Genomic DNA, 113,798 nt, shown 5'->3' on the forward strand with positions numbered 1-113,798 from the left:
GGCGATCGGCACCAGCGTCGCCAACGCGACGGCGGCGACGATGCCGATCGGCAGATCGCGCTCGGCGACCGCCAGCACCGCGCCGTCGCGCTTGGCCGAGGCGGCGGCGAGCGAGGAGCGGATGCCGCCGATGACCGGCCCGATGATCTTGATGAGCGTCCAGATTGCCGCCACCCCGATCACGCCCGCCCCCAGGAAGCGCACGTCGCGGCTGAAGATGCCGCCCGCCCATTCGGCGACGGGCCCGGCCGATGGGGCCATGGCGGTCAGGATCGGCAAGGCGATCCACCATCCGACGGCGATGCCGGCCAGCATCGCCATGCCGACCGACAGCCCGACCAGATGCCCGACCCCGATCAGCGCGAAGGACAGCCCGCCGGCGATCCCCGTCGCGCCCGCGCCGGTGCGGAACCAGACCGCCGCCTCGGCCACCGCCAGCTTGGTCTGCGTCAGGATCGCGAACCCGGCCGAGGCGATGGCGTTGACGACGATCAGCCGCAGCCCGACCGCGCTCTCCGCCTCGCCCTCGCGGCTGCCTGCGCCGACCTTCAACACCTCGGCGGCGGCGCGGCCTTCGGGGTAGGGCAGGTCGGTGTCGACGACGAGCGCGCGGCGCAGCGGCACCGAGAACATGACGCCCAATATACCCCCCGTCGCGGTGATCCCAGCGGTCAGGAGGTAAGGAAAGCCCTGCCACCAGCCGATCATGACCAGGCCCGGCAGCACGAAGATGATCGCCGCCAGTGTCCCGGCCGCCGAGGCGACGGTTTGGACGATGTTGTTCTCCAGCACCGAGCTGTTCGGCAGATAGCGCAGGATCGCCATCGATATGACCGCTGCCGGGATCGAGGTGGCGAAGGTCAATCCGACCTTCAGCCCGAGATAGACATTGGCGGCGGTGAACAAGAGGGTGATCAACCCGCCCAGCGCGATGCCGCGAAGGGTCAGCTCGGCGATGGGGGCGGTCGCGGTCGGGGTACGGCTCATGCGCGCAGATGTGGCAGAGTGCGGGGCGCTCGCCTAGCGTTTCGTGGGGGCGCTGCGACCTCGCTGATCGGGAGAGGGGGCTCCTCCCAACCTCCGTTCAGCCTGAGCGAAGTCGAAGGCCAAGGGATTCCATCACCACCGACCCTCACCCGTCCGGCGCCAAGGCGCCTCCCTCCCTCTCCCACCGGGAGAGGGAAGGGGCCCGCCCGCGTAGCGGGTGGGAAGGGTGAGGGCGGTGCCTTCGGCGTCGCGCGATTCTTGCGGCAACAGAGGTCAACCCGTGGCCTTCGACTTTGCTCAGGCTGAACGAGGGGTAGGGGCGGGCTACCCCCGGAACAGATTTCCCAGCACGCCGCGCACCACCGCGCCGACGATGCCTCCGCCCGTACTGCTCGACCGCCGCCGCGATCCGCCGCCGAAGACCTGCTTGCCGATCTCGTTGGCGACCTGTCGCCCGATCGAGGAACTGGCCGAGCGGGCCGCGCTGCTCGCCATCTTGGCCCAGGGGGAGTTCGCCGCCTCGCGCTGCTCGGCGATGCGGGCGCGTTCGGCCTCTTTGGCCGCTTTCGCATCCGCCTTCGCCTGTTGCGCCGCCTGTTTGTCCGCTTCGGTCTGCGCTTTGGCTTCGGCCGCCGCAGCGGCGGCTTCCTGCGTCTTGGCGGCGAGCAGTTCCTCGGCCGATTCGCGATCGATCGCCTGATCGTATTTCGTGCCGATCGCATCGGTCTCGATCAGGACCTTGCGCTCCTCGGGCGTGGCCGGCCCGACCCGGCTGCGCGGCGGCGCGATCATCGTGCGCTCGACCGGCGAGGGGGAGCCGTCGGGCTGGAGCAGCGACACCAGCGCCTCGCCGACCTTCAACTCGGTGATCGCACTCGCGACGTCGACACCGGGATTGGCGCGGAACGTCTCGGCCGCCGAACGTACCGCGGCCTGGTCGCGCGGGGTGAAGGCGCGAAGGGCATGCTGCACCCGGTTGCCCAGCTGGCCCGCGATCTTGTCGGGCACGTCGATCGGGTTCTGGGTGATGAAATAGACGCCGACGCCCTTCGACCGGATCAGCCGGACGACCCGCTCGATCGTGTCGACCAAGGCCGGCGCGGCATCGTCGAACAGCAGATGCGCCTCGTCGAAGAAGAAGACGAGCTTGGGCTTGTCGGGATCGCCGATCTCGGGAAGTTGCTCGAACAGCTCGGAGAGCAGCCAGAGGAGGAAGGTGGCGTAGAGCTTGGGGCTCGCCATCAGCTGGTCGGCTGCCAGGATGTTGACCACCCCGCGTCCTGCATCGTCGGTGGCGATCAGGTCGGTCAGCTCCAGCGCCGGCTCGCCGAAGAAATGCTCGGCGCCTTGCGTGCGCAACTGGAGCAGCGCGCGCTGGATCGCGCCGATCGACTGTTTGGAGACATTGCCATAGGTCGTGGTCAGCTCGTTCGCCCGCGCGGCGCATTCGGTCAGCATCGCCTGGAGATCGTCCAGGTCGAGGAGCAGCAGCCCTTCCTTGTCCGCGACATGGAAGGCGATGGTCAGTACGCCCTCCTGGGTCTCGTTCAGGCCCATCATGCGGGCGAGGAGCAGTGGCCCCATCTCCGACACGGTGGCACGCACGGGATGGCCCTGCTGGCCGAACAGGTCCCAGAATTGCACCGGCGTGGCGTCGTAGGACCAGTCGGTCATGCCCAGCTCGGCGGCGCGGGCGGCGAAGGCGGCGTGGGTCTTGGCCAGCGCCGATCCGGCGAGGCCCAGACCCGACAGATCGCCCTTCACGTCCGCGACGAAGCTGGGCACGCCGGCGCGTGAGAATCCCTCGACCATGGTCTGGAGCGTCACCGTCTTGCCGGTGCCGGTCGCGCCCGCGATCAGGCCGTGCCGGTTCGCGCGCTTGAGGTCGATCGCCTGTGGCTTGCCGCCACCCATGCCGATGAAGATGCCGTCCATGGCGCGTATCTTATCGCGGTGGCTGGCGACGGGAATAGCAAAAGGGCCGCCATATCCCATCGGATATGACGACCCTGCCGATACCCTCACCCTTCCGGCGCTTCGCGCCTCCCTCCCTCTCCCGGTGGGAGAGGGAAATGGGCGGTCTTACTTGATGCGCAGCGGCATCAGGCGATCGGCGATGCGACCACGGGTGATCTGCGCCAGTACCTGCGGACGGCCGGCGGCCTTGGCGGCGGCGACGATCTGCTGGACGTCGGCGGCGCTGCGCACCGGGGTGCCGTTGATCGCCGAGATGACGTCGCCGCGCTTCAGCTTGGAGGCGGCATCGCTCGACGGGTCGACCGCCGCGATCACCACGCCCTGCGTCGAGGGGTCGACATTGATCGCCCGCGCGATCGCCGGGGTCAGTGCCTGGACGGTCAGGCCCAGCCCGCCACCGGCAGTCGGCGTGGCCTGCGCATCATCGTCATTGTCCGGGAAGGCGTCCGAACCGTCGCCCATCGACGCGGCGAGCTGCTCGTTCGACGGACGCGTGGCGGCGGTCGCGGTCAGCGACAGCGGCTTGCCGTTGCGCAGCACCTCGAGCTGGACGCGCGCGTTCGGCTGAACATTCGCGACCAGATAGGACAGGGTCTGCTCGGGCGTCACCGCCTGGCCATTGACCTTGGTCACCACGTCGAAGGCGCGCAGGCCGGCCTTGGCGGCGGGGCCGTTCGGCTCGACCTTGGCGATGATCTCGCCCTGGCCCTTGGGGATGCCCAGCGAGGCCGCGACGTCGTCGGTCACCGGGCCGCCGATCTGTACGCCCAGATAGCCGCGCTCGATCTTCTGGCCCTTCATCAGCCGGTCGATGATCGGCTTGGCGTCTTCCGCCGGAATGGCGAAGCCAATGCCGATATTGCCGCCCGACTGCGAATAGATCTGGCTGTTGATGCCGATGACGTTGCCGTTCATGTCGAACATCGGGCCACCCGAATTGCCCTGGTTGATCGCGGCGTCGGTCTGGATGAAGCGGTCGTTCGCACCGCCCTGACCGGTCACGCGGTGCACGGCCGAGACGATGCCGGCGGTCACCGTGCTCGACAGGCCGAAGGGCTGGCCGATCGCCAGCACCCAGTCGCCCGGACGTGCGCGCGACGAATCGCCGAAGCGGACGAAGGGCAGATTCGCACCCTCGATCTTGAGGACTGCAAGATCCGAGGTCTCGTCACGGCCGACGACCTTGGCCGTATATTCCTTGCGATCGTTCAGCGTCACGGTGATCGAGTCGACCGAGGCGCCGGCGGCGCCCGGCGCAATCACATGGTTGTTGGTGACGATATAGCCGTCGGGCGAGATCAGGAAGCCCGAGCCCAGCGATGCGCCTTCGCGCTTCTGCGGCTGCGGTCCGGCCTGGCCGCCGAACTGGCCGAAAAAGCCCTCGAACGGCGTACCGGCGAACGGGTTCGCCTGCTGCTTCACGGTGATCGACTGCTTGGTCGAGATGTTGACGACCGCCGGCTGGAGCTTGGCGACCATGTCGGCGAAGCTCATCGGCGCGCCGGCGCGCGGGGCGACCGCCTGGATCGCGCCCGGCTCGTTCTGCGCGACCTGCGCCGTGCCGGGTTGCAGGGCCAGGGTGGCGGTCGCGCCGCCGAGGAGGAGCGCACTGGTAATGGCGTAGGCGTAACGCACTGGGCTGAGGTCCTCTCAATGAAAATTCAGTTTGACCGTGTCTTATTTGCCACGGTCTGGCTGAACGACGCTTGAATATGAACGAGCAGAAAGGTGGAAAATCCTCCTATCGGCCCGGCGCGGTGAATTCCTTCAGATAGCTGTTGTTCGGCGACAGAATGATCTGGGTGCTGCCATGTTCCTGCGTGCTGCCGTCCGCGCCGAAGGTGTGGCGATAGGACTGCATGGCGCGGTAGAAATCATAGAAACCCGCATCCTTGCCGAACGCCTGGGCATAGATTTGCGCGGCCTGCGCATCGGCATCGGCGCGGACGATCTGCGCCTGCTTCTGCCCCTGCGCGGCGATGGTGATCGCCTCCTGCTGGCGCGCGGTCTGCATCCGGCGCAGCGCGCTTTCCAGCGGCGTGCCCTGGGGCAGCTCGGCCTCCTTGATGCGCACGTCGACGATCTGCACGCCGTACTGGCGCGCGATCCGGTCGAGCCGGACCTGGATCGCGTCCATCACCTCGCCGCGCTCGGGGCTGAGCAGCTCGGAGAAGCGACGCTTGCCCAGTTCGTTGCGCAGCGCCGAGCCGAAGATCGGGCGCAGCTGGTTGGCGACGCCCTCTTCGCTGCCGGCGGTGGCCAGCATGCGGCGCGGGTCGACGACGCGGAAGCGGGCAAAGGCATCGACATTCATGCGAAGCTGGTCGGTCGACAGCACCTGGGTATTCTCCAGGTCGAGGTCGAGCACCCGCTTGTCGACCCAGACGATGCGGTCGATGAACGGGATGCGCGCGATCAGGCCCGCGCCGCTTTCGCCCAGCGGCTCGTTGGGGCGATAGCCGTTGACGATGCGGCGGGGCTGCTCGAAGCGATAGACCACCGCCTGCTTCGTCTCGGGCACGATCGCGAAGGTCGCGGCGGCGACGATCACGGCGAGCAGCAATGCGACGCCCAGCACGATCGGGTTGCGAAGGGTCAGGCCGTTCACTGGCCACCTCCCTGCTGCGCGGGCGCGGGCGTGGGAGCGGCGACCTCCGGCGGCGGCGGGGCGTTACGTCCGCCCTTGGCCAGCGGCAGATAGGGCACCACGCCCGGCGTCTCCACGATGGTCTTGTCCGACTTGGCCAGCACGGCCTCCATGGTCTCGTAATACATGCGTCGGCGCGTCACTTCCGGGGCCAGGCGGTACTGTTCGTACACCTTGTCGAACTGCGCGGCTTCGCCCTGCGCCCGCGCGATCACCTGCTGGGCATAGGAGCGCGCCTGATTGACGTTGGCGACGGCCTCCTGCTGCGCGGCGGTCACCTTGTTGAAGTCGTCGACGATCTGCGCGGGCGCGGCCGCCTGCTTGACCGCGACGCCCTGGATGCGGACGCCCGACTGATATTCGTTCAGGATCGACTGGGTCAGCTCCTGCACGCGCTGCTCGATGCCGGTACGCCCAGAACCCAGCGCCTGGTCCAGCGTGGTGTCGGCGATGACCGCGCGCATCGCGCTTTCGGCGGCGGCGCGCACGGTTTCCTGCGGCTGCGCCAAACGGAAGGCGAAGTCGCGCGGGTTCGCGATGTCCCAGCGGACCGAATAGGTCAGGTCGATGATGTTCTGGTCGCCGGTCAGCACCAGATTCTCGCCCGAGCCCTCGGGGAAATTCTCGGTGCGGATCTTCTGCACGTCCAGCACGCGGACGCTGGCGATCGGCGCGGGCGCGGTCAGCTGGATGCCCGGCTCCAGGATGCCGGTATAGCGCCCGAAATAGGTGACGACGCCGCGCTGCTGCGGGCCGATGGGGTGGATCGAGGTGTAGAGCACCCAGATGCCGACCAGGATGGCAGCGCCGATCGCCCAGAGCGTCCGGCCGCCCGGCGCGCCGGGCAGACCGCCGAAGCCGCCGCCCGAGCCGCCGGGTCCTTCGCCCGGACCACCGCCGCCCGATCCGCGCGCCTTGCGGATGAATTCATCCAGCGCGGTGGGCTTGCCCGGCGCCTTGCGACCACCCGGCGGCATCGCCCAGGGGTTGCGGGGACCTCCCTCAGAGTCTTCGCCGGACCCTCCCCAGGGGCCCTTTGGCGATTCGGCGGCAAGAATGGGGGGGCGTCGGAAGCGACCCGTCAGCTTTCTCATATCCATCGTTATAGGAACGGTTCAGCGACAAAAACAGTGCCAAGCCGTCGATGGCGTCCTATCTGCCGCGTCATGAGCATGATCGATACGGTGAAGGCGGCGGTGGCCGCCGTGGCGGGCAAGCGCGCGAACGTTCGGATGGAGGGCGCCAAGGCGGGCGTGGTCCTCGACGCGACCGGGCTGGACGGCGCGGATCGCCACGCGCTGGAGGAACAGGTCAAGGCCGCCGCGATGCAGCCCGGGGTGGAGGATGTCCGCATCGTCCTGACCGCCGAGAAGCTGGAGCGGCGGATCATCGCGGTCGCCAGCGGCAAGGGCGGCGTCGGCAAATCGACCCTGTCGGCCAATCTCGCCATCGCGCTGGCGCGGATGGGGCGCAAGACCGGGCTGGTCGATGCCGACATCTATGGCCCGTCGCAGCCCCGGCTGATGGCGGCCGAGGGGGTGAAGCCGGTCGCGCAGGACGGCAAGCTGCAACCCGTGGCCACCCCTTACGGCGTCTCGCTGCTGTCGATGGGCCAGCTGGTCGAGCCGGACAAGGCGATCGCCTGGCGCGGGCCGATGGCGGCGGGCGCGCTCAGCCAGCTGGTCGATGGCGACTGGGGCGCGACCGACACGCTGATCCTCGACCTGCCGCCGGGCACCGGCGACGTGCAGCTGACCATGGTGCAGAAGCATCGCCCGGCCGGCGCGGTGATCGTCTCGACGCCGCAGGACCTGGCGCTGATCGATGCGCGGCGCGCGATCGACCTGTTCGCCAAGGCGGGCGTGCCGATCATCGGTCTGGTCGAGAATATGGCCGGCTATTGCTGTCCGCATTGCGGTGGCCTCTCGGACCCGTTCGGTTCGGGCGGCGCGGAAGCGGCGGCGGCCGAGCTGGGCATTCCGTTCCTGGGCCGCGTGCCGCTGACCATCGCGATCCGCACCGCCTCCGACGCCGGCCGCCCGCCGGCCGCCGGCGAGGACGATGCGGTGTTCGCGCCGATTGCCGCGCAGGTGGCGAACTGGCTGGCGCAGGCGCCGCGCGGCGGATGAAACCAGCGGGGCGGCGGGGCGTTTGACGACGACGTGCCCGCCGCACCTGCGATGACGACCGGATCGGCGGCGAGGCGAAGGGGAAAGCCGATGCCGTTGACCACCGACGAAGACATTCGCGCGCTGCTGACCGAGGCGCGCACCATCGCGCTGGTCGGCGCGTCCGATCGCCCCGACCGCCCGTCCTATGGCGTCATGAAGCGGCTGCAGGATCACGGCTATCGCGTGATCCCGGTCAATCCCCAAATCACCGGCGAGCATGTGCACGGCGAGTTCGTCTTCCGCGAACTGGGCCAGCTGGGCGATTCGATCGACATCGTCGACATCTTCCGCCGATCGGACGCGGTCGAGCCGATCGTCGAAGAGGCGATTCAAATCGGCGCCAAGGCCATCTGGATGCAGCTCGGCATAGTCAACGAGGCAGCCGCCGCGCGCGCGGAAGCGGCGGGGTTGAAGGTCGTCATGGACCGCTGTCCCGCCATCGAGATTCCCCGGCTTGGCATCGCGCCCGTCGAAGGCGCATGATCGCCCGATAATATCGGCGAAGAGGGGAGAATGGGGATGGTTCCGTTTTTGCTGCTGCTGGCGGGTTCGCCCTCGGGCCAGTCGGTGACGCTGCCGCGCCTGACGCCGGCCTGCACGGTCACGACGTGCCCGCCGGTGCACAAGCGCTCGCCCTATCGGCTAGCGCAGGACAATCCGATGCCGATCGACTCCAAGACGCGCGCCTTCGCCAATGACGGCACCTATTGCGCGGTGGTCGGCGACAAATATTGCCGCAGCAAGCCCCGCACATTGCTCCGCGAGTCGATCGACCGCTGAAACGGTTCCAATCCCGCTGGCGTCGGTCCGTCGAAAGGGGCATCCTCCCGCCGTTATGACCTGATGTCGGGAGGGCTGCCATGACCGGGATGATGTCGACCCTGTTGCTGACGATGGCGGTGCAGTCGCCCGCGGCCGAAATGCCATCGGTCGATACGATCGTCGCGAACACCCGCCGGCTGACCAGCGTCGAGCGGCCCTGCGTCTACGACCGCAACAGTACCGACATCACCGTCTGTGGCCGACGAAATGCGGACCGGTTCCGCGTGCCGTTCGTCCCGCAGCCCGAACCCGGCGATCCGAAGCACGAGGCGGTGATGGCAGAGCGCACCCGGCTGCTCGCGCGCACGACGCCGATCGACGAGATGTCGCCCTTCCTGGTGAATGGCGGCTTCGCCGGCGTAACGATGGACACCAACCCCCGCGACCACGGCGCGACGCTGCGCAAGCCCGCCCCGTGAGACGAAGGAGCACCCGATGCTGTCCCTGTTGCTGATCGCCCTTCAGGCCGCGCCGGCCACGCCGCCGGCAACCGGAACGGAGCGTTTCTCGATCCTGTTGCAGGACCCCTGTCCGCCATCGGCCGGCGGCGAGGCAGAGGTGATCGTCTGCGGCCGGCGGCAGGCGAACGATCGTTTGCCGCTGAAGGATGACCTGCCGCCGAGTGGGCCTGTGCCATCGAACCCCAACCTGACCGGGATCGGCGCCTTGCGGGCGGAAGGCACGCCCTGCGCGGCGAGCCAATGGGGCTGCCAGACCGGCTTCAACTTGCTCGCCCCGGCGATGATGCTGGCCAATGAGGCGCGGATCGGGATCAGCAAGCTGGTCGACAAGTCGCGCGACAAGAGCAAGCGCATACCCATCGCACTCGACGGCCCGGCCCCGGCCGGACATCTCGAACCCTGATCCTCCCCGGCACGGGGAGGGGGACCATGCGAAGCATGGTGGAGGGGGGATGGCCGCAAAGGATGTCGCGGGCGGAAAACCCCCTCCGTCAGGGCTACGCCCTGCCAACTCCCCGTGCCGGGGAGGATCGGTTACGCCTGATCCGCCCGCATCACCTTGCGCCGTGCACGCGCGGACAGCGGCGGGGTGAACCAGTCGGTCAGCGACAGACCCGTCTGCGCCATCGCGCGCAACACCACCTGCCCGGCGGCGCGCGCATCGCTCAGCGCGTCGTGATGGCGGTGCTCTAGCTCCAGAAACGTCGCCAGTGTGTTGAGCTTGTGATTGGGCAACTCGGGCCAGGCACGCCGGGCTATCGTCACGCTGTCCAGCCAGCGCGCCGCGATCGGGGGCAGGGCGTCGCGCTCGCACGCGCGGCCCAACGCGCCCTTGTCGAACCCGGAATGCGCCACCGTCACCCGCCCGCCCAGATGCGCGGCCAGTTCGGGGTGCAGCGCGGCGAAGGTCGGTTTGCCCAGCACATGGTCGGCGGTGATGCCGTGGATGGCGATGTTGAAGCTGCTGAAATCGTCGCAAGGGTCGACCAGCGTTTCATAGGCGAGCACCTCGACGCCGGCGGCATAGCCGACGATGCCGATCTGACAGATGCTGCTGGTACGCGAACAGGCGGTTTCGACGTCGATGACCACGAAATCAGGGGGAGTCATGCGGGGCGTCATAGGGACTTATCGGCGTTTGAGCAATAAAAGGTCCTGACGCGGCTCGACAGCGACCGTTTCTATCCGCTACCGCCCCGGGTCTTACGAACGCTCAAGGATATGGGAAACGAAGATGGGCGACGCATTGCGGGTGGCTTTGGCGGGACTGGGCACGGTGGGGGGCGGCGTCATTCGCCTGCTCGATGCGAACCGTGACCTGATTACCCGGCGCGCCGGCCGGCCGATCGAGATCGTCGCCGTCTCCGCCCGCGACCGGAGCAAGGATCGGGGCGTCGACCTGTCGCGCTTCGAATGGGTGGACGATACCGCCGCGCTCGCCTCGCATCCGAACGCCGATGTCGTGGTCGAGCTGATCGGTGGATCGGACGGCCCGGCCCTTACCCTGGCGCGCACCGCGCTGGGGGCGGGGCGCGGCTTCGTGACGGCCAACAAGGCGATGCTGGCGCATCACGGGCTGGAACTGGCGCAGAAGGCGGAGGAGTCGAACGCCGCGCTGAAGTTCGAGGCGGCGGTCGCGGGCGGCATCCCGGTCATCAAGGGCTTGCGCGAAGGCGCGGCGGCCAATGCCATCGCGCGCGTCTATGGCATCCTCAACGGCACCTGCAATTTCATCCTGTCCAAGATGGAAGCCGAAGGCCGCGACTTCGCCGAGGTTCTCGCCGAAGCGCAGGCGCTGGGTTATGCCGAGGCGGACCCCAGTTTCGACATCGACGGCGTCGACGCGGCGCACAAGCTGTCGATCCTGGCCGCCATCGCCTTCGGTACGCAGCCCGCGTTCGACGATGTCGCGATCGGCGGCGTGCGCCATGTGCTGGCCGCCGACATCGCCCAGGCGGCGTCGCTCGGCTACCGTGTCCGCCTCGTCGGCGTGGCGGAGGAGGGAGCGAACGGCCTGTTCCAGCGGGTGCATCCGCATCTCGTCCCGCTCGACCATCCGCTGGCGCATGTCACCGGCTCGACCAACGCGGTCGTGGCGGAAGGCAATTTCGTCGGCCGGCTGCTGTTCCAGGGCGCCGGCGCGGGCGATGGCCCGACCGCCAGCGCGGTGGTCGCCGACCTGATCGACATCGCGCGCGGCGAATATGGCGCCTCCTTTGCCATGCCCGCGCATGAGCTGACGGCGGCGGTGAAGGCGGATAGCGGCGAGCGGCGGGGTCGCGCTTATTTGCGCTTCACCGTGCAGGACAAGGTCGGCGTATTGGCCGAGATCGCCGCCGCGATGCGCGATGCGGGGGTTTCGATCGAGAGCCTGATCCAGCGCGGCGAAGCGGCCGATGGCGGGGTCATGATCGCGATCGTGACGCATGAGGGGCCGGAGCGCGCGGTGGCGCAGGCGCTGGAGCGGCTGCGGGGGAGCCAGAGCTTGGTCGGGCAGCCGCTGCTGATGCATATTCTGGGGTGATTTGTTGGGGGCTTCGGTCTCGGTGAGACACCTTGCCCTCCCCCAGCCCCTCCCGCTTGCGGGAGGGGAGCGGCAAGAACGAACGTCTGAATTTCTGAAACTCCCCTCCCGCAGGCGGGAGGGGCTGGGGGAGGGAAGGCCGCAGGCGACGTCGCCCATGGCTCCCCCCACTCCCTCACTTCTTGATCAACCCGATCTCCACCAACCGCTCATACAGATAGTCATGCGCCGTAATCGGCGTCGGATAGCGGTTCGGATTCTCCGCGCTCACCGTCCCCGGCAGCGTCTCGATCAGGAAATCGGGCGCCGGGTGCAGGAAGAACGGCATTGAGTAGCGCGAAAAGCCGCGCCGTTCGACCGGCGGGTTGACCACCCGGTGCGTGGTCGAGGGCAGGACGTGGTTGGTCAGCCGCTGGAGCATGTCGCCGACATTGACGACCATCGCACCCTCGGGCGGACGGATCGCCAGCCACTCGCCCGAATCGCGATCGAGCAGTTCGAGGCCCGCTTCCTCCGCACCCAGCAGCAGGGTGATCAGGTTGATGTCCTCATGCGCGCCCGCTCGCACGCCTTCGGCATCGGCCGGGATCGGCGGATAGTGGAGCAGGCGCAGCACCGAATTGCCGTCCTTCACCGCCGGGTCGAACCAGTGCGGATCGAGCTTCAGATGCCGTGCGATCGCCGAAAGCAGCCGGTCGCCCGCCCGGTCGAAGGCGGCGAAGAGTTCGAGGAAATCGTCGCGGAACCCTTCCGGCCGCTCGGGCCAGATATTGGCGGGCATCCGGTCGGCATAGGCGTGCCCCTCGGGCAGTTCGCGGCCGACATGCCAGAATTCCTTCAGGTCGACGACCTTGGCATCCTTGGCAATCTCGGTCTTGAACGGGGTATAGCCACGCGCGCCGCCGCCGCCGGGGACGTGATAGCCGCGCTTTTCCTCCTCGGGCAGGTCGAACAGCGCCTTGGTCTGCGCCCAGGCGCGGTCGATCAGCTCGCCCGGCACGCCGTGATCGGCGACGATCGCAAAGCCGAACCGCTCGAACGATCCGCCCAGTGCGGTGGCGAAGGCGTGCGGATCGCGGTCCTGATCGGCGAGGCTGAGCGTCGGAACCTCGGCGGAGCGGGTGTCGGTCATGGCATATGTCCAAAAAAGCGAATAGACCCGGGGCTATACCGCGTCGTCGCGCCATGGAACAGGCCGGCTTATCCGCCCAGCGTGATCGTCCCCGTCGATCGGTCGCCGCCCTCTGGGCGCAGTTCCAGGCGGAACGGCTTTTCTTCCGCCGTCTTGCCGACCAGCGCCGCGCCCTGATCGGTCAGGGTGAAGTCGGCCTCGCCCATCTTGTCGCGGAACCAGCTGCGCACCGTGGCGGGATCGGCCGGGCTGTCGAAGGTCATGGTGAGCGCCTTGTCGCGACCATTGCCGACATCGACGTTGCGGATGGTCGAGCCGGGATAGAGATGCACCCCGTTCAGCTCGAAATTGTCCGCCTCCAGCGACATTTTGGGCAGCTTGAACGCCCCGGAAAAGCCGGGCAGCGCCAGCTTCACCTCCCCCGACTTGCCATCGACCGCCGCCAGCGTCTGCCCGTCCGCGCTGTTGATCGAAATCGACGTCCCTTCCGTCGGCCGATCGCAGGCGGACAAAGTGAGCGCGGCGAGGAGGGGGAGGGCAAGGGGTGTGCGGGACAGGATGGACATGGTGGTAAACTCCCTCAAGCGTCCTGTGGACCGATATGGCCGGGTTGGGATTGTCCGCCCGGCAAGATTTAGCGACGCTGAATGTCGGTTTGAACGCAGGACGGGCATCCCCGGACCCGCGTGCACCGAGATCCTGGGCCGTGGGTTGAAGGAACGCATGACAGGACGACCGATCCATCCGCAGGCTGGGAAGCCGTTGCCGAGACGTTCGTGGCGATCCGCTCGGACATTGGCGTGGGACTGGTTCGATGGTGGGCCGCAAATGCCTTTCCGCCATCGACGGCGATCCTCGACCTGGGCTGCGGCTCCGGTGTGCCGATCGCACAGGCGTTGGCCGGTGACGGGTTTGCGGTGTGGGGGATCGACGCGTCCCCGTCACTGCTGTCCGCCTATCGCGCCAACCTTCCGAACATGCCCGCCCGTTGCGAGCCGGTGCAGCACAGCGACCTTTTCGCACGCCGCTTTGACGGCGTCGTCGCAATCGGCCTTATCTTCCTGTTGTCGGAGGCTGAACAGGACACGCTGTTGGCAAAGGTGGCGCACGCGTTGAAGCCTGATGGCCGTTTCCTGTTCAGCGCCCCGCGCCAGCGATGCGAATGGCACGATACCCTGACCGGGCGCGAGTCCCGTTCGTTGGGGGCGGAGGCCTATGCCGCACGAATGGCCGAGCATGGCCTCGTTCTGGTCGGTGGCCTGACCGATGAAGGGCAGAATTACTATTACGACGCGCGCAAATCCGCCTGATCCCCAGGGAAGGGCTGGCGGCGATGGCGGGATGGAAACCACATCCCGTCATCCGGGTTTTCCCGGTTCCCCTGCCTGCCGATCATCCCTATGTGGCAGTCATCATGTCCGAATCCCGTTCCGCTGATCCGGTGACCCCCGTCGCCGTCGAACCCCCCGGCGCGCCGATCGGGTTTGTCGAGTTCGTCCTTCTGATCGCGGCGCTGATGGCGTTGACCGCGCTGGGGATCGACTCGATGCTGCCCGCGCTTCCCGCGATCGGGGAGGCGTTGAACGCCTCGCCCGCCGCGCGGCCGTTCGTCGTCACCGCCTTTCTGATCGGGTTCGGTGTCGCGCAGCTGGTGCATGGCCCGCTGGCGGATCGCTATGGACGGCGGCGGGTGCTGGTGGTGGCGCTGGTCATCTATATCATTGCCAATGCCGCATCGGCGGTGGCGGGCAGCTTCCTGCTGCTGATGGTCGCACGCGTCTGTGCGGGCGCGGCGATCGCGGCGACGCGGGTGGCGACGGTCGCGCTGGTCCGCGACTGTTATCATGGCCGTGCGATGGCGCAGGTCATGTCGATCGCCTTCATGGTCTTCATGGTCGTGCCGATCCTGGCGCCGGCCTTTGGCGAGCTGGTCCTGCTGTTCGGCAACTGGCGGCTGATCTTCTGGACGATCGCGGGGCTGTCGACGCTGGTGCTGATCTGGTTCGCGGTCCGCATGCCCGAGACGCTGGCGCCCGAGGCGCAGCTGCCCATCTCGCCCAGCCGTATCTGGAGCGGGTGGCGCGAGACGGCGACCGACCGGCTGTCGCTGGGCTATACGCTGGCCGCGACCGCGCTGATGGCGGCACTCTATGGCTATCTCAACTCGATCCAGCCGATCATGGCGGTGACCTTCGGCCGTGAGAAGCTGCTGGCGCTGATCTTCGCCACCACCTCGGTCACGATGGCGGCGGCCAATCTGCTCAATTCGCGGATCGTGATGCGGCTCGGCACCCGGTTAATCAGCCATAGTGCGGTGTCGATCCTGATCGCGGTTTCCGCGCTGCACTTTGCCCTCATCGCGCTGGGGATAGAGTCGCTGGTGACGTTCGCGGTGTTGCAAGCGATCACCATGGCCTGTTTCGGCCTTGCCACCTCCAATTTCTCGGCGATGGCGATGGAGCGGATGGGCGGCATCGCCGGCACCGCGTCGAGCGTACAGGGCTTTACCAGCGTCACCATCGGCTCGATCATCGGCGCCGGCATCGGCCAGGCCTTTGACGGGACGGCGGGGCCGCTGGTGCTGGGCTTCCTGACGGCGGGGATCGCGGCCTTCGGCGTCGTCTTCGTCACCGAGCGCGGTCGGATGTTCCGGCCGCTCTGATCCTGGCCATTCCGGGAACCGCCCCGACGTCAGCGCCGTTCCACCTCCGTAATCGAGGACAGGAGGCAAGCATGGGCGGACATCAGGTTCCCAGCCAGGGATCGGGCGACGATGGTTTCGACGAGGAAGGCTATGACGAGAGCCAGCGCGCCGAGATCCTGGAGGTCACACGCGACGGCCCCAGCGACGGCGTCCTGCTGACCGATATCGAACCCGATCTGGGCGACGACAGCGTCGAGGACGAGCCGATCGACGAACTCGACATGGACTCCGAAGAGGTCGGTGAGACCGACGCTTCGGTCGATATGGCCGAAGAGGATCTCGACGAGGACGATCTTCAGGAGGATTTCGAGCAGGACCGCGTGGCCGATGGTGACATCGACGACGCCGACGATACGGCCCTGCGGCCATGAACGGTCTGCCCGTCGCCCTGGCGGCGGGCGCGATCGTGCTGGTCGGTTGTTCGACCATGCCCGATCCGCGCGCCGGCCTGCCACCGATGATGTCCAGCAGCTTTCGCTGCGACAATGGCAGCCAGTTCTGGGTCCGTTTCGACAATCGCGACGACAGTGCGCTGATGCGGATCGACGACCTGGAATTGCGGATGGAAGGGCAACAGGTCGCCTCCGGCATCCATTATTCCGGGGTCGGTCACGACCTGCGCGGCAAGGGCGATATGGTGGTTCTCACTCGGCCCACCGGCGAATCGCTTCGTTGTACCGCAATTTGATAAGCAAAGACGCATTTCGCGGCCAAAAAGCGGCACAAATTGACCGTTGCCGCATTCTGCCCGCAATTGGTTCATCTCGGTGACAGGAACTGTGTCTCTTGGGCAACAGGTTCCGATAACGCGACCGAAAATACCACTTCTGTGCAACCGCGAACGTTTTTGCCGGTTAAGCGAGCCTGGGCTGAGCGGTTCATGCCGCCGCCCCACATAGAATAAGAGAAGGGTATCTCACATGCGTAAGCTTTCCCTCGTCGCCGCTGCTGCGGCCGCGTTCGTCGCCGTGCCCGCCATGGCCCAGGACATGAACACCACCGACACGACGGCGCCTGCCGCCGACACCGCGACCGCTCCCGATGGCACCCGCGCCTTCGGTATCGAGCCGTACGTTGCGGTCATGGGTGGTTGGGAGCAGTTCGATCGCCAGTCGGTCGCCGGCATCCCCGCGCAGCCCAAGGGCTATAACCTGGACGGCGCGCTGATCGAGGGCATCGTCGGCTTTAACGTGCCGTTGGGCCCCGTGTTCGTCGGCGCCGAGGGCGCGGTCGCCAAGGGCGTGTCGGGTGACATCGACTGGCAGTATGGCGCCTATGGCCGCGCGGGCTTCCGCGCCGGTGAAAGCGGCCTGTTCTACGGCAAGGTCGGCTATCGCTGGAACAACTTCCACAACTTCGCTCCGGGCGTCCAGGGCGACCTGAAGCGCGACTATCACGGCACCGTGTACGGCGTCGGCGCCGAAGTTGGCCCGAAGGACATCGGTCTGGGCGGCCTGACCGGCAACTCGGGTCTGCGTCTGCGTCTGGAAGTCTCGACCTTCGACGACGCCCACTCGTTCCGTCCGATGGCGGGTGTGGTCGCACACTTCTGATCCTTCACGGGTCCAGTTGGCTTAAGGTGGCGGGGTTCGGCAGCGATGCCGGACCCCGTTTTCCTTTGGGGGCACGCTTCCCATATCGCCGGCCATGGTCGGACGGGTAAAGCGCAAGGCGGGTTTGGCCGCAGCGGCGGAGCGGGCGGCGGCGGCGCCACCGTTGAGTTGTGCGCTATGCGAGCGACCGCTGGGGGTGAAGGTCGAATGGCACCATCCCGTGCCCAAGAGCGAGGGCGGGCGCGAGACGGCGCCGGTCCACCCGATCTGTCACCGCACGATCCATGCGACGCTGACCAATGCGGAACTGGCAAGGGACTATTCGGATTTCGCGGTGCTGCGGGCGCATCCCGACGTCGCGCGGTTTCTGAGATGGATCGCGGGGAAGCCGGCGGATTTCCATGCGCCGACTAGGGTGGGGCGGTAGGTTTTCTTGTTCACGCGAAGCCGCGATGGCGCTAAGGGTTTCGGTTCTCGCTGGGCCGTAGGAGCGGAAGTTGTTGGTTCGCGCAGAGGCGCGGAGGACGCAGAGAGAAGTTTTGGAGGAGCGACCCGCTTTCTCCACCCTCCGTTCAGCCTGAGCGAAGTCGAAGGCCAAGGGCAAACCTTCCCTCATAAGCCCTTCGGCCGCAGGCCAAGTCTGATCGCGTAAATGGGGCAAGCGTTGCCCCGTGGCCTTCGACTTCGCTCAGGCTGAACGGAGGGAAGGGATTTTGCGGGCCTTCCAGTCTTCTTCCTTTTCTTCTTCTCTGCGCCCTCCGCGCCTCCGCGCGAACCAACCGTCTTCGCGCCATCGCGGCTTCGCGTGAACGAAAAAGGGCGGACCGAAGCCCGCCCTGAAAAATATGCTCTTTAGATCAGCTCGTGTGGCAGCTGGAAGAGCACGTCGCACAACCATTGGATTGTCTATACGTCTTCTTCGCTTCCGTTACCGCCGGCGCGCAGGAGCCATACTCGCCAAGATATTTCTTGTCCGACGGCATGTACCGGCAACCAGAGACATGGACTTCATGGTCCCCATTCGGCTGCGCATTGTTGTTGACGTAGTAGCTCGCCATTATCCCCTCCTCTTGGATCGCCTATGGTCGGTCGGCGCCATAAAGAAGGGAAGGGAGGAGATGCTTCCTCCCTATCGCATCACTCCGCCGCGACACCCGCCGCCGAGAACATGTCGCCGGTCTCGCTCGGCTCTTCGTTCGCCGCCTTGGCGGTCTTGGCCTTTTGCCGGGTGTCGAATGCGTCCCAGACGTCGTTCCACTGGCCGCGCGTCGCCGCCTTGGAATATTCGGTCGCGCGCGTCTCGAAGAAGTTGGCATGCTCGACGCCGTTCAGCAGCGGGGTCAGCCAGGGCAGGGGATGCTCGTCGATCATGTAGATCGGCTTCAGGCCCAGCTGGCCGAGGCGCCAATCGGCGATGTAGCGGATATACTTCTTGATCTCCTTGGGCTTCATCCCCTCGACCGGGCCCATTTCAAAGGCGAGGTCGATGAAATTGTCCTCCAGGCGGATCGTCGTCTGGCAGACATCGGCGATGTCGTCCTTGACCGCCTTGGTCAGGCACTGGCGCTCCTGGCAGAAGGCGTGGAACATGCGGATGATGCCCTCGCAGTGCAGGCTCTCGTCGCGCACCGACCAGCTGACGATCTGGCCCATGCCCTTCATCTTGTTGAAGCGCGGGAAGTTCATCAGCATCGCGAAGGACGCGAACAGCTGAACACCCTCGGTGAAGCCGCCGAACATGGCGAGCGTGCGGGCGATGTCCTCGTCGCTGTCGACGCCGAAATTCTGCATGTAGTCATGCTTGTCCTTCATCTCGGCATATTCGAGGAAGGCACCGTACTCGCTCTCGGGCATGCCGATCGTATCGAGCAGATGGCTGTACGCGGCGATATGCACCGTCTCCATGTTGGAGAAGGCGGTCAGCATCATCTTGATCTCGGTCGGCTTGAACACCCGGCCGTACTTCTCGTGATAGCAGTCCTGCACCTCGACGTCCGCCTGGGTGAAGAAGCGGAAGATCTGGGTCAGCAGGTTGCGCTCATGATCGGTCAGCTTCTGCGCCCAGTCGCGGCAATCCTCGCCCAGCGGCACCTCTTCGGGCAGCCAGTGGAGCTGTTGCTGGCGCTTCCAGAACTCGAACGCCCAGGGGTATTCGAAGGGCTTATACTGCTTGGAGGCTTGGAGGAGAGGCATCGGGGTTACTCCGGACGAATGATGTTAAGGGAGGCACGGCGCAGGTAGCGCCGAGCGGAAAGGGCGAAGGCTGCGATCGTCACGGGGAACGACCAGAGCCAGACGAAGGCGAACCAGTCACGCGGACGGCCAGCCAGCAAATAGGGGCTGCATAGATAAGAGCGGATGAAGCGTCCCCGACGGCCATGGGCTTCAAGGAAACACTGGCCGAGATCGGCATCGCCATAAGCCCGAAAGCCCAGAACGATGAAGCCGACTACCGCCAGCGCTGCGATCAGCATGAGGAGTCGTTCGACCATATTCATGCCCCTATGCTCCATTGCCGCAGGGCGCTGGCGAAACCGGCGAGAATGATCCCGCCCATGGCGAACATGGTGCCCGCGATCAGCCGGGCGTAGCGGCCCTGGTCCGATCGGGGGTAACGGAGTTGCAGTAGCAGGACCGCGCCTATCCCGCCGAGCACCGCGGCGACCGCGTACATGATGAACGCCGATGTCATGCGACCAATTCCGGCGTGGCGCGTTCCCAGACCGACCCCAACACAGGAGACGAACGATGGTCGATGTCAGCCAGATCAAGGAACATGCGGAAGTCATCGGTGCGGACGGCGTCCATGTCGGCACCGTCGACCACGTCCAGGGCGACCGCATCAAGCTGACCAAGAACGATAGCCCGCAGACCCAGGACGGGCAGGGCGCCAAGCATCATTACCTGCCGATCGGCCTCGTCGCCGAGGTCGAGGGCGATCAGGTCCGCCTGTCGGCCACCGCGCAGAACGCCGTCGACCAGTTCGAAGAGGCGGAGTGAGCCACACTCTCCCTCTCCCATCGGGAGAGGGAGGGAGCGCCCGTCAGGGCGCGGAAGGGTGAGGGCGGCGTCGTTCATGCGACGTCGCCCTTTTTCTTTGAGGAACTGCCCTCATCCTTCCCACGCGGCTGCACCGCGCGGGCCCCTTCCTTCTCCCGGAGGGAGAAGGAGATTTGGGTGAGGACGCCTTCAAGGTTCTGCATCACCTCCGCATTTGTGACGCGGATCGTCCGATATCCCTCTCGCGCTATGAAATCTTCGCGAGACGCGTCATAATCTTCTTCGACGGCGTGCGTGTCGCCGTCGACCTCTATGACCAGCTTTTCGGAAAAGCACAGCATGTCGGCGAAGAATGGTCCCAGCGGCGTCTGGTGACGCCATTTCAAATGCGGATAGGTTTCACGCAGCGCACGAAGCAGGCGGCGTTCGGGTTCGGACGCGTCGCGGCGGAGTTGGCGGGCGCGAGGAACCGTGCCGATCGGCTGCTTCTCGTAAAGGCGCATCTGCCCTCACCCTTCCGCCGCTATGCGGCTCCCCCCCCCCCCCCGAGGGGAGAGGGATTAGACTGTCTCACCCCTCTCCCCTCGGGAGAGGGAGGGGCCCGCCCGGCATAAGCCGGGTGGGAGGGTGAGGGCAGCCTATGCTCTCAAAGCCCGATCACTGGCACGCCAGGCATTCGTCATAATCGGTCGTTTCCCCGATCTCGAACTTCGGCGCGCTGATCGTGTTGTCGGCTTCCACACCGCCCGAACCGGCGAACCCGGCGCGCTGCACCGACTTCGACCGCAGATAATAGAGCGACTTGATGCCCAGCTCCCACGCGCGGAAGTGGAGCATCAGCAGGTCCCACTTTTCTACATCGGCCGGAATGAACAGGTTCAGCGACTGCGCCTGGTCGATATAGGGCGTCCGGTCGCCCGCCAGTTCGAGCAGCCAGCGCTGGTCGATCTCGAACGAGGTCTTGAACGTGTCCTTCTCTTCCGCCGACAGGAAGTCGAGATGCTGGACCGAGCCGCCATGCTCCAGGATCGAGTTCCACACCGCGTCAGAGTTCTTCGACTTGGCGATCAGGATCTTTTCCAGATAGGCGTTCTTGACCGAGAATGACCCCGACAGCGTCTTGTGGGTATAGATGTTCGCCGGGATCGGTTCGATGCAGGCGCTGGTGCCGCCGCAGATGATCGAGATCGACGCGGTCGGCGCGATCGCCATCTTGCAGCTGAAGCGCTCCATCACGCCGACATCGGCCGCGTCGGGGCAGGGGCCACGCTCGACCGCCAGCGTCATCGACGCCTGGTTCACCTGCGCGTTGATGTGCTTGAACATCCGCAGGTTCCACGACTTGGCCATCGCGCCCTCGAAGGGGATACCGCGCGCCTGCAGAAAGCTGTGGAAGCCCATCACGCCCAGACCCACCGAACGCTCGCGACCCGCCGAATAGGCGGCGCGCTCCATGCCCGGCTCGTGACGGTCGATATAGTCCTGCAGCACGTTGTCGAGGAAGCGCATCACGTCCTCGATGAACTGCTTGTCGTCCTTCCACTGGTCCCAGGTTTCGAGGTTCAGCGACGACAGACAGCAGACGGCGGTGCGATCCTTGCCCTTGTGATCGATGCCGGTCGGCAGGGTGATTTCCGAACACAGGTTCGAGGTCGACACCTTCAGCCCCAGCTCGCGGTGATGCTTGGGCATGTTCTTGTTCACATGGTCGGCGAACACGATGTACGGCTCGCCGGTCGCCAGACGGGTTTCGACCAGCTTCTGGAACAGCGCGCGCGCGTCGACCGTGGCGCGGACCTCGCCGGTCTTGGGGCTCTTGAGATGCCATTCCGCGCCGTCGCGCACCGCCTCCATGAAAGCGTCGGGGATCAGCACGCCGTGGTGCAGGTTCAGCGCCTTGCGGTTGAAGTCGCCCGAGGGTTTCCGGATTTCCAGGAACTCCTCGATCTCGGGGTGCGAGATGTCGAGATAGCAGGCGGCCGAGCCACGGCGCAGCGAGCCCTGGCTGATCGCCAGCGTCAGCGAGTCCATCACGCGGACGAAGGGGATGATGCCGCTGGTCTTGCCGTTCAGGCCGACCGGCTCGCCGATGCCGCGCACCTGGCCCCAATAGGTGCCGATGCCGCCGCCGCGCGAGGCGAGCCACACATTCTCGTTCCAGGTGGTGACGATGCCGTCCAGGCTGTCGGGCACCGAGTTGAGGTAGCAGCTGATCGGCAGACCGCGACCCGTGCCGCCGTTCGACAGCACCGGCGTCGCGGGCATGAACCACAGCTTCGATATATAGTCGTACAGCCGTTGGGCATGCTCGGCATTGTCGGCATAGGCCGACGCCACGCGCACGAACAGGTCCTGATAGCTTTCGCCGGGCAGGAGATAGCGGTCGTTCAGCGTTTCCTTGCCGAAATCGGTCAGCAGCGCATCGCGCGCATGGTCGACTTCGACCGGATAGGGTTGCGGGCGCACCGACTTGGTGTCGGCGGGCGTCGGGGCCGGGGCGGCAGTGTCCGCCGCCATCTTCTCAAGCATGTCAGTCGTCATGTCGCTATCCGGGTCATCCCTGAAATCCATCATTGATGCCGCTCCTTTGTTCCTGATCCGTTCGAGCCGGCGTCCCGCCCCTTGCACCTGCGCGCCGCGAACGTCGCGATGGCAAGGATGGGGAACCGGCGCCCGGTGATTCCGGGTGTTCGTCCGATCCCGATGATGCCGGGTGGCATATCATCATCCTACCAGTACTTGGGGCCGCCCCCGGCCTCTTCCACTATATAGTGTAAAATCCCGGCGGTTACCGCAAGAGGGGTAAAGCCTGGGGAGGAGGTTGGTTGCGACGAATGGCGGCGGCGTGCAAGCGCCCTGAACCCGCGACGCGTGGATGTCTGCGGGGTTCATGAAGCGCAAGCCTTAAAAAAACTTTTTTAGCGGTCGGGATCGGCTGTGGGTCAGTTCAGGGACAGCAAAAACAATGCCAGCAGGCCGATCAACGCGACCCCCATTTGTGGGGGCCGCAACCGCGCGAAATGACGCGGCGCCCCGCCCCAGCGCGCCAGCCAGGGGTCGGTGAGCGCGATCGAGGCATAGCCGACCAGCAACAGCGCCAGCCCCACCGGCGGCGAGGCGATCAGCGCCAGCAGACCCAGCGAGAAGCGCAGGATCATGGTCAGCATCTGTGACACATGCGGCCCGCCGGGGGTGAAGAAGCTCAACCCGCGCGCGACCCCGGCCAGGAAGACGAGGATGGCTCCGCCCCACATCTGCCCGATGACCAGCGCCAGCGGAAAGCCCATCCACGCGCCGATAGCGGCGATCGGCAGGACCAGCACGGGGCCATAGCCGAAGATCAGGCTGAGCCAGGGCGCGTTTGGAGCATTACCCTCGGGCGTGGGGGCGGGATGGGGCGTGGTGTCGGTCATCGGGCGCGAACGTGTGGCCCGGCTTTCCTATCCGCCCAAGCCGTTGCGTCGGCGGTCGCCGCACATTCCCATTCCTCCCTGCGAGGGGAGAGGGACCGCGTGGACCATGGTGGAGGGGTGTCGCCCGTCGTGGTTCAGCCCGACCCCTCCAACCGGGACACCCCCGTCAGGCCTGCCACCTCCCCTTGCAGGGCGTCGTTGCGGAATTGGCGTTTCCCCGCTCTTCATGCACCACCCCGGCGCAAGCCGGGGTGGTGTAAAGCGTTTTCGCAACGATCCCCTCTTTCAGGAGAGGAAAGAGGGTCAGGCCGATTGGCGTCGGGATCCGTCCTCGCTGATCGCCATGTCGAGCCAGGGGTGATCCTCGGGCAGGGGCGTGGCGAAGGCGATGCCGACCCGTCCATCGCGCTCCCAGCGGATATAGCTGCGCAGCGGCTTGTCGGTGCCGACGCGCAACCCGATCGCGGCGCCGCACACGATATAGGCGGGGGGCAGCCCCTCGATCATCATGCCCGATGGCGACAGGTCGCGGATGCGCACGTCGAGGACGGCGCTGCCCGAGATGATCTGGGCGGAGCGCAGCATTTTAACCCGCGTGCGCCGCATCGATTTCAGGCCGACCGGCTCGGCATGGGCATCGCCGTCGTCCAGCATGCGATGCACCTCGGCGACGGGCACCGGCCGGCCATAGACGAAGCCCTGGATATGGCTGCACCCCAGTTCGCGGATCAGTTCGATCTCGTCCTGAAGCTCGACTCCCTCGGCGGTGGTTTCCATGCCCAGCGTATCGGCCAGCGTCACGATCGCGCGGATGATGGCGGCGTTGCGATTGCCCGATCCGACCGCACCGCGCACGAAGGACTGGTCGATCTTGATCTTGTCGAACGGCGCATGACGCAGATAGCCGAGCGAGGAATAGCCGGTGCCGAAATCGTCGAGCGCGAGGCGGACGCCCAGCGCCTTCAGCGCGGCGAACTGGCGTTCCGATTCCTGATCGTCGCGCAGAAACACGCTTTCGGTGATCTCCAGTTCCAGCCGCGATGGCGCCAGGCCGGACTGCGCCAGCGCCTGCGCGACCAGCGCCGACAGATTGGGCTTGGCGAACTGCACCGACGAGACATTAACCGCGACGCGCGCGGGCAGCGGCCAGCTGGCGGCCTCCATGCAGGCGGTGCGCATCACCCATTCGCCGATCTGCTCGATCAGCCCGCATTCCTCTGCCACCGGCACGAACTGGCCTGGGGGAATGTCGCCCTGGGTCGGGTGGGTCCAGCGCAGCAGCGCCTCATAGCCGACGATGCGTGCGTCATGCGTCGAGACGACGGGTTGATAGGCGAGGTGGAATTGCCCTTGCGCGATGGCGATGCGCAAATCCTCCTCCATCCGCTTGCGGCTGCGCGCGCCCTCCAGCATCGTCTCGGCATAGAAACGGTGCACGCCGCGCCCATCGCCCTTGGCGGCATAAAGGCCCAGATCGGCGTTGCGGATCAGCGCCTGCGAATCGTCCCCGTCATGCGGCGCGATGGCGATGCCGATCGAACAGCCGATCGTCACCTCGACCCCCTGGATGTCATAGGGGCGCGACAGGGTGGCGATGATGTCGGTCGCCAGCGAGGATAGCCGCTCGCGCTGGTCGATGCCGGGCAGGACGATCTGGAACTCGTCGCCGCCCAGCCGACCGACCAGCCCGACATCGCCGACCGTCTGTTCCAGCCGCCGCGCGACCTGTTGCAGCAACAGGTCGCCGGCCTGATGGCCCAGCGTGTCGTTGACCGCCTTGAACCGGTCGAGGTCCATCAGGAACAGCGCAGTCGGGCGGTAGGGATTGATCGACTGTTTCAGCGTCTTGTCGAGCGACAGCTTCATGCGTTGGCGATTGGCCAGGCCGGTCAGCCCGTCGAACAGCGCCAGCCGGGTGATCTCCGCCTCCGACCGGCGCTTTTCGGTCAGGTCCGAGCCCGAGCCGATGAAGCCGCGAAACCGGCCGATGCCGTCGATGATCGGACGGCCCGAAATCGACCACCAGCGGTCCTGCGCGCGCGGATCGCCCGACACCGCGCAGATAGTGTAATCGGAAAAGCTGGTGCGCGACGCCATGTGGAAGGACAGGGTCCGCTCGGTGCCGGGTTCCGACGAGTCCATCTGGAACAGCTCGGTCAGCAGCCGACCGGTGGGATCGACGCCGATCGCACGGAGGTCCTGCGCCACCTTGTCGGACAGATAGGTCAGCCGGCCATGGCGATCGGTTTCCCAGAACCAGCCGGTGCCGTGCTCCTCGAACTCGGCGATCATCTTGACCGCCTGCTGCCCTTGGCCAAAGGCGCGGGCGCGGGCATCGGCGACATTATAATCCATCTGCCCGCTGCATCGCGCGTTCATCACTAGGAAGAGCAGCGGCGGCACGACGGCGGCCAGCGTCAGCGGCAACGATGCGCCCCAGGCCATGGCGGCGATCGGCGCCAGAAAGGCGAAGCCGAACGAATAACCGATCAGCGCGCATCGGACCGGATGCAGCACCGTCGCGGTCGCCCACATCGCGCAGAACAGCGTCAGCGCCGATGCCCATCCCGTGACGCCGTCATGTGACTGCGCGGTCAGCAGCAGCAGGGGGCCGGACGCGACCGCGATCGCGAAGCCCATCACGATCAGCCACTGCTTCAACCGGTAGAAGGGCCATTGCCATGTGTTGCCGCGCCACAGCACCACCCCGAAGGCCGCCGTGGCGAGCAACAACGCCGCGCCGCCGGTCGCCTTTTCGATGAACAATGCAGAGGGGTCATAGCGCAGGCTGATGCCTAAAATGATCGCCACCGCGACCAGATTCTGAAGAATCGACAGCGGCCAGGTCCGGCACAAGATGCGGACGCGCGTCAGATGCAGATCGACCAGCAGTTCGTCATTGTCCTCGACGATCCCCATCAGGGCGAGAAAGGATATGCGGTCGGAGGCGGATGACATGCGCGGTTTTGGGTCCCAGGGCGGCTCGGGGCGACCCTGCGCCCGCCGGAGTTAAGATTGATTGAAGTGAATCCCCCCGAGGGAATCGTCATCGTCATCGCACATGGCGTTGCACCGCGCGCGCCGCTGTCGCAAAAGGCGACCCCATGACGACCCTGATCCGCGACACCGACCTGATCGAGAGCGTGGCCGACGCGCTCCAGTTCATCAGCTACTATCACCCGATGGATTATATCCGCGCCTTGGGTAAGGCCTATGAGGCCGAAAAAAGCCCGGCGGCCAAGGATGCCATCGCCCAGATCCTGACCAACAGCCGGATGTGCGCGGAGGGGCATCGCCCGATCTGCCAGGACACCGGCATTGTCACGGTCTTCGTGAAATGGGGCCAGGACTGCCGCCTGTCCGGCGACCGGTCGCTGCAGGAGGTCGTCGATGAGGGCGTGCGCCGCGCCTATCTCCACCCCGAGAACAAGCTGCGCGCCTCGATCCTCGCCGACCCCGCCTTCACCCGCCGCAACACCAAGGACAACACGCCCTCGGTCCTCCATGTCGAGATGGTGCCGGGGAACACGGTGACGGTCGACGTCGCGGCCAAGGGCGGCGGGTCGGAAAACAAGTCCAAGTTCAAGATGATGAACCCGTCCGACTCGATCGTCGACTGGGTGCTGGAGATGATCCCGCAGATGGGCGCGGGCTGGTGCCCGCCGGGCATGCTCGGCATCGGCATCGGCGGCACGGCGGAAAAGGCGGTGCTGCTCGCCAAGGAATCGCTGATGGGCGCGATCGACATGGGGCAGCTGAAAGAGCGCGGCCCGCGTAACGATATCGAGGCGCTGCGGATCGAGCTGTTCGACAAGGTCAACGCGCTGGGCATCGGCGCGCAGGGGCTGGGCGGCCTGTCCACCATCCTCGACGTCAAGATCCTCGACTGGCCGACGCACGCCGCGTCCAAGCCGGTGGCGATGATCCCGAATTGCGCCGCGACCCGCCATGCGCACTTCACGCTCGACGGCTCGGGCCCGGTCTATCTCGAAGCGCCCAAGCTGGAAGAATGGCCCAAGGTCGACTGGAAGCCCGACCTGCAAACGGCCAAGCGCGTCGATCTCGACACGCTGACGCCGGAAGAGGTGAAGAGCTGGAAGCATGGCGACCGGTTGCTCCTCAACGGCAAGATGCTGACCGGCCGCGACGCCGCGCACAAGCGGATCAAGGACATGCTCGACCGCGGCGAGGAACTGCCCGTCGAATTCAAGGGTCGGGTGATCTATTATGTCGGCCCGGTCGATCCGGTCGGCGAGGAAGTGGTCGGTCCGGCGGGCCCTACGACCGCGACCCGCATGGACAAGTTCACCCGCATGATGCTCGATCAGGGCCTGCTGGCGATGGTCGGCAAGGCCGAGCGTGGTCCGGCCGCCACCGATGCGATCCGCGAATATCAGTCCGCCTATCTGATGGCGGTCGGTGGTGCGGCCTATCTGGTCGCGCGCGCGATCAAGGGATCGAAGGTCGTCGGCTTCGAGGATCTGGGCATGGAGGCGATCTACGAGTTCGACGTGGAGAATTTCCCCGTCACCGTCGCGGTCGATTCCGAAGGCCAGAACGTCCACACGCTGGCGCCGCTGGTGTGGAAGGACAAGATCGCCAAGGAAGGCCTGCTGACCCCGGCGTGATCCGGTTCACCCTCCCTATCCGCGATGGGGAGGGCGGGCGGCTGGCAGAAAGCTCCCCTTTCCTGACCTCCGTTCAGCCTGAGCGTAGTCGAAGGCCACGGGACAACATCGCCAGCTGACAAAGTCTGGTGCCTCTGTCATCTCTTGGCCTTCGACTGCGCTCAGGCTGAACGGAGCGTGTGCTTTAACCGCGCCCCGTCACATCGTGTGGATTGTTCCTCCCCTCGCCAAGGGGGAGCCTGCACTCTCAATTCCTGTAGAGCGCGTCCAGGCGCTCGCCATACACATCGCGCAACACATGCCGGCGGATCTTCAGCGACGGCGTCAGCTGCTGGTTCTCGATCGAGAACGGCTCGTGGGCGATCACGAAGCGGCGGATGCGCTCGGTCACCGACAGATCGCGATTGACCCGGTCGACCGCCGCCGAGATCGCCGCGCGGAAGTCCAGATCGTCGTCGAGCGCCACGCGGTTGCAGCCCGTGCCCGACTTCGCGCACCACTCGGCGGTCCATTCGGAATCGGGCACGATCAGCGCCACCATATAGGGCCGCCGGTCGCCCGCGATCATCGCCTGCGCGATTTCGGGCTGGAGGGTCAGCATCCCCTCGACCTTCTGGGGGGCGACATTCTCGCCCTTGTCGTTGATGATCAGGTCCTTCTTGCGATCGGTGATGCGCAGGCGCCCCGCCCCATCGAACTCGCCGATGTCGCCGGTGTGCAGCCAGCCGTCCTTCAGCACCCGTTCGGTCTCGGTCGGGTTGCGCCAATATCCGTGCATGACCAGCTCGCCGCGCACCAGGATCTCGCCGTCCTCGGCGATCCGCACCTCGGTATCGACGAGCGGCGGGCCGACCGTCTCCATCCGCACGCCCGCCTTTGGCCGGTTGCAGGCGATGACCGGCGCGGCCTCGGTCTGGCCATAGCCTTGCAGCAGGGTGAGGCCGATCGAGTGGAAGAACAGCCCGATCTCAGGGTTGAGCGGCGCGCCGCCCGACACCATCGCCTTCAACCGGCCACCGAACTTCCTGGCGATCTTGGGTTTGAATAGCGTGGCGACCGCGAGCTGCGCGGGTCGGTCGACCAGCCGCAGCTTGCCGTTATAGCTGCGTGCACCCAAAGCCAGCGCCTGATCGAGCAGCCTTGCGCCGAGGCCACCCTTTTTCTCGATCGCCTTGGCGATGCGGGTGTGCAGTACCTCGAACAGGCGGGGCACGACGAACATGATCGTCGGGCGGACCTCTTCGATATTGGCGGCCAGCTTGTCTAGGCCCTCGGCGTAGTAGATCTGCCCGCCCAGTGAGATGGGGAAATGCTGCCCGCCGGTATGCTCATAGGCGTGGGAGAGGGGGAGGAAGGACAGGAACACCTCGTCCTCCCAGCCGAAATCCTCGGCGATCACCACGCTGCACCCGGCGCAATTGTGCAGGATCGCGCCGTGATGCTGCATCACCCCGCGCGGCGCGCCGCCGGTGCCCGAGGTGTAGATGATGCAGGCCAGGTCGCCCCGGCTGAAATCGGCCTCCGCCGCGACGGTGGCGGCCTGGGTCGGATGCGCGGCGATCAGCGCATCATATTGCCGGCAGTCGATCTGGCTCGGCCCCAGCTTCAGCGGCTCGATCCCGATCACCGTCTGGACATGGTTGGAGCGCAGCGCGGCGGGCATCAGCGTCGCGGCCAGCTTCTGGGTCGAGACGATGATCGCGCGCGCGCCCGAATTCTCGATGATATGCGCGTGATCGCGCTCGGTATTGGTTGTGTAGGTCGGCACGGTGACGCAGCCCGCCGCCATGATGGCGAGATCGGCGATGCACCATTCGGGCCGGTTCTCCGCGACCAGCATCACCCGGTCGCCGCGCTGCAGCCCCGTGGAGCGCAGCCCGCGCGACAGGCTGGCGACCTGCCGTGCCGCCTCGGCCCAGCTGATCGCGTGCCAGGCCCCGTCCTGCTTGCGCCACAGGAAGGGCGCGTCGCCCTTTTCGGCGGCGCGGGTGAAGAACATGGTGACGAGATTGGGAAAATATTCGAGCGTACGCATGGTCGTGCCTCTCCCACCGGCCCGTATCGCGCGCGTCAACGCGCGACCGGGCTCTTTGGTTGTCTTATTCCGCCGGGCGTCCCGGTTTGTCGCCGACCCGCTGGATCACGGTCATCCGCCCGGCCACGTCGATCGCCACGCCCTCGCTGCGCGGATCGGCGGCACCGACCCAGCGGCCGCCGACGCGCTCGATGGCATTGGCCTTCAGCCCCATCGGCGCGACCGTCACGGCCTCGCCCAGCGCCTGAAGGCCGGGGACCAGCGCCTCCAGCGTGGTGCCCTGTTCGATCGTGGCGACCTTGCCCGGGGCGAAGACCAGGCCGGTCGCGATCGCGTCCTGCGCGCTCAGCTTCCAGTCGATGACGCCGATGATCGCCTTGGCGACCTGCGCGATGATGGTCGCGCCGCCCGCCGCGCCGACCGCCAGGCGCACCTTGCCGTCCGGGCCATAGACGATGGTCGGCGACATCGAGCTGCGCGGCCGCTTGCCACCCTCGACCCGGTTGGCGACCAGATCACCGTCCTTGACCGGCACGATGTCGAAATCGGTCAGCTCGTTGTTCAGCATCGTGCCGTCGATCGACAGGCCCGAGCCGAACGAGCCCTCGACGGTGGTCGTCACCTCGGCGACATTGCCGCCCGCGTCGACCGCGACGAGATCGGTGGTGCCCGCGACCTCGCTGACCGGTGCGCGGACCCGCGCCGGCGCGCCGGGCGGCGTGCCGGGCGAGACCGATGCCATGGTGCGATCGGGTGAGATCAGTGCGGAGCGGCTGGCGATATATCGGGGGTCGAACAACCCCTTCAGCGGCACGCGGACATAATCGGGATCGCCCAGATACATGTCGCGGTCCGCATAGGCGAGGCGGGAGGCCTCGGCGAACAGATGCCAGGCCTGCGGCGAGTCCTTGCCCAGCGATCCCATGTCGAAGCGTTCGAGCAGTTTCAGAATCGACAATACCGTCGACCCGCCGCCCGAGGAGGGGGCCATGCTGCAAATCCGGTATCCGCGATAGGTGTCGCACAGCGGCGGACGCGGCTTGGCGGCATAGGAGGCGAGGTCGCCGGTCGTCATCTTCGACGGGTTGCGTGGCGCGGTGTTGACCGTCGTGACCAGCTTCTGCGCCTGTGGCCCGACATAGAAATAGTCGGGGCCGAGTTTGGCGAGGCGTTCGAACAAGGCGGCCTGTTCGGGATTGCGGATGGTGCTGCCCAGCGGCAGGACCTGTCCGTCGGGACCGGTCAGCCGGGCGCGGGTGGGGGCGTCGACATGTGCGCCGTACCGAGTCAGCGCGGTCTGGAGACGCGGGGTCAGCTGGAACCCGTCGCGCGCCAGCCGGATCGCGGGCTGGAACAGCCGCGCCCAGGGCAGCTTGCCGCCCTTGGCATGGGCCAGCGCCATGCCGCGCAGCGCGCCGGGCACGCCGACGCTGCGCCCGCCGGGCACCGCCTCGGCATGGGTCAGCGGGCGGCCGTCCGGGCCATAGAACCAGTTCGGGGTGGCGGCCATCGGCGCGGTTTCGCGCGCGTCGATGCTGTCGGTGCCGCGCGGCCCGTGGCGGACCCAATAGCTGCCGCCGCCGATGCCGGAGCTTTGCGGTTCGACCACGTTCAGCGCCAGCATGGTGGCGATCGCGGCGTCGGTCGCGCTGCCGCCGGCGCGCAGGATCTCGACCCCGGCGGCGGCGGCGCGCGGGTCAGCGGCGCTGACCATACCCTCGGCGGGGGGCTTTGGGGCGGGCTGGGGGGCGGGCTGGCGCGCCTCGGCGGGCGCGGCGAGAGGCAGCGCGAGCGCCGCCACGGACAGGAGCCAGTGCTTCATCCGCCCGACCCTAGCGGCAAGGCGCGCCCTGCGCCAAGCCGTAACGTCAGGCGCCGATCGCCTGCGCGATATTCTCGAATCCGTCGCGGGCGAGCAGCGCGTCGAGATCGCGCAGGATGCGCGCGGCCAGCCCCGGCCCCTCATAGACCAGCGCGGAGTAAAGCTGGACCAGGCTCGCCCCCGCCCGGATGCGGGCATAGGCCTCCGCCCCGCTATCGATCCCGCCGGCGGCGATCAGGGGCAGCGCCGCCCCGGTGGCTTTCCGGAAATCGGCCAGCCGCGCGCGGGCAAGCGGGGCGAGCGGACGGCCCGACAGGCCGCCGGTCTCGGCCGCGTTGGCGCTGGTGACATGGGGCCGGGTGACGGTGGTGTTGCCGATGATGATCGCGTCCAACCGGTTGTCGATCGCGGCGCGCACGATCTCGTCGATCTGCGCGGGCTCGAGATCGGGGGCGACTTTAAGGAACAGCGGCACTGTGCCTGCCGCCTCGCGCGAGGTGGCCAGCAACTCGGCCAGCGCCGCGCCGTGCTGCAGGTCGCGCAAGCCAGGCGTGTTGGGGCTGGAGATGTTGATCGTCACGTAATCGGCGATCGGTGCCGCCTGGGTCACCCCGTGGCGATAATCGGCGATACGGTCGGCGGCGTCCTTGTTCGCGCCGACATTGATGCCCAGCACGCCCTTGCGCTTCGCCGCCTTCGCGCGCGCCAGCCCGGCGTCCAACCCGCCATTGTTGAAGCCGTAGCGATTGACCACCCCCTTATCCTCGACCAGCCGGAACAGGCGGGGTTTGGGGTTGCCGGGCTGGGGCTTGGGGGTCAGTGTGCCGATCTCGACCATGTCGAAGCCCAGGCCGAAAAAGCCGTCGATCGCCTCGCCATTCTTGTCGACGCCCGCCGCCAGCCCCAGCGGGTTGGCGAAGTCGATGCCTGCGATGCGCGTGGCGAGCCGGGGATAACGCGCCGAATCCACCCCCATCGGTGCGCCCAGCGAACCCCAGCGCGACAGCATCGCCACCGTCAGACCGTGGGCGCGTTCGGCATCGAGCGCGAAGAGGAGCGGGTGATAAAAGGCCATGCCGGCCCGGTTAGCGGATTGCGGGGGGAGGGGGAAGCGGGGTGGGGGCGCCTTCTACTTCTTTCTCCCCTCCCGCCTTCATTGCTCCCCCTCCCGCAGGCGGGAGGGGCGTGCCAAGACCGGAGGGCCGGTGTAATCAAAACGGAACGCTATTACCCAACATCGGTTGGTGGGGACCCACAGGGAGAGCCCCGATGAAGATCCCCGTCGCATTCACCCCCCAGGTCGAAGACGTAAAGCCCGAAGAGGGCGACACCGTCGACCAGATGAAACAGTCATTCGAGCATATCCTCGACACCACATCGAAGGACTATGGCCACGGCGTCCGCGCGGTCCATGCCAAGGCGCACGGCATCATCCGGGGCAGGCTGAAGGTTCATGACGCGCTTCCCGCCGAGCTGGCGCAGGGCCTGTTCGCCAAGCCGGGCGAATATGACGCGGTGGCGCGCATCTCCACCAACCCGGGCGATATACTTGATGACGCCATCGCCCTGCCGCGCGGCCTCGCGCTGAAGGTCATTGGGGTCGAGGGCGAGCGGCTGCCAGGGTCCGAAGGCGATGCGACGCAGGACTTCGTCATGGCCAATGCGCCGGTCTTCACCGCGCCGACGGCGGATGCCTTCGCCAAGAACTTAAAGATGCTCGCCTCGACGACCGACAAGTTCGAGGGCGGCAAGAAGCTGCTCTCGGGCATATTGCGCGGGATCGAGGCGACGCTGGAGACGGTCGGGGTCGAGAGCGCGACGCTCAAGACGCTGGGCGGATCGAAGCAGGTACACCCGCTGGGCGAGACCTATTACAGCCAGACGCCGTTCCGCTACGGCGACCATATCGCCAAGTTCGCCCTGTTTCCGGTCAGCCCGGCGCTGACCCAGCTGACCGGCGATACGGTCGACACGCATGACCGCCCCGACGCGCTGCGCGAAGTGGTGCGCGAGGTGATGATCGAGCAGGGCGGCCAGTGGGAGCTGCGTGTCCAGCTCAACCGCGACCTCGATGCCATGCCGATCGAGGACGCCACCGCCGAATGGAGCGAGGCGGACAGTCCGTACATCACCGTCGCGACCTTCACCGCCGAACCGCAGATCAGCTGGCAGGACGGCCAGACCAACGCGATCGACGATGCGCTGTCCTACAGCATCTGGCACGGCCTGGCCGCGCACCGGCCGCTGGGCAATGTCAACCGCGCACGGAAAGACACCTATCGCTTCTCGGCCGAATATCGCGGGCGGGTGAACGGCTGCCCGATGCACGAGCCGCGCGAAATGGCCGAGTTGCCGTGAGCGGCCCGCAGCCGCTAGGACAGGCGGCATGATCCGCCTGTTTCATGTCAGCGACGTGCATTTCGGTGCCGAGGACCCCGCCGCGCTCGCCTGGTTCGCCGAGCGGGTGGCGGCGGAAAAGCCCGACGCCGTCATCATGACCGGCGACCTGACCATGCGCGCGACCAAGCGCGAATTTCAGGCGGGCGGCGAATGGCTGCAATCGCTGGGCGTTCCGGTGACGGTCGAGGTCGGCAACCACGACATCCCCTATTATTGGGACCCGTTCCGCCGGTTCTTCGCGCCCTATCAGCGCTATGCGGCGGTCGAACGGATGATCGAGAAGCCGCTTGACCTGCCCGGCGTAACGGTCGTGCCGCTCAAGACCACCGCACGCGCCCAGTGGCGGTGGAACTGGTCGAAGGGGCGGGTCAGTTCCGGCTCGCTCCGCCGTGCGCTGGCGCTGATCGAACAGGCGCCCAAGGATCACCTGATCCTGGTCGCCGCGCACCATCCGCTGATCGAAGGGCCGACCAAGGGCACCGCCAAGACCCGCAATGGCGACGAGGCGTTGACCCAGCTGGCGGCGGCGGGCGCGCATGCGGTGCTGTCGGGCCATGTCCACGACCCGTTCGACGTGCCGATCGACCGCGATGGCTGGATCATCCGCATGATCGGCGCTGGCACCCTGTCCAAGCGCACCCGCAAGACCCCGCCCGCCTTCAACGAACTCCGCGTGGAGGGCAAGGGCTTCGAAACGCTGGTCCGCAGCTTCGGCGAAACCGCGCCGCATGTGATTACCGAGGATATGCGGGCGGGATGATGCCTTACTCGAAAGGCGGCGTGCGATAATCCTCGGCCAGCTTGCGGTAATAGGCGGCCGAACCGGCATTCCCTTGTGACGCGAAGCGCCGCGCTGCCGCGCTGGCGCCTGCCGATCCCGTCCTGAACACCTGGGTCAATTGTTCTGGGCGGTCGGCCTCGGGAACGACGCCGCGCCATTCCGGATCGAAGCGATAGGCGGGGATCAGTTGTGATCCGTTGACCTTCAACACGCCCTGTACGGGGCGGCCGCTGGCCATCCTGCCCAGGAAGAACTGATAGGGTTCGGCCTTGCCGAGGCGTAACACGCCCAACCCCTCGGCCCTGCTCTTGATGCAATCGCCCAGCCAGCGTGCAGGCCGTTGAATCAGATCGGCCGGGATGATCACGCGGCAATCGGCGGCCGACGGCGCTGCCGCACCGCCCCCGGCCGAACAGGCGGCGGCACCGCCGATGGCCAGCGTGATACCGATCGCGACGATCGCATGTGGTGGACGGATCATCCCGATCCTCTCCTTCAAAGCCCGAAACTGTCGAGCAGCGACGTGCTGCATTCGAAATGCATCGCATCATCCGTGGGAAAGGTCGCCCCCCAATACCAACCCGCGCGATTGAAGAACGGTGCCAGAGCATCCAGGCCGCGATTGGAACGATGCGATCCGCGCTGGGTCAAATAGCGGTCGATATAGAAGTCGATCGCGGTCCCGAACGCGTGATTGGACAATTTCGTACTCGATCCGCGCTGGAGCCGGTTGACCAGCATCCCCGCATTGCCGAGCAACGGGTAGAGTTCGGGAAGCTCACGGCGCACCGCGCTCAATACGCCCCGCAGGCTGGCGACGGCGGGGCGGATGCCGGTGGCGCGGAAGGGGCCGACATCTTCGATGACGATCAGCGCTCGCAGCTTGGGGTTGGTGACCGGGCCGCCGTTTCGATAGGCGATCTCGCTGGGGCGGCCGCCGAAGCGCCGGATCTGGCTTTCCGGTCCCGGCGATGAAAGCCCATGGTTGACCGATCCGCGCGCCGGCAGCGCGGTTTCGGTTTTCCAGAAGGCGCGTCTATCGCCGGATGGCGTGGCAGGCGTCGCTGCGGGGGCGGCCTTACGTGGCAGCGTCGTGGGGACGGTGGGTGCGGTCGTGATCCGATCCCGCGTAGCCGGCGCCGGGGTAACGGAGGACGTCGTGGTCAGGCGTCGCCACGTCGGACCATGGACGTCCACCCGACCATCGGGGCGGCGGGGGACCCGGCGTTGAAACCGCTCGATCGCGGAAATGGTCAGGCGACCGCATCGCCGATCAATGGGGCCGGGATGTTCGCCTGCATCGGTCAGCAATTGCTGGATGATGCCGACATCGGCGGGGCGATTATGGCCGCCCAATCCTACGGACGCTTGAATCTGGCGCATGGCGGAATCGACTCCCGATCATGTGACGGACTTGGTCTGCGACTGGTTTCGTTGCGCTTCGATCTGGAATATAAGGGAAATTCTTCGCGGCGTCATGCCCCGGTTGCGGCCGAATGATCCGCGTCGGACGAAAGGAGAAGTCGAAGCTCGCGCCCCGACCTCGCCCGGCCTGATCACCCCCGCATGACGTGCGGCCGTGCGGCGACCTGGTCGTACATCCGCCCCGGCTGGTCGAGCCAGATCGGCGAGAGCTTGGACGAGTCGGTGCGCTCCAGCCCGACCGCATAGGCGCAGCGGGCGACGCCCCAGTCGGTGTGTGCGGCGGCGGCCAGGATCGGCACGAACATCGGCCGGCCGGCGGCGTCGATGACGTGGATCGCCTCGCGCGGCAGCGCGCTGACGCCGCGCACGGTGCGGCTCTCGCCGGGTGCCAGTGCGAAGGGCGGGACGATCGGGCGGCCCTGCGGCTGGCGTGCGAGCTCGATCAACTGGCCGTCCAGTTCGCTATGCGCGCTGAGCAGGCGCAGGTCGACGGCGACACGCCCGATCGGGGTGGCGCCGGTGTTGCGCACGGTGATCTCCGCCTCGATCGTCGCGGACAGCATGTTCAGCCCGACGCGCAGCGGTCGCGCCTCGACCTGCAGGAAGCTGGGTTCGGGCGGCAGCGCCGGCGGTGGCGGGGCGGCGGGCTGGGGTGCGGCGGCGGGCGTCGCCGACGGGCGGGGCGTGGGCACGGCGGCGAAGTCCGGGGCCGGCTCGGCCGGGCGGGGTGCCGGGGCGGGCAGCGCGCGCGTACGACCGGCGCTGCGACGGCCCAGCCAGATACCGATGATCAGCGCACCGATGCCGGTGCCCGCGAGCAGCGGCCAGAAGGGCAGGCCGCCGCGATCCGTCTCGCCCTGTTCGGGCGCGGCGGTGTCCGGTGCGACAATGGCGGGCGTCGCGCCCTGGCCATTGGAAATATTCAAGCCGTCCATCGCCGTATCGGGGCGGTTGACGGGGCTGGATTCGGGGTCGGGCAGCCGCGTCGCGGGCGGCTCGGGCGTGGGGCTCGGTTCGGGCAGCGGCGCGGCCGCCGGAGTCGGGCTGGGCGCGGGCGTCGGGGTGGCGCGCGGCGTCGGACGCGGGGTGGGCGTCGCACGGGGCGTGGGGGCCGGGGTCGGCTCGGGCGTGGCCTGGCCCGGCAGGACCAGGCGCGGGGCCGGCGGCGTCGGCACCGGGGTCGCCGATTGCTGCGGCGTGGTGGCGCGCGGGGTCAGGCTGAATCCGTCCAGCCCCGAGGTGGAGGGGCGGCTGCTGGCATCACTGTCCTGCGGGGCGGCCTTGGCGAGGACGGGACTGGCCAGCGTCGGTGCGAGTGCCGGGGCCAGCGTCAGGACAAGAAGGCGCGCGGCGATGCGCGGCCCGGACGATGTCATGAAATGCAATCCTCGTGGTAACAACAGTCTTCATCGGCCGTTCGGGTCACCGACCCGACCGCCTAGCCGTGCCCGCTCGAACCGGCGGATGCAACCCCCCTCGGCCATATGATGGGTCCGGCCCGGCGCGTGTTTGACAGCGGGGGGTGTAAAGCCTATATCGCGGTCCTTCACCACAATCTTCGGGAAATGACGCGTCGTCGCGCAGCGTGTCGGTCGAATGGGAGATTGCTGGTTCATCGGACGCCGGATGCCGCCGCAAGCGATTGCGAGCGGCCTTTCGGCGTCTTTGCGTCGCGTCCCGTCCGGAGGTTTCCGGGCAGCGATTATACGGCTGACGAGGCAGACAGATCCATGGCAACCAAGGCGATCGACAGCGGCTCCGCCCCGCGCAAGGGCGATGGCAGCACCGCCAAGCGGCGCATCCGCAAGGTGTTCGGCGACATCCACGAAGTGGTGCAGATGCCGAACCTGATCGAGGTTCAGCGCGAAAGCTACGAGCAGTTCCTGCGTTCGGACAAGTCGCGGGGCCATGTGTCCGGCCTCGAAAAGACGCTGCGCAGCGTCTTCCCGATCCAGGATTTCGCCGGCACCGCCTATCTCGACTTCGATGACTATGTCCTCGAGGACCCGAAGTTCGACGTGGAAGAGTGCCGCCAGCGGGGCATCACCTATGCCGCGCCGATGCGCGTCACGCTGCGCCTGACCGCGTTCGAGGTCGATCCCGACACCGAAGCCAAGTCGGTCATCGATATCAAGGAGCAGGACGTCTACATGGGCGACATGCCCCTGATGACGGAGAACGGCACCTTCTTCATCAATGGCACCGAGCGCGTCATCGTCAGCCAGATGCACCGTTCTCCGGGCGTGCTGTTCGACCATGACCGTGGCAAGACCCACGCCTCGGGCAAGTATCTGTTCGCCGCGCGCGTGATCCCGTATCGCGGCTCGTGGCTGGACTTCGAGTTCGACGCCAAGGACATCGTCAACGTCCGTATCGACCGCAAGCGCAAGCTGCCGGTGACGGCGCTACTCTATGCGCTGGGCATGAACTCGGAAGAGATCCTCAACTATTTCTACAACCGCCTGACCTTCGTTCGCGGCGACGGCGGCTGGAAGATCCCGTTCCAGGCCGAGAACTGGCGCGGCGCCAAGCCGATGTTCGACATCGTCGACGCCAATTCGGGCGAGGTCGTGTTCCCGGCCGGCCAGAAGATTTCCCCGCGCGCTGCCAACAAGGCGGCCAAGGACGGCCTGTCGCAGCTGCTGATCCCGACCGAGGAAATCTTCGGTCGCTACTCGGCCTATGACCTGATCAACGAGCAGACCGGCGAAATCTACGTCGAAGCCGGTGATGAGATCAGCGCCGAGAATCTCGAAGCGCTGGACAAGGCGGGCGTCGACACGATCGAGCTGCTCGACATCGACCATGTCGCCACGGGTCCGTGGATTCGCAACACGCTGAAGGCCGATAAGGCCGAAGAGCGCGAGCAGGCGCTGTCGGACATCTACCGCGTGATGCGCCCCGGCGAGCCGCCGACGCTCGAGACGGCCGAAGCGCTGTTCGCCGGCCTGTTCTTCGATCCCGATCGCTACGACCTGTCGGCCGTGGGTCGCGTCAAGCTGAACATGCGTCTCGACCTCGACTGCCCGGACACGGTGACGACGCTGCGCACCGAGGACATCCTGGCGGTCGTCAAGACGCTGGTCGACCTGAAGGACGGCAAGGGCGAAATCGACGACATCGACAATCTCGGCAACCGCCGCGTGCGTTCGGTGGGCGAGCTGCTGGAGAACCAGTATCGCGTCGGCCTGCTGCGCATGGAGCGTGCGGTCAAGGAGCGCATGTCGTCGGTCGACGTGTCGACCGTCATGCCGAACGACCTGATCAACGCCAAGCCTGCGGTCGCTGCGGTGCGCGAGTTCTTCGGTTCGTCGCAGCTGTCGCAGTTCATGGACCAGACCAATCCGCTCTCCGAAGTGACGCACAAGCGTCGCGTCTCGGCGCTCGGGCCGGGCGGTCTGACGCGTGAGCGCGCGGGCTTCGAAGTCCGCGACGTTCACCCGACGCATTATGGCCGCATCTGCCCGATCGAAACGCCGGAAGGCCCGAACATCGGTCTGATCAACTCGCTGTCGACCTTCGCGCGCGTCAACAAGTACGGCTTCATCGAGACGCCGTACCGCAAGGTGATCGACGGCCGCGTTACCGACGAGGTCGTGTACCTGTCGGCGATGGAGGAGCAGAAGCACACCGTCGCCCAGGCTTCGGCCGCGACGGATGCGGACAACCGCTTCACCGAGGATCTGGTCTCGGCACGTCAGGCGGGCGAATTCCTGATGGCGCTGCCCGATCAGATCACCCTGATGGACGTGTCGCCGAAGCAGCTCGTCTCGGTCGCCGCCTCGCTCATTCCGTTCCTGGAAAACGACGACGCCAACCGCGCGCTCATGGGCTCGAACATGCAGCGCCAGGCCGTGCCGCTGGTGAAGGCGGAAGCGCCCTTCGTCGGCACCGGCATGGAAGAGACCGTGGCCCGCGACTCGGGCGCGGCGATAGCGGCGAAGCGTGCCGGTATCGTCGACCAGGTCGACGCGGCCCGCATCGTGGTTCGCGCCACGGGTGAGGTCGATGCCGGCAAGTCGGGCGTCGACATCTACACGCTGATGAAGTTCCAGCGTTCGAACCAGTCGACCTGCATCAACCAGCGTCCGCTGGTGAAGGTGGGCGACGTCGTGAAGGCGGGCGACGTGATCGCCGACGGCCCCTCGACCGAGTTCGGCGAGCTGGCGCTGGGCCGCAATGCGCTCGTCGCGTTCATGCCCTGGAACGGCTACAACTATGAGGACTCGATCCTCATCTCCGAGCGGATCGTGAAGGACGACGTGTTCACGTCGATCCATATCGACGAGTTCGAAGTCATGGCGCGCGACACCAAGCTCGGGCCGGAAGACATCACCCGCGACATTCCGAACGTGGGTGAAGAGGCGCTGCGCAACCTCGACGAGGCGGGCATCGTCTATGTCGGGGCCGAGGTGGAGCCGGGCGACATCCTGGTCGGCAAGATCACGCCGAAGGGCGAATCGCCGATGACGCCGGAAGAGAAGCTCCTCCGCGCGATCTTCGGTGAAAAGGCCAGCGACGTGCGCGACACCTCGCTCCGCCTGCCGCCGGGCGTGGCTGGGACCATCGTCGACGTGCGCGTCTTCAATCGTCACGGCATCGACAAGGACGAGCGCGCGATGGCGATCGAGCGCGAGGAGATCGAGCGTCTGAAGAAGGACGCCGACGACGAGCGCACGATCCTCAACCGGGCGACCTGGAGCCGCCTGCGCGAGATGCTGCTCGACCAGACCGCCACCGCCGCGCCCAAGGGCGTGAAGAAGGGCATCGTCATCGATGCCGAGGTGCTGGAATCGGTCGATCGTCACGAATGGTGGAAGTTCGCCGTCGCCGACGACGCGCGCCAGAGCGATCTGGAAGCGGTCAAGGCGCAGTATGACGAAGCCGCCAAGCGGATCACGGACAAGTTCCATGACCGCCGCGACAAGCTGGAGCGTGGTGACGAGCTGCCGCCGGGCGTGCTGAAGATGGTCAAGGTCTTCGTCGCGGTGAAGCGCAAGCTGCAGCCGGGCGACAAGATGGCCGGCCGTCACGGCAACAAGGGCGTCATCAGCCGCATCCTGCCGCAGGAGGACATGCCCTTCCTCGCGGACGGGACGCCGGTCGATCTCGTGCTGAACCCGCTGGGCGTGCCGTCGCGCATGAACGTCGGTCAGATCTTCGAGACGCACCTGGGCTGGGCGGCGCGCAACCTGGGTATGCAGGTCGCGGCGCAGCTCGAGGATTGGCGTGAAGCCAACCCCGACGCCAAGCCGGGCGCGGTGCCGGAAGCGGTCAAGTCGCGGCTCGTGGAGATCTACGGCGATCATTATGCCGACGACATCCAGGCGCGTGACGACGAGGAAGTGGCCGAGCTGGTCCAGAACATCCGCACCGGCGTGCCGATGGGGACCCCGGTGTTCGACGGCGCGCGCGAGAGCGACGTGTCGGAGATGCTGGAGCTGGCGGGTCTGCACACCTCGGGCCAGTCGGACCTGTTCGACGGGCGCACTGGCGATCAGTTCGACCGCAAGGTGACCGTGGGCATCATCTACATGCTGAAGCTGCACCACCTGGTCGACGACAAGATCCACGCGCGTTCGATCGGGCCGTACAGCCTCGTCACCCAGCAGCCGCTGGGCGGTAAGGCGCAGTTCGGTGGCCAGCGCTTCGGTGAGATGGAAGTGTGGGCGCTGCAGGCTTACGGCGCGGCGTACACGCTCCAGGAAATGCTGACGGTGAAGTCGGACGACGTGGTCGGCCGCACCAAGGTCTACGAAGCGATCGTCAAGGGCGACGACACCTTCGAGGCGGGCATCCCGGAGAGCTTCAACGTGCTGGTCAAGGAAATGCGCTCGCTGGGTCTCAACGTCGACCTCAAGTCGATGGAAGACGCCCAGGACGACGGTCTGGCCGAGGCGGCGGAGTAAGACAGGTGACGCCGGTGGGGCACATGCTCCACCGGCGCCTTGCCTACCTCGCCCGATGAATTTTCCCTCCCTGTGAGGAAAGCGAAATGAACGAACTGACCAACTTCGCCAATCCGGTGGCCAAGCCGGAAACCTTCGACCAGATTCAGATCGGCATCGCGTCGCCCGACAAGATCCGTTCCTGGTCGTTCGGCGAGATCAAGAAGCCCGAGACGATCAACTACCGTACGTTCAAGCCGGAACGTGACGGCCTGTTCTGCGCGCGCATCTTCGGTCCGATCAAGGATTACGAATGCTTGTGCGGCAAGTACAAGCGCATGAAGTACAAGGGCATCGTCTGCGAAAAGTGCGGTGTCGAAGTCACGGTGTCGAAGGTCCGCCGCGAGCGGATGGGCCATATCGAGCTGGCGGCGCCGGTCGCGCACATCTGGTTCCTGAAGTCGCTGCCGTCGCGCATCGGCCTGCTGCTCGACATGCAGCTCAAGCAGCTCGAGCGCGTGCTGTATTTCGAAGCCTATATCGTCATCGAGCCGGGCCTGACCCCGCTGGAGAAGTATCAGCTTCTCACCGAGGACGAGCTGCTCGACGCGCAGGATGAATATGGCGAGGACGCGTTCTCGGCCGGCATCGGCGCGGAAGCGGTCCGCATCATGCTCGAGAGCCTCGACCTCGAGGGCGAGCGCGTGCAGTTGCTCGAAGAGCTGGCGACGACCAAGTCGGAGCTGAAGCCCAAGAAGATCATCAAGCGCCTGAAGGTCGTCGAGAGCTTCATCGAATCGGGCAACCGCCCCGAATGGATGATCCTGGAAGTGATCCCGGTCATCCCGCCCGAGCTGCGCCCGCTGGTGCCGCTGGACGGTGGTCGTTTCGCGACCTCGGACCTGAACGACCTGTATCGCCGCGTCATCAACCGCAACAACCGCCTGAAGCGCCTGATGGAGCTGCGTGCGCCGGACATCATCGTCCGCAACGAAAAGCGCATGTTGCAGGAAGCGGTCGACGCGCTGTTCGACAACGGCCGCCGTGGCCGCACGATCACGGGTGCCAACAAGCGTCCGCTGAAGTCGCTGTCCGACATGCTGAAGGGCAAGCAGGGCCGCTTCCGTCAGAACCTTCTGGGTAAGCGCGTCGACTATTCGGGCCGTTCGGTCATCGTGACCGGTCCGGAACTCAAGCTGCACCAGTGCGGCCTGCCCAAGAAGATGGCGCTCGAGCTGTTCAAGCCGTTCATCTACGCGCGCCTCGACGCCAAGGGTCTTTCGATGACCCTGAAGCAGGCCAAGAAGTGGGTCGAGAAGGAGCGCAAGGAAGTCTGGGACATCCTGGACGAGGTGATCCGCGAGCACCCGGTCATGCTGAACCGCGCGCCGACGCTCCACCGTCTGGGCATCCAGGCGTTCGAGCCGGTGCTGATCGAGGGCAAGGCGATCCAGCTTCACCCGCTGGTCTGCTCGGCGTTCAACGCCGACTTCGACGGCGACCAGATGGCCGTGCACGTCCCGCTGTCGCTCGAAGCGCAGCTGGAAGCGCGCGTCCTGATGATGTCGACCAACAACATCCTGTCGCCCGCGAACGGCAAGCCGATCATCGTGCCGTCGCAGGACATGGTGCTGGGCCTCTATTACCTCTCGCTCGAAAAGCAGAAGGAACCGGGCGAGGGCATGATGCTGGCGGACATGGAGGAGGTCCATCAGGCCCTCTTCGCCGGTGCCGTCACGCTGCACACCAAGATCGTCAGCCGCGTCCCGCAGACCGACGAGCAGGGCAACCAATACCTCAAGCGCTTCGAGACGACCCCGGGCCGCATGCTGCTGGGCGAGACGCTGCCGAAGAGCCACAAGGTGCCCTTCGACATCGTCAACCGCGTCCTGACCAAGAAGGACGTCGGCGAGGTGATCGACGAGGTGTATCGTCACACCGGCCAGAAGGAGACCGTGCTGTTCGCCGACGCGATCATGGCGCTGGGCTTCCGTCACGCGTTCCGCGCCGGCATTTCGTTCGGCAAGGACGACATGATCATCGCACCGGACAAGGATCGTCTGGTCGACGAGACGCGGGAGCAGGTGAAGGACTTCGAGCAGCAGTATCAGGACGGCCTGATCACGCAGCAGGAGAAGTATAACAAGGTGATCGACGCCTGGAGCCGTTGCGGCGACCAGGTCGCGAACTCGATGATGAACGAGATCAAGGCGGTCCGTCATTACGAGGACGGCCCGATGGAAGGCCGTGAGAAGCCGATCAACTCGATCTACATGATGGCCCACTCGGGCGCCCGTGGTAGCCCCGCCCAGATCAAGCAGTTGGCGGGTATGCGCGGCCTGATGGCCAAGCCGTCGGGCGAGATCATCGAGACGCCGATCATCTCGAACTTCAAGGAAGGTCTGACCGTCCTTGAATATTTCAACTCGACCCACGGCGCGCGTAAGGGCCTGGCCGACACGGCATTGAAGACGGCGAACTCGGGTTACCTGACCCGCCGTCTGGTGGACGTCAGCCAGGACTGCGTCATCATCGAAGAGGATTGCGGCACGACCCGCGCCCTCGAGATGAAGGCGATCGTGCAGGGCGGTTCGACCATCGCCTCGCTCGGCGAGCGTATCCTGGGCCGCACCACGGCCGAGGACATCGTCAACGCCAAGACCGGCGAAGTCATTATCCCGTCGGGCGTCCTGCTCGACGAGCCGATGGTGGCGAAGATCGAGGCCGCGAACACCCAGTCGGTCAAGATCCGCAGCCCGCTGGTCTGCGAATCGAAGGTCGGTGTCTGCGGCAAGTGCTATGGCCGTGACCTCGCCCGCGGTACGCCGGTGAACATCGGCGAAGCAGTCGGCGTCATCGCGGCGCAGTCTATCGGTGAGCCGGGTACGCAGCTGACCATGCGTACCTTCCACATCGGTGGCGCGGCGCAGCTGAACGAGCAGTCGAACCTGGAAGCGGCCGTGGACGGCACCGTCCAGTTCCGCGACCTGCGCCTGATCGTCGACCAGCGTGGTCGCCGCGTGGTGCTGAGCCGTTCGGGTGAGATCGCGATCGTCGACATGGACGGCCGCGAGCTCTCGGTGGATCGTATCCCTTATGGTGCGTACGTGCTGTTCGACGATGGCCACATCGTGTCGAAGGGCGACCGCATGGCCGAATGGGACCCGTTCACCATGCCGGTGATCACGGAAAACCCCGGTACGGTGAAGTTCCAGGACCTCATCGAGGGCAAGACCCTGACCGAGCAGGTCGACGAAGCCACGGGTATCGCCCAGCGCGTCGTCACCGAGTACCGCGCCTCGACCAAGTCGAAGGAGGATCTGCGTCCGCGCATGACCCTGCTCGACGACAATTCGGGCGAGGCCGGTCGCTACATGCTGGCGCCGGGTGCGACGCTCTCGGTCGAGGACGGGGCGCAGGTGCAGGGCGGTGACGTTCTGGCCCGTGTCGCTCGCGAGTCGGCCAAGACCCGCGACATCACCGGCGGTCTGCCGCGCGTCGCCGAGCTGTTCGAGGCGCGTGTTCCCAAGGACTCGGCGATCATCGCCAAGGTCTCGGGCCGTGTCGTGTTCGGCAAGGACTACAAGGCGAAGCGCAAGATCGGCATCCAGCCTGAGGATGGCGGCGAGGTCGTCGAGTATCTGGTGCCGAAGTCGAAGGTGATCGACGTTCAGGAAGGCGACTACGTCAAGCGTGGCGACAATCTGATCGGCGGCTCGCCCGATCCGCACGACATTCTGGAAACGATGGGCGTGGAGCCGCTGGCCGAATATCTGGTCAGCGAAATCCAGGAAGTTTACCGTCTCCAGGGCGTGAAGATCAACGACAAGCACATCGAGACGATCGTTCGTCAGATGCTGCAGAAGGTCGAGATCACCGATGGCGGCGACACCACGCTGCTGAAGGGCGAGCAGGTCGATCGCGAGGAAATGGACGCGATCAACGACAAGCTCGACGCGAACCAGGTCCGTGCACAGGGCAAGCCCGTCCTGCTCGGCATCACCAAGGCGTCGCTGCAGACCCGCAGCTTCATCTCGGCGGCGTCGTTCCAGGAGACCACCCGCGTCCTCACCGAGGCGGCGGTCCAGGGCAAGCAGGACACGCTGATGGGCCTGAAGGAGAATGTCATCGTCGGCCGCCTGATCCCGGCGGGTACCGGTGCTGGCATGAACCGTCTGCGCGTGGCGGCCTCCAGCCGCGATGCGGCGCTCCGCGCCCAGCAGCGCAAGCTGGCCGAGGCGATCGTCGCGCCGGTCAGTGCGGCCGAGCAGCGGGCGGCGGAAAACGCCCGTTCGCCGCGTGATGATGCGGGCACGGGCAGCGATCCGCTGGCCGAGGTCGTGCCGTCGGGCGAAGGCACCGACGCGGATGCCGGTGAGTATCTGAACGACTGATCCGGCTAACGGATTGGAATTAAAGGGCCGCCGTCCGGGCAACCGGGCGGCGGCTTTTTTGCAACCAGACCGGTACATTTTGTCGTTGACGCGCGCGCAGGACTGGCGGAGAGGCCGGCGCGACGAAAACCCCCGATTTGCGCCGAATGGAGGGTGCGCAAGACTTTGTAACGGGAACCGAAACCCCCTCCCAACCATATACAAATATTGGAGAAGATCCCCGAACCGCGCGGGTTATTGGCACGGCGCGGGGACCCTGGAGACCTGAGATGACGTCGCCTGAGATTGACGAAGATTATTTCTACCAACGTGCTGAAACGGAACTGGAACTGGCGCAGAAGGCGACCCACCCCGCAGCGGTTCGAGCGCACTATATCATCGCCAACCACTATCTCGATCGCGTGTACAGCCAGCCCGCCGAGGGCGCGGTGATCGAGGCGGCGGAGTAAGACGCGGGGCGGGACGAGCCGCTTTCCGACCATCAGTCGACAGGCGCCTGCGGGCGCCTGTTTCATATCTGGGTGCCGTCGGTTCCCTGGATCGGGCGAAGGTGGGGTGACCGCGTGGATATGGCGGGCGGTCCAGACATGCTGGCCGTCATCATCACCGGGCATCCCTGCTTGGATGCTGCTTTGAAGTCCGATGCTCACCCTGGCCTGACGGGCCAAGGGGCGGTTTATGGGGACTGCACCGGTCCCGTACGAGCCCCACCTTCAACAGGCTTAGAGCCGATCGACATTCCTCCCCTGGAAGGGGAGGTGGCAGGCCGTAAGGCCTGACGGAGGGGTGTCCCCGTTGGCGAGATCGGTCTTGTCTTACGACCGGGGGCACCCTTCCACCATAGTCCGCATGTGTGCGAGTAACACGGTGCCCCGGGCAGCCGTTTGGCATACCGGGGGTATGCCAATGCTTGCACACCTTACGCTTAAGGGCGGAATGAAAGGGGTGTGGCCTGAATGTTGATCGGGCCCAAGGCCGGATCAATACTCAAATATGCCCTTCCTTTCCCTCGCCCCTCTCAGAGGGGAGAGGGTTGCGCAGACTTGGTCTTTGCCAAGCAAAGGCCTAATCGGAGCTGGGTGAGTGGTGGGCGCTCGCAAGGGCGAGCACGCGAGCCGTCAGGCTCGCTCAACCCCTCACCCAAGCTGCGCTAGCCAGCACGCTGGCAAGCTCCGCTAACCCTCTCCCCTATCCAGGGGAGAGGGGAGCGTGAATGTCGATTGACCCTTGGCGGCCGCTTCGCTCAGCGGGCCGGCGATCCGCTTGCCATCGCCCGTCAAGCATAAGCCCTTGAGCAGGGTGACAGGAGATGGACCCACCCTTCGTTACAGGGGACCGTTGCGAAATTCGCGTTTTCTCGCTCTTTACGCACCACCCCGGCGAAGGCCGGGGTCCAGATGTTGAAGGCTTTCCATCGCTGATCGGCGCTTACCCGACTGGGCGCCGGCGTGCGCCGGGGTCGTGTAAAGCGTTTTGCAACGATACCCTTCAGGAGAGGGGGCGGGGGTAGGGTGTATCCGTAAGCGTGGCATTCGTGGACAGGCCCCACCCCAACCCCTCCCCTGAAGGGGAGGGGCCTGCATCGATCCAGGGTATCATCTCCGTCTTGTCCGACAGGAGCGGGAAAGGCGGGGCGAGGCCATCGCTCATTCGGTCACTGGGCTTTGGCAGGCGGTATCGGCGTGTATTGCGTGGACACCAGCCGCCAGTCGCCCTGGGCCTTGCGGGCGACATAGCGCACGCGCACCGAGCGGGTCGTGCCGTTGGGCAGGCTGATCGTGCGTCGTGCGGTTACGATTCCCACCGGCCCGTGGGCGTGGACGAAGATGTCGGTGCTGACCATCGGCGGGGCGGGGTGCCTGGCCTCCGGGGCGTAATAGCCCAGCACCTTGTCGCGCATATCCACGTCGCCGATAGGCGAAATCTCTTCATAATCGGGCGCCAGCGTCCGATCGAGCGCGGCCGGATCGAATCCGGTCCGCGCTGCTTCGAAGCGCTCGACCAGCGCGCGCAGGGGGGCGTCCTGTGTGGCGGTCATGGGGGCGGTTGCCGCGCCGACCAATACCAGTCCTGCCATCAGAAAATTCATCGCCATGCTCCCCCTATGCGTCTCGCCCCGCATTCCACGCGAGATCGTGCGCCGGCGCAAGCGGGTTTGCCGCAAGGATCAGGGGACCGTAGGGGGCCGACGCAAAAGAAAAGGGCGACCCCCGCAAAGGGGCCGCCCTTTCTGTAGCTCGCCAAGCGAACGGGTGCGGAAGGTTGCCCTGCCGCAGTCCGATTACTTGAGCTCGACGGTCGCGCCGGCTTCTTCGAGCTGCTTCTTGATCTTCTCGGCCTCGTCCTTGGCAATGCCTTCCTTGACGGGCTTCGGAGCGCCTTCGACCAGCGCCTTGGCTTCGGTCAGGCCCAGGCCGGTGATCGCGCGGACTTCCTTGATGACGTTGATCTTCTTGCCACCGTCGCCGGTGAGGATCACGTCGAATTCGGTCTTCTCTTCAGCGGCCGGAGCAGCAGCGCCGCCAGCAGCAGGAGCCGCGGCAACAGCAGCGGCGGCCGAGACGCCCCACTTCTCTTCGAGCATCTTCGAGAGCTCAGCGGCCTCGAGGACGGTCAGCTCGCTCAGCTGGTCAACCAGCGCGTTCAGGTCTGCCATGTTCTTATCTCCAATACGGGCCGGGTAAATTGGCCCGAGTGTGTCAGTTCAATCGTGTACGCCCGAAGATCAGGCGGCTTCCTTGTCCTTGTCGGCATACGCCGCGAGGACGCGGGCGATCTGCGCCGCGGGAGCCTGGGTGATGGTGGCCAGCTTCGTGGCAGGCGCCACGATGAGACCGACCAGCTTCGCCCGGAGCTCGTCCAGCGAGGGCAGAGTCGCCAGCGCCTGCACGCCTGCGACATCAAGGACGTTCGCACCCATCGATCCGCCGACGATCTCGAACTTGTCGGTCGTCTTGGCGAATTCCACGGCCACCTTGGCGGCGGCCACGGGATCGATCGAGCTGGCGATGCCGACGGGACCCGTCAGCATGTCAGCGACACCGGCATAGTCGGTGCCCTGGGCTGCGATCTTGGCAAGCCGGTTCTTCGAGACCTTGTAGGTCGCGCCGGCTTCCCGCATCTTCGTGCGCAGGGCCGTCGACTGGGCGACGGTCATGCCGTGGTTGCGGGTGATGACCACCACGCCAACCTCGTTGAAGTTGCTGTTCAGCTCGGCGACGGCCTGGGTCTTTTGATCGCGATCCATGCCATTCTCCATGGTTGGAACGACCGCGAACGGTCATCCCGGTTGCTTGACCGGGGGGTGTGACCACCCCTCGGGGTGTCCAGCGATGGGGAATGGGCAACCGACGCGTGAGAAACGCGGGGCAGACCGGGCGGGACCAGCGAGGGGCACGACCGGCAAAATCCTTTTCCCCGTCTCGGCAGGCAATTAAGCCAGGGCATATTCCCCGGCACCTGCTGTCTTGGACGGAATCCGATGGGGCGAACCCAACGGATGCGGGCGGGCCATTGCCATGATCGTGGACACGAGTCAAGCGGATGCACGGCATGACGATGCTGTCATAACAAAGTCATTTCTACGTCATGGGCGTGACGCGGAAATGAAGCCGATATGACTTGGTTGCACGGCAAACGGTCGCCCGAGACCGCACCCGTGTCCGGGGCGGTGCCGGGGGATTTTCCATGTCGGATATCAATAACCTGGTCGCCTATGACGATGGCGACATCGATACCAATCGCTCCGCCAACACGCATATGAGCGATCTGATCGCCACCCGCCTGTCGCGCCGCCAGACGCTGCGCCACGGCGTGTCGGCGATGACCACCGCGCTGTTCGGCGGCGCGCTGCTGGCGGGTTGCGACGACGAGACGCCTGAGACCGTCACCGCCAGCGCCTCGGGCAGCACCGCCAGCGTCGCCGCCGGCCGCCCCGTCACGCTGACCGGCACGGTTTCCGCCGGGCAGGTCGCCAACACCAACTGGAGCCAGACGGCAGGTCCGTCGGTCACGCTGACCAACGCCAACAGCCTGGTCGCCTCGTTCCGCGCACCCGCCGTGGCGTCCGCGACGCAACTGGCCTTCAATCTGGAGATCACCAGCCGCGACGGCGCGGTCACCAACAACATGGTGACGGTCACCGTCACGCCGATCGCGCTCGACTTCACCGCCGTGCCGCACAGCTTGGCCGACGTGGTGACGGTGCCGGCGGGCTATAGCGTCAGCGTGCTCTATCGCCTGGGCGATCCGATCGCCTCGGGCGTCGCGGCCTATGCGAACAACGGCACCGACACCAATTTCGCGCAGCGCGCGGGCGACCATCATGACGGCATGAGCTATTTCGGCCTGGCGGCGTCGGGCAGCAATCCCGATCCGAACAACAGCACGCGCGGCCTGCTGGTTCTCAACCATGAGAATATCAGCGAGCAGTATCTCCACGTCAACGGCCAGACGCCCGCCCCGCGCCCCGAGAGCGAGGCGATCAAGGAGATCGAGTGCCACGGCGTCTCGGTGATCGAGGTAACGCGGAGCAACGGCGCATGGCGCTATGTCCAGGCATCGGCGCTGAACCGTCGCATCACGCCGAACACGCCGATGGCGTTCAGCGGCCCGGTCAAGAACGCGGCGTGGCTGAAGACCGCCTATTCGACCGATGGCAGCATGGGTCGCGGTACGATCAACAACTGCGCCAACGGCACCATGGCGTGGAACACGTACCTGACCAACGAAGAGAATTGGGCGGGCTATTTCCGCCGCAGCAGCGGTGACGCGGCGGTGCGCACCGCGACGACGCCCAAGCAGAATGTGTCGCTCGCCCGCTATGGTATCGGCGAAGGGCGGGGCGGCAATTACAACTGGGCCACCGTCACGCCCTCGGACGCGTCGAGCACCATCTATCGCCGCTGGAACGCGACCGCCACCACCGCGCTGGCCGCCGATGGCACGGCGGATTTCCGCAACGAGCCGTTCCAGTTCGGCTGGGTGGTCGAGATCGATCCGTTCAACCCGGCATCGACCCCGCGCAAGCGTACCGCACTGGGCCGTATGAACCATGAAGGCTGCCAGAGCGGCCGGATGATCGCGGGTGTCCGCCCCGCTTTCTACATGGGCGACGACGCGCAGAACGAATATATCTACAAGTTCGTGTCGGCGACGCCGTGGAACGCCTCGGACGCCAGCGCCACCGACCGTCTGGCGGTGGGCGATAAATATCTCGACAACGGCACGCTCTATGTCGCCAAGTTCAATGCGGACGGCACCGGCCAGTGGCTGCCGCTGGTGTTCGGCCAGAACGGGCTGAACGCGTCGAACAGCATCTATCCCTTCGCCGACCAGGCCGATGTCCTGATCAACACGCGTCTGGCGGGCGATGCGCTGGGCGCGACCAAGATGGACCGGCCCGAATGGACCGCGGTCAATCCGGCGACCGGCGAGATGTATTGCACGCTGACCAACAATGCCTCACGCAAGCCGGTCGCGTCGGGCAGCAACACCGCCGTCGATGCCGCCAACCCGCGCGCCTATGTCGATCCGCCCTCGACCTCGGTCGGCAACCGCAACGGCCATATCGTCCGCATCCGCGAGACGAACGACACGACCGAGGCGACCAGCTTCACCTGGGACGTGTACGTCTTCGGGGCGGGCGCGGACCTCGATCCGACCAACATCAACCTGTCGGGTCTGGACGCGACCAACGACTTCTCCTCGCCCGACGGCCTGTGGTTCAGCCTGCCGAGCAATGTCGCGGGGCAGGCAACGCCGGTGATGTGGATTCAGACCGATGACGGCGCGTTCACCGACGTCACCAACTGCATGATGCTGGCCGCGATCCCCGGCCGGGTCGGCGATGGCGGCACGCGCTCGGTGACGAGCAGCGCGGGCGGGGCCTCTGCCACCGTCACCACCCGTATCGGCAAGGCGCCCGGCGTCACGCTGAAGCGCTTCCTGGTGGGGCCGAAACAGTGCGAGATCACCGGCATCCACTCGACGCCGGACGGCACCTCGGTGTTCGTCAACATCCAGCATCCGGGCGAAGGCGCGACCAACCCGTCGGCGCCGACCAGCAACTGGCCCGACAGCCAGTCGGGCAGCGCGGCCGCGACCGTGCGTCCGCGCTCGGCCACCATCGTCATCACCAAGAATGACGGCGGCGTGGTCGCGATCTGATCGACTGACCGCATCGTCGACGCTGGGGGCCAGGAAGGTGATTGCCTTCCCGGCCCCTTTGTCGTTGAAAGGCCGTGACGAAAGGGGACGACATGGCGACGACACGGCGCGAGGTGATGGCGGGTGCGGCGGTGCTCGGGCTGGGAACGGCGGTCGGGCCCGCGCTGGCACGCGCGCCGGGCGCGAACCGGCTGATCGCCGGCACCTATGCCAATGAGGGCGGCAAGGGGCTGTATCCCATCGTCGACGGGCGGGTCGGCGCGCCGGTGACGGGCATCGTCAATGCCTCTTACGGTGTCGGCAACGGGCCGGGCGGTGCCTTCTATTTCCTGCGCGAACAGGCGGACGGGCATGTCACCGCTTATGGTCCGGGCTGGCGCGTGCGCGGCGACGCGTCGACCGGCGGCAAGGACCCGTGTCATGTCGCGCTCGACCGATCCTCGGCCTGTCTGGCGGTCGCCAATTATTCCAGCGGCTCGGTCGCCTTCTACCAGCTCGACCGGCGGACCGGTGCGCCGGGCGAACCGCGTCTGTTCCAGCATCGGGGGAGCGGCCCCAACGCCGAGCGTCAGGCGGGACCGCATGCGCATTGGGTCGGGTTCAGCCCCGACCGCCGCTGGCTGCACGCGGTCGATCTGGGGGCGGATGCGATCTTCGCCTATCGCTTCGATCCGGTCGCGCGCACGCTGGCCGAGCCGGTGATCGCGTGGCACGCCCCCGCCGGGGTTGGGCCGCGCCATATGATCCGCCACCCGACGCTGGCGCGCGCCTATGTCGCGTGCGAACTCGAGCCGCGCCTGTTCGTGCTCGATGCGCTGCCCGATGGCCGTTTCCGTGACGCGGGCGAGCGGCCACTGCTGCCCGAGGGGGCGACGGGGCCGTCCTATGCCGCGCATATCGCGATCGATCGGGCGGGGCGGACGCTTTATGTCTCCAATCGCGGCGCCAACAGCATCACCGTCTTCGCACTGGATGCGAAGGGACAGCCCAAGGCGGTGCAGCATGTGTCCACCGGCGGCGACTGGCCACGCTTCTTCCTGCTGCGCGAGGGGCGGGCCGAGCTGCTGGTCGCCAACGAGCGGTCGGGCACGGTCAACACCTTCCGCATCGGCAAGGACGGGCGTCTGACCGCGACGGGGCAGAGCGTCGCCATTCCGGGCGTGGTGTTCCTGGCGGAGGTCTGATCGCCCATCCGTCATTGCGAGCGAAGCGAAGCAATCCAGTGTCTTGGCAAGACGCCCTGGATTGCTTCGCTTCGCTCGCAATGACGGATGTTAAGCACAGGTTATGAGGTGCCGAGGCTTTGCTGGTGGCGGGCTTGGGCCGGATCGGGTTAGACGGGCTCTACTCCTTTCCCTGGGCTGAATATCCATGCGCTTCTTCCAACCCCTGCTCGCCGGCGCGACGCTGTCGGGCCGCCTGATCGCCTGTATCGGCGCGGTGATCGGCATCGCCCTGACCATCATCGTCTGTGGCGGATTGCCGCCGCTCGGCCCCGACCTGCCGATCATCGTCGCGCCGCTGGGCGCCTCGGCGGTGCTGGTCTTCGCGGTGCCCGCCAGTCCGCTCGCCCAGCCCTGGTCGGTGGTCGGCGGCAATGTCCTCTCGACCCTGGTCGGGGTGGCGATGTTTCAGGCGATCCCGTCATTGCCGCTGGCGGCGGGCTGCGCGGTCGGGGGCGCGATCCTGGTCATGTCGCTATGCCGCTGCCTGCATCCGCCGGGCGGGGCGGCGGCGCTGACCGCGGTGATCGGCAGCCAGGGCATCCATGCGGCGGGTTTTGCCTTCGCCTTCGCGCCGGTGGCGATCAACTCGATCGCGTTGGTGGCGCTGGGCATGTTCTTCCACCGCGCGACGGGGCGAAGCTATCCGCACGAGCCGGCCGTCGCGCCGCCGGGCACCGACACTTCGCGCATCCGCCCGGAGGACGTCGATGCGGCGCTGGCGGACATGCACGAGAGCTTCGACATCGCGCGCGAGGACCTGGACACGCTGCTCGCCCATGCCGAGCGCCATGCGCGGGCGCGGGCTGCACCGGTGGCGTCCGGGCGATTGCGGATCTTGCGGCGAAGGTAGGGGCGTGGCCTTCGACTTCGCTCAGGCTGAACGGGGTGGGGGGGTGGGCAATGGATCAACCGCCGTTCACGCTGAGCGAAGTCGAAGCGCACGCCTCGACCGGGCGGCTTGGCGGATGTTCGCGCGTGACCTTCGACTGCGCTAAGGCTGAACGGGGCGGGGGGTGTGGGCGACGGCCCAACCGCCGTTCACGTTGAGCGAATTCGAAGCGCATGCCCTGACTGGGCGGCTTGGCGGGGGTAGGGGCGTGGCCTTCGACTGCGCTCAGGCTGAAAGGGGCGGGGGGTATGGGCAACGCCCCAACCGCCGTTCACGCTGAGCGAAGTCGAAGCGCACGCCTCGATCCGGCGGCTTGGGGGATGTTTGCCCTTGGCCTTCGACTACGCTCAGGCTGAACGGGGCGGGGCGTTTGCCGTCCAACAAAAGGCCCGCCCCTCGAGGTGAGGGACGGGCCTTCTCCGATCAACCGGTCACACCGATCAGCGATACTTGCCGCTGAACGATATGCCGATGATGCGCGGTTCGTTGAACACGGCCGCCATATAGTTTTCGATCACGCCCTTCAGGTTCTTCTCGTTCGTGATGTTGCGGGCGAAGACCGACAGGCTCCAGTCGTCATGCGGCGCGGTGTAGCCGATGCTCAGGCCGCCCTCGAAATTGCCGTTCGAGGTGAACTCCTTGGTCCGGTAGAGGACGAAGTTCGTATAGCCCTGCAGGTTCCAGTCGGTGCTGATGAACGCCTTGCCGCCATTGGCCAGCGGCATGTCGTACTTGGCCGCCAGGTTCAGGTTGTACTCGGGCGCGTTGGGTAGCGGGTTGCCGTTGATCTGCGCGAAATAGGCGTTCGCGCCGAACACGCGGCGGGTGACGAACGGGTCGAGCACGGTGCACACCTGCACCCCGTTCAGGCCGCAGGTCTGGGCGAAGACGCGCTTGTCGCGAATCTCCGAGTGCAGCAGGCTGAGGCCCGCCGACAGCGCCAGGTTGCGCACCGGCAGCCACTGCGCATCGGCTTCCATGCCATAGGCGACCGCCTTGTCCGCGTTGAACAGCACGCCATTGCCATCCGAATCGTTGCCGTTCAGCTGGATGCCCTTCACGCGGTACGCGAAGGCGGCGGCGTTCAGGCGCAGCGTGTTGTCGAACAGCTTCGACTTGAAGCCGGTCTCGAACGACAGGTTGGTTTCCGAACCGGCGGTGGTGAAGTCGGAGTTGAACACCGCCGAGCGGCCCTGGATCGTCGGGCCACGGAAGCCTTCGGCTGCGCGGACATAGACGTTCAGTTCGGGGGTGACTTCATACAGCGCCGACAGGTCCCAGCTGGGCTTGGTGTCGGACAGGCGCACGTCGCGGCGACCGCGATAGGTCGACACGCCGGCGGCGCTGTCGGCGGTGCGCAGCAGCTGGGTACGCTTGGTATCCTCGCTGACGCGGCCACCGGCGGTCAGCAGCAGGCGATCGGTCGCCTGATAGCTGACTTGACCGAACAGGCCCCAGGACGTGTTGACGTTGTGCAGGCGGACCCAGTTGTTCGGGTTCGCTCCGATCAGGAAGGCGCGCTGGTAGAAGTCGGTGATGTCGCGGCTGTCGAAATAGATGCCGCCGAACTGCCACTTGAACGGACCGCCCGAGGTCGAGGCCAGGCGGACTTCCTGCGTCCACTGGTCGAGATCGCGGACCTGACCCTGGCTCAGGCCATAGCCATTGGGCTGGCCGTTCACCGGGAAGTTGGTCGCCGCGCCGCCATCGGTGTCGCCCTTGCTGAAGCCCGAGGTGGTTTCATAGGCGGTGATCGACGTCAGCTCGGCCGCGCCCAGGTCCCAGGCAGCGCGCAGCGAGGCGCCCTGCGTGTCATAAGACTGCGGATTGCCGCGCCCTTCGTCGATCGCGACCTGGTCGCGCGGTTCGGCCGACACGTCGCGCGAACCCTTCTTCAGCGCCCCGCGATGGAACAGCGTCGAGGTGCCGTCATACCAGCGGGCGTGGCCGGCCAGGTTGAACGACAGCGTCTCGGTCGGCGTGAACAGCAGCTGGAGGCGCACGTCGCGCTCGGTGAAGCCGCCCATCGCGTCCTTCTTGGGCGTCAGCGTACGATCGGCGCTGGGGCCGGCATAGACATTGTCGACCCAGTTGTCGCGGTGCTGGACCAGCGCCGACAGGCGGAAGGCCAGCACGTCGGCGATCAGCGGGCCGCCGACGCCCGCGTCCATGCTGATCGTGTTGTAGGTGCCGATCGAGGCGGTGGCGCGGCTCTTGAACTCCTGGCTCGGCTTGATCGTGTCGAATTTGATGATGCCGGCGGTCGTGTTGCGACCGAACAGCGAGCCCTGCGGCCCGCGCAGCACTTCGACTTGGTCGACGTCGAACACCGGGTTCGACTTCAGCACGACATGTTCGAGGACGACGTCGTCCTGGATGATCGACACCGGCTGCGACGCGCCGAGATAGAAGTCGATGTTACCCAGGCCACGGATGTAGAAGCGCGGGAAGATGCGGCCCGTGGTGGTTTCGGCATAAAGGCCGGGGACGCGGCCCGACAGCGCCAGAATGTCCTCGCCGCCCTGCTGGAAGGCGCGCAGGTCCTGGCCGCCGACGACGCCGACCGACACCGGCACGCGGTTCAGGCTTTCCGAACGACGCTCGGCGGTGACGACGATGTCGTTCAGCCCGGCCTGGTCGTCGCCCTGTTCGCCGGCGGCGTTGGTCGTCGTGCCCTGGTCGGCGGTCTGCGCGATCGCCGGCACGGCCGCCAGCGTTCCCCACGCCGCGCCCAGCAGCGCCACGGTCTTGATAACGGACTTCATCTTGTTCCCCACGCTCGACGGATCGGTCGATGCCGTCCGCCTGATTGCAATTTCTCCCGGTGAGGCGGGCGGTTAGAGGCGCATTATGGCGCTTACGTGACAGAGGTGATGCGCTGCGAGCACAGTTACAAAGGAATATGCGGTTCGACGGCCGGCACCGTCATGCAACGCAACGCGGCCTGCCGCATTGATGCCCGAAAGGCTGTTTCGACGGCGCAACGACGGGGGATGGCATGGTGGAGGCGGTAACCGGGCGCGAAGCGAGGGGCGGCGAAGGGGCACTGGCGCGGCTGGCATTGCGGTTCACCGGCTGGGCCGAGCGCTGGTTTCCCGATGCCTTCGTCTTCGTCGCGATCGCGGTGGTGGTCGTGGCCGCCGCCGCGATGATCAACGGCGCCTCGGCCCCCGCCGTCGCCAAGAGCTTCGGCGATGGCTTCTGGACGCTGATCCCCTTCACCATGCAAATGGCCTTCGTCACGATCGGCGGCTATGTCGTCGCGACCTCGCGGCCCGTCCAACGCTTGATCGACTGGCTGGCCGAGCGGCCCCGCAGCGCGCGCGGCGCGATCGGCCTCATCGCCTTTGCGACCATGGTCTCCTCGCTGCTCAGCTGGGGATTGAGCCTGATTTTCGGCGGGCTGCTGGCGCGGGCCTGCGCGCGGCGGACCGAGCTGCGGATGGATTACCGCGCGGCGGGGGCGGCGGCCTATCTGGGGCTGGGCGCGACCTGGGCGATGGGGCTGTCCTCCTCTTCCGCGCAGCTTCAGGCCAATCCCGCCAGCCTGCCGCCCGCGCTGCTGCCCATCACCGGCGTCATCCCGTTCAGCCAGACGATCTTCCTGTGGCAGTCGATGCTGATCGCCGGCGTGCTGATCCTCCTGTCGACGATCATCGCGGTCGCCTCCGCCCCCGGTCGCGACACCGCCGTCACCGCGCAGGACATGGGCATCGACCCGGCGCGCGAAGCGGATGATCTGCCGCCGCGCACCCAGCCGGGCGAATGGCTGGAACATGCGCCGCTGCTCACGATCCTCATCGGGCTGCTGGCGCTGGGCTGGCTGGTGCAGGAGTTTGCGCGGCAGGACTGGATGATCGCCATCTCCAACCTCAACACCTACAATTTCCTGTTCCTGATGGCGGGGCTGGTGCTGCACTGGCGGCCCAAGCGCTTCCTGATCGCATTGGGACGCTCGGTGCCGGCGACGGCGGGCATATTGATCCAATATCCCTTCTACGCCGCGATCGCCGCGATGCTGACCGGCGCGACCAACGCCGCCGGGGTGGGCGTCGCCGACCGGATCGCGCAGGCCTTCGTCGCGCTCAATACGCAAGGGTCGTTTCCGCTGACCATGGGCGCCTATTCGGCGATCCTGGGTTTCTTCATCCCCTCGGGCGGCGGCAAATGGCTGCTCGAGGCGCCCTATGTGATGCAGGCGGCGAACGAATTGCAGGTCCATCTCGGCTGGGCGGTGCAGATCTACAACGCGTCCGAGGCGTTGCCCAACCTGATCAATCCCTTCTGGATGCTGCCCTTGCTGGGCATATTGGGGCTGAAGGCGCGCGATATCGTCGGCTTCAGCTTCCTGCAGCTGATCGTCCACCTGCCGGTGGTGCTGTTCCTGCTCTGGGCGCTGTCCTTCACGCTGCCCTATCAGCCGCCGATGATGCCCGGAACCGGATGACTGTCACATAGTTGTAACCCAGTTTTGCTTGACGTGGTGCCTGCGGCTGGTCAGGGGGGCGGCGTTCGTACCATCTTCCGTTCATGACCCTGTTACGGTCCGGCGTTTCGCCGTGGCCCGATAGGCCATGGGCCAAAGACGTGTATGATATCGGATCACTATCGGGGTTTACCGACTGATGTTCGCCTGGTTTCAACGCCTTCTGCCGAAGACGGGCAATTTTTTCGAACTGTTCGAGGCGCAGGCCGCGACGATCCTGGCGGGGGCCGAGGCCACCGTCCGGCTGTTCGACACGCAGGGTGACACCGCCGACGAGATCGCCGTCGTCGCCGCGCGCGAGCATGACGCGGACGAGATCACCCGCAAGGTGCTGACCTCGGTCCGCTCGACCTTCCTGACGCCGTTCGACCGCGCCTCGATCACCTCGCTGATCGGCTCGCTCGACGACACGATCGACGAGATGCACGCCGCCGCCACCGCGATCGGCCTGTACCGGCTGACCCGCTTCGCCCCCGAAATGCGCGAGATGGCCACCGTCGCGGTCGAGGCGGCCCGTCTGACCGTCGAGGCGATGCCGCTGATGCGTGACGTCGCGCGCAACGGCGACCGGCTGCACGCGCTGACCGAAGAGCTGGTCCGCCTGGAGGGCCGCGCCGACGACATCCATGCCGCCGGCCTGAAGCGCACGCTGGAGGAATGCGGCGAGCGCGACACGCTGCGCTTCGTGATCGAGCGCGAGGTGTACAAGCATCTGGAACGCATCCTCGACGCGTTCGAGGATGTCGCCGACGAGATCGACGGCATCGTCATCGATCACGCCTGAGGCGGCGGCCATGCACGAACTTGCCACTCCCCTGCTGGTCGGCCTGATCCTGGTCGCGCTGGCGTTCGATTATCTCAACGGCCTGCACGACGCGGCCAATTCGATCGCGACCGTGGTGGCGACGCGGCTGTTGTCGCCGGTCGCGGCGGTGGTGTTCGCCGCCTTCTTCAACTTCGCGGCCTATTTCCTGACCGTCGCCTTCCCCAGCCTGCATGCGGTGGCGGAGACGATCGGCAAGAACCTGATCGACCAGAGCGTGGTGACGCCGGCCGTCATCTTCGGCGCGCTGGGCGGGGCGATGGCATGGAACGTCATCACCTGGCTGCGCGGTATTCCGTCCTCGTCCAGTCATGCGCTGGTCGGCGGGCTGGTCGGTGCCGGCGTCGCCCATGCGGGCATGGGCGCGGTGCAATGGGCGGGCCTGAACAAGACGCTGCTCGCCATCGTCCTGTCCCCGCTGCTGGGCATGATGCTGGCGATGCTGGTCATGCTGCTGAGCAGCTGGGCATTGCGCAAATCCAGCGCGGGCGGGGCGGAGCGCAGCTTCCGCGCGCTGCACCTCGTCTCATCGGCGGCCTATTCGCTCAGCCACGGCCTGAACGACGCGCAGAAGACGATGGGCATCATCACCGTCCTCCTCTATTCGACCGGCCGCCTGACCGGACCGTTCGAGGTGCCGCACTGGGTCGCCATCTCCTGCTATATCGCGATCGCGCTGGGCACGATGACCGGCGGCTGGCGCATCATCGAGACGATGGGCACCCGCATCACCAAGCTGTCGCAGCATCAGGGCTTCAGCGCCTCGACCGCCGGGTCGATCGTGATCTTCCTGGCCTCGGCCATGGGTATCCCGGTGTCGACGACGCACACCATCACCGGCTCGATCATCGGCGCGGGCGTGGCCAGGCGGGCCTCGGCGGTGCGCTGGGGCGTGGCGGGCAATGTGGTGATCGCCTGGATCATCACCATCCCGGCCTCCGCCGCGATGGGGGCGGGGTTCTACCTGCTGACCCGGTTGTTCTGATGACGGGGGAGGCGAGGGCCTCCCCTTTTTCTCATACTCAACATCCGTTCAGCCTGAGCGCAGTCAAAAATCCTTCCTCCCCTGTAAGGGGAGGGGGACCAGCGAAGCTGGTGGAGGGGTGTTACCCGTTGTGAGTGAGGTCCGCCCTCGCCGAGCGGGACACCCCTCCGTCAGGCCTGCGGCCTGCCACCTCCCCTTACAGGGGAGGAATGGGGGGGCTTCGACTGCGCTCAGGCTGAACGGAGGATGGGAATGAACTACATCGGCCCATCCCCACACCCTCACGCCCCCGTGACCGGCCCTCCGGCGGCCTGGAACAGCGCGACCGTGTCGGTCATCCGCGCCGCCTTGGCCTGGATCAGTTGCGAGCGCGCCTGCGCGTCCGTGGCGGTGGCGTTGAGCAGTTGCAGCGTCCCCACATCGCCCAGCGCCAGCTGACGCCGCGCGAAGGTCAGCGCCTGGCCGGCCGCGTTGCTCGCCCGCTGTGCCGCGTCGAGCGCCTGGGCGTCGGTCGACAGGCCGGTCAGCGAGTCGGCGACATTGCCGAACGCCTGGAGCACCGCCTGGCGATATTGCGCCTTGGCCCCCTCCAGCGCCGCTTCCGCCGCCTTTTGCTGGTGACGCAGCGCATTGGCGTGGAACAACGGCTGGGTGATCCCGCCGAGCAGCGCCCAGAAGGGATTGCCGCTCTTGAACATGTCGCCGAAATTCTGCGCCGAGCCGCCGGCATTGGCCGAAAGCTGGATGCTGGGCAGGCGCGCGGCGATGGCGGCGCCGACATCGGCTCCGGCACCCTGCAACTGCGCTTCGGCCGCCAGTATGTCGGGCCGGCGATGGACCAGCTCGGACGGTACGATCGCGGGCAGTTCGGTCGGCAGGGTCAGCTGCGACAGTTCAGGCAGCGGCGGCAGCGCGGAACCTGCCGGACGGCCGATCAGCGTCGCGATGATCGTGCGCTGTGCAGCCTCGGCGCGGACCAGTGGGGGCAGCGCGCCCTCGGCATTGGCGAGCGCGGCCTGTTGCTGCGCGACGTCGGACGCGCCAACCGCGCCCAGCCGCTGACGCTGTTGCAGCGCGCCCAATATGTCGCGGTTTACCGTCACGGCGGTCTGCGCGGCGGCGACTTGTTCCGCCAGGCTCGCCCGCTCGATCAGCGTAGTGACGAGGTTGGCCGCCACCGTCATCCGCGCGGCATCCAGCTGATGCCGCTCGACCTCGGCCCGCGCCACGGCGGAGCGGACCTGCGCCCGGTTGCCGCCGAACGCATCGACATCATAGGAGACGCTGACCTGCGCGGTGTGCAGGGTATAGAGCTGCTGGTTCTGGTCGGCGACCGCCGGCGACAGCGCGTTGGACACGCGGGTCCGCTGCACATTGTAGTTCAGCCCGCCCTGCGGAAACAGCAGCGAGCCGCGCGTCGCGCGCGCCTGTTCCCGTGCCTGCCGCAGTGAGGCCTCGGCGACTCCGACGTAGTTATTGTGGGCCAGCGCCTCGGCGACCAGCGCGTCGAGCTGCGCATTGCCGAAGGCGTGCCACCATTCGGGCGCGATGGTGGCCGAGGCGGTCTGCGCCGGGCCGCTGGCCGGTGCGATCACTGGCGCCGGGGCCATGGGCGGCAGGCTGGCATGCGCGTCCAGATCATGCGGGCCGACCGCACAGGCGGAGACGCAAGCGAGCAGCGGCAGGGTCAGGAAACGCTTCATGCCATGGCTCCCGTATCGGCCTGGTCGTCGTGGAAATGGTCGTTCTTCTTCGGGCGCTGCGACAGCGGCAGGCGGGTCGAGAAGCGGCTGATCAGCACCGGCAGGACCAGGAGGATCAGCACGGGCGCGAGCGTCATGCCGCCGACCACGACCAGCGCGAGCGGCTTCTGCACTTGGCTGCCGATCCCGTGCGACAGGGCGGCGGGCAGCAGGCCGATCGCGGCGACCAGACAGGTCATGACGACCGGACGCAGGCTGTTCTTGACGGTGGTGGCCAGCGCATTCTCACGCGGGGCGCCTTCGTCGATCGCATTGTTGAAGGTGGTGACGACCAGGATGCCGTCCATCACCGCGATGCCGAACAACGCCACGAAGCCGATCGCCGCCGAGATACTGAACGCCGTGCCGGTCAGGGCCAGCGCCAGTACGCCGCCCACGATCGCCATCGGGATCGCGGAAAAGGCGAGCAGGCTGTCGCGCATCGCGCCGAAGTTCGCATAGAGCAGCAGCAGGATGAGCACGAGGCTGATCGGCACCACGATCTCCAGCCGCGAGATCGCGTTCTTGAGGTTGTCCAGCTCGCCCGCCCATTCCAGATGATAGCCCGGCGGCAGCTGGACATTCTGGTTGATCCGGCTGCGCGCCTCCTCGACCGCGCTGCCCAGGTCGCGGCCGCGCACCGAGAATTTGATCGGCACATAGCGTTCCTGATGCTCGCGATAGATGAACGAGGCACCGCTGGTCAGCTTGACGTTCGCCACCTCTGACAGCGGCACCTGGATGGTCCCGTTGCCGTCCGGGCTCGGCGCGCCGATCGTGATGTTGCGCACCGACTCCAGCGAGTCGCGCTGCGCCGGCTGAAGCCGCACGATGATCGGGAAGTGGCGGTCGGTGCCGGGTTCGTACAGGTCGGCCGACGACTGGCCACCGATGGCGGCGGCGACCGTCTGGTTGATGTCGTCGGGCGTCAGGCCATAGCGCGCGGCCTTGGCGCGATCGACATCGATCCGCACGGTCGGCTGGCCCAGAATCTCGAACACGCCGAGATCCTCGATGCCCTTCACCTTGGCCATCTGCGCCTTGATCTGGTTGGCCAGCTTTTCGAGCGTGACGAGGTCGGGCCCGAACAGCTTGATTGAATTGGCGCCCTTCACGCCCGAGGCGGCTTCCTCGACATTATCCTCGATGATCTGCGAGAAGGAGAAGTCGACGCCGGGGTATTTCTTGGCAAGCCGGGTCGACAGTTCGTCGATCAGCTTCTCCTTGGTCATGCCGCTCGGCCAGGTGTCGAACGGCTTCAGCGGTACGAAGAATTCGACGTTGAAGAAGCCGGTCGCGTCGGTGCCGTCGTCTGGGCGGCCATGGGCGGACAGGACCGCCGTGGTCTCCGGATAGGTGGCGATGATCTTGCGCACCTCGTTGGTCACCTTCTCGCCCGCCTCCAGGCTGATCGAGGAGGGGAGGGTGGCGCGGATGTACATATTGCCTTCTTCGAGGTGCGGCAGGAACTCGATGCCGAGCGAGCGCACGCCGACGATCGCCAGCACCATCATCAGCGCCGCGCCGCCCAGCGTCACGATCTTGTTGCGCAGCGCGAAGGAGGCGGCGGGTTCGTAGATGCGGCGCAGGCGGCCGACGATGAAGGTCTCGGTCTCGGCCAGCTTGTCCGGCAGGAGGAGCGTCGAAAGCACCGGCGCGACGGTGAAGGTCGCGAGCAGGCCGCCGGTGATGGCATAGGCATAGGTCTTGGCCATCGGGCCGAAGATGTGCCCCTCGACGCCGGTCAGGGTGAACAGCGGCAGGAAGCTGGCGATGATGATCGCGGCGGCGAAGAAGATGCCGCGACTGACCTCGCTCGAGGCGCCCAGCACCGCGCCGAAGCGGCTGGCCATGGTATAGCGGCCTTGGCCATTCTCGACAGCGGCGGAGCGTTCGACCATGTGGCGGAAGATATTCTCCACCATGATGACGCAGGCATCGACGACGAGGCCGAAGTCCAGCGCGCCGACCGACAGCAGGTTCGCACTCTCGCCCTGGAGCACCAAGATCAGGATCGCGAAGGCCAGCGCGAACGGGATGGTCGCCGCCACGATGATCGCCGAGCGCAGATTGCCGAGGAACAGCCATTGCAGCGCGAAGATCAGCAGGATGCCGACCACCATATTTTCCATGACGGTATGGATGGTCAGGTTGATCAGGTCGGAACGGTCGTAGATGCGCTCCAGATGGACGCCGGGGGGCAGGATGCCGCTGTCGTTGATGTTGGCGACCTCGGCCTGCACGGCCTTGATCGTCGGCATCGACTGGGCGCCGCGCTGCATCAGGACGATGCCCTGCACGATGTCGTCGTCGTTATTGTACCCGGCGATGCCCATGCGCGGCGCGTTGCCGATCTTGACGGTCGCGACGTCCTTGATGAGCACGGGCGTCCCGCCCGCCTCGCCGACCAGCACGTTCTGGATCGCGTCGGGCGACTGGATCAGGCCGATGCCGCGCACGATCGCGGCCTGTTCGCCGAAGTTGATCGTCTGGCCGCCGACATTGCCGTCGCTCTTGGACAAGGCCGCCAGCACCTGCGCGACCGTCACGCCATGTGCGGTCAGACGGTTCTGGTCGATGACCACGTCATAGGCGCGCAGCTTGCCGCCCCAACCGGTCACGTCGATCACGCCCGGAATCCGCTTGAACCGGCGCTGGAGCACCCAGTCCTGCAGCGTCTTCAGGTCCATCACCGAATAGCCCTTGGGCGCGGCGATGCGGTAGCGATAGATTTCACCCACCGGCGAGGTCGGCGACAGCGTCGGCTGCGCGCCACCGGCCAGCGGCGGCAGCTGGGACAGGCGGTTGATGACCTGCTGGCGCGCCTGTTCGTTGGTATAGTCGTAGGTGAACTGAATCTTGATGTCCGACAGGCCGAACAGGCTGATCGCGCGGATCGCGGTCAGATGCGGGATACCCGCCATCTGGACCTCGATCGGGATGGTGACGTTGCGTTCCATCTCCTCGGCCGACAGGCCTTGGGTCTGGGTGATGACCTCGACCATCGGGGGAACGGGATCGGGATAGGCCTCGATGTTGAGGTTGATGAAGCCGATGACGCCCGCGACGATCATCGCGAAGAACAGGCCGACGATCAGCAGTCGCTGACGCAGCGCAAAGTCGACGATGCGGTTCATTATTCGCCGATCCCCGCTTCGTTGACGAACAGCGCGCCCGAGGTGACGATCTTCTCGCCCGGCTTGAGCCCGGAGGTGATGGTGACGAGACCGTTGGCGGATTCGCCGGTCTGTACATCGCGCGCGACCAGCAGGCCGTCGGGACGCATGATCCAGACGCGCGCGGCATCGCCCTCATGGATGACGGCGGCGGCGGGGACGCGGATCGCCTCGCCGGCCCCCAGATGATGGATCGCGAAGCTGGCGAACATCTGTGGCTTTAGCAGCTTGTCGGGGTTGGGAATCGCGGCGCGCACCGGCAGGCGATGGGTCTGCGGGTCGAGCGCGGCGCCGACCAGATCGATGGTGGCGTGGAAGACGCGGCCGGGCAGCGCGGGGGTGGTCACCTCGACGGGATCGCCGACGCGGACATTCTCGGCATCGCTTTCGGCCACCTGCGCGACCAGCCAGACGCGCGAGGGGTCGGTGATGGTCATCACCGGCTTGTCGCCGCCCTGCGAGACATATTGACCCGGCGCGACATCGCGCGAGGCGACGACGCCGCTGATCGGCGCATGCAGCGTGGTGATGTCATGGATGCCGGAGACTTCGCCGACATTCTCCAGCCGGTTTATCTCGCCCGGCGACTTGCCGAGGATCGCCAGCTTGTCGCGCGCGGCGCCGAGCGAGGCGGCGGCGGTGCGCGCGGTCGCCTGCGCGGCGGCGAGGTCGGCCTTGGCCTGCTGATAATCCTTCAGCGCGCCGCCGGCGGTCTGATAGATTTGTTGCTGGCGATCGGCATTGCGCTGCGCCGCGACTAGCTGCGCCTGCGCGTTCTGGTAGGATGCACGGGCCGAGAACAGGCCAGCGCGTGCGTCGACGAAATCGCTGGTCTTGATCAGCAGCAGCGGCTGCCCCTGCCGCACCACCTGACCCGCATCGGCCAGCACGCGTACGACCTGCCCGGCATAGGGCATCAGCACAGGGGTCGAGCGGGTGGCATCGACCGTGATCGCGCCCGTCGCCATGGTCTGCGCCCCCGAGGCGCCCAGGCCGACGCGCATCGTCGGCATCGCTGTCAGCTGCGCCTTGGACAGCCGCAGCGTCCCCGCTGGCGGCGGGGTGGGCGGCGCCTCCTCCTTATGGGTCAGCTTGCCGACTAGCGTGATCAGCAGCAGCACGCCGACCAGCACGGCGGCGGCGATCGCAACCCAGCGCCATTGCTGCGCGGAGGACAGGCGACGGGTTTCGGGTAGCGTTTCGTCGGCGGGGTTGGCGTGCATCGGCTTCTTTCGGCGCGAAGGACTGGAAATTGCGCCGGGCGATAGGGCCAGTGCCCTGACGGATCGCTTACGGAAAACTTACGAGGCGTTCATGTTGAAAGGGGGCCGTGGACATGTCCCGGATGGGCAGGGCCAGCCATTCGGCGGTGCCGCCAAACGACGCCGCCGCACGGTGTGGGGAACAAGTTGCGCGTCTTATCGTTGAAAACAAACGATTCGACATAAAAAGGGGCATTTACCATGGCCAGCCATATGCCGCCGCCGCGCATCTCCGATCTGCCGCGCGAGGAGCGCCTCGACGCGCTGTATCGCCGTGCGGCCAATGATCGCGCGCGTTATCTGGCGGCGCGGACGCGTCGTCCGGGCTTGCTCGACCGGCTCCTTCAGCTGTTCTGATCGTTCGTCGCGGCTCCCGGGGTCGCGACGTCTTCCATGTCAGACCCGACGTGTCTGACGTCGGCGTCGCCGGGGCGTCCCGGCGCGTACGCGATCCGGCCGGGTTTTCAGGCGACGTTCTAGCCGCAGATCGCTGTGACCGATCGCCACCAGCACGATCAGCAGCGACGACAGCGCCGACACCGTCAACCAGATTTCCAACAGCGCGCCGGCCATGCCATTCCCCGAATGTGAATGGCGCAAACGTTCCGATGGCCGATCCGATCCGGTCCTTTTGCCCTGATGGCAATAATTTGCGAAAAGCCTCGACCGATGCGGTCGAGAGGCATCGCGCGGTGCCCGGACGCCGTGATAAGCAGCGTTCATGATCCGATCCGATCGTGCTTCCTGGCCGCTGGCGATCGGCCTGTCGCTGCTGGCGGGCTATGTCGATGCCATCGGCTTTCAGTGGCTGGGCGGCTATTTCGTGTCGTTCATGAGCGGCAACGGCACGATGCTGGCGCTGGGCCTGGCGAGGCCGGGCGGGGCGGGGCATGGCGTGGCGATCCTGGCCGCCCTGCTGGCCCTGTTCGTCATCGGCGTGATGGCGGGCACCTTGATTCGCCTGACGCGGCCGCGCCTGGGGCAGGCCATCGTCTTGTTGCTGGTCGCGCTGCTGCTGGCGATCGCGGCGCCGCTTCGCGGTTGGGCGGCGCTGCTGATGGCGGTGGCGATGGGCGTGGCCAACGCGACCTTCGAGCGCGATGGCGAGGTCAGCATCGGCGTCACCTATATGACCGGCACGCTGGTCAAGATCGGCCAGCATCTGGCGCGGACCATCGCGGGGCGGACGCGCTGGGCCTGGCTGCCCTATCTGTTGCTGTGGACCGGGTTCGTCGCGGGCGCGGCGCTGGGCACGCTGGGCTATGCGGCATGGGGTGTGGCGGCGTTATGGGGTGCGGTCGGCGCCGCGTTGCTGGGCGCGGGCGCGGCCTGGCGGATGGCGCCCGCCATTTGACGCCGGGGAAGGGGGCTTTGTCCGCTTTTCTCGGCACAGCGCTTGGATTTCACGAGCGAGCAATATAATTACAAGGCCGAGAGTCGGGCATCAGACCCGCGACAGGAGAGAATATGCGCGTGATCGATCACTTGGTCGCTGGCGGACAGACCGCGACCGATGCCGCTGCCACCCGGGCCGAGGGCCGTCAGGGCGATGTCTTCGACCCCAATAGCGGTCAGGTGCAGGCCCGCGTGATGCTGGGCGACGCCGCGCTCCTCGAACGCGCCGTTGCCGCCGCGCAAAGCGCACAATCCGGCTGGGCCGCGACCAATCCGCAGCGGCGGGCGCGCGTGATGTTCCGCTTCAAGGAACTGGTCGAGCAGAATATGGACGCGCTGGCGCATCTGCTCTCCTCCGAACATGGCAAGGTGATCGCCGACGCGAAAGGCGACATCCAGCGCGGGTTGGAGGTGATCGAGTTCGCCTGCGGCATCCCCCACGCGCTGAAGGGCGAATATACGCAAGGCGCGGGGCCGGGCATCGACGTCTATTCGATGCGGATGCCGCTGGGCATCGGTGCTGGCATCACCCCGTTCAACTTCCCGGCGATGATCCCGATGTGGATGTTCGGCGTCGCCATCGCCTGCGGCAACGCCTTCATCCTGAAGCCGTCCGAGCGCGATCCGTCGGTCCCCGTGCGTCTGGCCGAGCTGATGCGCGAAGCGGGCGCGCCCGAGGGCATTCTGCAGGTCGTGCACGGCGACAAGGCGATGGTCGACGCGATCCTCGACCATCCGGCGATCAGTGCGGTCAGCTTCGTCGGCTCGTCCGACATCGCCCATTACGTCTACCGACGCGGGGTAGAGGCGGGCAAGCGCGTCCAGGCGATGGGTGGCGCCAAGAACCACGGCATCGTCATGCCCGACGCCGACCTCGACCAGGTGGTCGCCGATCTGTCGGGCGCGGCCTTCGGCTCGGCGGGCGAGCGATGCATGGCGCTGCCTGTGGTGGTGCCGGTCGGTGACAAGACGGCCGATGCGTTGCGCGAAAAGCTGATCCCCGCGATCGACGCGCTGCGGGTCGGCGTTTCGACCGATGCGCAGGCGCATTACGGCCCGGTCGTGAACGCGGCGCACAAGAAGCGCGTGGAGGACTGGATTCAGACCGGCGTCGATGAGGGGGCGGAGCTGGTCGTCGACGGGCGCGGCTTCCAGTTGCAGGGCTATGAGGAGGGCTTCTTCATCGGCCCCTCGCTGTTCGACCGGGTGACGCCCGCCATGCAGAGCTATAAGGAGGAAATCTTCGGCCCCGTCCTCCAGATCGTCCGCGCCCCCGATTTCGAGACGGCGGTGCGGCTGCCGAGCGAGCACCAATATGGCAACGGCGTCGCGATCTTCACCCGCAACGGCCATGCGGCGCGCGAGTTCGCGGCGCGCGTCGAGGTGGGGATGGTCGGCATCAACGTGCCGATCCCGGTGCCGGTCGCGTATCACACATTTGGCGGCTGGAAGCGCTCGGCCTTTGGTGACGTGAACCAGCATGGCATGGAGGGCGTCCGCTTCTGGACCAAGGTGAAGACGGTGACCCAGCGCTGGCCCGATGGCTCTGCCACGGGCGAGAATGCCTTCGTGATCCCGACAATGGCCTAACAGCACGCCCCTCCCGCACGCGGGAGGGGATGGGGGAGGGCAGGCCACAGGCGATGGTCTCGGTGAGACTCCTTGCCCTCCCCAAACCCCTCCCGCCTGCGGGAGGGGCTTAAAGAAGCGAGAAACCCGATGACCCAATTCGACCTGACCGACGAGCAGCGCGAGATCCAGGAGCTGGCGCGCCGCTTCACCGCCGACCGCATCACGCCCTTCGCGGGCGAATGGGACGAGAAGCACATCTTTCCCCGCGACACGATTCGTGAAGCCGCCGAACTGGGTTTCGCCGCCATCTATGTGTCCGAAGAATCCGGCGGCATCGCGCTCGGGCGACTGGAGGCGGCGCTTATCATGGAGGCGATGGCCTATGGCTGTCCCTCCACATCCGCCTTCATCTCGATCCATAACATGGCGTCGTGGATGATCGACCGCTTCGGCGATGCGGATGTGAAGGGGCGCTATTTGCCCGACCTCGTCACCATGGCGCGCATGGCGAGCTATTGCCTGACCGAGCCGGGCTCGGGCTCCGACGCGGCGGCGCTCAAGACCCGCGCGGTCCGCGACGGCGACCATTACATCGTCTCCGGCTCCAAGCAGTTCATCTCGGGCGGCGGCGAGAATGAGGTGTATGTCACCATGGTTCGCACCGGTGAGGACGGGCCCAAGGGCATTTCCTGCCTGGTGATCGACAAGGACACCCCCGGTGTCTCCTTCGGCGCGAACGAGCGCAAGCTGGGCTGGCATTCGCAGCCGACGCGGCAGGTGATGTTCGACAATGTCCGCGTTCCGCAAGCCAACCGGCTGGGCGCGGAGGGCGAAGGGTTCCGCATCGCGATGATGGGGCTGGACGGCGGGCGGCTGAACATCGGCGCCTGCTCGCTGGGGGGGGCGCAGCGCTGTCTCGACGAGTCGGTCGCCTATGTGAAGGACCGCCGCCAGTTCGGCAAGGCGATCGCCGAGTTCCAGAACACCCAGTTCACCCTGGCCGACATGGCGACCGAGCTGGAGGCGGCGCGCGCGCTGCTCTACCTCGCCGCTGCCAAGGTGACCGACAATGCGCCCGACAAGACCCGCTTCGCCGCCATGGCCAAGCGCCTTGCCACCGACACCGGATCGTCGGTGGTCGACCGCGCGCTCCAGCTGCATGGCGGTTACGGCTATCTGATGGACTATCCGATCGAGCGCTTCTGGCGCGACCTGCGCGTCCATTCGATCCTGGAGGGTACGAACCAGGTGATGCGGATGATCGTCGGTCGGGATTTACTTAAAGATTAAGCCGTTCCCCGGCGAAGGCCGGGGTCCAGTTTCTAAGCAGCCGGTGGCGCCTCATACGTTACCGCAACTTGGCCCCGGCCTTCGCCGGGGAACGGGAAGGGGTTAGGGAAAGATATGAGTGAAGACCTGATCGTCACCCGCGAAGGCCCGGTCGGGCGGCTGCGGCTCAACCGGCCCAAGGCGATCCACGCGCTGACCCGCGACATGTGCGAGGGCGTGCTCGCCGCGCTGGAGGACTGGCGTGGCGACTTGTCGGTCGAGGCGATCATCATCGACCATGCCGAGGGACGCGGCTTTTGCGCGGGCGGCGACATCCGGTTGCTCGCTGAAAGCGGTGCGGGTGACGGTGAGGCGGCGCGGGGCTTCTTCCACAGCGAATACCGGATGAACCACCGGCTGTTCACCTATGCCAAGCCGATCGTCGCTTTCATGGACGGAATCACCATGGGCGGCGGCGTCGGCGTTTCTGCGCCCGCCCGCTTCCGCGTCGCCACCGAAAATACCCGGTTCGCCATGCCCGAGACGGGGATCGGCCTGTTTCCCGATGTCGGCGGCGGCTGGTATCTCTCGCGCCTGCCGGGGCGGATGGGCGAGTTCCTGGCGCTGACCGGCCACCGGCTCGACGGGGCGGAGGCGCATGCCCTGGGCCTCGCCACCCATTATCTGTCAGCTTCCGCACTGGACGAGTCCAAGGCCGCGATTATTGCCGCGCCGCAGGAAATTGCCGCGACGCTTGACCGGCTCTCCATACCGGCGCCCGAGGCGAAGATCATGGCCCATGCCGCGGAGATCGACCGGCTGTTCGCCGCCGACACGCTGGAGGCGATCATCGCAGCATTGGAAGCCGATGGCGGCGAATGGGCGACGAAGCAGCTCGCCGTGTTGCGCACCAAATCGCCGCAGGCCTGCAAGGTCTCGCTGCGTCTGCTCCGCGAGGGCAGGCTGACCACCGACTTCGCCGACGAAATGCGCCGCGAGTACGGCGTCGCCTCCCGCGTCGTCCAGCGCTCCGATTTCGTCGAAGGCGTTCGCGCGCTCATCGTCGACAAGGACAATGCGCCGCGCTGGGACCCGGCTACGCCCGAAGGCGTGACCGACACCATGATCGACCATATCTTCGCGCCCATGCCCGACGGGCAGGCCTGGACCCCAGATGATCGTTGAAAATGCCGACCGCTGAAGAGGACGCCATGACCGACTATAACACCCTGATCGTCGAGCGCCGCGAGGCGGTGACCCTGGTGACGCTGAACCGGCCGCAGGCGCTGAACGCGCTCAATGCCGAGCTGCTGTCCGAACTGCTGGACGTGATGCGCGCCTATGACGCCGACCCCGAACAGCGCTGCGCCGTCATCACCGGCTCTGCAAAGGCGTTCGCGGCGGGCGCGGACATCAAGGAAATGCAGGAGATGGACTTCGCCGCCATGTATGGGCGGAATCACTTCTCCGGCTGGGACGACTTCACCCGCACGCGCAAGCCCGTCATCGCGGCGGTCGCGGGCTATGCGCTGGGCGGCGGGTGCGAGCTGGCGATGATGTGCGACTTCATCCTCGCCGCCGACACCGCCAGGTTCGGCCAGCCCGAGATCAAGCTGGGCGTGACGCCGGGCATGGGCGGCTCGCAGCGCCTCGCCCATGCGGTCGGCAAGGCCAAGGCGATGGAGATGTGCCTGACCGGCCGGATGATGGATGCCGAGGAAGCCGAGCGCTCGGGCCTCGTCGCGCGCATCATCCCCGCCGCCGATCTGGTCGAGGAGGCGCTGAAGACCGCCGCGACCATCGCCGGTATGGCGCCGATTGCGGTGCGCGCGAACAAGGAAATGGTCAACGCCGCGTTCGACATGGGGCTGGCACAGGGCGTCCAGTTCGAGCGACGGCTGTTCCACGGTCTGTTCGGTTCCGCCGACCAGAAGGAAGGCATGGCCGCGTTCGTGGAAAAGCGCACGCCCGTCTGGACCAACCGCTGATGAGTCTCACACCCCTCCCGCAGGCGGGAGGGGATGGGGGAGGGCGGGCCGCAGGGGATAGTCTCTGTGAGACTCCGTTCCCTCCCCAAACCCCTCCCGCCTGCGGGAGGGGCTTAAGAAGAAAAAGAACGAGCTAGGAGAGAGCACCATGGCACGGATCGCCTTTATCGGCCTGGGCAATATGGGCGGCGGTATGGCCGCCAACCTCGCAAAAGCGGGGCATGACGTCCGCGCCTTCGACCTGTCGGCGGACGCGCTGGCGGCGGCGAAGGCGGCCGGATGCCTGCCCGTCGACAGCGCGGTCGCCGCGATGGACGGGGTCGAGGCGGTCGTGACGATGCTGCCCGCCGGAACCCATGTCGAGCGCGTCTATGCCGACGCCGTGTTCGCCGCCGCGCCGCCCTCCGCCATCCTGATCGACTGCTCGACCATCGACGTCGCCACCGCACGCCGCGTCGCCGAGGCCGCGCAGGCCAAGGGCATGATGGCGGTCGACGCCCCCGTATCGGGCGGGATCGCGGCGGCCAAGGCCGGCACGCTGACCTTCATGGTCGGCGGCCCCCAGGAGGCGTTCGAGCGCGCCGAGCCGTTCCTGTCGGCCATGGGCCAGGCGGTCATCCACGCCGGTGGACCGGGCGCGGGGCAGGCGGCGAAGATCTGCAACAACATGCTCCTCGGCGCGACGATGATCGCGACTTGCGAGGCGTTCGTGCTGGCCGAGAAGCTGGGGCTGGAGGCGCAGACCTTTTACGACATCGCTTCGGTGTCGTCGGGCCAGAGCTGGTCGATGACCAAATATTGCCCCGTCCCCGGCGTCGGACCGGAGACGCCCGCCGACCACGACTATCAGGGCGGCTTCGCGGCGGCGCTGATGCTCAAGGACCTGAAGCTGGCGATGCAGGCCGCGCAGGAGGCAGATGCGACCACGCCGATGGGCGAGCGCGCGGCGGAGTTGTATGCGGCGTTCGTCGGCGAAGACCAGCCGCCGGTGGACTTCTCCGGGATCATCCGCACCCTGCGGTGAACGCCACGCCCAACCTCCGTTCCGCCTGAGCGAAGTCGAAGGCCACGTCCTACGCTTTCCACAAGTCGCCACCCGTAGATCGGGATTCCCTTGGCCTTCGACTGCGCTCAGGCTGAACGGAGCGAGGGGGAGGGCGGAAAAACCCATCCCGCCTTTTCCCCCTGATCAATGCGGCCTAAAGCCCGCTGGGTGATCGAAATACCCGCCCCCCTCCGCCTGCGCGTCGACCGCGACGCGCTCACGTCCAACTGGCAGGCGCTCGCCCGGCTGAGCGGAACGGCGGCGTGCGGCGCGGCGGTCAAGGCGAATGGCTATGGCCTGGGCGCAACACTGGTGGCCGAGACGCTGGCCAGGGCAGGGTGCCGCGACTTCTTCGTCGCCAACTGGGCCGAGGCGCAGGCGCTTGCGCCGCTCGGACTGACGGTGTCGGTCCTGCACGGCCTGCGCGCTGAGGACATGCCCGCCGCCAAAGCCGGCTTCGCCCGCCCGGTGCTGAGCACGCCCGAACAGATTACCCGCTGGCGCGACGGCGGCGGCGGAGCGTGCGACGTCATGGTCGACACCGGCATGAACCGGCTCGGCGTGTCGGTGCGAGACGTGCGCGACGGCCTGCTCGACGGCCTGACGATCGAGACGCTCATCAGCCACCTCGCCTGCGCCGACGAGGATGTCGCGATGAACGAACGCCAGCGCGCCGCCTTCGCCAGCCTGACCGGCCGTACGGCCGCGCGGCGGATGAGCCTCGCCAATTCGGCCGGGATCGCGCTGGGTGCGGATTATCATTTCGACCTGACCCGGCCGGGCCTGGCCCTGTACGGGGGGATACCCCGCCCCGACATGGCCGGACATCTCCGCCAGGTCGCTTATCCGGAAGCCCAAATCCTCCAGCGTCGCCAGGTGCCCGCGGGCGAGACGGTCGGCTACAACGCCACCTGGACCGCCCCCGCCGATACCGCAGTGGCGATCCTGAATCTCGGCTATGCCGACGGCTATCGCCGCGCGCTGTCGGGCCTGGGGGCGGCGGTGTCGGACGGGGTGCGATTGCCGGTGCTGGGCCGCGTGTCGATGGACCTGATCGCGGTCGACGTAACCGCCTGCCCCGACTTGGCCGAGGGCGACTGGCTGACGATGGACTATGATCTCGCAGCCGCGTCCGCCGCATCGGGCGTGTCGCAATATGAACTGCTGACCGGCCTCGCCCAGCGCTTCGCGCGTCAATAACGCCGAGCCATCATTCCGGGCCCATCCAGGGATCGAAGCTTTTTGCTCGAATCCAACGTGTGGCGATCCATTTTGCGCCTTTACTGACCGGAAGGCCTGCATGCCGCGCCTTAGAATCGGGACGCCCATCTTCCAAAACGTTCTGAAAGATCAACGCTCCCCCGCGCCGTGGTGTAATGTCGAGATCATGGTCCGGGAACCTGGTCTGGCCACCCACAAATCCTTCGTTGAGATATAAGATCGCCGTACAAATTCGCTGATTGCGCGTGCCCGGAATGATGTCGGAATGGAGGCGGAACTGTTGTCTCGGAGCGTATCGCAATAACGTCAAGGCCTCGCCTTGGTCGACCGCTGTATCGGTTTCGTGGGCGATGCGAAGATTGATGCTGCGTATAGCAAGGTCTTCACGAACCGGGCCGATTACGGCAACATCCGATGTCCGTATTGGATGGGGTATATTGCGGCCGGTTGCCGGATCTATGACACGTGCCGGCTCGAAAAGATCTGCACCTGCTCGGGCAATATGATCGCATTCGTTGTGGGAAAGAAATCTTGGAATGTAATAGACCGAGCCGTTGTCAGTAAGATGCTGTCTTTCCAATTTCTGTTGGGGGTAGCCATCCTCCGTCAGGTTATTGGCATTTACCAATTTTAGTACGGCGGCAGCATGTGCATGATGTTGTGCTTCGCGCTTTAGGAGGTTTAGAGCGCCGGACCAGTCGATCCGGCCGCCGGAGCCATTCGCCGTCAAGGCGATTAGCATCATTGCGGCATCTGCGTGACCACCCTTTGCTGCCATAGACAAGGCTTGGCGAGCGGCAGGAAGATCGCGAGCTACCGGATGGCCGATGAGCCGCCATAGGGCGAGTTCGTACCAGGCTTCTATGTTCCCGGTGCCAGCCGCACGTTGCAGTGTCGTTAAGGCATCGTTTCCTCGAGCGCGCTGCAAAAGGTCTCTAGCCGTAGAGACGGGGTCGTTAGGGGGTGACGTCGCCATGCAAGCGAATTTGACCGAAAAAAGGGCCGGTGGAAACCACCGGCCCGAAAGGCGATCAGATTTAGTCGTTAGGATCAGAAGCGAGCCTGGAAGCCCGCATAGAAGCGACGACCGACCGGTTCGTAGATGCCCGAACCAGCCGCAGTACCGGTCGCGCCCAGCGGCGGGATACGATCGGTCAGGTTGTCGATACCAAAGTAGAAGTTGGTCTGCTTAGTGACGTTCACGCCGAACTTCACATCCATATAGAAGACATCCGGGTAATAGGGAATGTCATACTGATCAAGATTCTGCGGCGGACGTCCCTGGAACGAAACCAGATTTTCGATCGCACCGACCGACATCTTCGTCAGGTAACGCATCTGAAGATTCGCGAAGAAGGTTTCAAAGTTGGCACCCAGATTCCAGTTAACCTGATCACGGGGATAGCCTACTTCGCCCAGAGCGCGGTCTGCGAAACCGGGCTGGGTCGGATCGAGGAACGAGTCGTTCTGCAGCTGATGCGTATAGACCAGATGCGACGTCAGGTTCATGCCGCCAAAGCGGTGCTGGTAGCTGAGATCTACGTCGATGCCGCGAACCTGCAGACGAGCATAGTTCAACTGGACCTGCTGAAGCGAGCCCTCGATGATGCGATAGGGGTCTTCGACATTCAGCTGCGTATTGCCACCGCTCATGATTTCGAGCGACTGAGCGTAATTGTAGTCATAGTTGGTCGGAATACCCGCAGCTGCGCAGTTGGCTGCGCGGAACTGCGTACCGCTGGCGATGTTGCGAGCCGAGCACGGATCGCCAAAGCTGGGCGCGAAGTTCTGGCCCAGCGGGCTATACAGTTCGGTCAGGTTTGGCGCACGAACGGCGCGCGAGTAGTTGGCCCGGAAGCGCAGATCGTTGATCGGTGCGTAGACGGCGTTGACGCTATAGGTCCAGACTGTTCCCGCCGCGCCCTTATAGTCCGACACACGCCCAGCACCCGAGAGCGTCAGCTCCTTGGCGAACGGCAGGTCACGCAGCAGGGGAACCGAGACTTCACCGAAAGCTTCCTTCACTTCGAACGACGGGGGCGTGAAGTCGGGAATGGCATTATAGAAAGTATAACCCGACGAAACGAGCGGGTCCTGGCGATACATCGCTGTTTCACGACGATATTCGCCGCCCAGCGAGAAGCCCACGGCACCGCCACCCGGCATGGTGAACAGCTGCGACAGATCGCCCGAGATATAGCCCATGGTATCGAACTGGGTAATCCGCCCTGTCGATATCGTATCCTGCAGGACATAATTGCGAGCGGCCTGCGAGATCGCCCCCTGGCCAAACGGGTTCAGTGGCTGACACGCGGCAATATCAGCGGCCAAAACGGCAGGATTGCCTGCGAAGTCAGAGCGGGCAGCGGTGTTGCCCGCAATCTGAGAACCGCAAACGATGCGGCCATCGGGTGCGCGCTGAGCGTCAAGAGCCAGCAGCATGCGCTGCACGTTCAGGTTGCCCAGAACGCGCGTCTTTTCGTCAAACTGACCGTAGTTGACCGATACCTCGTAATTGAGATGGTCGGTTAGATCGCCGCGGAAACCACCGACGATGCGGAAGACATCACGCCGCGAAGCCTCGCTGCGAACACCCAGGTCGACCAGGTTCTTGCGCAGGATGAAGCGATAGGAACCCGCGTTGATGCTGTTGATCGCAGCCGCCTGAACCTGTGCAGCCGTCTGGGTGATGTTGCCGTTTGCATCGCGGACTTCCGCGAAGGCCGCGCCAGACGTCGGGTTGAAACCGGCATTCGCCAGAGCAAGAGCCTGGTTCGCGAGAGCCGTTCGGCTGTCGCCCGACAGGAACGGATTATCCAGACGGGGACGTTCGTAATAGATCGAGTTGCCATCGAAGCGACCCAAGGTCGAGCCCGTAAAGAAGGCCGGGCCCGAAGTGCCTTGGCCGAACGTCTCGGTACGGACATACTTGGCTTCCACGAACGGCTTGAAGGCGTCCGAGAAGTCATAATGGGCGATCAAATTGGCCGCATAACGCTCGGTCTGGGGCAGAATCTGGACCAGCATGCCTTCACGGCGCGTGTCGCCATTGCCGCCGATATAGGCGCCGGTCGGAACTGAACTTGCGGCGGTGACGGTGGTGCCATTGACGACAGAGGAAACGGTCTGGCCGAGGCCGACACGACCACCCACCTGCTGGGCAATCGAGCCGCCCGGTTGGAACAGGAAGTTGCAGGTGAACGGACGACCGGCACCGCCGAAAGCGGCGTTAGGCTGCGTATCACGACCGCAAGCACCATTCGGGCTGGCGAAGCCGACAAGACCGCCAGCCGAGATCGTGGCCGAACGAATATCCCGGAAGAAGACGTTGTCCGGGTTGCCATCATAGTTGATGAAGCTCTGGCCTGTAGCGAGGCCGGGGGAGTCGGCGTCGACCGCCACGAAACCATCGGCACGGCGCAGTGCGCGACGCTGCGACGCATAGAGAGAGTTCTGGCGCGCATACTCGACATTCAGGGCGATGTTGCCGCGGCCTTCGTTAAAGTTCTTACCACCCGTCGCGCTGATGAAATAGGCACCGGCATCACCGTGCTGGCTCACGCCACCTTGGCCGCGAATCTGAAGACCCTGGAAATCCTGCTTCAGACGGAAATTCACCACACCTGCCAGCGCGTCCGAGCCATAGATAGCCGAATTACCGCCGGTGACGATGTCGACGCCCTCGATCAGATCGGTCGGGATCGTGTTCACGTCGACGGACGCGGCGTTGTTTAGAATGTCCGACGCGACGTGACGGCGGCCGTTGACCAGCACCAGCGTACGAACCGTGCCCAGGCCGCGGAGGTCGAGCAGGCTGAGGCCAGCCGTACCTAGGAAGCGGGTCGAGTTGGCGGAGCTGAAAGTGCTCTGAAGCTGGGGCAGATCGTTTAGAACGTCGCCGATCGACACGCGCGACGTGCTGGTGAGTTCGGCGGCCGATACAGTGCTGATCGGCACGGGCGACTGATCGTTGGGGCGGCGAATGCGCGAGCCAGTCACGACGACTTCGCCGCCGTTGTTGCCCTGATTGCTGGTGCTATCCGCTTGATCGTTCGAGCTGTCGGTTTCCGTCTGGCCCGTTGCAGGCGTTGCGGTGGTTTGCGCAACCGCCGGGATTGCGAAGGCGAGCGTACCTGCCAAAGCGGACGCTTCGAGAAGGTGGCGAATTTTCATGGTCTGGAAACCCCCAAAAAAGCGCGGATTTTTCATCCGTCGGGGGCAGGGGAGGAAATTTTGCCGCTGAACACAAGCAATTGCTGAACGGCAGATTAAAAAACAAAATCGTTGTTGCAGGGATGTGACACGTTCGACACATCCCTGCAAGCAGGCCAATACTCGCGAAATTTTCGCAAAGTGGTGTATTGCCCTTTTAGATCACTTTACCGCTCAACACACATGGCGATGCCCATGCCGCCGCCGATGCACAGCGTTGCCAGACCCTTCTTCGCGTCACGCTTCTGCATCTCGTAGATCAGAGTCGTGAGCACGCGCGCGCCGCTGGCGCCGATCGGATGGCCCAGCGCGATCGCGCCGCCATTGACGTTAACCTTGTCGGGATCGAGGCCCAGTTCCTTGCCGACCGACAGCGCCTGTGCGGCGAAGGCTTCGTTGGCCTCGATCAGGTCGAGGTCGCCGATGGTCCAGCCCGCCTTTTCCAGCGCGCGTTTGGTGGCGGGGACGGGGCCGATGCCCATCACCGACGGATCGACGCCGGCCGAGGCCCAGCTCTTGATCGTGGCGAGCACGGTGCTCCCGCGCTTGGTCGCTTCCTCGCGGCTCATCAGGACGAGTGCGGCGGCGCCGTCGTTCAGGCCCGAGGCATTGGCGGCGGTAACGGTGCCGTCCTTCTTGAAGGCGGGGCGGACGCCAGAGACGCTCTCCAGCGTGGCACCGGCGCGGATATATTCGTCGTCGGCGACCACCGTCTCGCCCTTGCGGGTCTTGATGGTGACGGGCGCGATCTCGTCCTTGAAGCGGCCCTCACCACGCGCCTTTTCGGCCAGGTTCTGCGAGCGGACGGCGAACTGGTCCTGTTCGTTGCGGGTCACCTGATATTGCTCGGCGAGGTTCTCGGCGGTGATGCCCATATGATAGCCGGCAAAGGCGTCGGTCAGGCCGTCATGGACCATGGTGTCGACCATGGTCAGCGGACCCATCTTGGTGCCGCCGCGCATCGCCTGGGCGTGCGGCGAGAGCGACATCGACTCCTGGCCGCCCGCCACGACGATGGTCGCATCGCCATTGGCGATCGCCTGCAGCCCCAGCGCGACGGCGCGCAGGCCCGATCCGCAGACCTGGTTCACGCCATAAGCGGGGACTTCCTTGGGGATGCCGGCCGCCATCGAGGCCTGGCGCGCCGGGTTCTGGCCCTGCGCGGCGGTCAGCACCTGGCCGAGGATCACCTCGGACACGTCCTCGCCTTTGATGCCCGCCTGTTCCAGCGCGGCGGTGATCGCCACCCGGCCGAGTTCGTGCGCGGGCGTGGCGGCGAAGGCGCCCAGGAAGCTGCCCACGGGGGTGCGCTTGGCGGCGGTAATGACGATCTCGGTCATGAAGGCTCCTCTTGTGTCACATCTATTTAGGCGTTGGGAGTTGGGTGATCCAGTCGGCCAGCGGCTGCCAGAGCTGGTGCTCCGCACGGCCGCCGACGACCATGCCGACATGGCCCGTGCCCCCCGCTCGCCGGTCGGACAGGCCGATGGCGGTGGCGGCGGGGACGATCCGGTCGGCGGTGGCGACGAATTCGACGCTAGGGGCGTCGCATTGCGCGGGTGTGACGGTCGTCCCGGCGACGCGCCATTGCCCCTGGCCGGGGCGATCCTGCGCGATCAGCTCCTCGAACAGCTCACGGCCGAAGGCATGGGGCAGGGGGGCGCCCTGATTGGCCCAGTCCTCCAACCGGATGAAGCGCCGGGCGGCCTCGCTGCGCGGATCGAGATCGGCGAAGGCCGCATATTTGGCGATGGTGCGGCCCGGGTCGAGTCGCCAGAAGCCCGCCTGCAGCGCCTCCATCGGCACGAGGCCCAGCGCTTCGGAGGTCGGCTTGATCGCGGCCCATTGCGCGGCCATCGCGGCGCGCGCCTCGTCGCCATAGCCGGTGAAATGCCATGGCGCGGCGATCGCGGCGAGGCCCGCGACCCGACTGCGCGCCGCCGCCGCGACGGCGAGCGTGCCGCCCAGGCAATAGCCGACCAGCACCGGCGGCTCTGGGAAGGTCGCGATCAGGGGCAGCAGGAAACGCTCGACATGTCCCGCCGCATCGATGTCGCGGTCCTTCACCCCCGGTGTGCCCCAGTCGATCAGCCAGGGGTGAAAGCCCTGTCCCCGCATCCAGCGGATCAGCGAACGGTCGCGCGACAGGTCGAGGATCGAGGGCGGATTGATCAGTGAGGGGATGAACAGCACCGGCCGGCCTTCGCACCCGACGCCGCCATCGCGGAGCCGCACCCGGCCGCGCCGTCGCCGGACGGGCAGGGCGCGCATCGGGCGTTCGCGCTTCGCCGCCTGGAAACGTCGCAATCCCTCCAGCGCTGCCTGCGCCAGTTCGGGATTTGCCGCAGCCTCGCTGCGCAACATCGCCAGGAACAGCGGCAGCGGACGCGGACCATGTTGCGATGCGAAATCCATGGCGTTAGGCTACACCAAAATCAGGAAAGGCGGGGATCGATGAAGAAGCAGGCGGTGGACGGCATCGTGATCGTCAAGAAATACGCGAACCGGCGACTCTACAATACCGAAACCTCTTCCTACATCACGCTCGATCATCTGGCGGCGATGATCCGGGCGGGCCGCGACTTCAAGGTGGTCGACGCCAAGACGGACGAGGACATCACCCATAATGTCTTGACCCAGATCATCATGGAAGAGGAAAGCCGGGGCGAGACGATGCTCCCCGTGAATTTCCTGCGCCAGCTGATCTCGATGTACGGCGATTCGATGCAGGCGGTGGTGCCGGGTTATCTGGAGGCGTCGATGGACAGCTTCCGCCGCAACCAGGAACAGTTCAAGTCGGCGGTCGAGGGCGCGTTCGCGAACACGCCCTTCGCCGATATGGCCAAGCGCAACCTGGCGATGTTCGAGGCGGCGACGCAGGGGTTCAAGCCGGGCGGAGTCGCGCCCACGCCGGCCCCGGCACCGGCGGCCCCCGCCGCGAGCAAGGACGCCGAGATGGCGGCGCTGAAGGCGGAACTCGCTGCGTTGAAGGACAAGATCGAGAAGCTGGGGGAATAATCCTCAACCGCCGTTCAGCCTGAGCGAAGTCGAAGGCCACGCTGGAAGGGTAGACTCTAGGCATGAATCAGTTCCTCCCCTGCAAGGGGAGGGGGGCCAGCGAAGCTGGTGGAGGGGTGTCGCCAGTTGCGAGTGAGCCCTCATCTCTCCAGCCAAGACACCCCTCGGTCAGGCCTGCGGCCTGCCACCTCCCCTGCAAGGGGAGGAATGGGTACGTCCAGCCGCAATGGCCGGTCGTGGCCTTCGACTTCGCTCAGGCTGAACGGAGTTGGGGGCGATCGGTCATGCCCAGTACGCTCCCATTTCCCTCATTGAACCCGCGCATCCCCACCTCCATATCGCCGCGCATGAGCGGGAATGAACACGCCATGCCCACTTGGCATGGTACGACGATTTGCTCGGTACGCCGTGGCGGCCGGGTGGTGGTGGCCGGGGACGGTCAGGTTTCGATGGGCCAGACGGTCATGAAGCCGAATGCGCGCAAAGTCCGGCGATTGGGCGACGGCTCGGTCATCGGCGGCTTTGCGGGCGCGACGGCGGATGCCTTCACCCTGTTCGAGCGGCTGGAGGCCAAGCTGGAGCGGCATAACGGCCAGTTGCTGCGCGCCGCGGTCGAACTCGCCAAGGACTGGCGCACCGACAAGTTCCTGCGCAACCTGGAGGCGATGATGATCGTCGCCGACAAGGATGTGACGTTGATCCTGACCGGAAACGGCGATGTGTTGGAGCCGGAGAACGGCATTTGCGCGATCGGATCGGGCGGCAATTACGCGCTCGCGGCGGCCCGTGCACTCGTCGACTATGAACAGGATGCCGAGACGATCGCGCGCAAGGCGATGGCGATCGCCGCCGATGTCTGCGTCTACACCAATGACCGCGTCACGCTCGAAGCCATCGACGGCGCGAACTAATCCGAAAGCTCCCATGAACGACCAGTTGACCCCCAAGGCGATCGTCGCCGCGCTCGACGCGCATATCATCGGCCAGGCCGACGCCAAGCGCGCCGTCGCCGTCGCCATGCGCAACCGCTGGCGTCGCCAGCGGCTGGGCGCGGATCTGCGCGACGAGGTGACGCCCAAGAACATCCTGATGATCGGCCCGACCGGGTGCGGCAAGACCGAGATCAGCCGTCGTCTGGCGAAGCTCGCCGATGCGCCCTTCGTGAAGGTCGAGGCGACCAAGTTCACCGAGGTCGGTTATGTCGGCCGCGACGTCGAGCAGATCGCCCGCGACCTGGTCGAGGAGGCGATCCGGCTGGAAAAGGAACGCCGCCGCGTCGCGGTCAAGGACAAGGCCGAAGAGGCGGCGATGAACCGCCTGCTCGATGCGCTGGTCGGCAAGGACTCGAGCCAGGCGACGCGCGAGGCCTTTCGCCAGCGCTTCCGCGACGGCCATCTCGACCAGACCGAGATCGAGATCGAACTGGAGCAGGCCCAGGCCACGCCGTTCGAAATTCCCGGTGCCGCGCCGCAGATGATCAACCTGTCCGAGATGATGGGCAAGGCGTTCGGCGGCGGCCAGCCGCTCAAGCGCCGCAAGCTGACCGTCTCCGCCGCCTGGACCAAGCTGGTCGAGGAAGAGGCGGACAAGCGGCTCGATCAGGACGAGGTCAGCCGCGCCGCGCTGGCCGATGCCGAGGCGAACGGGATCGTGTTCCTCGACGAGATCGACAAGATCGCGGTCAGCGACGTGCGCGGTGGCTCGGTCAGCCGCGAGGGCGTGCAGCGCGATCTGCTGCCGCTGATCGAGGGAACGACGGTTTCGACCAAATACGGCCCGATGAAGACGGACCATATCCTGTTCATCGCGAGCGGCGCCTTCCACGTCGCCAAACCGTCCGACCTGTTGCCCGAGCTTCAGGGCCGCCTGCCGATCCGGGTTGAACTCAAGGCGCTGACTGAAGGTGATTTCGTCGCCATCCTGTCCGACACCAAGGCGTCGCTGCCCGCGCAGTACAAGGCGCTGATCGGCACCGAGGGGGTAGAGATTTCCTTCACCGAGGACGGCATCGCGGCGATCGCGCGGATCGCGGCGGAGGTGAATGCGCAGGTCGAGAATATCGGCGCGCGGCGGCTGCAGACGGTGATGGAGAAGCTGTTGGAAGAGGTGAGCTTCGAGGCGGAGGATCGTCAGGGGACGGTGCTGACGGTCGATGGGGCGTATGTCGACAAGCAGCTGTCGGCGGTGGCGCGCAATACGGATTTGAGCCGGTTTGTTTTGTGATCGGGGTGGGGGCTCGGTGAGACACCGGGCCCTCCCCCATCCCCTCCCGGCTGCGGGAGGGGCGTGCCCAGTCCGTAACGAGAAAATTAAGTCGCAACGATCGACCTTGCCGCTCCCCTCTCGCAGGCGAGTTTCAGGTCGGTCATGCCCCCGGCATGACCTAAACGATGCGGGGTATCGTTTGCCTGAAACTGGGATGGGGGAGGGGCTAGGCGTTCCCTCTACGGCTTGACCCGATCATAGGGCACGAACCCATCGAAGAAGCAGGATGCCGACGGAATCGACAGGCCCTGTTGCAGCACCTGGAACCGGTCGTTCCGGCATAGTCGCGAGCCCCATTGCTGGATCAGCAGCGTATTGAACGGGCGCAGGCTGGGACATTCACCGCGCACTTGCGCACGCCAGATGCGGCGGCCGCCCGCATTGATGATGATCGTGCCGTTGTCGACGATGCTCGGCCCCGACTGGGCGGTGCTGGTATCGACGCATTGCACGGGCGGTCCCGCGACACGGCCGGCAAAGGGATCGGACTTGGCGGCGACGAGCGTCAGGCCCAGCGCCGCCACCATGACAGGACGGCCACGCATCACTTGGCGGGCCGATAGGGCACGAACGGCCCGAAGCTGCAGCTGCCGGTGAAGAAGCCCGACACGCGGTCGACCGTCTGCGCGATGTCGCCGGCGCAGAGCTGGCCGGTGGTGGTGCGGGTGACCAATATGTCGTTGCGTCCCCGCTGTCCGATCGTCTCGCACCCGCCTTGCGTCTCGCTGACATATTTCAGGCGCGGCGAGATCGTATAGACGATGGTCGGGCCATAGGCCGTCACCTGCCGCGTCTGATACTGGCCGATGCACTGGGTCGGCTTTTGCGGGATCAGGCCGCGCAGCGCCTTGTCCAGATCGGCGCGCTCGGTCGCCTGGCGCTGGTCGATCCGCGCCTGCTCGGCGGGGGCGGGGGTACAGCCGGCGATCGCCGGTAACAGGAACGCCGTGGACAGCATTGTCAGGCCGCGCATCGTCTTCGCCTCCTTCGGTCGGTTCCCCTGCAACATTTCCCTAACCCTTGAACGCGTCCTTGGCTGCACGACGCTCGGCCAGTTCCTGCGCATCGACCGAACGCAGAAAGGGGTTGGTCGCGCGTTCCAGCGCGATGGTCGTCGGGATGGTCGGCTCGCCCGCCTCGCGCATGGCGGTGACATCGGCCAGCCGCGCGGCGATCACGTCGTTGTCCGGCTCCGCCACCGCCGCGAAGCGCGCGTTGGACAGGGTATATTCGTGCCCGCAATAGACGCGCGTATCCTCGGGCAGCGCGGCGAAGCGGCGCATATTGGCGTGCATCTGCGCCGCCGTCCCCTCGAACAACCGGCCACAGCCCATGGCGAACAGCGTATCGCCGCTGAAGATCACACCGCGCTCGGGCACATGAAAGGCGATATGCCCCGCCGTATGCCCCGGCACCGACCAGATCACCGCCTCGAGCGTGCCGACGCCGATCCGATCGCCATCCTCCAGCAGCCGGTCGAGCCCCTCGATCTTGGCTGCCTCCGCTGCCGGACCGGCGACCCGCGCACCGGCGGCGCGCAGTTCGCTCGCGCCGCCGACATGGTCGGGATGCCAATGGGTCAGCCAGACCTGGTCGATGGTCCATCCGCGCGCCGCCGCCGCCGCCGCCACCGGCGCCGCCTCGCCGGGATCGAGCGCGACGGTCTGGCCATCGTCATGGATCAGCCAGGCATAGTTATCGGAGAGGACGGGGACGCGAATGATTTCCATGCGCGGCCTTTACCAGCTTCCGACATTGGGCATCGAGGCCCAAGGTTCGGCCGGGGGCAGCGCACCGTCCTGTAACAGTTCGATCGAAATGCCGTCGGGCGTCTTGACGAAGGCCATATGCCCGTCGCGCGGCGGCCGGTTGATGGTGATGCCGGCATCCATCAGCCGCTGGCACGTCTCGTAGATATTGTCGACGCGGTAGGCGAGATGGCCGAAATTGCGGCCACCGGTATAGATTTCGGGGTCCCAATTATGGGTCAGCTCGACCTCGGCGCGGCCCTCGTCGCCCGGTGCCGCCAGGAAGATCAGCGAGAAGCGCCCGCCCTCGTTATCGATCCGCCGCACCTGTTCCAGTCCCAGCAGCGCGAAGAAGCGGATGGTGGCGTCGGGATCGCTGACGCGGATCATGGTGTGGAGATAACGCATTCGATTTCCTGCCTATTAGGGAGGGCACGCTGTCCTACCCGCAAATAAAGGGCAAGACCTTTACCTGCGATAAGGCTCAGCGTGAGGGGAATTGCGCCAGCGCCTTGGCGGCGATCGCGCGGACCGGGCTGTCGGGCGGGGCGAGTCGCGCAGCCTCGCTCCACGCCTTGCGCGCGCCCGCTTCGTCCCCGCCGGCGGCGGCGATGTTGCCGGCCTCCAACTGGACATTGGCGTCGTCCGCCGACCGCGCCAGCGCCTCGCCAATGTCCTTCTTCGCACGGGGCAGATCGCCGGTGCGGCGCGCCAGCGTCGCCGACAGCAACCAGGCGAGCGGATCGCTCGGCACATGCGTCAGCGCGGCGTCCAGATCGACCCGCGCAGCCGCCGGCTGTCCGCCCGCGACCAGCGCGCGTGCCCGGTCGAGCAGCGCTTCGCCCAGCGCGAAGTCGGTCAACTGGCCCGAGGCGAGCGCGGCATCCAGCGCGGTGCGCGAATGGGCGGCGTCGCCCCCCGCCAGATAGGCATTGCCCGCCTGCGCCCAATAGGTGGCGGCGCGTATGTCGCGACCGGTCTCCGCCGCGCGTGCCGCCTGTTCGAAGGCGGTGGCGGCGGCGCTCCAATTGCCCTCTGAGGCATAGGCGATGCCGGCGCATTGCTGCGCGAAATAGCCGCCGCCCGCCAATTGCCAGCGCCCCGCCTCGGCCCGCCCGGCGGCGGGATCGCGCGTGGCGGTCGCGACGCAGCGTTCATGCCGCGCCTCGCGCGGATCGGCGGGGAGGGCGGGGGGCTTGGCGGCGGCCGGGGTCGGGGCCTGGGGCTGAGCTGCGACGGCGAGTGCCAGGGAAAACAGGATCATGGGTGGTTCAACACGTCCTCAACGCTGCGGATCAACAGCGCGATGTCCTGCTCGCGCGACAGCCGGTGGTCGCCGTCCTTGACCAAGATCGTCTGCACATCAGCTGAACGGAACAGCCCGGCCAGATGGGTGGTGCGCTGCCACGGGACGTCGGGGTCCTGCATCCCCTGGAGCAGCCGGACCGGGCCGTCGAAGGCGATGGGACCGAAGGTCAGCCGATTGGCCTCGCCCGATGCCCAGAAGCGGCGGGTGTAAAGGGTGGGTTCGGGGCCATAGGGATTGGGCCGCTCGAGCCGACCCGTCTGGAGGATCGTCATCTTCTCGTCTTCGGAAAAGCCCCAGTCGGTGAAGTCGGGCGCGGGCGCGATGCCGACCAATGCCGTCACCTGATCGGGCCGGGCCAGCGCGGCGAGCAGCATCAGCCAGCCGCCCATCGACGATCCGACCAGCACCGCCGGCCCCTTCACCACATCGTCGAGCATCGCCACGACATCGTCGCGCCAGTCCGCCAGCGCCTGATCCGCGAACGCGCCGTCCGATGTGCCGCATCCGCCATAGTCGAAGCGCAGGAACGCGCGGCCGTTCGCTTTGGCCCATGCCTCCAGCGCAAGTGCCTTCGACCCCTGCATGTCCGAGGCATAGCCGGGCAGGAAGACGATCGCGGGGCCGGCGCCGTCTGTCCAGTGATAGGCGAGCTTGGGGCGGTGCGTGGGGCTGTCGGTCATGCCCGGAGTGTAGGGAAGGGCTGGGGCGATGGAAACCCGATCGCGGCTTTGCGGCGTCATCCCAACTTCCGTTCAGCCTGAGCGAAGTCGAAGGCCAAGGGACATGCTCACCCCCGCGCCCGGAGGAGAAGGGCGGGACGTGGCCTTCGACTACGCTCAGGCTGAACGGGGCGGGGGGAATTGCGCCGCGCGGCGAGGACTGCCAGTCCCTCGCAAACGATCCCGAAAGTCTCCGGTCCTACAGCCGCCAGTTTCACCGTGTCATGCGCGATGCGCAGACCTTTTACGCTCGGCACGCCGGAGCGACAGATCAGGCCCTCCCTCCGTTCAGCCTGAGCGAAGTCGAAGGCCACGTCCCGCCTCCGCCGCCGGCTATGGAGGAGAGTGCATCCCTTGGCCTTCGACTGCGCTCAGGCGGAACGGAGGTGAGGGCGGCGATAATAGTCTTTGATGGGCCGGTGCCTCAGATCACATATTCGACGGTCTTCGCCTGGGTTTGCGCCGCCTGCTTCCTGCGCCGCTTGGCCACCATCTCGGCATGGAGCCGCGCCACCGCATCGCTGCCGGTGGTCTTGCACAGCCCCGGTACGACGGCATGCACCAGCGCGCCGACGCCGCCGACGATCATGATCGCCCCGAACCGCGCCGCGACGCCGAAATGCTCGACATAGCTTTCGCCGACGCTCTCGGGATGTTCGGTGAACAGGCGACGGAACATGGCGGGCATTCTCCTTTGGCCGTGTCCGATGATCCTATCATGGCCCTGGGGATTGGCAAAACCGGCCATCGTCACCCGGTCCAGGCCAGCCGCTCCACCATGTCCTGCGCCAGCAGGCTGAGCGTGTCGTCGCGCGCGCCCATCACCACGATCCGGTCGCCCGGCCGCGCTTCCGCCACCAGCATCGCCGCCGCCTCGGCGCGGTCGGCGATGTGGCGGGCGTCCACGCCGCCTGCGCGCAGGTCGGCGACGATGTCGGCGCTGGTTACCTCGCGCGCGACGGTGCCGCCGAAATAGGCGGGGTCGGGCAGGACGAACACGTCGCCGTCCCGCATCCGCCGCGCGATGCTGTCGACCAGCTCGGTCCGCATGACCTTCAGCGGGCCATAGCCGTGGGGCTGGAACAGGATCAGCAACCGGCCGGGAAAGGCGTGGAGCGTGTCGAGCGTCGCGGCGATCTTGTCGGGGTTGTGGCCGAAATCGTCGATAACGGTGACGCCGTTCGCCTCGCCGACCCTCTCGAACCGACGCTTGAGGCCGGTGAAGCGTTCGACCGCGCGGATCGCGTCGATCAGGGGGACGCCAGCCGCCACGCTCGCACCGATCGCCGCCAGCGCATTGGAGACATTGTGACGGCCCGGCACCGACAGCCGAACATGATAGCCGGCGCCCCCGGTGATCAGATCGAAGCTGATGGCGAAGGGTTCGGGCTTGAGCGCCTCGGCGACCAGATCGGCCGCGCCCTCGACCGCGAAGGTGGTGAGGTTGGGGATGTCGGCCAGCAGCGCCGCCGTCTCGGCATCGCCGGCATTGGCGACGACATGCTGCGCCCGGCCTGCGAACCCGCCGAACAGGGTGCGCAATTCCTCCAGCGACTTGTGGTCCAGGCTGACATTGTTCAGCACCGCGATGGCGGGGTCGTAGAGCGCGATCGAGCCGTCGCTTTCGTCCACCTCGCTGACGAACGCCTCGCCGCCGCCGACCAGCGCGCTGGCGAAGGGGCTGTCGGGCGAGACGAAGTCCTTCATCACCGCGCCATTCATCGCGGTCGGATCGCGCCCCGTCTGGTGCAGGATGAAGGCGATCATGCCGGTGACGGTCGACTTGCCGCTGGTTCCTGCCACGCCGATCGGCAGGGTGCTGTCGTTGAACAGGCTGGCCAGCATCTGCGCACGGCTGGCGCGCGGGCAGCCCAGCCGGTTGGCGGCGACGATGTCGGGCACCGTCTCCTCCACGGCGGCGGAGGCGATGACGAGCTGGTCGGGCGAGGTCACGCCCGATCCGTCCTGCGGGTAAAGCGCGATGCCGGCGTTGCGCAGCGCATCGAACTTGGCGGCGACGCGGCCCTGGTCGAGGCCCCGGTCCGAACCCGAAACCGTCCATCCGCGTGCGCGCAGGATCATGGCGAGCGGCATCATCCCCGATCCGCCGATACCCACCAGAAAACAGGAATTGCCGTTGGTCATGGCCCCACGCTATCGGCGAGTTGACGGCGCGGGGCAATGCCCGGCCGGCTGGCCAAGGCGAGGAACGTGCTGACATGAAGATCGGAATCCTCGCTCCCTCGAGCATCGGCAACCCCGCCGCCGAAGCGCCGGTCAGCGCCTTCGCCGCGATCGCCTATCCGGATGTCGACCTGATCTTCCACCCGCAATGCTATGAGCAGGACGGGCATTTCGCAGGCTCCGACGAACGCCGCGCCTCGGCTTTTCTGGAGTTCGCCAACGATTCCGCAATCGACGCGATCTGGTTCCTGCGCGGCGGATACGGATCGAACCGCATCCTGTCGCGCGTCATGCCCAATCTGAACGGCGCGGCGGGGCACAAGACCTATATCGGCTATTCCGACCTCGGCTTCGTGCTGGCTGCGCTCTATGCCCGGCGGATCGGGCGGCCCGTGCATGGCCCGATGGCGAGCGACATTAGGCGCCAGCATGGCGATGTGACGGTGGCGCGATCGCTCGGCTGGCTGACCAGCGGCGACCGGCAAGGGCTGGAGCCGGGGCTGGACGGCCGCCCGGCGGCGGCGTTCAACCTGTCGATCCTCGCCGCGCTGATCGGCACGCCCTGGCTCCCCGACCTGACCGACCATGTCCTGATCATCGAGGAAGTGTCCGAGCATCTGTACGCGGTCGACCGGATGCTGTTCACCATGGCGAACGCGACCCAGCTGAAGGGCGTCGCGGGTGTCCGGCTGGGCGCGGTCAGCAACGTGCAGGAGAATGAGCCGGAATGGGGCGAAACGCTGGAATTCATGATCCAGCGCTGGTGCGGCGAGATGGGCGTGCCCTATCTGGGCCGCGCACGGATCGGGCACACGCAGGACAATCATCTGGTCCCGTTCGGAATCGCGTAAGGGATCATAAGGGGAGGCCGGATATGAAGACGGTGATGATCGGGATGCTGCTGGGGATGTCCGCCACGGGCGCGCTGGCGCAGACGGTGCCGCCGCCGCAGATCCAGGTGTCGGCCACGGGTATCGCCAAGACGCTGCCCGATCGCGTGACCATGACCTATCAGGTGCGCGGCGAGGGAGCGACGTCCGATGAAGCGGCGGCCAAGGCGCGCGATAGCGCGAAGGCGATCCGATCCGGCGCGGAAGGGCTGTTGCGCGGCGCGCTGGAGCTTCATGCCTCCGACTTCGACATCACGCCGGTGCGCTCGCGCGAGTGCAACCAGAATGAGTATGGCCAGGCACAGCTGTCGACCGGGCCATGCGCCATCCTGGGCTATGTCGCGACCATGCCGGTGTCGATCGATACGCCGCGCATCGACGATGCGGGGACGCTGGCGGGGCTAATCGGGCGGCTCGGTGGATTGCAGGTCGGGGTACGCAACTATTGGCTGAGCGACGATCGACCGGCCCGCCAGCAGGCGATGCGGGCCGCCCTGGCCAGCGCCAAGGCGCAGGCGCAGTTGATCGCGGAGGGCTCCGGTGCCCGGCTCGGCCGGTTGCTCCGCGTCGACGATGGCACCAATCGCGACATGACGATTACGGTTTCCGCTGCGCGGGCGGCCGACATTGTGCCACTTTCGCAACCGGTGGCGCCCCCGCCGATTCAGATCGACCTGTCGCCCGCGCCGATCCGCACCAATGTCAATGTGACGGTGGCCTACGCGATCGAACAATGAGGGCCGGTCCCCGACCGGAAATGTCGTCGGGGGACATTCGCTGCCTCGTTGTATTGGGGCGCGTATTCTCCGCTCGCAGGCCAAACTATACGCCGCGTTGAATCTTCCCTATAGACCGCGTCCACGTCCGCCATCCCGTGCAGGCGTGTCATCCGCATCTATCGAAGAGAGTTACCATGTCCGCGATGTTCCGTATCACGCTGCCCGACGGTTCCGTCCGTGAGGTCGCGCCCGGAACCACTCCCGCGGACATCGCCGCCGCGATCGGGCCGGGTCTCGCCAAGGCGGCGATCGCCGCGCGCGTCGATGGCGAATTGCGCGACATCATGCGGCCGTTCGAGGGCGACTCCGCCCTCGCCCTGGTGACCGCGAAGGACGAGGCCGACGCGCTCGAACTCGCGCGCCACGACTATGCGCATGTGCTGGCCGAGGCGGTGCAGGCGCTGTTCCCCGGCACGCAGATCACCTTCGGCCCGGCGACCGATGACGGCTTCTATTACGATTTCGCGCCCAAGGATCGCCCCTTCACCGAGGAGGACCTGCCCGCGATCGAGGCCGAGATGCGCAAGATCATCGCGCGCGACGAGCCGCTGATCCGCGAGGTCTGGACCCGCGAGCAGCTGATCGAGCGCTGGAAGCAGCAGGGCGAGAGCTTCAAGGCCGAATGGGCCGCCGAACTGCCCGACGACGAGGAACTGACCGTCTATCGTGCGGGCAAGGGCGAGGACGCCTGGCTCGACATGTGCCGGGGGCCGCATCTCGCCTCGACCGGCAAGCTCGATCCCAACGCCTTCAAGCTGACCCGCGTGTCGGGTGCCTATTGGCGCGGCGACCAGAAGAACGCGATGCTCAGCCGCATCTACGGCACCGGCTGGCTGAACAAGAAGCAACTGGCCGAGCACCTGACCCGCTTGGAGGAGGCGGCCAAGCGCGACCATCGCAAGCTGGGCAACGAGATGGATCTGTTCCACCTCCAGCAGGAGGCGCATGGCTCGGTCTTCTGGCATCCCAAGGGCTATCGCATCTGGCGCGAGCTGGAGGCCTATATGCGCCGCGCGATCGACGCGAGCGGTTACCGCGAGGTGAAGACCCCGCAGGTCATGGACGCGCGCCAGTGGGAGCAGTCCGGGCACTGGGGCAAGTATCGCGAGAACATGTTCGTGATCCCCGACGAGGTGCCGAACGTCGAGGACGAAGGCCCGCTGGTGTCGGACGATGCGCAGTGGATGGCGCTGAAGCCGATGAACTGCCCGGCGCACGTCCTGATCTTCCGCCAGGGCATCAAGTCGTACCGCGACCTGCCGCTTCGCTTCTACGAAAATGGCTGCTGCCACCGCAACGAGCCGCACGGCGCGCTGCACGGCCTGATGCGCGTGCGCCAGTTCACCCAGGACGACGCGCATATCTTCTGCCGCGAGGACCAGATCGTCGAGGAAGTTCGCGCCTTCTGCGAACTGGCGGACCGGATCTACAAGGATTTCGGCTTCACCTATTCGATCAAGCTGGCGCTGCGCCCCGAAAAGCGCTTCGGCACCGAAGAGATGTGGGACATGGCCGAGACCGAGCTGCGCGACGCGGTCGTGCGCGCCGGGCTGGCGACCGAGCAATATGGCTGGGAAGAGCTGCCGGGCGAGGGGGCTTTCTATGCGCCCAAGCTGGAATGGCATCTGACCGACGCGATCGGCCGCACCTGGCAGGTCGGCACCATCCAGTCGGACCGCGTGCTGCCCGAACGACTCGATGCATCCTATATCGGCGAGGATGGCGAGCGGCATCGCCCGATCATGCTCCACCGCGCGATCTTCGGCTCCTATGAGCGGTTCATCGGCATCCTGATCGAGCATTATGCGGGCCGCTTCCCCGTCTGGCTCGCGCCGGTGCAGGCGGTGGTCGCGACCATCGTGTCGGACGCCGATGGCTATGCCGAGGACGCGGCGGCCAAGCTGGCGGCGGCGGGCATCCGGGTCGAGACCGATCTGCGCAACGAGAAGATCAACTACAAGGTGCGCGAACACTCGGTCGCCAAGGTCCCGGTGCTGCTGGTCGTCGGCAAGCGCGAGGCCGAGGAAGGCAAGGTCGCCGTCCGCCGTCTGGGCAGCCAGGCGCAGGAGATCATGACGCTGGACGAGGCCATCGCGATGCTCCGCGAAGAAGCGACTCCGCCCGATCTGCGCGGCTGAACCATCACGGGATGAACGAAAGGGCGGGGCGTTTGTCCCGCCCTTTCAAATTTGCGCCCGATCGCTTATATTAGGCATGTAATTGCTACAGGAGAAATACCCATACGTCCTCCCATGATGCGCCGTCCGATGCAGGCGCCGCCGATGAACGGTCCTCGGTTCAACGAGTGGATTCAAAGCCCCAAGGTTCGCGTGATCGACCATGAGGGCGAGAATCTCGGCGTGATGTACACGCGCGAGGCGATGGCCCAGGCCCAGGAACTCGGCCTCGACCTGGTCGAGGTGTCGCCCAACGCCGACCCGCCCGTCGCCAAGTTCCTCGACGTCGGCAAGTATAAGTACGAGGCGCAGAAGAAGGCGAACCTCGCCCGCAAGTCGCAGAAGACGCAGGAGATCAAGGAGATCAAGATGCGTCCGAACATCGACGACCATGATTACGACACCAAGATGAAGAAGGTGGTCGAGTTCATCGGCGAGGGCGACAAGGTGAAGGTCACCATGCGCTTCCGCGGCCGCGAGCTGAGCCACGGCCAACTCGGCATGAACGTGCTCCAGCGCGTCGCCGAGCAGGTGGCCGAGGTCGCCAAGGTCGAAGCCTATCCGCGCATGGAAGGCCGCCAGATGCTGATGGTGCTGGCGCCGAAGTGATGCAGGGCGACTCGGGGGTGTGAGCCCGCCGGGTGGCGATGTTTCCGAAACCCCTGGTGGCCCAATCGGCCGCCGGGGGTTTTGTTTTTTGGGTTCGCGCAGAGGCGCGGAGGGCGCAGAGGTCTTCGGGCGCCGCCTGAGTATTTACCCCCAACCTCCGTTCAGCCTGAGCGAAGTCGAAGGCCAAGGGAATCCAGCTGGTCCAAGTGGCCTTTCGAGGGTGGTCAGGAGGCGGGGGCGGGGCGTGCGCTTCGACTTCGCTCAGTACGAACGGCGGGGAGGATTTGGGGCGAGCGAAATTTGGCAAGTCTGATCTTCCTCCCCTGTAAGGGGAGGGGGACCAGCGAAGCTGGTGGAGGGGTGTCACCGGTCGTGAGGGCGGGTTACCTCTCCGTCCGGGACACCCCTCCGTCTGGCCTTCGGCCAGCCACCTCCCCTTCCAGGGGAGGAAAGATTGCTGTTCGTCTGAAAGACCCTCTGCGTCCTCCGCGCCTCTGCGCGAACCGCCGTTCGCACTGAGCGAAGTCGAAGTGCATGTGGCGACCTTCAACCCGTTGCCTTCGACTTCACTCAGGCGGGCCGGGGGTAGGGCGGCTAGAGAAGGATGACATGGGATCTGTCATTGCGAGCGTAGCGAAGCAATCCAGAGCGTCTTGCCCCGACACTGGATTGCTTCGCTACGCTCGCAATGACGGAATGGGCCAAATTGACGTCATCGCGATCTACGCCGCAATCTCCATCGCTTCTCCCGCCGCGGCCCCCAGCAATCGCTTCTCCAGCGTCTTCAACCGCCCGCCATTGGTGATCCGGTCGCCGGTCAGATCGGTCAGGTAGAACACGTCGACCGCGCGCTCGCCATAGGTCGCGACATGCGCGGAGTGGATCGTCACCTTCGATTGGAACAGCGCATGCGCCAGCTGGTTGAGCAGCGCCGGCCGATCCCGCGCATGCACCTCGACCACGGTGAAGCGGTTGGACGCGCGATTGTCGATCAGGACATTGGGCGCAATCGGGAAGGCGTCGGCGCGGGGGCGGACCAGCGGCTTGGCGACCAGCCGGTCGGCCAGCTTGCTGCGGTTGGCGAGCGCATCCTCGATCGCGCGGCGTAGGCGCGACAGCTGGCCCGGATCGTCGAAGGGGCGGCCGAGCGGGTCCTGCACCAGGAAATTGTCGATCGCCATGCCGTCGCGCGTGGTGTGGATGCGCGCATCGATGATGTTGCCGCCCGCGACATGGATCGCACCCGCAATGCGGTAGAACAGCCCCGGATGGTCGGCGGCATAGATGGATACCAGCGTCGCACCGCGCTCGGCATACACCTGCGCATCGATCGACAGCTGCGCATCGCCCGCCGCCGCCATCTGGCGCGCGTTATGCGCCAGCACATCGTCCGGCTCGGCGATCCAATAGGCCTCGGGCAGGCGGCGGACATGCGCGGCGAACTGCTCCTCAGACCAATCCAGCGCTTCGCGAAGGCGGGTATGCTTGCTGGCGATCCGCTCGGTACGGCCGCGCTGCTTGTGGCCGAGGCGCAGCACCTCCTCGGCGGCGTCGTAGAGATCGGCGAGCAACTGGCGCTTCCAGCCATTCCAGGTGCCCGGCCCCACCGCGCGAATGTCGACGATGGTCAGCAGCAGGAGCAGGCGCAGCCGCTCGGGGCTCTGCACCGTCTCGCAGAAGTCGAGGATCGTCTTGAAGTCGGACAGGTCGCGCTTGAACGCGGTGGCGGACATCAACAGGTGCCAGCGGACCAGCCACGCCACCGTCTCGGTCTCGGCATCGCTCAGGCCCAGGCGCGGACAGAGCCGCTCGGCCACCTCCGCGCCCAGGATCGAATGGTCGCCGCCGCGCCCCTTGGCGATGTCGTGGAGCAGCACCGCGACATAGAGGACGCGCCGCGACACGATCTGGTCGATGATCGCCGAGGCGACGGGGTGCTCCTCGACCAGTTCCTGCCGCTCGATCCGGGCGAGCAGGCCAAGCGCGCGGATGGTGTGCTCATCGACGGTATAGTGGTGGTACATGTCGAACTGCATCTGCGCGACGACGCGGCCGAAATCGGGCACGAAGCGGCCGAATACGCCCGCCTCGTTCATCCAGCGCAGCACCAGCTCGGGATCGCGGCGGCTGGTCAGCACGTCGAGGAACAGCGCATTGGCGCGGGCATCATTGCGGATGTCGTCGGCCAGCTTGGCATCGCGTGAGGCGGCGCGCATCGCCAGCGGATGCACTTCCAGCTCGTAACGGTCGGCGAGCTGGAAGATCTCGATCAGCCGGACCGGGTCTTCCTGAAAGAAATCGTCGCGCGGCAGAGCCAGGCGTCCGCGATCCAGCACGAAGCCGTTCAACCGGCGCGGACGGCGGCGGATGGTGGGCAGGCCGAAGCGGTGCCCGCGCGCCGCGAACCGCTCGTCCAGATGCGCCAGGAAGGCGCCGGTCAGCGCGCCGACCGTCTTCGCCTGCAGGAAATAGAGCTGCATGAACCGCTCGACCTTGGCCTTGCCGGGTCGATCGGAGAAGCGCATCCGCTCGGCGATCTGGCGCTGCACGTCGAAGGTGAGGCGATCCTCGGCGCGCCCCGTGATGGTGTGCAGATGACAGCGTACCGCCCACAGGAAATTGTCGGCGCGGTGGAACTGGCGATATTCCTCGCGAGTGAACAGGCCCCGGTCGATCAGGTCGGCGGCGCGGTCGACGTCATAGACGTACTTGCCGATCCAGAACAGCGCGTGAAGATCGCGCAGGCCGCCCTTGCCCTCCTTGACATTGGGTTCGACGACATAGCGGGTATCGCCCATCTTGCGATGGCGCAGGTCGCGCTCGGCCAGCTTGTCGGCGATGAACTGACGGTGGGTGTCGGTCTGGATCTCCGCCTTGAAGCGGCGCGACGCCTCGTCATACAGCGCCTGGTCGCCGCACAGGAACCGCCCTTCGAGGAGCGCGGTGCGCACCGTCACGTCGCCACGCGCCTGGCGGATCGTCTCGTCGATCGAGCGGCTGGAATGACCGACCTTCAACCCCAGGTCCCAGAGCGAATAGAGCATCGATTCGATGACCTGCTCGGCATGCGGCGTCTGCTTGAAGGGGGTGAGGAAGCCGATATCGACATCCGAATAGGGCGCCATCTCGCCCCGGCCATAGCCGCCCACCGCGATCAGGGTCAGCCGCTCGCCCGCCGTGGGGTTGCTCAACGGGTAGAGCGTGTCGGTGGTAAATTCGAACAGCAGCTTCAGTATCTGATCGGTCAGATAGGCCTGCGCCGCCGCCGCCTCCAGCCCGCGCGAGGGATGAATGGACAGCCGCCGCGCCACCTCCTGCCGCCCGGCGTCGAGCGCGGCGCGCAGGACCGGCGTGACCTGCGTGCGCCCCTCCGGCCCGGTGATCCCCAGCGCGGCGATCTGTTCGGCCAGCGCGCGACGGTCGACGATGGCGCGGCGGTTGGGGAGGGATTCGAAACGGCTGTGCATCGGGATGTCATAGAGGGTCGGGATGAACAAATGGAGAGGGAGGTGAGATTTGCGAGGGGGCTACCCCTCCACCACCCGGCTCCGCCGGGCGGTCCCCCTCCCCAAGCACAGCTTGGGGAGGATTTGTGTAGCCCATTCCTCCCCAAGCTGTGCTTGGGGAGGGGGACCATGCGCAGCATGGTGGAGGGGCAAGGCCCTGCCCTTTCGACGGGCCAAGATTCCGATGCTTGGGCCCATCGCCCGTCCATGATACCGCCCCCGGCATGGCCGACCATCACGACATTCCCGCCCTGATCACCGATATGGGCCAGCGCGCCCGCACTGCTGCTCGGACTTTGGCGCAGATGCCGACCGCAGCCAAGGCGAACGCCCTGCATGCCGCCGCCGCCGCGATCCGCGACGCGACGCCGGCCATCCTGGAAGCCAATGCACAGGATGTCGCGGCCGGCGCGGTGAACGGCCTCAGCCCGGCCATGCTCGACCGGCTGAGGTTGGACGATGCCCGGATCGCCGGCATCGTCGCCGGCGTCGAGGCGGTGGCCGGTCTGCCTGATCCGGTCGGCGAGCGGATCGACGAGCGCACCCGGCCCAACGGCCTGAACCTGTCGCGGGTCCGCGTGCCGGTGGGGGTGATCGGCATCGTCTATGAAAGCCGCCCCAACGTCACGGTCGACGCCGCCGCGCTATGTGCGATGGCGGGCAATGCCGCGATCCTGCGTGGGGGCACGGAGGCGGTGCACAGCAACCGCGCGCTGCATGCCGCCTTCGTCCGGGGCTGGACGGCGGCGGGCGGGCCGGCGGATGCGGTGCAATTGGTGCCGACCACCGACCGTGCGGCGGTGGGCGCGATGCTGGCGGCGGACGGGGTGATCGACCTGCTGATCCCGCGCGGCGGCAAGAGCCTGGTCGCGCGGGTGCAGGCCGAGGCGAAGGTACCTGTCCTCGCGCATCTCGACGGGATCAATCACGTCTATGTCGACGGCTCGGCGGATACCGCCATGGCGACCCGGATCGTGCGCGACGCCAAGATGCGCCGCACCGGCATTTGCGGGGCGATGGAGACGCTGTTGATCGACCGTGCCTATTGCCGCCCGGCCGAACTGGTCGCCGCGTTGATCGACGCAGGGTGCGCGGTGCGCGGGGACGCCGACATCCGCGAGATCGTACCCGGACTTGAAGCGGCCACGTCCGAGGACTGGGACACCGAATATCTCGATGCTATCGCCAGCGTGGCCGTGGTCGACGGGGTGGAAGGCGCGATGGCGCATATCGCCGCGCATGGATCGCACCATACCGATGCGATCGTTGCCGAGGACGAAGCCGTCGCCGAGCGCTTCCTGGCACAGGTCGACAGCGCGATCGTGCTGTGGAACGCCTCCACCCAGTTCGCGGATGGCGGCGAGTTCGGGCTGGGCGCGGAGATCGGCATCGCCACCGGGCGACTGCACGCGCGGGGGCCGGTCGCTCTGGAGGGGTTGACGACGTATAAGTGGGTCGGGCGCGGGACCGGGCAAATCCGCGGATGAAGATCGGTCTGCTCGGCGGGTCGTTCAATCCCGCCCACCGGGGGCATCGTCGCATCACGCTGGACGCGATGCGTGCACTGGACTTGGATGAGGTCTGGTGGCTGGTGTCGCCTGGCAACCCGCTGAAGGACGGGGCCGGCGACATGGCGCCCTTTGCCGCGCGGTTCGCCTCGGCTGAGCGCATGGCCCGGCGCGCACCGATCCGGGCGAGTGCGATCGAGCGGGAGCTGCACACCCGCTACACGCTCGACACGGTGCGCAAGATCATCCGCCGCTACCCCGGCCACCAGTTCATCTGGCTGATGGGCGAGGACAATCTGGAGCAGTTTCACCGCTGGCGCAGGTGGCGCGATATTGCCCGCGCGATCCCGATTGCGGTTATCGGCCGTCCGGGGTACAATGCCGCCGCCCACGCGACACCCGCGCTGGGCTGGTTCAGGCGTTTCCAGAGGCGTCCGGGCCAGGCGAAGAACTGGACGATGTGGAGTTTGCCGGCCTTCGTGCTGTTGCGCTTCCGCCCCGACCCGACTTCCGCCACGGGCCTTCGGGCCCGCGATCCGGACTGGTTTCGGCATATGGGCCGAAACGTCCCCTGAACAGGAGCTCACTTGGCCACTTCCCCGCAATCGCCGCGTCCGTCCGATCCTGCCGAGGTGGAGGCGCTGCACCGCCTGATCCTCGCCTCGCTCGATGACGACCAGGCGGTGGAGACGATCTCGATCCCGCTCGCGGGCAAGTCGTCGATCGCAGATTTCATGGTGATCGCCAGCGGTCGTTCGACCCGGCAGGTCGCCTCGATGGCGATGAAGCTCGCCGAGAAGATCAAGGCCGAGTTCGGCCGTTCGGTCCGGATCGAGGGTCTGCCGACCGCCGACTGGGTGCTGATCGACGCGAACGACGTCATCGTCCACCTGTTCCGGCCCGAGGTCCGCAGCTTCTACAATCTTGAGCGCATGTGGGCGTTCGGCGATGCGCCGACTCCCCCTGCGAGTCCCGCCGACCGCAACCTCTGACGCCTTAGAGGCCGCCCGTGCTGCTGCATATCGTCGCGCGCGGGCGGATCGGCCGTTCGCCCGAGGCCGAGCTGGTCGATCGCTATATCAAGCGGATCGGCTGGCCGACCAAAATCACCGAACTTCCCGATACCGGCGGCAAAGTGCCGCCGCTGGAAGGGCAGGCGCGCCTCGTCCTGATGGACGAGAAGGGCGAGAATCTGTCCTCGATGGATTTCGCGCGCCGGCTGGAGCGCTGGCGTGACGACGGCGTGCGCGAGTGTCGCTTCATGATCGGCGCGGCGGACGGGTTCGAGGATGCCGACCGGGCACGCGCCGACCTGCTGATCTCCTATGGCCGGGCGACCTGGCCGCACATGATGGCGCGCGCGATGCTGGCTGAGCAGCTGTTCCGCGCGACCAGCATCCTCGCCAACCATCCCTATCACCGCGAAGGCTAGGCGCATGGCGCGGCGGTGGCTCGCGGCTTTTGGCGGATTGCTGCTGCTGGGGGCGACCGACATCGCTGGCGACCAGCGCAGGCTGGCCGAAGCGCGCGTCGGCGCGGCGGAAGCGCAGGCCAGGGCCAAGGCGCTGGAGGCGCGCGCGGGTCAGGAACGCGATGCCGCCGCCGCCGCCGATGCCCGGGAGCAGGCCATGGCCGCCCGCGTCGCGGCGACCGAGGCGGAGGTGCGGGCGGCGCGGGCGCGGGTGACGCTGGTCGCCGGGCTGCTCGACCGCCAGCGGACCCGGCTGGCGCGGGCGCAGGCGCCGCTCGCGCATCTGCTGGCCGCGATGCAGGACATGGCGGCGCGCCCGCCCATTGCGGCGGTGGCGCAACCCGGATCGGTCGCCGACCTCGCGCATGTCCGCGCGGTCTTCTCCACCATCGCCCCCGTCATCGCCGAGCGATCGGCGACGGTTCGCCGCGAACTGGCCGCATCGCGCCGGGTCGAGGCGCAGGCCAAGGTGGCGGCGCAGGCGCTCGCCACGACCTCCGCCAGGCTGGAGGGCCAGCGTCAGATGCTCGCCCGGCTGGAGGCGCTGCACCGCGGCCGCGCCGACAGCCTGGGGCGCAGCGCGATCGACGAATCCAACCGCGCGCTGGCGCTGGGCGAGGCGGCGCGCGATCTCGTCGACCAGATGGCCGAGCGCGGGACGGCACAGGCGACCGCGGGAGAGCTGGTCCGGCTGGCGGGGCCGGTCGCACGGCCGCTGGCGCCGGGGGTGAAGGGGCCGGAGATCGCGGCCGGCACCTACCGCCTGCCGGTGCGGGGCCGCGTCGCCGGCGGCTTCGGTGAGATTTCGGATGCCGGCGTGCGGGCGCGTGGCATTACCCTGGCGACCGCGTCCGCTGCGACCGTGGTGGCACCGGCCGCCGGCACGGTCCGCTACGCCGCACCGTTCCGGGGCTATGGCGGGATCGTCATCCTCGACCATGGCGAAGGCTGGACCAGCCTGGTGACCGGCCTGGGCGCGCTAGCCGTGCATACCGGGGAGCGGGTCGAAGCCGGCGCGGTACTCGGCCGCGCTGGCAACGGCCGTGGCGGAGCCGCCCCGCGCGTCACGGTGGAACTGCGCCGCGATGGCCGGCCGATGGATATTGCCGCGCTTCTGGGGTGAGCGCGAATCGATCGGGGTGCTATGCCGCCATCCTGTTACCCAGGGCGTGCCTGTAAATGGGTTAAGCCATTTCCGTGGTGATTTACGCTTCATCCCGCTGATGTCAGAGGTTATCCTGTTGTGATGAAAGCGACCGTGACCTTGGCCATGGCCATGGCAACAGCCCTTTTCACTCTCGCCGGCTGCGGTTCGGCGGAGGATGTCGACACCAACGCGGCGAGCGCACCGGCTGCCACCGTTCTGACTTCGGATGCGATCGAGGTGACAGGGGATACCGGTCTTTACACCTATGGCGACGGTGGCGCGAAAACACAGATTCGCTTCCCGGTCACAACGCAGAGGGCCGATCCCGTCCTCTATCACGACGTACGGCGGCTAGGAGAAAGCGACGGCGTCGTCGTGGTTCTTGACAGCTATGGCAGCAGGAATGGGGGCGAGCGCTGCGCCAATGGCCGGGAGTCGTGGGTAAGGCTCTTTTCGATCGCGAAGAAGCGCATGACGGACGCCGTTTTAGCCGAAAGCTGTCTCGATCGACGTGAGGCGGGTGAGCCGCCGGTCACGTGGGAGGGCAATGGCTTTACCGTCAACGCCAGGGAATCGCGCAGGTTCGTCATCGTCAATGGTAAGGCCAAAAGCACGGAGGCGCCACGATGAGCGATCAGACCAACCAGATCGTCGTTGCCGACCGGGACATGCTGGTCCGCATGTGGCTTGCCGAGGCGGTCGCGACAGGCAAGATGACGCAGGCAGCAGCGGACAAGCATTGGAACGACTATTCCGACAACTGGCACACGATCGCCAATTACTTTTCCGCCACAGACGATGCGATGCTGATCCGCAAGCTGGTCCGTGAAACGGGCATTCGCGGGCGCTGCTATTTTAAAAGCTATAACGGCAAGCTGCATGTCGTATTCAAAGGCTATCCGGGCCTGCGTCGTGTTCTAAACGGCACAAAATATGGCGCCCTCCATCCCAAGGTCGTGGGTCTGGGGATCGGCAAGGCGGGTGTGGCGAAGTCGGTCAAGGGCGGCACCATCGTATCCGTCGTCCTGCTGACAGTATGGAACATCGTTGATTATGTCATCCGTGACGAGGCGACCCTCGGACAGATGCTTGGCGGTATTGCTGGCGACGTCAGCAAGGCGCTGATTGCGGGCGGTGTCGGCTATGCTGCGGGGTCGGCGGCGGTCGCCTTGGGCATGACCGTGGCGGCCGGGCCCCTGGTGATCGCCGTGGTGGTCGGTTTGGGCGTCGGCTGGGCGCTCGATGCGCTCGATCAAAAGTATCGATTTACTGAGCGTCTGCAAAAGCAGCTCGACGAGGGGATCGCCGAGCTGGAACGTAAGAAGCAGGCCTTGGTCGCGCGGGGTAGAAGCACGGCATTCCAAGCGGCCGGAAATCTGATCGACCTGATCCGCGATGCGGCGATCGCGGAAGGTAAGCGGCAAATCCGCGACATGGTCTGGAAGCTCCTTCCCCGTTATCCCACGCTGCGATGACCCGAGAAAGACGACGCGCCGCGCTTGTGATGGCGGGCATAGGCCTGACGCTGTCGCTCCTCTGCGGTTGGCTGCTGATGGATACGATCGGCACGTTTCTGGCCGCATGGCGTGCCGGGGCGGCGGAGATACGGGTGTCGGGCGGTGATGTCGGCATGCTGGCGTTGATGCCGGTCTTCGTCGCATTGGCGGCCTGGGGCATGGTCGCGGCATTTCGGGATGGTGTCGCGCTGCGCCGGGCGGGGAATGGGATCGCGGTCGCGGCGATGATCGCGCTGGTCATCGCGCTGACGGGGTCCTGGGTGTTTCAGGACTGGGCGGAGCGGCGGTTGGTCAAGGACGGCTATGTGCGGTGCGGGGTGGAACGCGCCGGTCGTTTCTCGGCGCTGACCCTATGCGCCCGCAAGGCGGGCCCGGCGTAAAGCCGGCTGGTGGCCGAGATCGGGAAGGCATCGCCGCCATTCCCCGAACTCGGCCCCGCCACTCCCGCTCAGCCTCGGTTCAGCACGGTTACGCTTTGATTGCAGGCGGCTTGCGGCTACAAAGGCCGCCATATTACCAGGTCCAGGACCCTCAATGCCCCGTCCGCTTGCAAAACGTCCGTTTCTGACTGCTACTGCGATCGTCGGCGCGCTTGCCATGGTGCCGATCACGACCTCCGCGATGGCCGCCGTCGACAGCTCCACCGTTCGCCAGTTCGATCGCTTCCTCGACGTCTATAACCGGATCAAGGCCGATTATGTCGACAAGGTCGACGACGACACGCTGATCAAGGGCGCGATCCAGGGGATGCTGGCCGCGCTCGATCCGCACAGCAGCTATGTCGACGCGCTCGATTTTGACAACCTGAAAATCCAGACCGAGGGCAATTATGGCGGGCTGGGCCTGACCGTCTCGATGGAGGACGGCGCGATCAAGGTCATCGCGCCGCAGGAGGATACGCCGGCGGGCCGCGCGGGCGTGAAGTCGGGCGATTACATCACCCATATCGACGGCAAGCTGATCTACGGCCAGTCGCTGGACGAGGCGATCGGCCAGATGCGCGGCAAGCCCGGCACCAAGATCAAGCTGACCCTCGTCCGCCCCGGCCGCGACAAGCCGATCGAGCTGACCCTGACCCGCGAGGTCATTGTCCAGCGCCCGGTGAAGTGGGAGGTGAAGGGCGATATCGGCTATATCAACATCAACACCTTCTCCGAGAATACCGGCGCGGACACGCGGGCCGCGATCATGGCGATCGACAAGGCGCTGGGTCACCGGCCGCTCGGCTATGTCGTCGACCTGCGCGACAATGGCGGCGGATTGCTGACCCAGGCGATCGCGGTCAGCGACGCCTTTCTCGATCACGGCGAGATCGTGTCGCAGCGCGGTCGCGAGAAGTCGGACATCGAGCGCTATTACGCCAAGCCCGGCGACGATGCGCATGGCCTGCCCATCATCGTGCTGACCAACTCCGGCACCGCCTCCGCCTCGGAGATCGTCGCGGGCGCGCTGCAGGACCATCACCGTGCGATCGTCATGGGCGAGCGCAGTTTCGGCAAGGGCTCGGTGCAGACGCTGCTGCCGCTCGGCCCCGAAACCGCGCTGCGCCTGACCACCGCGCGCTATTACACCCCCTCGGGTCGGTCGGTGCAGGAGGGCGGGATCGAGCCGGACATCAAGGTCCCGCAGATTTCCGACCCCGATTACAAGACGCGCCCCGTCTTCCGCGAGGCCGATCTGCGCCGTCACCTGATCAACGAGGTGAAGGCCGACAACAAGATTCTGGAGGAGGACAATAAGGACGATCCGCGCTTCGCCGCCACGCCCGAGGCGCTGAAGAAGCAGGGGGTTGAGGACTTCCAGCTCTATTATGCGCTGAAGACGATCGCCCGGCTGGGCGGCCCGGCGCAGGTCGCCGCCGCCACCAAGCCGCCGGTGAAGTGACGATGGCCGTGCCGCGCACCCGCAACGAGACGCGCGCCAATATGCTGGCGCTGCTGATCCCCGCCGCGCTGCTGGCGGGCGCCTGGGCCAGCCAGCTGATCGGCGGGCTGTACCCGTGCGAGATGTGCCATTGGCAGCGCTGGCCGCATTATGCCGCGCTGGTGCCGGCGCTCCTCGCCTTTGTCGTGCCGCAGCGGAGCATTCGCGGATCGCTTGTCATCCTTGCCGCGTTGTTGATCGCGGTGTCGGGGGTGATCGGTGTGGCGCATGCCGGGGTCGAATATGGCTGGTGGCAGGGCTTCACCGCGTGCACCTCGACGGTGGATTTGACGGGGTTGAGCGCGGCGGACCGATTGAGCGCCATCATGAAGGCGCCGGTCATCCGCTGCGACGTGGCGCAATGGACGTTGGGCGGCATCTCGCTGGCGGGGTTCAATGCGATCATCTCGCTGGGCGGCGCGGCGGCGATCCTGTTGTTGATGAGGAAGGCACGATGAGCCAGCTTCGCTGGATGCCGGGCGACCGGCGCGAGACGATGAAGGCGATGATCCGGGTGGATCAGGCCGGCGAATATGGCGCGACCCGCATCTATGCCGGGCAGCTGGCGGTGCTGGGCGACCGGCATCCCGCCTCGCGCGCGATCCATCACATGGCCGAGCAGGAAGAGCGTCACCGCGCCTTTTTCGACCGGATGATCGCCGAGCGCCGCGTGCGGCCGACGCTGTTCCAGCCCTTCTGGGACAAGGCGGGCTTCGCGCTGGGCGCGATCACGGCGGCGATCGGGCCGAAGGCGGCGATGGCCTGCACCGCGGCGGTCGAGACCGAGATCGACAAACATTATCAGGCACAGCGCGACCAGCTGGGCGACAGCGATCCCGAATTGTCGGACGCCATCGCCGATTTCCAGGCCGAGGAGCTGGAGCATCGCGACCATGCGCTGGGCGCGGGCGCGGAAGAGGCGATCGCCTATCCGGTGCTGTACGGCGCGATCCGGGCGGGCTGCAAATTCGCCATCGCGGCGGCCAAGCGTATCTGAGCCGGACCAACGGGAGAGAGAGGATGAAGAACCGGACCTGGGCCGCAGTCCTGCTGGCCACCCTCGCCATGACCGGCACCGCGACGGCGCAGCAGGTCGCCGCCCCCGGCGCGATCAAGCCCAAGCCGGTCGAAGGGCCGGGCGAAGTGTCGCGCAACGCACCCGTCAACGGCGTGCTGACCCTGTTCGGCAACGAACGCTGCCCGACCGACAATAGCGGCAACGAGATCGTCGTCTGCGTCCGGCGCGGCGCGGAGGAGCAGTTCCGTGTCCCGAAGGAGCTGCGCGATCTGCAGGTGACGCCCGAGAATGAGAGCTGGGCGGTGCGCGCGACGGGCACGGTGAACGAGGGCGTCGGCGTGAACGGCATCGGCAGCTGCTCGGCGGTCGGCGCCGGCGGCGCAACCGGCTGCTTCGCGCAGCGGGTCCGCGAGAACCGGGCGGCCAATGCCGACCGGCGGCGGCAGGAGGAAGCGGGCAACCGCTGATCGCGTTTCGGTGTTTCCGGGGGGCGTGCTGGCTCACGGGCCGGGACACCCCTCCGTCAGGCCTGCGGCCTGCCACCTCCCCTTACAGGGGAGGATGACTCCCGCCTTCGTTCGGCTGAACCCACTAGGGCTCTGCCATGAGGATGTTGGGGGAGGCCGAACACCCCACCGCCGTTCAGCCTGAGCGAAGTCGAAGGCCACGGGACGCGCTTGCCCACGGCAATGCCGAGGGAAGGCGAGGGCAGGACATACGCTTCGACTCCGCTCAGCGTGAACGGCTTTGGTGGCCTGGGGCCGAGATCCGCGCGGCCGCTGTAGAACCTTACGCTGCCACGGCCTCCACCCGCCGGGCCTGCGCCATCCGGTCCATGGCGATCGTGCGGGCCGCCTCATGCGGCGTCATCCCCTCACGCGCCGCCAGCGCCAGCGTGGTCTTCATCCGCTGGCCGACGCCCATGACCCGCCGCCGCACCTCTGAGGCGTTCCAGCCGAGATGCTCGCCCGCGACATTGATGATCCCGCCGGCATTGACCAGGAAGTCCGGGGCATAGAGCACGTCGCGCTCGGCCAGGCGGACGGCCAGATCCGCATCGGCGAGCTGATTGTTGGCCGCGCCGCATACCACTCGCGCACGCAGTTGCGCGACGGCTTCGGCATCCAGCACACCGCCGAGCGCGCAGGGTGCGAACACATCGGCGCGGGCGGACAGCAGCGCCTTGCTGCTCATCACCATGGCGCCGAAGCGATCCGCCGCGCGCGCCGCCACCTCGCTGCGCGGTTCGGCGACGATCAGCTTCGCGCCCATGCCGTGCAGCAATTCGCACAGCGCGAAGCCGACATGGCCCAGCCCCTGCACCGCCACCGTGACATCGGACAGTTCGGCGTCCAGCCGGTGACGCACCGCCACCCGCATCGCCTGTACGACGCCCAGCGCGGTCCAGGGAGACGGATCGCCGCCCGGCCGGCCATCGCGCGGCGGCAGGCCGGCAACGTGGCGGGTTTCGCCCGCGACGACCTCCATATCCGCGACGCCGGTGCCGACATCCTCGGCGGTGACGTAGCGGCCCTTCAGCTCGCGGACGACCCGGCCAAAGGCGCGGAACAGCGCGGCGCGGTCATGCGGTCGTTCGGGACTGCGCAACACCGCCTTGCCACCGCCAAAGGGTAGGTCGGCCAGCGCGTTCTTCAACGCCATGCCCTCGGCCAGCCGCAGCGCGTCGACGACGGCATCCTGATCACTCGTATAGTGCCAGAAGCGACACCCGCCCGCCGCCGGCCCCAGCGCGGTCGAATGCAGTACGATGACGCCGCTCGCCCCGCTCTCGGCATCGCGAAAGGGTACCACCTCTTCGGGCGGCAGGCTGTGGCTGTCATGGGGCAATCGCATCGTCTTCATCCTCGATCTGATGCAGGCAATCTAGCCGAAGGGCCGCAGAGAAACTGGTCGCATTCGAGGGGTTTTCCCCCAAAGCGGGGATGGATCGTTCGACAATCCTGTCTTACGAGAATGATCATGCCGCATGATCTCGATATTTGGGAACGTCGTATCCTCGCGCTGCTGCAAGAGGATGCGAGTCTGTCGACCGCCGCCATCGCCGAGACGGTGGGGCTGTCCGCCTCGCCCTGCTGGCGGCGGATCGACCGGCTGGAGCGTGACGGGATCATCAAGCGGCGCGTGGCGCTGGTCGATCGCACCAAGATCGGGCTGAAGGCGCAGATCTTCGCGCAGGTGAAGCTCAACGCGCATGGCCGCGCCAATCTCGACGAGTTCACCGCCGCGATCCGCGAAGTGCCCGAAGTGATGGAGTGCCACGTCCTGATGGGCTCGGTCGACTTCATGCTGCGTATCGTCGCGGCCGATATCGAATCCTATGAACGGCTGTTCTTCGAGCGGCTGTCCAACCTGCCCGGCGTGCAGGAGATCAACTCGACGGTTGCACTGTCGGAGATCAAGTCGACGACCTCGCTGCCGATGCCGGGCTAACCAAATTCCTCCCCTGCAAGGGGAGGTGGCGCGCATAAGCGCGTCGGAGGGGGGTCCAGCTTTCGAGAGGGCGACACCCCTCCGTCAGGGCTTCGCCCTGCCACCTCCCCTTCCAGGGGAGGAATTTGGTGGTCGCGCGCTTGTCCCCGATCTTGCAGGCGGCTAGCGCCAAGGCGACCAACCAGGGGGTGATCCGATGACGCGGTGGCAGGGCTTGGGCGGCATTCGGGCGGGCCTGTTCCTTCTGGTCTGGGTCTCCTGCGCCTGGTTCGGCTCGTGGGAACTTAACCCCAACAACGCCACCCGCCTGTTCGCCGCGATCCGCATGGTCGAGGATGGCTCCGCGACCATCGATCCCTTCGCGCCGCTGACCATCGACAAGGCGCAGTTCGGTGACCATGCCTATCTCGACAAGGCGCCGGGCATGACGCTGATGGCGGTGCCGGCGGTCGCGCTGACCGATGCGGTGACGGGCGATCGCGCCGACCGGTATCAGCCGAGCGTCTTCGACTTGGGCTTCGTCGACTATCTCAAGCTGCGCACGCGGGTCGCCGCCGCGACCGGCTCGGCGCTGCTGACCGCGATCGCGGCGGTGATGCTGTTCGACCTGGCGCTGATCGTGACGGGCGGCGTCGGTGCGGGCCTGTTCGCGGCGCTGGCCTATGCGCTGGGCACGCCGATCTGGGGTTATTCCACCACGCTGCTCGGCCATGCGAGCGTGGCGGCGCTGTTCGTCATCGCGCTGGTCGGGGTTGCGCGGGGCGGCGGGCGCTGGCTGGCGGTGGCGGGACTGGCGCTCGGCTGGGCGGTGGTGGTCGAATATCAGGCGGTGCTGGCGGGATCGGTCATCGGGTTTTGGGCGCTGTGGCGGCACCGCACCGATCGCAGGGCGATCTGGCCGTTCCTGGCCGCCGGCTTGGTCGGCGTGGTGCCGCTGTTCGCCTATAATCTCTTCGCCTTCGGGACGCCGTTCCGCATCGGCTATTCGGGCGTCGTCGGGTTCGAGGGGATGCAGCAGGGGCTGTTCGGGCTGACCGTGCCGCATGTCGCGGTGCTGCGCGAAATCCTGATCGGGCCGACGCGAGGGCTGGTCTGGGTCGCGCCGATCCTGATCCTAGCGCCGATCGGCCTGTGGCAGCTGGCGGAGGCGCGCGCGACGCGCGGGCTGGCGCTGACCGCCGCCGGGGTGGCGCTGATCGCGCTGCTGGTCAATGCGGCCTATGTCTATTGGGACGGCGGCAACGCCACCGGCCCGCGCCATGCCATGCCGCTGACCGGGGTCGCGGCGCTGGGGCTGGCGCCGCTCTGGGCATCCTTGCACTGGGGATGGCAGCGGGCGGCGCTGGCGCTCCTGCTGGCGGGATCGGTGGCGATCAACCTGACGATCGCGGCGGCGGAGATTTTCGCGCCGCCCGAATATCGCTGGGCCTGGTGGCAGGCGGTGATCCAGCTTCGCTTCCGCCATGGTGACCTTCGCACCATCCCCTCCGAATGGTGGGGATGGACGACATGGGCCGGACTATATTTGTGGGTGGCCGTCGCGATCCCGCTGGCCCTGTGGCTGGTTCAGCGCGCGTGGCGCTTGAGCCCGCGCACCCGGTGCCAGATGTAGAAGGCGATCAGCACGACCAGGACGATCCCGATCGCCAGGTCGGCGCGGTGGAAAAAGGCTTTCACGCGCGGGTCCGAATCCCACTTCTCGCCCAGTTCGCGCCCGACGATCGCCAGCACCAGGCAGAAGGGCCAGCTGCCGATAAAGGTGTAGAGGTGGAAGGGGACGAGCTTCATCCGCGCGACGCCCGCCGGAAAGGCGATGAAGGTGCGGATGACCGGCAGCAACCGCCCGATCAGCACCGCGATCGAGCCATAGCGCGCGAAGAAGCGGTCGGCCGCATCCAGCTCGCCCGGCCCGATCAGCAGATATTTGCCCCAGCGCTCGGCGACCGGCCGGCCGCCGCGCTTGCCGATCTCATAGGCGACGACCGACCCCAGATTGCACCCCAGCGCGCCCGCCGTCGCGGCGAGGTACAGGTTGAACTGCCCGGTCGACACCAGATAGCCCGCGAAGGGCATGATGATCTCGGAGGGGAGCGGAATGCACGCGCTCTCGATCGCCATCAGCAGCATGATGCCCAGATAGCCGCCCGTCGAGATGACCCAGATGGCAAAGCTCGCCAGCGCGGAAAGAATATGTTCGACCATGGGGCCAGCGACTTGCGCGATCGGGGGGCGGGGGTCAATCGGAACCGCGCGAGGGGGCGGTCGGTTTGGGACGCCATGACCAAGCTGACCCTGAATGACGGCCGCAGCCTGCCCCAACTGGGCCTGGGCACCTATCAGATCCCGGATTCGCAGGCCGCGATGGTGGTGCGGCGCGGACTCGACACCGGCTATGGCCTGGTCGACACCGCCGCCATCTATGGCAATGAGCGCGGGGTGGGCGATGGCCTGCGCGATGCCGATGTCTTCCTGACCACCAAGCTGTGGAACGACCGCCACCGCGATGCCGAGGCGGCCCTCGACGAAAGCCTCGCGCTGCTGGGCGTCGAGGCGGTCGATCTATATCTGATTCACTGGCCGGTGCCGGCCGAGGACGCCTATGTCGAGGCGTGGCAGAGCCTGATCGGCTTGCGCGAGGCGGGCAAGGCCAGGTCGATCGGCGTGTCGAACTTCCTGCCCGAGCATCTCGACCGCATCATCGATGCGACCGGCGTGGTGCCGGCGGTCAACCAGATCGAACTCCACCCCCGTTTCCAGCAGCGCGAGGCGCGAGCCTATCATGAAGCCAAGGGCATCGTGACCCAGAGCTGGAGTCCGTTGGGGCAGGGCGGCGAACTCCTGAAGACGCCTGAGATCGTCGCTATTGCCGAGAAGCATGGCCGATCGACGGCGCAGGTGGTGCTGGCCTGGCATCTGGCGCACGGCCTGTCGGCGATCCCCAAGGCGGCGGATGCGGCGCACATGGCGGACAATTTCGCCGCAACGGACCTCACGCTCGACGATGAGGACATGGCCGCGATCGATGCGCTGGACGATGCGGACGGGCGGATCGGGCCTGATCCCGCGAACATGGGCGCCTGATCCGGACCAGCCGTTCCCTATAGCGGTAACGGCTGTCCCGCCTGCCGATTGTCGGATCGGCCTCGAGCCGTCCATCGCAGGGGACGAAGCAGATGTCCGGTGACATAACGCGATAGCGGCCGTTCCAGATAGACATGGCCTAGCAGCGACAGGGTACAGGTGATCGCCATGATCATGATCGTCGCGAACAGTGCCGGGGCCAGTCCGGGCGTGACGTGAAACACGTCAAACAACAGGCCGGTGACGGTTATGATG

General features: G+C 66.5%; 100 protein-coding genes (2 of these 100 only partly in view). 55 read left to right on the forward strand and 45 right to left on the reverse strand.

Annotated elements, in window-relative coordinates; all coding sequences use genetic code 11:
- The 5 genes from GGR48_RS02150 to hflK form a co-directional block, all read right to left on the reverse strand.
- Positions 1–987, reverse strand: the 5' portion of a protein-coding gene (locus GGR48_RS02150) for an OPT family oligopeptide transporter (RefSeq protein ID WP_183950248.1). 987 nt of this gene lie to the left of the window's left edge; only the first 987 of its 1,974 coding nucleotides appear in the window; it begins with the start codon at positions 985–987; its stop codon lies beyond the left edge, outside the window.
- A 324-nt stretch (positions 988–1,311) separates the two neighbouring features.
- On the reverse strand, positions 1,312–2,922 hold the full coding sequence (locus tag GGR48_RS02155) for a helicase HerA-like domain-containing protein (protein WP_183950249.1): 1,611 nt from the start codon (positions 2,920–2,922) through the stop codon (positions 1,312–1,314).
- Positions 2,923–3,069: 147 nt separating this feature from the next.
- Positions 3,070–4,599 (reverse strand): Do family serine endopeptidase, encoded by a 1,530-nt coding sequence (locus GGR48_RS02160; protein ID WP_183950250.1) that lies wholly within the window; start codon positions 4,597–4,599, stop codon positions 3,070–3,072.
- A 106-nt stretch (positions 4,600–4,705) separates the two neighbouring features.
- Positions 4,706–5,572: an SPFH domain-containing protein gene (gene hflC / locus GGR48_RS02165; RefSeq protein ID WP_183950251.1), complete on the reverse strand. Its 867-nt coding sequence runs from the start codon at positions 5,570–5,572 to the stop codon at positions 4,706–4,708.
- Positions 5,569–6,705 carry a protease modulator HflK gene (hflK, locus tag GGR48_RS02170; protein WP_240456211.1) on the reverse strand — a complete coding sequence of 379 codons (1,137 nt, stop codon included), beginning with the start codon at positions 6,703–6,705 and terminating at the stop codon, positions 5,569–5,571. The genes hflC and hflK overlap by 4 nt, the downstream gene beginning before the upstream one ends.
- Before the next feature lie 72 nt (positions 6,706–6,777).
- On the opposite strand from hflK, the gene GGR48_RS02175 reads away from it, so the two are divergent.
- The 5 genes from GGR48_RS02175 to GGR48_RS02195 all read left to right on the forward strand — a co-directional run bounded on the left by GGR48_RS02175 (position 6,778) and on the right by GGR48_RS02195 (position 9,468).
- Positions 6,778–7,740 carry an Mrp/NBP35 family ATP-binding protein gene (locus tag GGR48_RS02175; RefSeq protein ID WP_183950253.1) on the forward strand — a complete coding sequence of 321 codons (963 nt, stop codon included), beginning with the start codon at positions 6,778–6,780 and terminating at the stop codon, positions 7,738–7,740.
- A gap of 90 nt (positions 7,741–7,830) precedes the next feature.
- Entirely contained in the window at positions 7,831–8,265 is a 435-nt protein-coding gene (locus GGR48_RS02180) for a CoA-binding protein (RefSeq protein ID WP_183950254.1), read from the forward strand.
- Between the two features lie 36 nt (positions 8,266–8,301).
- On the forward strand, positions 8,302–8,562 hold the full coding sequence (locus tag GGR48_RS02185; protein WP_183950255.1) for a hypothetical protein: 261 nt from the start codon (positions 8,302–8,304) through the stop codon (positions 8,560–8,562).
- 80 nt (positions 8,563–8,642) lie between these two features.
- On the forward strand, positions 8,643–9,023 hold the full coding sequence (locus GGR48_RS02190) for a hypothetical protein (RefSeq protein ID WP_240456157.1): 381 nt from the start codon (positions 8,643–8,645) through the stop codon (positions 9,021–9,023).
- Positions 9,024–9,039: 16 nt separating this feature from the next.
- Positions 9,040–9,468, forward strand: coding sequence for a hypothetical protein (locus tag GGR48_RS02195; RefSeq protein ID WP_183950256.1), 429 nt, complete (start codon positions 9,040–9,042; stop codon positions 9,466–9,468).
- Between the two features lie 131 nt (positions 9,469–9,599).
- On the opposite strand, the gene GGR48_RS02200 is transcribed toward GGR48_RS02195, so the two are convergent.
- Positions 9,600–10,175 (reverse strand): 3'-5' exonuclease, encoded by a 576-nt coding sequence (locus GGR48_RS02200; RefSeq protein ID WP_183950257.1) that lies wholly within the window; start codon positions 10,173–10,175, stop codon positions 9,600–9,602.
- 124 nt (positions 10,176–10,299) lie between these two features.
- Here GGR48_RS02200 and GGR48_RS02205 point away from each other — a divergent pair, with 124 nt between their 5' ends.
- Entirely contained in the window at positions 10,300–11,589 is a 1,290-nt protein-coding gene (locus GGR48_RS02205) for a homoserine dehydrogenase (protein ID WP_183950258.1), read from the forward strand.
- Positions 11,590–11,764: 175 nt separating this feature from the next.
- Here the strand turns inward: GGR48_RS02205 and GGR48_RS02210 are convergent, their stop codons facing one another.
- Both GGR48_RS02210 and GGR48_RS02215 read right to left on the reverse strand, forming a co-directional pair.
- Entirely contained in the window at positions 11,765–12,721 is a 957-nt protein-coding gene (locus GGR48_RS02210; RefSeq protein WP_183950259.1) for an isopenicillin N synthase family dioxygenase, read from the reverse strand.
- Between the two features lie 68 nt (positions 12,722–12,789).
- Positions 12,790–13,287, reverse strand: coding sequence for a hypothetical protein (locus GGR48_RS02215; protein ID WP_183950260.1), 498 nt, complete (start codon positions 13,285–13,287; stop codon positions 12,790–12,792).
- Between the two features lie 234 nt (positions 13,288–13,521).
- Between GGR48_RS02215 and GGR48_RS02220 the strand changes: the two genes are divergently transcribed.
- From GGR48_RS02220 to GGR48_RS02245, 6 genes are all read left to right on the forward strand, one after another.
- Positions 13,522–14,031, forward strand: coding sequence for a class I SAM-dependent methyltransferase (locus tag GGR48_RS02220; RefSeq protein ID WP_338110540.1), 510 nt, complete (start codon positions 13,522–13,524; stop codon positions 14,029–14,031).
- A 104-nt stretch (positions 14,032–14,135) separates the two neighbouring features.
- Positions 14,136–15,383, forward strand: a complete 1,248-nt coding sequence (locus GGR48_RS02225; RefSeq protein WP_183950262.1) for a multidrug effflux MFS transporter — start codon at positions 14,136–14,138, stop codon at positions 15,381–15,383.
- Between the two features lie 71 nt (positions 15,384–15,454).
- Positions 15,455–15,796, forward strand: coding sequence for a DNA primase (locus GGR48_RS02230; protein ID WP_183950263.1), 342 nt, complete (start codon positions 15,455–15,457; stop codon positions 15,794–15,796).
- Complete coding sequence (locus tag GGR48_RS02235; RefSeq protein WP_183950264.1) at positions 15,793–16,113, forward strand: MliC family protein; 321 nt, start codon at positions 15,793–15,795, stop codon at positions 16,111–16,113. The genes GGR48_RS02230 and GGR48_RS02235 overlap by 4 nt, the downstream gene beginning before the upstream one ends.
- Before the next feature lie 232 nt (positions 16,114–16,345).
- Positions 16,346–16,978, forward strand: a complete 633-nt coding sequence (locus GGR48_RS02240; protein ID WP_183950265.1) for an outer membrane protein — start codon at positions 16,346–16,348, stop codon at positions 16,976–16,978.
- Positions 16,979–17,072: 94 nt separating this feature from the next.
- Complete coding sequence (locus GGR48_RS02245; protein WP_240456158.1) at positions 17,073–17,405, forward strand: HNH endonuclease; 333 nt, start codon at positions 17,073–17,075, stop codon at positions 17,403–17,405.
- A 710-nt stretch (positions 17,406–18,115) separates the two neighbouring features.
- Here the strand turns inward: GGR48_RS02245 and GGR48_RS02250 are convergent.
- The 3 genes from GGR48_RS02250 to GGR48_RS02260 are packed head-to-tail and all read right to left on the reverse strand — an operon-like array spanning position 18,116 to position 19,670.
- A complete protein-coding gene (locus GGR48_RS02250) occupies positions 18,116–19,171 on the reverse strand; it encodes a ribonucleotide-diphosphate reductase subunit beta (protein WP_183950266.1) in 1,056 nt (351 codons plus the stop codon).
- A gap of 5 nt (positions 19,172–19,176) precedes the next feature.
- Positions 19,177–19,476, reverse strand: coding sequence for a hypothetical protein (locus GGR48_RS02255; protein ID WP_183950267.1), 300 nt, complete (start codon positions 19,474–19,476; stop codon positions 19,177–19,179).
- A complete protein-coding gene (locus GGR48_RS02260) occupies positions 19,473–19,670 on the reverse strand; it encodes a hypothetical protein (RefSeq protein WP_183950268.1) in 198 nt (65 codons plus the stop codon). Before GGR48_RS02260 ends, GGR48_RS02255 begins: the two co-directional genes overlap by 4 nt.
- Before the next feature lie 56 nt (positions 19,671–19,726).
- On the opposite strand from GGR48_RS02260, the gene GGR48_RS02265 reads away from it, so the two are divergent.
- Entirely contained in the window at positions 19,727–19,978 is a 252-nt protein-coding gene (locus GGR48_RS02265) for a DUF2171 domain-containing protein (RefSeq protein ID WP_183950269.1), read from the forward strand.
- Positions 19,979–20,052: 74 nt separating this feature from the next.
- Here GGR48_RS02265 and GGR48_RS02270 read toward each other — a convergent pair whose 3' ends face one another.
- The 4 genes from GGR48_RS02270 to GGR48_RS02285 form a co-directional block, all read right to left on the reverse strand.
- Positions 20,053–20,481, reverse strand: a complete 429-nt coding sequence (locus tag GGR48_RS02270; RefSeq protein WP_183950270.1) for an endonuclease domain-containing protein — start codon at positions 20,479–20,481, stop codon at positions 20,053–20,055.
- 154 nt (positions 20,482–20,635) lie between these two features.
- A complete protein-coding gene (locus GGR48_RS02275; RefSeq protein WP_183950609.1) occupies positions 20,636–22,549 on the reverse strand; it encodes a ribonucleoside-diphosphate reductase subunit alpha in 1,914 nt (637 codons plus the stop codon).
- 371 nt (positions 22,550–22,920) lie between these two features.
- A complete protein-coding gene (locus GGR48_RS02280) occupies positions 22,921–23,391 on the reverse strand; it encodes a DUF3429 domain-containing protein (RefSeq protein ID WP_183950271.1) in 471 nt (156 codons plus the stop codon).
- 303 nt (positions 23,392–23,694) lie between these two features.
- Complete coding sequence (locus tag GGR48_RS02285; protein ID WP_183950610.1) at positions 23,695–26,310, reverse strand: putative bifunctional diguanylate cyclase/phosphodiesterase; 2,616 nt, start codon at positions 26,308–26,310, stop codon at positions 23,695–23,697.
- A 185-nt stretch (positions 26,311–26,495) separates the two neighbouring features.
- On the opposite strand from GGR48_RS02285, the gene GGR48_RS02290 reads away from it, so the two are divergent.
- Positions 26,496–28,019, forward strand: a complete 1,524-nt coding sequence (locus tag GGR48_RS02290; protein WP_183950272.1) for a fumarate hydratase — start codon at positions 26,496–26,498, stop codon at positions 28,017–28,019.
- Between the two features lie 247 nt (positions 28,020–28,266).
- Here GGR48_RS02290 and GGR48_RS02295 read toward each other — a convergent pair whose 3' ends face one another.
- From GGR48_RS02295 to GGR48_RS02305, 3 genes are all read right to left on the reverse strand, one after another.
- A complete protein-coding gene (locus GGR48_RS02295) occupies positions 28,267–30,054 on the reverse strand; it encodes an AMP-dependent synthetase/ligase (RefSeq protein ID WP_183950273.1) in 1,788 nt (595 codons plus the stop codon).
- Positions 30,055–30,118: 64 nt separating this feature from the next.
- Complete coding sequence (ggt, locus tag GGR48_RS02300; RefSeq protein ID WP_183950274.1) at positions 30,119–31,876, reverse strand: gamma-glutamyltransferase; 1,758 nt, start codon at positions 31,874–31,876, stop codon at positions 30,119–30,121.
- A 46-nt stretch (positions 31,877–31,922) separates the two neighbouring features.
- On the reverse strand, positions 31,923–32,951 hold the full coding sequence (locus GGR48_RS02305) for a quinone-dependent dihydroorotate dehydrogenase (protein ID WP_183950275.1): 1,029 nt from the start codon (positions 32,949–32,951) through the stop codon (positions 31,923–31,925).
- A 194-nt stretch (positions 32,952–33,145) separates the two neighbouring features.
- Between GGR48_RS02305 and GGR48_RS02310 the strand changes: the two genes are divergently transcribed.
- Together GGR48_RS02310 and GGR48_RS02315 are read left to right on the forward strand one after the other, a co-directional pair.
- The gene (locus tag GGR48_RS02310) at positions 33,146–34,234 is read left to right on the forward strand and encodes a catalase family protein (RefSeq protein WP_183950276.1); all 1,089 of its coding nucleotides are present in this window, start codon (positions 33,146–33,148) and stop codon (positions 34,232–34,234) included.
- 28 nt (positions 34,235–34,262) lie between these two features.
- A complete protein-coding gene (locus tag GGR48_RS02315) occupies positions 34,263–35,036 on the forward strand; it encodes a metallophosphoesterase family protein (RefSeq protein ID WP_183950277.1) in 774 nt (257 codons plus the stop codon).
- Positions 35,037–35,040: 4 nt separating this feature from the next.
- Here GGR48_RS02315 and GGR48_RS02320 read toward each other — a convergent pair whose 3' ends face one another.
- From GGR48_RS02320 to GGR48_RS02330, 3 genes are all read right to left on the reverse strand, one after another.
- On the reverse strand, positions 35,041–35,538 hold the full coding sequence (locus tag GGR48_RS02320) for a hypothetical protein (protein ID WP_183950278.1): 498 nt from the start codon (positions 35,536–35,538) through the stop codon (positions 35,041–35,043).
- 14 nt (positions 35,539–35,552) lie between these two features.
- On the reverse strand, positions 35,553–36,440 hold the full coding sequence (locus tag GGR48_RS02325; protein WP_183950279.1) for a M15 family metallopeptidase: 888 nt from the start codon (positions 36,438–36,440) through the stop codon (positions 35,553–35,555).
- A gap of 173 nt (positions 36,441–36,613) precedes the next feature.
- On the reverse strand, positions 36,614–37,858 hold the full coding sequence (locus tag GGR48_RS02330) for a hypothetical protein (RefSeq protein ID WP_183950280.1): 1,245 nt from the start codon (positions 37,856–37,858) through the stop codon (positions 36,614–36,616).
- Positions 37,859–38,212: 354 nt separating this feature from the next.
- Between GGR48_RS02330 and rpoB the strand changes: the two genes are divergently transcribed.
- The 3 genes from rpoB to GGR48_RS02345 all read left to right on the forward strand — a co-directional run bounded on the left by rpoB (position 38,213) and on the right by GGR48_RS02345 (position 47,213).
- Positions 38,213–42,391: a DNA-directed RNA polymerase subunit beta gene (rpoB, locus tag GGR48_RS02335; protein WP_183950281.1), complete on the forward strand. Its 4,179-nt coding sequence runs from the start codon at positions 38,213–38,215 to the stop codon at positions 42,389–42,391.
- Positions 42,392–42,477: 86 nt separating this feature from the next.
- Positions 42,478–46,764, forward strand: coding sequence for a DNA-directed RNA polymerase subunit beta' (gene rpoC, locus GGR48_RS02340; RefSeq protein ID WP_183950282.1), 4,287 nt, complete (start codon positions 42,478–42,480; stop codon positions 46,762–46,764).
- 269 nt (positions 46,765–47,033) lie between these two features.
- Positions 47,034–47,213: a hypothetical protein gene (locus GGR48_RS02345; protein ID WP_183950283.1), complete on the forward strand. Its 180-nt coding sequence runs from the start codon at positions 47,034–47,036 to the stop codon at positions 47,211–47,213.
- A 1,205-nt stretch (positions 47,214–48,418) separates the two neighbouring features.
- On the opposite strand, the gene GGR48_RS02350 is transcribed toward GGR48_RS02345, so the two are convergent.
- The 3 genes from GGR48_RS02350 to rplJ form a co-directional block, all read right to left on the reverse strand.
- The gene (locus GGR48_RS02350; protein WP_240456161.1) at positions 48,419–48,853 is read right to left on the reverse strand and encodes a nuclear transport factor 2 family protein; all 435 of its coding nucleotides are present in this window, start codon (positions 48,851–48,853) and stop codon (positions 48,419–48,421) included.
- A 192-nt stretch (positions 48,854–49,045) separates the two neighbouring features.
- Positions 49,046–49,420: a 50S ribosomal protein L7/L12 gene (gene rplL / locus GGR48_RS02355; RefSeq protein WP_007403895.1), complete on the reverse strand. Its 375-nt coding sequence runs from the start codon at positions 49,418–49,420 to the stop codon at positions 49,046–49,048.
- 69 nt (positions 49,421–49,489) lie between these two features.
- A complete protein-coding gene (gene rplJ / locus GGR48_RS02360; protein WP_183950285.1) occupies positions 49,490–50,011 on the reverse strand; it encodes a 50S ribosomal protein L10 in 522 nt (173 codons plus the stop codon).
- 440 nt (positions 50,012–50,451) lie between these two features.
- Between rplJ and GGR48_RS02365 the strand changes: the two genes are divergently transcribed.
- The 3 genes from GGR48_RS02365 (at position 50,452) to GGR48_RS02375 (ending at position 55,008) form a co-directional block, all read left to right on the forward strand.
- Positions 50,452–52,932, forward strand: a complete 2,481-nt coding sequence (locus GGR48_RS02365; RefSeq protein WP_183950286.1) for a PhoX family protein — start codon at positions 50,452–50,454, stop codon at positions 52,930–52,932.
- A gap of 92 nt (positions 52,933–53,024) precedes the next feature.
- Positions 53,025–54,116, forward strand: a complete 1,092-nt coding sequence (locus GGR48_RS02370) for a lactonase family protein (protein ID WP_183950287.1) — start codon at positions 53,025–53,027, stop codon at positions 54,114–54,116.
- 187 nt (positions 54,117–54,303) lie between these two features.
- Complete coding sequence (locus GGR48_RS02375; protein WP_183950288.1) at positions 54,304–55,008, forward strand: HPP family protein; 705 nt, start codon at positions 54,304–54,306, stop codon at positions 55,006–55,008.
- Positions 55,009–55,487: 479 nt separating this feature from the next.
- On the opposite strand, the gene GGR48_RS02380 is transcribed toward GGR48_RS02375, so the two are convergent.
- Positions 55,488–57,812: a TonB-dependent receptor gene (locus tag GGR48_RS02380; protein ID WP_183950289.1), complete on the reverse strand. Its 2,325-nt coding sequence runs from the start codon at positions 57,810–57,812 to the stop codon at positions 55,488–55,490.
- Positions 57,813–58,045: 233 nt separating this feature from the next.
- Between GGR48_RS02380 and GGR48_RS02385 the strand changes: the two genes are divergently transcribed.
- The 3 genes from GGR48_RS02385 (at position 58,046) to GGR48_RS02395 (ending at position 61,341) form a co-directional block, all read left to right on the forward strand.
- The gene (locus GGR48_RS02385) at positions 58,046–59,494 is read left to right on the forward strand and encodes a short-chain fatty acid transporter (protein ID WP_183950290.1); all 1,449 of its coding nucleotides are present in this window, start codon (positions 58,046–58,048) and stop codon (positions 59,492–59,494) included.
- A 178-nt stretch (positions 59,495–59,672) separates the two neighbouring features.
- Positions 59,673–60,317 (forward strand): DUF47 domain-containing protein, encoded by a 645-nt coding sequence (locus tag GGR48_RS02390; protein WP_007403814.1) that lies wholly within the window; start codon positions 59,673–59,675, stop codon positions 60,315–60,317.
- Between the two features lie 10 nt (positions 60,318–60,327).
- On the forward strand, positions 60,328–61,341 hold the full coding sequence (locus tag GGR48_RS02395; protein ID WP_183950291.1) for an inorganic phosphate transporter: 1,014 nt from the start codon (positions 60,328–60,330) through the stop codon (positions 61,339–61,341).
- Positions 61,342–61,622: 281 nt separating this feature from the next.
- Here GGR48_RS02395 and GGR48_RS02400 read toward each other — a convergent pair whose 3' ends face one another.
- From GGR48_RS02400 to GGR48_RS02410, 3 genes are read right to left on the reverse strand one after another with little or no spacing between them, the layout of a single operon-like run.
- Complete coding sequence (locus GGR48_RS02400; protein WP_183950292.1) at positions 61,623–63,044, reverse strand: efflux transporter outer membrane subunit; 1,422 nt, start codon at positions 63,042–63,044, stop codon at positions 61,623–61,625.
- Positions 63,041–66,220, reverse strand: coding sequence for an efflux RND transporter permease subunit (locus GGR48_RS02405; RefSeq protein WP_183950293.1), 3,180 nt, complete (start codon positions 66,218–66,220; stop codon positions 63,041–63,043). The genes GGR48_RS02400 and GGR48_RS02405 overlap by 4 nt, the downstream gene beginning before the upstream one ends.
- Positions 66,220–67,482: an efflux RND transporter periplasmic adaptor subunit gene (locus tag GGR48_RS02410; RefSeq protein WP_183950294.1), complete on the reverse strand. Its 1,263-nt coding sequence runs from the start codon at positions 67,480–67,482 to the stop codon at positions 66,220–66,222. The genes GGR48_RS02405 and GGR48_RS02410 overlap by 1 nt, the downstream gene beginning before the upstream one ends.
- A gap of 240 nt (positions 67,483–67,722) precedes the next feature.
- Here GGR48_RS02410 and GGR48_RS02415 point away from each other — a divergent pair, with 240 nt between their 5' ends.
- The gene (locus GGR48_RS02415; RefSeq protein WP_183950295.1) at positions 67,723–67,878 is read left to right on the forward strand and encodes a hypothetical protein; all 156 of its coding nucleotides are present in this window, start codon (positions 67,723–67,725) and stop codon (positions 67,876–67,878) included.
- Between the two features lie 39 nt (positions 67,879–67,917).
- On the opposite strand, the gene GGR48_RS02420 is transcribed toward GGR48_RS02415, so the two are convergent.
- Positions 67,918–68,094 carry a hypothetical protein gene (locus tag GGR48_RS02420; protein ID WP_183950296.1) on the reverse strand — a complete coding sequence of 59 codons (177 nt, stop codon included), beginning with the start codon at positions 68,092–68,094 and terminating at the stop codon, positions 67,918–67,920.
- A gap of 148 nt (positions 68,095–68,242) precedes the next feature.
- Between GGR48_RS02420 and GGR48_RS02425 the strand changes: the two genes are divergently transcribed.
- The 7 genes from GGR48_RS02425 to alr all read left to right on the forward strand — a co-directional run bounded on the left by GGR48_RS02425 (position 68,243) and on the right by alr (position 75,990).
- Positions 68,243–68,875 carry a YoaK family protein gene (locus GGR48_RS02425; RefSeq protein WP_183950297.1) on the forward strand — a complete coding sequence of 211 codons (633 nt, stop codon included), beginning with the start codon at positions 68,243–68,245 and terminating at the stop codon, positions 68,873–68,875.
- A 113-nt stretch (positions 68,876–68,988) separates the two neighbouring features.
- A complete protein-coding gene (locus GGR48_RS02430; protein ID WP_183950298.1) occupies positions 68,989–70,506 on the forward strand; it encodes a CoA-acylating methylmalonate-semialdehyde dehydrogenase in 1,518 nt (505 codons plus the stop codon).
- 129 nt (positions 70,507–70,635) lie between these two features.
- Positions 70,636–71,778 carry an acyl-CoA dehydrogenase family protein gene (locus GGR48_RS02435; RefSeq protein ID WP_183950299.1) on the forward strand — a complete coding sequence of 381 codons (1,143 nt, stop codon included), beginning with the start codon at positions 70,636–70,638 and terminating at the stop codon, positions 71,776–71,778.
- A 114-nt stretch (positions 71,779–71,892) separates the two neighbouring features.
- Positions 71,893–72,942: an enoyl-CoA hydratase/isomerase family protein gene (locus tag GGR48_RS02440; RefSeq protein WP_183950300.1), complete on the forward strand. Its 1,050-nt coding sequence runs from the start codon at positions 71,893–71,895 to the stop codon at positions 72,940–72,942.
- A gap of 26 nt (positions 72,943–72,968) precedes the next feature.
- Positions 72,969–73,745 (forward strand): enoyl-CoA hydratase, encoded by a 777-nt coding sequence (locus tag GGR48_RS02445; RefSeq protein WP_183950301.1) that lies wholly within the window; start codon positions 72,969–72,971, stop codon positions 73,743–73,745.
- A gap of 100 nt (positions 73,746–73,845) precedes the next feature.
- Positions 73,846–74,769: a 3-hydroxyisobutyrate dehydrogenase gene (gene mmsB / locus GGR48_RS02450; protein ID WP_276208029.1), complete on the forward strand. Its 924-nt coding sequence runs from the start codon at positions 73,846–73,848 to the stop codon at positions 74,767–74,769.
- Positions 74,770–74,967: 198 nt separating this feature from the next.
- On the forward strand, positions 74,968–75,990 hold the full coding sequence (gene alr / locus GGR48_RS02455; protein ID WP_338110551.1) for an alanine racemase: 1,023 nt from the start codon (positions 74,968–74,970) through the stop codon (positions 75,988–75,990).
- Positions 75,991–76,000: 10 nt separating this feature from the next.
- Here the strand turns inward: alr and GGR48_RS02460 are convergent, their stop codons facing one another.
- The 4 genes from GGR48_RS02460 to GGR48_RS02475 all read right to left on the reverse strand — a co-directional run bounded on the left by GGR48_RS02460 (position 76,001) and on the right by GGR48_RS02475 (position 82,638).
- Positions 76,001–76,987, reverse strand: coding sequence for a 2OG-Fe(II) oxygenase (locus GGR48_RS02460; protein ID WP_206362541.1), 987 nt, complete (start codon positions 76,985–76,987; stop codon positions 76,001–76,003).
- A gap of 74 nt (positions 76,988–77,061) precedes the next feature.
- Positions 77,062–80,220: a TonB-dependent receptor domain-containing protein gene (locus GGR48_RS02465; RefSeq protein WP_240456162.1), complete on the reverse strand. Its 3,159-nt coding sequence runs from the start codon at positions 80,218–80,220 to the stop codon at positions 77,062–77,064.
- Positions 80,221–80,390: 170 nt separating this feature from the next.
- Entirely contained in the window at positions 80,391–81,563 is a 1,173-nt protein-coding gene (locus GGR48_RS02470; RefSeq protein WP_183950306.1) for an acetyl-CoA C-acetyltransferase, read from the reverse strand.
- A 22-nt stretch (positions 81,564–81,585) separates the two neighbouring features.
- Positions 81,586–82,638 carry an alpha/beta fold hydrolase gene (locus GGR48_RS02475; protein WP_183950307.1) on the reverse strand — a complete coding sequence of 351 codons (1,053 nt, stop codon included), beginning with the start codon at positions 82,636–82,638 and terminating at the stop codon, positions 81,586–81,588.
- A 39-nt stretch (positions 82,639–82,677) separates the two neighbouring features.
- On the opposite strand from GGR48_RS02475, the gene phaR reads away from it, so the two are divergent.
- The 3 genes from phaR (at position 82,678) to hslU (ending at position 85,464) form a co-directional block, all read left to right on the forward strand.
- Positions 82,678–83,241 (forward strand): polyhydroxyalkanoate synthesis repressor PhaR, encoded by a 564-nt coding sequence (phaR, locus tag GGR48_RS02480; protein WP_183950308.1) that lies wholly within the window; start codon positions 82,678–82,680, stop codon positions 83,239–83,241.
- 368 nt (positions 83,242–83,609) lie between these two features.
- Positions 83,610–84,152 carry an ATP-dependent protease subunit HslV gene (hslV, locus tag GGR48_RS02485; protein WP_056437183.1) on the forward strand — a complete coding sequence of 181 codons (543 nt, stop codon included), beginning with the start codon at positions 83,610–83,612 and terminating at the stop codon, positions 84,150–84,152.
- A gap of 13 nt (positions 84,153–84,165) precedes the next feature.
- A complete protein-coding gene (hslU, locus tag GGR48_RS02490) occupies positions 84,166–85,464 on the forward strand; it encodes an ATP-dependent protease ATPase subunit HslU (protein WP_183950309.1) in 1,299 nt (432 codons plus the stop codon).
- Between the two features lie 221 nt (positions 85,465–85,685).
- Here hslU and GGR48_RS02495 read toward each other — a convergent pair whose 3' ends face one another.
- The 8 genes from GGR48_RS02495 to GGR48_RS02530 form a co-directional block, all read right to left on the reverse strand.
- A complete protein-coding gene (locus GGR48_RS02495; protein WP_183950310.1) occupies positions 85,686–86,051 on the reverse strand; it encodes a hypothetical protein in 366 nt (121 codons plus the stop codon).
- Entirely contained in the window at positions 86,051–86,479 is a 429-nt protein-coding gene (locus GGR48_RS02500) for a hypothetical protein (protein ID WP_183950311.1), read from the reverse strand. The genes GGR48_RS02495 and GGR48_RS02500 overlap by 1 nt, the downstream gene beginning before the upstream one ends.
- 40 nt (positions 86,480–86,519) lie before the next feature.
- The gene (gene gloB / locus GGR48_RS02505) at positions 86,520–87,236 is read right to left on the reverse strand and encodes a hydroxyacylglutathione hydrolase (RefSeq protein ID WP_183950312.1); all 717 of its coding nucleotides are present in this window, start codon (positions 87,234–87,236) and stop codon (positions 86,520–86,522) included.
- Positions 87,237–87,245: 9 nt separating this feature from the next.
- On the reverse strand, positions 87,246–87,662 hold the full coding sequence (locus tag GGR48_RS02510) for a VOC family protein (RefSeq protein WP_183950313.1): 417 nt from the start codon (positions 87,660–87,662) through the stop codon (positions 87,246–87,248).
- Between the two features lie 76 nt (positions 87,663–87,738).
- Positions 87,739–88,518, reverse strand: coding sequence for a tetratricopeptide repeat protein (locus GGR48_RS02515; protein ID WP_183950314.1), 780 nt, complete (start codon positions 88,516–88,518; stop codon positions 87,739–87,741).
- Entirely contained in the window at positions 88,515–89,243 is a 729-nt protein-coding gene (locus GGR48_RS02520; RefSeq protein ID WP_183950315.1) for an alpha/beta hydrolase, read from the reverse strand. The genes GGR48_RS02515 and GGR48_RS02520 overlap by 4 nt, the downstream gene beginning before the upstream one ends.
- A gap of 463 nt (positions 89,244–89,706) precedes the next feature.
- The gene (locus tag GGR48_RS02525; protein ID WP_183950316.1) at positions 89,707–89,961 is read right to left on the reverse strand and encodes a DUF6356 family protein; all 255 of its coding nucleotides are present in this window, start codon (positions 89,959–89,961) and stop codon (positions 89,707–89,709) included.
- A 71-nt stretch (positions 89,962–90,032) separates the two neighbouring features.
- Positions 90,033–91,427: a UDP-N-acetylmuramate--L-alanine ligase gene (locus GGR48_RS02530; RefSeq protein ID WP_183950317.1), complete on the reverse strand. Its 1,395-nt coding sequence runs from the start codon at positions 91,425–91,427 to the stop codon at positions 90,033–90,035.
- Positions 91,428–91,501: 74 nt separating this feature from the next.
- Here GGR48_RS02530 and GGR48_RS02535 point away from each other — a divergent pair, with 74 nt between their 5' ends.
- The 4 genes from GGR48_RS02535 (at position 91,502) to infC (ending at position 95,921) form a co-directional block, all read left to right on the forward strand.
- Complete coding sequence (locus GGR48_RS02535; RefSeq protein WP_183950318.1) at positions 91,502–92,317, forward strand: LD-carboxypeptidase; 816 nt, start codon at positions 91,502–91,504, stop codon at positions 92,315–92,317.
- Positions 92,318–92,340: 23 nt separating this feature from the next.
- Entirely contained in the window at positions 92,341–93,093 is a 753-nt protein-coding gene (locus GGR48_RS02540) for an SIMPL domain-containing protein (RefSeq protein WP_183950319.1), read from the forward strand.
- 176 nt (positions 93,094–93,269) lie between these two features.
- On the forward strand, positions 93,270–95,273 hold the full coding sequence (thrS, locus tag GGR48_RS02545; protein WP_183950320.1) for a threonine--tRNA ligase: 2,004 nt from the start codon (positions 93,270–93,272) through the stop codon (positions 95,271–95,273).
- A gap of 114 nt (positions 95,274–95,387) precedes the next feature.
- Positions 95,388–95,921: a translation initiation factor IF-3 gene (infC, locus tag GGR48_RS02550; protein WP_037569087.1), complete on the forward strand. Its 534-nt coding sequence runs from the start codon at positions 95,388–95,390 to the stop codon at positions 95,919–95,921.
- Between the two features lie 722 nt (positions 95,922–96,643).
- On the opposite strand, the gene GGR48_RS02555 is transcribed toward infC, so the two are convergent.
- Positions 96,644–99,388, reverse strand: a complete 2,745-nt coding sequence (locus tag GGR48_RS02555; protein ID WP_183950321.1) for a [protein-PII] uridylyltransferase — start codon at positions 99,386–99,388, stop codon at positions 96,644–96,646.
- Between the two features lie 263 nt (positions 99,389–99,651).
- Here GGR48_RS02555 and GGR48_RS02560 point away from each other — a divergent pair, with 263 nt between their 5' ends.
- From GGR48_RS02560 to GGR48_RS02615, 12 genes are all read left to right on the forward strand, one after another.
- Positions 99,652–100,914, forward strand: a complete 1,263-nt coding sequence (locus GGR48_RS02560; protein ID WP_183950322.1) for a glutamate-5-semialdehyde dehydrogenase — start codon at positions 99,652–99,654, stop codon at positions 100,912–100,914.
- A complete protein-coding gene (locus GGR48_RS02565) occupies positions 100,911–101,510 on the forward strand; it encodes a nicotinate-nucleotide adenylyltransferase (RefSeq protein WP_183950323.1) in 600 nt (199 codons plus the stop codon). The genes GGR48_RS02560 and GGR48_RS02565 overlap by 4 nt, the downstream gene beginning before the upstream one ends.
- Before the next feature lie 12 nt (positions 101,511–101,522).
- Entirely contained in the window at positions 101,523–101,927 is a 405-nt protein-coding gene (rsfS, locus tag GGR48_RS02570; RefSeq protein WP_058734175.1) for a ribosome silencing factor, read from the forward strand.
- 17 nt (positions 101,928–101,944) lie between these two features.
- Positions 101,945–102,367, forward strand: a complete 423-nt coding sequence (locus tag GGR48_RS02575; RefSeq protein WP_183950324.1) for a 23S rRNA (pseudouridine(1915)-N(3))-methyltransferase RlmH — start codon at positions 101,945–101,947, stop codon at positions 102,365–102,367.
- A 4-nt stretch (positions 102,368–102,371) separates the two neighbouring features.
- Positions 102,372–103,529 (forward strand): murein hydrolase activator EnvC family protein, encoded by a 1,158-nt coding sequence (locus GGR48_RS02580; RefSeq protein ID WP_183950325.1) that lies wholly within the window; start codon positions 102,372–102,374, stop codon positions 103,527–103,529.
- Positions 103,530–103,652: 123 nt separating this feature from the next.
- Complete coding sequence (locus GGR48_RS02585) at positions 103,653–104,183, forward strand: YgdI/YgdR family lipoprotein (RefSeq protein ID WP_183950326.1); 531 nt, start codon at positions 103,653–103,655, stop codon at positions 104,181–104,183.
- The gene (locus GGR48_RS02590) at positions 104,180–105,028 is read left to right on the forward strand and encodes a hypothetical protein (RefSeq protein WP_183950327.1); all 849 of its coding nucleotides are present in this window, start codon (positions 104,180–104,182) and stop codon (positions 105,026–105,028) included. The genes GGR48_RS02585 and GGR48_RS02590 overlap by 4 nt, the downstream gene beginning before the upstream one ends.
- Positions 105,029–105,057: 29 nt before the next feature.
- Positions 105,058–105,450, forward strand: coding sequence for a hypothetical protein (locus GGR48_RS02595; RefSeq protein WP_183950328.1), 393 nt, complete (start codon positions 105,058–105,060; stop codon positions 105,448–105,450).
- Between the two features lie 217 nt (positions 105,451–105,667).
- Positions 105,668–106,954, forward strand: a complete 1,287-nt coding sequence (locus tag GGR48_RS02600) for a S41 family peptidase (protein ID WP_420854079.1) — start codon at positions 105,668–105,670, stop codon at positions 106,952–106,954.
- 2 nt (positions 106,955–106,956) lie between these two features.
- A complete protein-coding gene (locus GGR48_RS02605; protein ID WP_183950611.1) occupies positions 106,957–107,451 on the forward strand; it encodes a disulfide bond formation protein B in 495 nt (164 codons plus the stop codon).
- Positions 107,448–107,990, forward strand: coding sequence for a demethoxyubiquinone hydroxylase family protein (locus GGR48_RS02610; RefSeq protein WP_183950330.1), 543 nt, complete (start codon positions 107,448–107,450; stop codon positions 107,988–107,990). The genes GGR48_RS02605 and GGR48_RS02610 overlap by 4 nt, the downstream gene beginning before the upstream one ends.
- A gap of 23 nt (positions 107,991–108,013) precedes the next feature.
- Positions 108,014–108,478 (forward strand): hypothetical protein, encoded by a 465-nt coding sequence (locus tag GGR48_RS02615; RefSeq protein ID WP_183950331.1) that lies wholly within the window; start codon positions 108,014–108,016, stop codon positions 108,476–108,478.
- A 322-nt stretch (positions 108,479–108,800) separates the two neighbouring features.
- On the opposite strand, the gene GGR48_RS02620 is transcribed toward GGR48_RS02615, so the two are convergent.
- Positions 108,801–109,865, reverse strand: coding sequence for a Glu/Leu/Phe/Val family dehydrogenase (locus GGR48_RS02620; protein WP_183950332.1), 1,065 nt, complete (start codon positions 109,863–109,865; stop codon positions 108,801–108,803).
- 126 nt (positions 109,866–109,991) lie between these two features.
- Between GGR48_RS02620 and GGR48_RS02625 the strand changes: the two genes are divergently transcribed.
- The gene (locus GGR48_RS02625; RefSeq protein WP_183950333.1) at positions 109,992–110,462 is read left to right on the forward strand and encodes an Lrp/AsnC family transcriptional regulator; all 471 of its coding nucleotides are present in this window, start codon (positions 109,992–109,994) and stop codon (positions 110,460–110,462) included.
- A 196-nt stretch (positions 110,463–110,658) separates the two neighbouring features.
- The gene (locus tag GGR48_RS02630) at positions 110,659–112,074 is read left to right on the forward strand and encodes a hypothetical protein (protein WP_183950334.1); all 1,416 of its coding nucleotides are present in this window, start codon (positions 110,659–110,661) and stop codon (positions 112,072–112,074) included.
- On the opposite strand, the gene GGR48_RS02635 is transcribed toward GGR48_RS02630, so the two are convergent.
- A complete protein-coding gene (locus GGR48_RS02635) occupies positions 112,029–112,664 on the reverse strand; it encodes a DedA family protein (RefSeq protein ID WP_183950335.1) in 636 nt (211 codons plus the stop codon). The two genes, GGR48_RS02630 and GGR48_RS02635, sit on opposite strands and share 46 nt — an antisense overlap.
- Before the next feature lie 75 nt (positions 112,665–112,739).
- Between GGR48_RS02635 and GGR48_RS02640 the strand changes: the two genes are divergently transcribed.
- Positions 112,740–113,543, forward strand: a complete 804-nt coding sequence (locus GGR48_RS02640) for an aldo/keto reductase (RefSeq protein WP_183950336.1) — start codon at positions 112,740–112,742, stop codon at positions 113,541–113,543.
- A 17-nt stretch (positions 113,544–113,560) separates the two neighbouring features.
- Here the strand turns inward: GGR48_RS02640 and GGR48_RS02645 are convergent, their stop codons facing one another.
- Positions 113,561–113,798, reverse strand: the end of a protein-coding gene (locus tag GGR48_RS02645) for an acyltransferase family protein (protein WP_183950337.1). The gene runs 851 nt beyond the window's last position; only the last 238 of its 1,089 coding nucleotides appear in the window; the start codon falls outside the window, past its right edge; it ends in the stop codon at positions 113,561–113,563.

Source organism: Sphingomonas pseudosanguinis (assembly GCF_014196255.1).
In the GTDB taxonomy this organism is placed as follows: domain Bacteria; phylum Pseudomonadota; class Alphaproteobacteria; order Sphingomonadales; family Sphingomonadaceae; genus Sphingomonas; species Sphingomonas pseudosanguinis.

What these genes read in the sequence shown, in the direction of transcription:
- GGR48_RS02155 (WP_183950249.1), bottom strand. Translation starts at nt 2,922, where the DNA reads ATGGACGGCATCTTCATCGGCATGGGTGGCGGCAAGCCACAGGCGATC.
- hflK (WP_240456211.1), bottom strand. Translation starts at nt 6,705, where the DNA reads ATGAGAAAGCTGACGGGTCGCTTCCGACGCCCCCCCATTCTTGCCGCC.
- GGR48_RS02175 (WP_183950253.1), top strand. Translation starts at nt 6,778, where the DNA reads ATGAGCATGATCGATACGGTGAAGGCGGCGGTGGCCGCCGTGGCGGGC.
- GGR48_RS02180 (WP_183950254.1), top strand. Translation starts at nt 7,831, where the DNA reads ATGCCGTTGACCACCGACGAAGACATTCGCGCGCTGCTGACCGAGGCG.
- GGR48_RS02185 (WP_183950255.1), top strand. Translation starts at nt 8,302, where the DNA reads ATGGTTCCGTTTTTGCTGCTGCTGGCGGGTTCGCCCTCGGGCCAGTCG.
- GGR48_RS02190 (WP_240456157.1), top strand. Translation starts at nt 8,643, where the DNA reads ATGACCGGGATGATGTCGACCCTGTTGCTGACGATGGCGGTGCAGTCG.
- GGR48_RS02195 (WP_183950256.1), top strand. Translation starts at nt 9,040, where the DNA reads ATGCTGTCCCTGTTGCTGATCGCCCTTCAGGCCGCGCCGGCCACGCCG.
- GGR48_RS02200 (WP_183950257.1), bottom strand. Translation starts at nt 10,175, where the DNA reads ATGACTCCCCCTGATTTCGTGGTCATCGACGTCGAAACCGCCTGTTCG.
- GGR48_RS02205 (WP_183950258.1), top strand. Translation starts at nt 10,300, where the DNA reads ATGGGCGACGCATTGCGGGTGGCTTTGGCGGGACTGGGCACGGTGGGG.
- GGR48_RS02210 (WP_183950259.1), bottom strand. Translation starts at nt 12,721, where the DNA reads ATGACCGACACCCGCTCCGCCGAGGTTCCGACGCTCAGCCTCGCCGAT.
- GGR48_RS02215 (WP_183950260.1), bottom strand. Translation starts at nt 13,287, where the DNA reads ATGTCCATCCTGTCCCGCACACCCCTTGCCCTCCCCCTCCTCGCCGCG.
- GGR48_RS02225 (WP_183950262.1), top strand. Translation starts at nt 14,136, where the DNA reads ATGTCCGAATCCCGTTCCGCTGATCCGGTGACCCCCGTCGCCGTCGAA.
- GGR48_RS02230 (WP_183950263.1), top strand. Translation starts at nt 15,455, where the DNA reads ATGGGCGGACATCAGGTTCCCAGCCAGGGATCGGGCGACGATGGTTTC.
- GGR48_RS02235 (WP_183950264.1), top strand. Translation starts at nt 15,793, where the DNA reads ATGAACGGTCTGCCCGTCGCCCTGGCGGCGGGCGCGATCGTGCTGGTC.
- GGR48_RS02240 (WP_183950265.1), top strand. Translation starts at nt 16,346, where the DNA reads ATGCGTAAGCTTTCCCTCGTCGCCGCTGCTGCGGCCGCGTTCGTCGCC.
- GGR48_RS02245 (WP_240456158.1), top strand. Translation starts at nt 17,073, where the DNA reads ATGGTCGGACGGGTAAAGCGCAAGGCGGGTTTGGCCGCAGCGGCGGAG.
- GGR48_RS02250 (WP_183950266.1), bottom strand. Translation starts at nt 19,171, where the DNA reads ATGCCTCTCCTCCAAGCCTCCAAGCAGTATAAGCCCTTCGAATACCCC.
- GGR48_RS02255 (WP_183950267.1), bottom strand. Translation starts at nt 19,476, where the DNA reads ATGAATATGGTCGAACGACTCCTCATGCTGATCGCAGCGCTGGCGGTA.
- GGR48_RS02260 (WP_183950268.1), bottom strand. Translation starts at nt 19,670, where the DNA reads ATGACATCGGCGTTCATCATGTACGCGGTCGCCGCGGTGCTCGGCGGG.
- GGR48_RS02265 (WP_183950269.1), top strand. Translation starts at nt 19,727, where the DNA reads ATGGTCGATGTCAGCCAGATCAAGGAACATGCGGAAGTCATCGGTGCG.
- GGR48_RS02270 (WP_183950270.1), bottom strand. Translation starts at nt 20,481, where the DNA reads ATGCGCCTTTACGAGAAGCAGCCGATCGGCACGGTTCCTCGCGCCCGC.
- GGR48_RS02275 (WP_183950609.1), bottom strand. Translation starts at nt 22,549, where the DNA reads ATGGATTTCAGGGATGACCCGGATAGCGACATGACGACTGACATGCTT.
- GGR48_RS02280 (WP_183950271.1), bottom strand. Translation starts at nt 23,391, where the DNA reads ATGACCGACACCACGCCCCATCCCGCCCCCACGCCCGAGGGTAATGCT.
- GGR48_RS02285 (WP_183950610.1), bottom strand. Translation starts at nt 26,310, where the DNA reads ATGGGGATCGTCGAGGACAATGACGAACTGCTGGTCGATCTGCATCTG.
- GGR48_RS02290 (WP_183950272.1), top strand. Translation starts at nt 26,496, where the DNA reads ATGACGACCCTGATCCGCGACACCGACCTGATCGAGAGCGTGGCCGAC.
- GGR48_RS02295 (WP_183950273.1), bottom strand. Translation starts at nt 30,054, where the DNA reads ATGCGTACGCTCGAATATTTTCCCAATCTCGTCACCATGTTCTTCACC.
- ggt (WP_183950274.1), bottom strand. Translation starts at nt 31,876, where the DNA reads ATGAAGCACTGGCTCCTGTCCGTGGCGGCGCTCGCGCTGCCTCTCGCC.
- GGR48_RS02305 (WP_183950275.1), bottom strand. Translation starts at nt 32,951, where the DNA reads ATGGCCTTTTATCACCCGCTCCTCTTCGCGCTCGATGCCGAACGCGCC.
- GGR48_RS02310 (WP_183950276.1), top strand. Translation starts at nt 33,146, where the DNA reads ATGAAGATCCCCGTCGCATTCACCCCCCAGGTCGAAGACGTAAAGCCC.
- GGR48_RS02315 (WP_183950277.1), top strand. Translation starts at nt 34,263, where the DNA reads ATGATCCGCCTGTTTCATGTCAGCGACGTGCATTTCGGTGCCGAGGAC.
- GGR48_RS02320 (WP_183950278.1), bottom strand. Translation starts at nt 35,538, where the DNA reads ATGATCCGTCCACCACATGCGATCGTCGCGATCGGTATCACGCTGGCC.
- GGR48_RS02325 (WP_183950279.1), bottom strand. Translation starts at nt 36,440, where the DNA reads ATGCGCCAGATTCAAGCGTCCGTAGGATTGGGCGGCCATAATCGCCCC.
- GGR48_RS02330 (WP_183950280.1), bottom strand. Translation starts at nt 37,858, where the DNA reads ATGACATCGTCCGGGCCGCGCATCGCCGCGCGCCTTCTTGTCCTGACG.
- rpoB (WP_183950281.1), top strand. Translation starts at nt 38,213, where the DNA reads ATGGCAACCAAGGCGATCGACAGCGGCTCCGCCCCGCGCAAGGGCGAT.
- rpoC (WP_183950282.1), top strand. Translation starts at nt 42,478, where the DNA reads ATGAACGAACTGACCAACTTCGCCAATCCGGTGGCCAAGCCGGAAACC.
- GGR48_RS02345 (WP_183950283.1), top strand. Translation starts at nt 47,034, where the DNA reads ATGACGTCGCCTGAGATTGACGAAGATTATTTCTACCAACGTGCTGAA.
- GGR48_RS02350 (WP_240456161.1), bottom strand. Translation starts at nt 48,853, where the DNA reads ATGAATTTTCTGATGGCAGGACTGGTATTGGTCGGCGCGGCAACCGCC.
- rplL (WP_007403895.1), bottom strand. Translation starts at nt 49,420, where the DNA reads ATGGCAGACCTGAACGCGCTGGTTGACCAGCTGAGCGAGCTGACCGTC.
- rplJ (WP_183950285.1), bottom strand. Translation starts at nt 50,011, where the DNA reads ATGGATCGCGATCAAAAGACCCAGGCCGTCGCCGAGCTGAACAGCAAC.
- GGR48_RS02365 (WP_183950286.1), top strand. Translation starts at nt 50,452, where the DNA reads ATGTCGGATATCAATAACCTGGTCGCCTATGACGATGGCGACATCGAT.
- GGR48_RS02370 (WP_183950287.1), top strand. Translation starts at nt 53,025, where the DNA reads ATGGCGACGACACGGCGCGAGGTGATGGCGGGTGCGGCGGTGCTCGGG.
- GGR48_RS02375 (WP_183950288.1), top strand. Translation starts at nt 54,304, where the DNA reads ATGCGCTTCTTCCAACCCCTGCTCGCCGGCGCGACGCTGTCGGGCCGC.
- GGR48_RS02380 (WP_183950289.1), bottom strand. Translation starts at nt 57,812, where the DNA reads ATGAAGTCCGTTATCAAGACCGTGGCGCTGCTGGGCGCGGCGTGGGGA.
- GGR48_RS02385 (WP_183950290.1), top strand. Translation starts at nt 58,046, where the DNA reads ATGGTGGAGGCGGTAACCGGGCGCGAAGCGAGGGGCGGCGAAGGGGCA.
- GGR48_RS02390 (WP_007403814.1), top strand. Translation starts at nt 59,673, where the DNA reads ATGTTCGCCTGGTTTCAACGCCTTCTGCCGAAGACGGGCAATTTTTTC.
- GGR48_RS02395 (WP_183950291.1), top strand. Translation starts at nt 60,328, where the DNA reads ATGCACGAACTTGCCACTCCCCTGCTGGTCGGCCTGATCCTGGTCGCG.
- GGR48_RS02400 (WP_183950292.1), bottom strand. Translation starts at nt 63,044, where the DNA reads ATGAAGCGTTTCCTGACCCTGCCGCTGCTCGCTTGCGTCTCCGCCTGT.
- GGR48_RS02405 (WP_183950293.1), bottom strand. Translation starts at nt 66,220, where the DNA reads ATGAACCGCATCGTCGACTTTGCGCTGCGTCAGCGACTGCTGATCGTC.
- GGR48_RS02410 (WP_183950294.1), bottom strand. Translation starts at nt 67,482, where the DNA reads ATGCACGCCAACCCCGCCGACGAAACGCTACCCGAAACCCGTCGCCTG.
- GGR48_RS02415 (WP_183950295.1), top strand. Translation starts at nt 67,723, where the DNA reads ATGGCCAGCCATATGCCGCCGCCGCGCATCTCCGATCTGCCGCGCGAG.
- GGR48_RS02420 (WP_183950296.1), bottom strand. Translation starts at nt 68,094, where the DNA reads ATGGCCGGCGCGCTGTTGGAAATCTGGTTGACGGTGTCGGCGCTGTCG.
- GGR48_RS02425 (WP_183950297.1), top strand. Translation starts at nt 68,243, where the DNA reads ATGATCCGATCCGATCGTGCTTCCTGGCCGCTGGCGATCGGCCTGTCG.
- GGR48_RS02430 (WP_183950298.1), top strand. Translation starts at nt 68,989, where the DNA reads ATGCGCGTGATCGATCACTTGGTCGCTGGCGGACAGACCGCGACCGAT.
- GGR48_RS02435 (WP_183950299.1), top strand. Translation starts at nt 70,636, where the DNA reads ATGACCCAATTCGACCTGACCGACGAGCAGCGCGAGATCCAGGAGCTG.
- GGR48_RS02440 (WP_183950300.1), top strand. Translation starts at nt 71,893, where the DNA reads ATGAGTGAAGACCTGATCGTCACCCGCGAAGGCCCGGTCGGGCGGCTG.
- GGR48_RS02445 (WP_183950301.1), top strand. Translation starts at nt 72,969, where the DNA reads ATGACCGACTATAACACCCTGATCGTCGAGCGCCGCGAGGCGGTGACC.
- GGR48_RS02460 (WP_206362541.1), bottom strand. Translation starts at nt 76,987, where the DNA reads ATGGCGACGTCACCCCCTAACGACCCCGTCTCTACGGCTAGAGACCTT.
- GGR48_RS02465 (WP_240456162.1), bottom strand. Translation starts at nt 80,220, where the DNA reads ATGAAAAATCCGCGCTTTTTTGGGGGTTTCCAGACCATGAAAATTCGC.
- GGR48_RS02470 (WP_183950306.1), bottom strand. Translation starts at nt 81,563, where the DNA reads ATGACCGAGATCGTCATTACCGCCGCCAAGCGCACCCCCGTGGGCAGC.
- GGR48_RS02475 (WP_183950307.1), bottom strand. Translation starts at nt 82,638, where the DNA reads ATGGATTTCGCATCGCAACATGGTCCGCGTCCGCTGCCGCTGTTCCTG.
- phaR (WP_183950308.1), top strand. Translation starts at nt 82,678, where the DNA reads ATGAAGAAGCAGGCGGTGGACGGCATCGTGATCGTCAAGAAATACGCG.
- hslV (WP_056437183.1), top strand. Translation starts at nt 83,610, where the DNA reads ATGCCCACTTGGCATGGTACGACGATTTGCTCGGTACGCCGTGGCGGC.
- hslU (WP_183950309.1), top strand. Translation starts at nt 84,166, where the DNA reads ATGAACGACCAGTTGACCCCCAAGGCGATCGTCGCCGCGCTCGACGCG.
- GGR48_RS02495 (WP_183950310.1), bottom strand. Translation starts at nt 86,051, where the DNA reads ATGCGTGGCCGTCCTGTCATGGTGGCGGCGCTGGGCCTGACGCTCGTC.
- GGR48_RS02500 (WP_183950311.1), bottom strand. Translation starts at nt 86,479, where the DNA reads ATGCGCGGCCTGACAATGCTGTCCACGGCGTTCCTGTTACCGGCGATC.
- gloB (WP_183950312.1), bottom strand. Translation starts at nt 87,236, where the DNA reads ATGGAAATCATTCGCGTCCCCGTCCTCTCCGATAACTATGCCTGGCTG.
- GGR48_RS02510 (WP_183950313.1), bottom strand. Translation starts at nt 87,662, where the DNA reads ATGCGTTATCTCCACACCATGATCCGCGTCAGCGATCCCGACGCCACC.
- GGR48_RS02515 (WP_183950314.1), bottom strand. Translation starts at nt 88,518, where the DNA reads ATGATCCTGTTTTCCCTGGCACTCGCCGTCGCAGCTCAGCCCCAGGCC.
- GGR48_RS02520 (WP_183950315.1), bottom strand. Translation starts at nt 89,243, where the DNA reads ATGACCGACAGCCCCACGCACCGCCCCAAGCTCGCCTATCACTGGACA.
- GGR48_RS02525 (WP_183950316.1), bottom strand. Translation starts at nt 89,961, where the DNA reads ATGTTCCGTCGCCTGTTCACCGAACATCCCGAGAGCGTCGGCGAAAGC.
- GGR48_RS02530 (WP_183950317.1), bottom strand. Translation starts at nt 91,427, where the DNA reads ATGACCAACGGCAATTCCTGTTTTCTGGTGGGTATCGGCGGATCGGGG.
- GGR48_RS02535 (WP_183950318.1), top strand. Translation starts at nt 91,502, where the DNA reads ATGAAGATCGGAATCCTCGCTCCCTCGAGCATCGGCAACCCCGCCGCC.
- GGR48_RS02540 (WP_183950319.1), top strand. Translation starts at nt 92,341, where the DNA reads ATGAAGACGGTGATGATCGGGATGCTGCTGGGGATGTCCGCCACGGGC.
- thrS (WP_183950320.1), top strand. Translation starts at nt 93,270, where the DNA reads ATGTCCGCGATGTTCCGTATCACGCTGCCCGACGGTTCCGTCCGTGAG.
- infC (WP_037569087.1), top strand. Translation starts at nt 95,388, where the DNA reads ATGATGCGCCGTCCGATGCAGGCGCCGCCGATGAACGGTCCTCGGTTC.
- GGR48_RS02555 (WP_183950321.1), bottom strand. Translation starts at nt 99,388, where the DNA reads ATGCACAGCCGTTTCGAATCCCTCCCCAACCGCCGCGCCATCGTCGAC.
- GGR48_RS02560 (WP_183950322.1), top strand. Translation starts at nt 99,652, where the DNA reads ATGGCCGACCATCACGACATTCCCGCCCTGATCACCGATATGGGCCAG.
- GGR48_RS02565 (WP_183950323.1), top strand. Translation starts at nt 100,911, where the DNA reads ATGAAGATCGGTCTGCTCGGCGGGTCGTTCAATCCCGCCCACCGGGGG.
- GGR48_RS02580 (WP_183950325.1), top strand. Translation starts at nt 102,372, where the DNA reads ATGGCGCGGCGGTGGCTCGCGGCTTTTGGCGGATTGCTGCTGCTGGGG.
- GGR48_RS02585 (WP_183950326.1), top strand. Translation starts at nt 103,653, where the DNA reads ATGAAAGCGACCGTGACCTTGGCCATGGCCATGGCAACAGCCCTTTTC.
- GGR48_RS02590 (WP_183950327.1), top strand. Translation starts at nt 104,180, where the DNA reads ATGAGCGATCAGACCAACCAGATCGTCGTTGCCGACCGGGACATGCTG.
- GGR48_RS02595 (WP_183950328.1), top strand. Translation starts at nt 105,058, where the DNA reads ATGGCGGGCATAGGCCTGACGCTGTCGCTCCTCTGCGGTTGGCTGCTG.
- GGR48_RS02600 (WP_420854079.1), top strand. Translation starts at nt 105,668, where the DNA reads ATGGTGCCGATCACGACCTCCGCGATGGCCGCCGTCGACAGCTCCACC.
- GGR48_RS02605 (WP_183950611.1), top strand. Translation starts at nt 106,957, where the DNA reads ATGGCCGTGCCGCGCACCCGCAACGAGACGCGCGCCAATATGCTGGCG.
- GGR48_RS02610 (WP_183950330.1), top strand. Translation starts at nt 107,448, where the DNA reads ATGAGCCAGCTTCGCTGGATGCCGGGCGACCGGCGCGAGACGATGAAG.
- GGR48_RS02615 (WP_183950331.1), top strand. Translation starts at nt 108,014, where the DNA reads ATGAAGAACCGGACCTGGGCCGCAGTCCTGCTGGCCACCCTCGCCATG.
- GGR48_RS02620 (WP_183950332.1), bottom strand. Translation starts at nt 109,865, where the DNA reads ATGCGATTGCCCCATGACAGCCACAGCCTGCCGCCCGAAGAGGTGGTA.
- GGR48_RS02625 (WP_183950333.1), top strand. Translation starts at nt 109,992, where the DNA reads ATGCCGCATGATCTCGATATTTGGGAACGTCGTATCCTCGCGCTGCTG.
- GGR48_RS02630 (WP_183950334.1), top strand. Translation starts at nt 110,659, where the DNA reads ATGACGCGGTGGCAGGGCTTGGGCGGCATTCGGGCGGGCCTGTTCCTT.
- GGR48_RS02635 (WP_183950335.1), bottom strand. Translation starts at nt 112,664, where the DNA reads ATGGTCGAACATATTCTTTCCGCGCTGGCGAGCTTTGCCATCTGGGTC.
- GGR48_RS02640 (WP_183950336.1), top strand. Translation starts at nt 112,740, where the DNA reads ATGACCAAGCTGACCCTGAATGACGGCCGCAGCCTGCCCCAACTGGGC.